Source organism: Ammoniphilus soli (genome assembly GCF_040813775.1).
This window is the reverse complement of record NZ_JBEGDL010000022.1, coordinates 1-82,422: the sequence shown is the minus strand read 5'-3', so window position 1 is coordinate 82,422 and position 82,422 is coordinate 1. Positions and strand designations below refer to the sequence as shown.

Annotated in this window: 73 protein-coding genes and 7 pseudogenes; 11 read left to right on the top strand and 69 right to left on the bottom strand. The window is 40.0% G+C overall.

The window, feature by feature from the left end:
• Positions 1 to 314: pseudogene (locus ABLT31_RS27760) on the top strand (IS4 family transposase); the annotation flags it as partial.
• 264 nt (positions 315 to 578) lie between these two features.
• On the opposite strand, the gene ABLT31_RS27755 reads toward ABLT31_RS27760, so the two are convergent.
• Together ABLT31_RS27755 and ABLT31_RS27750 are read right to left on the bottom strand one after the other, a co-directional pair.
• Positions 579 to 1,457 (bottom strand): MurR/RpiR family transcriptional regulator, encoded by an 879-nt coding sequence (locus ABLT31_RS27755; protein ID WP_367757988.1) that lies wholly within the window; start codon positions 1,455 to 1,457, stop codon positions 579 to 581.
• A gap of 221 nt (positions 1,458 to 1,678) precedes the next feature.
• The gene (locus tag ABLT31_RS27750) at positions 1,679 to 1,837 is read right to left on the bottom strand and encodes a hypothetical protein (RefSeq protein ID WP_367757986.1); all 159 of its coding nucleotides are present in this window, start codon (positions 1,835 to 1,837) and stop codon (positions 1,679 to 1,681) included.
• A gap of 173 nt (positions 1,838 to 2,010) precedes the next feature.
• Here ABLT31_RS27750 and ABLT31_RS39050 point away from each other — a divergent pair.
• Positions 2,011 to 2,615, top strand: a pseudogene (locus ABLT31_RS39050) (transposase); the annotation flags it as partial.
• 310 nt (positions 2,616 to 2,925) lie between these two features.
• Here the strand turns inward: ABLT31_RS39050 and ABLT31_RS27735 are convergent.
• The 20 genes and pseudogenes from ABLT31_RS27735 to zwf form a co-directional block, all read right to left on the bottom strand.
• Positions 2,926 to 3,114 carry an aspartyl-phosphate phosphatase Spo0E family protein gene (locus tag ABLT31_RS27735; protein WP_367757980.1) on the bottom strand — a complete coding sequence of 63 codons (189 nt, stop codon included), beginning with the start codon at positions 3,112 to 3,114 and terminating at the stop codon, positions 2,926 to 2,928.
• A gap of 832 nt (positions 3,115 to 3,946) precedes the next feature.
• Complete coding sequence (locus ABLT31_RS27730; protein WP_367757978.1) at positions 3,947 to 4,888, bottom strand: glycine betaine ABC transporter substrate-binding protein; 942 nt, start codon at positions 4,886 to 4,888, stop codon at positions 3,947 to 3,949.
• Complete coding sequence (locus ABLT31_RS27725) at positions 4,889 to 5,722, bottom strand: ABC transporter permease (protein ID WP_367757976.1); 834 nt, start codon at positions 5,720 to 5,722, stop codon at positions 4,889 to 4,891. It lies immediately after the preceding gene.
• Positions 5,723 to 7,009, bottom strand: a complete 1,287-nt coding sequence (locus ABLT31_RS27720; protein WP_367757974.1) for a quaternary amine ABC transporter ATP-binding protein — start codon at positions 7,007 to 7,009, stop codon at positions 5,723 to 5,725. It abuts the gene before it with no gap.
• Between the two features lie 452 nt (positions 7,010 to 7,461).
• Entirely contained in the window at positions 7,462 to 7,851 is a 390-nt protein-coding gene (locus ABLT31_RS27715; protein WP_367757972.1) for an MFS transporter, read from the bottom strand.
• A gap of 200 nt (positions 7,852 to 8,051) precedes the next feature.
• Positions 8,052 to 8,213 (bottom strand): MFS transporter, encoded by a 162-nt coding sequence (locus ABLT31_RS27710; protein WP_367757993.1) that lies wholly within the window; start codon positions 8,211 to 8,213, stop codon positions 8,052 to 8,054.
• Positions 8,214 to 8,772: 559 nt separating this feature from the next.
• Positions 8,773 to 10,404 (bottom strand): BCCT family transporter, encoded by a 1,632-nt coding sequence (locus ABLT31_RS27705; protein WP_367757970.1) that lies wholly within the window; start codon positions 10,402 to 10,404, stop codon positions 8,773 to 8,775.
• A 522-nt stretch (positions 10,405 to 10,926) separates the two neighbouring features.
• Positions 10,927 to 11,685, bottom strand: coding sequence for a hypothetical protein (locus tag ABLT31_RS27700; protein ID WP_367757968.1), 759 nt, complete (start codon positions 11,683 to 11,685; stop codon positions 10,927 to 10,929).
• An 818-nt stretch (positions 11,686 to 12,503) separates the two neighbouring features.
• On the bottom strand, positions 12,504 to 14,150 hold the full coding sequence (locus tag ABLT31_RS27695; protein ID WP_367757966.1) for a flavin-containing monooxygenase: 1,647 nt from the start codon (positions 14,148 to 14,150) through the stop codon (positions 12,504 to 12,506).
• Between the two features lie 790 nt (positions 14,151 to 14,940).
• Positions 14,941 to 15,036, bottom strand: a pseudogene (locus ABLT31_RS27690) (hypothetical protein); the annotation flags it as partial.
• A gap of 453 nt (positions 15,037 to 15,489) precedes the next feature.
• Entirely contained in the window at positions 15,490 to 16,482 is a 993-nt protein-coding gene (locus tag ABLT31_RS27685; RefSeq protein WP_367757964.1) for a zinc-binding dehydrogenase, read from the bottom strand.
• A gap of 78 nt (positions 16,483 to 16,560) precedes the next feature.
• Entirely contained in the window at positions 16,561 to 17,232 is a 672-nt protein-coding gene (locus ABLT31_RS27680; RefSeq protein ID WP_367757992.1) for a GNAT family N-acetyltransferase, read from the bottom strand.
• Positions 17,233 to 17,258: 26 nt separating this feature from the next.
• Positions 17,259 to 17,924, bottom strand: a complete 666-nt coding sequence (locus ABLT31_RS27675; protein ID WP_367757962.1) for a GNAT family N-acetyltransferase — start codon at positions 17,922 to 17,924, stop codon at positions 17,259 to 17,261.
• Positions 17,925 to 17,957: 33 nt separating this feature from the next.
• Positions 17,958 to 18,815 (bottom strand): carbon-nitrogen hydrolase family protein, encoded by an 858-nt coding sequence (locus tag ABLT31_RS27670; protein WP_367757960.1) that lies wholly within the window; start codon positions 18,813 to 18,815, stop codon positions 17,958 to 17,960.
• Positions 18,816 to 18,931: 116 nt separating this feature from the next.
• A complete protein-coding gene (locus ABLT31_RS27665; RefSeq protein WP_367757958.1) occupies positions 18,932 to 19,069 on the bottom strand; it encodes a hypothetical protein in 138 nt (45 codons plus the stop codon).
• A gap of 26 nt (positions 19,070 to 19,095) precedes the next feature.
• Positions 19,096 to 19,281, bottom strand: a pseudogene (locus tag ABLT31_RS27660) (glucose-6-phosphate isomerase); the annotation flags it as partial.
• Positions 19,282 to 19,446: 165 nt separating this feature from the next.
• Complete coding sequence (locus tag ABLT31_RS27655; protein ID WP_367757956.1) at positions 19,447 to 20,079, bottom strand: cyclase family protein; 633 nt, start codon at positions 20,077 to 20,079, stop codon at positions 19,447 to 19,449.
• Complete coding sequence (locus ABLT31_RS27650) at positions 20,076 to 21,428, bottom strand: glucose-6-phosphate isomerase (protein ID WP_367757954.1); 1,353 nt, start codon at positions 21,426 to 21,428, stop codon at positions 20,076 to 20,078. The genes ABLT31_RS27655 and ABLT31_RS27650 overlap by 4 nt, the downstream gene beginning before the upstream one ends.
• 65 nt (positions 21,429 to 21,493) lie before the next feature.
• Positions 21,494 to 22,387, bottom strand: a complete 894-nt coding sequence (gene gnd / locus ABLT31_RS27645; RefSeq protein ID WP_367757952.1) for a phosphogluconate dehydrogenase (NAD(+)-dependent, decarboxylating) — start codon at positions 22,385 to 22,387, stop codon at positions 21,494 to 21,496.
• Between the two features lie 29 nt (positions 22,388 to 22,416).
• Positions 22,417 to 23,940, bottom strand: a complete 1,524-nt coding sequence (zwf, locus tag ABLT31_RS27640; protein WP_367757950.1) for a glucose-6-phosphate dehydrogenase — start codon at positions 23,938 to 23,940, stop codon at positions 22,417 to 22,419.
• Between the two features lie 187 nt (positions 23,941 to 24,127).
• Here zwf and ABLT31_RS27635 point away from each other — a divergent pair, with 187 nt between their 5' ends.
• From ABLT31_RS27635 to hxlB, 3 genes are all read left to right on the top strand, one after another.
• On the top strand, positions 24,128 to 24,502 hold the full coding sequence (locus tag ABLT31_RS27635) for a winged helix-turn-helix transcriptional regulator (RefSeq protein ID WP_367757948.1): 375 nt from the start codon (positions 24,128 to 24,130) through the stop codon (positions 24,500 to 24,502).
• 178 nt (positions 24,503 to 24,680) lie between these two features.
• Positions 24,681 to 25,328, top strand: coding sequence for a 3-hexulose-6-phosphate synthase (gene hxlA, locus ABLT31_RS27630; protein ID WP_367757946.1), 648 nt, complete (start codon positions 24,681 to 24,683; stop codon positions 25,326 to 25,328).
• Positions 25,329 to 25,336: 8 nt separating this feature from the next.
• Positions 25,337 to 25,894, top strand: coding sequence for a 6-phospho-3-hexuloisomerase (gene hxlB / locus ABLT31_RS27625; protein ID WP_367757944.1), 558 nt, complete (start codon positions 25,337 to 25,339; stop codon positions 25,892 to 25,894).
• Positions 25,895 to 26,975: 1,081 nt separating this feature from the next.
• Here the strand turns inward: hxlB and ABLT31_RS27620 are convergent.
• The 12 genes from ABLT31_RS27620 to ABLT31_RS27565 form a co-directional block, all read right to left on the bottom strand.
• A complete protein-coding gene (locus tag ABLT31_RS27620) occupies positions 26,976 to 27,191 on the bottom strand; it encodes a GNAT family N-acetyltransferase (RefSeq protein WP_367757990.1) in 216 nt (71 codons plus the stop codon).
• Between the two features lie 212 nt (positions 27,192 to 27,403).
• Positions 27,404 to 27,628 carry a hypothetical protein gene (locus ABLT31_RS27615; protein ID WP_367757942.1) on the bottom strand — a complete coding sequence of 75 codons (225 nt, stop codon included), beginning with the start codon at positions 27,626 to 27,628 and terminating at the stop codon, positions 27,404 to 27,406.
• Between the two features lie 213 nt (positions 27,629 to 27,841).
• Positions 27,842 to 28,810, bottom strand: a complete 969-nt coding sequence (locus ABLT31_RS27610) for an electron transfer flavoprotein subunit alpha/FixB family protein (protein ID WP_367757940.1) — start codon at positions 28,808 to 28,810, stop codon at positions 27,842 to 27,844.
• 22 nt (positions 28,811 to 28,832) lie between these two features.
• Complete coding sequence (locus ABLT31_RS27605) at positions 28,833 to 29,597, bottom strand: electron transfer flavoprotein subunit beta/FixA family protein (RefSeq protein ID WP_367757938.1); 765 nt, start codon at positions 29,595 to 29,597, stop codon at positions 28,833 to 28,835.
• Between the two features lie 210 nt (positions 29,598 to 29,807).
• A complete protein-coding gene (locus ABLT31_RS27600; protein WP_367757936.1) occupies positions 29,808 to 31,004 on the bottom strand; it encodes an acyl-CoA dehydrogenase family protein in 1,197 nt (398 codons plus the stop codon).
• A gap of 12 nt (positions 31,005 to 31,016) precedes the next feature.
• Positions 31,017 to 32,204 carry a CaiB/BaiF CoA transferase family protein gene (locus tag ABLT31_RS27595; RefSeq protein WP_367757934.1) on the bottom strand — a complete coding sequence of 396 codons (1,188 nt, stop codon included), beginning with the start codon at positions 32,202 to 32,204 and terminating at the stop codon, positions 31,017 to 31,019.
• Positions 32,205 to 32,564: 360 nt separating this feature from the next.
• The gene (locus ABLT31_RS27590) at positions 32,565 to 33,416 is read right to left on the bottom strand and encodes a 3-hydroxybutyryl-CoA dehydrogenase (RefSeq protein WP_367757932.1); all 852 of its coding nucleotides are present in this window, start codon (positions 33,414 to 33,416) and stop codon (positions 32,565 to 32,567) included.
• A gap of 47 nt (positions 33,417 to 33,463) precedes the next feature.
• Entirely contained in the window at positions 33,464 to 35,530 is a 2,067-nt protein-coding gene (locus ABLT31_RS27585; RefSeq protein ID WP_367757930.1) for a (Fe-S)-binding protein, read from the bottom strand.
• Positions 35,531 to 35,775: 245 nt separating this feature from the next.
• On the bottom strand, positions 35,776 to 35,952 hold the full coding sequence (locus ABLT31_RS27580) for an aspartyl-phosphate phosphatase Spo0E family protein (protein ID WP_367757928.1): 177 nt from the start codon (positions 35,950 to 35,952) through the stop codon (positions 35,776 to 35,778).
• Positions 35,953 to 36,502: 550 nt separating this feature from the next.
• Entirely contained in the window at positions 36,503 to 37,477 is a 975-nt protein-coding gene (locus tag ABLT31_RS27575; protein ID WP_367757926.1) for a 5-oxoprolinase subunit C family protein, read from the bottom strand.
• Positions 37,478 to 38,359 (bottom strand): 5-oxoprolinase subunit B family protein, encoded by an 882-nt coding sequence (locus ABLT31_RS27570; RefSeq protein WP_367757924.1) that lies wholly within the window; start codon positions 38,357 to 38,359, stop codon positions 37,478 to 37,480. It lies immediately after the preceding gene.
• 17 nt (positions 38,360 to 38,376) lie between these two features.
• Positions 38,377 to 40,446 carry a sigma 54-interacting transcriptional regulator gene (locus tag ABLT31_RS27565; protein WP_367757922.1) on the bottom strand — a complete coding sequence of 690 codons (2,070 nt, stop codon included), beginning with the start codon at positions 40,444 to 40,446 and terminating at the stop codon, positions 38,377 to 38,379.
• Positions 40,447 to 40,690: 244 nt separating this feature from the next.
• Here ABLT31_RS27565 and ABLT31_RS27560 point away from each other — a divergent pair, with 244 nt between their 5' ends.
• The 4 genes from ABLT31_RS27560 to ABLT31_RS27545 are packed head-to-tail and all read left to right on the top strand — an operon-like array spanning position 40,691 to position 44,898.
• Entirely contained in the window at positions 40,691 to 42,295 is a 1,605-nt protein-coding gene (locus ABLT31_RS27560) for a spore germination protein (RefSeq protein WP_367757920.1), read from the top strand.
• A gap of 26 nt (positions 42,296 to 42,321) precedes the next feature.
• Complete coding sequence (locus ABLT31_RS27555; protein WP_367757918.1) at positions 42,322 to 43,509, top strand: Ger(x)C family spore germination protein; 1,188 nt, start codon at positions 42,322 to 42,324, stop codon at positions 43,507 to 43,509.
• Positions 43,510 to 43,543: 34 nt separating this feature from the next.
• The gene (locus ABLT31_RS27550) at positions 43,544 to 43,771 is read left to right on the top strand and encodes a hypothetical protein (RefSeq protein ID WP_367757916.1); all 228 of its coding nucleotides are present in this window, start codon (positions 43,544 to 43,546) and stop codon (positions 43,769 to 43,771) included.
• Between the two features lie 14 nt (positions 43,772 to 43,785).
• Positions 43,786 to 44,898: a GerAB/ArcD/ProY family transporter gene (locus ABLT31_RS27545; protein ID WP_367757914.1), complete on the top strand. Its 1,113-nt coding sequence runs from the start codon at positions 43,786 to 43,788 to the stop codon at positions 44,896 to 44,898.
• Positions 44,899 to 44,957: 59 nt separating this feature from the next.
• Here the strand turns inward: ABLT31_RS27545 and ABLT31_RS27540 are convergent, their stop codons facing one another.
• Together ABLT31_RS27540 and ABLT31_RS27535 are read right to left on the bottom strand one after the other, a co-directional pair.
• Positions 44,958 to 46,943 carry a hydantoinase B/oxoprolinase family protein gene (locus tag ABLT31_RS27540; RefSeq protein WP_367757912.1) on the bottom strand — a complete coding sequence of 662 codons (1,986 nt, stop codon included), beginning with the start codon at positions 46,941 to 46,943 and terminating at the stop codon, positions 44,958 to 44,960.
• 1 nt (position 46,944) lies between these two features.
• Complete coding sequence (locus ABLT31_RS27535) at positions 46,945 to 48,990, bottom strand: hydantoinase/oxoprolinase family protein (protein WP_367757910.1); 2,046 nt, start codon at positions 48,988 to 48,990, stop codon at positions 46,945 to 46,947.
• A 622-nt stretch (positions 48,991 to 49,612) separates the two neighbouring features.
• Between ABLT31_RS27535 and ABLT31_RS27530 the strand changes: the two genes are divergently transcribed.
• Positions 49,613 to 51,028, top strand: a complete 1,416-nt coding sequence (locus ABLT31_RS27530; protein ID WP_367757908.1) for a purine-cytosine permease family protein — start codon at positions 49,613 to 49,615, stop codon at positions 51,026 to 51,028.
• 70 nt (positions 51,029 to 51,098) lie between these two features.
• On the opposite strand, the gene ABLT31_RS27525 is transcribed toward ABLT31_RS27530, so the two are convergent.
• From ABLT31_RS27525 to pdxS, 11 genes are all read right to left on the bottom strand, one after another.
• Positions 51,099 to 52,031 (bottom strand): AEC family transporter, encoded by a 933-nt coding sequence (locus ABLT31_RS27525; protein WP_367757906.1) that lies wholly within the window; start codon positions 52,029 to 52,031, stop codon positions 51,099 to 51,101.
• A gap of 252 nt (positions 52,032 to 52,283) precedes the next feature.
• Positions 52,284 to 53,681 (bottom strand): APC family permease, encoded by a 1,398-nt coding sequence (locus ABLT31_RS27520; protein ID WP_367757904.1) that lies wholly within the window; start codon positions 53,679 to 53,681, stop codon positions 52,284 to 52,286.
• Between the two features lie 228 nt (positions 53,682 to 53,909).
• Positions 53,910 to 55,250, bottom strand: a complete 1,341-nt coding sequence (gabT, locus tag ABLT31_RS27515; protein WP_367757902.1) for a 4-aminobutyrate--2-oxoglutarate transaminase — start codon at positions 55,248 to 55,250, stop codon at positions 53,910 to 53,912.
• A 68-nt stretch (positions 55,251 to 55,318) separates the two neighbouring features.
• Positions 55,319 to 56,785, bottom strand: coding sequence for an alpha-ketoglutaric semialdehyde dehydrogenase GucD (gucD, locus tag ABLT31_RS27510; protein WP_367757900.1), 1,467 nt, complete (start codon positions 56,783 to 56,785; stop codon positions 55,319 to 55,321).
• 26 nt (positions 56,786 to 56,811) lie between these two features.
• Complete coding sequence (gene lhgO, locus ABLT31_RS27505; RefSeq protein WP_367757897.1) at positions 56,812 to 58,026, bottom strand: L-2-hydroxyglutarate oxidase; 1,215 nt, start codon at positions 58,024 to 58,026, stop codon at positions 56,812 to 56,814.
• Positions 58,027 to 58,054: 28 nt separating this feature from the next.
• Positions 58,055 to 58,987, bottom strand: coding sequence for a glutarate dioxygenase GlaH (gene glaH / locus ABLT31_RS27500; protein WP_367757895.1), 933 nt, complete (start codon positions 58,985 to 58,987; stop codon positions 58,055 to 58,057).
• A gap of 268 nt (positions 58,988 to 59,255) precedes the next feature.
• Complete coding sequence (locus ABLT31_RS27495) at positions 59,256 to 60,527, bottom strand: Glu/Leu/Phe/Val family dehydrogenase (RefSeq protein WP_367757893.1); 1,272 nt, start codon at positions 60,525 to 60,527, stop codon at positions 59,256 to 59,258.
• Between the two features lie 101 nt (positions 60,528 to 60,628).
• Positions 60,629 to 60,772, bottom strand: a complete 144-nt coding sequence (locus tag ABLT31_RS27490; protein WP_367757891.1) for a hypothetical protein — start codon at positions 60,770 to 60,772, stop codon at positions 60,629 to 60,631.
• A gap of 20 nt (positions 60,773 to 60,792) precedes the next feature.
• Complete coding sequence (glaH, locus tag ABLT31_RS27485) at positions 60,793 to 61,725, bottom strand: glutarate dioxygenase GlaH (protein WP_367757889.1); 933 nt, start codon at positions 61,723 to 61,725, stop codon at positions 60,793 to 60,795.
• A 272-nt stretch (positions 61,726 to 61,997) separates the two neighbouring features.
• Positions 61,998 to 62,318: a DUF3870 domain-containing protein gene (locus ABLT31_RS27480; RefSeq protein WP_367757887.1), complete on the bottom strand. Its 321-nt coding sequence runs from the start codon at positions 62,316 to 62,318 to the stop codon at positions 61,998 to 62,000.
• Positions 62,319 to 62,421: 103 nt separating this feature from the next.
• The gene (gene pdxS, locus ABLT31_RS27475) at positions 62,422 to 63,306 is read right to left on the bottom strand and encodes a pyridoxal 5'-phosphate synthase lyase subunit PdxS (protein WP_367757885.1); all 885 of its coding nucleotides are present in this window, start codon (positions 63,304 to 63,306) and stop codon (positions 62,422 to 62,424) included.
• Between the two features lie 1,014 nt (positions 63,307 to 64,320).
• On the opposite strand from pdxS, the gene ABLT31_RS27470 reads away from it, so the two are divergent.
• The gene (locus tag ABLT31_RS27470; RefSeq protein ID WP_367757883.1) at positions 64,321 to 64,752 is read left to right on the top strand and encodes a tyrosine-type recombinase/integrase; all 432 of its coding nucleotides are present in this window, start codon (positions 64,321 to 64,323) and stop codon (positions 64,750 to 64,752) included.
• On the opposite strand, the gene ABLT31_RS27465 is transcribed toward ABLT31_RS27470, so the two are convergent.
• From ABLT31_RS27465 to ABLT31_RS27360, 22 genes and pseudogenes are all read right to left on the bottom strand, one after another.
• Positions 64,720 to 65,808, bottom strand: a complete 1,089-nt coding sequence (locus ABLT31_RS27465) for a GerAB/ArcD/ProY family transporter (RefSeq protein WP_367757881.1) — start codon at positions 65,806 to 65,808, stop codon at positions 64,720 to 64,722. The genes ABLT31_RS27470 and ABLT31_RS27465 overlap by 33 nt on opposite strands.
• Before the next feature lie 22 nt (positions 65,809 to 65,830).
• A complete protein-coding gene (locus ABLT31_RS27460) occupies positions 65,831 to 66,064 on the bottom strand; it encodes a hypothetical protein (RefSeq protein ID WP_367757879.1) in 234 nt (77 codons plus the stop codon).
• A gap of 73 nt (positions 66,065 to 66,137) precedes the next feature.
• Positions 66,138 to 67,187 carry a Ger(x)C family spore germination protein gene (locus tag ABLT31_RS27455; protein WP_367757877.1) on the bottom strand — a complete coding sequence of 350 codons (1,050 nt, stop codon included), beginning with the start codon at positions 67,185 to 67,187 and terminating at the stop codon, positions 66,138 to 66,140.
• 109 nt (positions 67,188 to 67,296) lie between these two features.
• Positions 67,297 to 67,565: pseudogene (locus ABLT31_RS27450) on the bottom strand (spore germination protein).
• 113 nt (positions 67,566 to 67,678) lie between these two features.
• Positions 67,679 to 68,029: a hypothetical protein gene (locus ABLT31_RS27445; RefSeq protein ID WP_367757874.1), complete on the bottom strand. Its 351-nt coding sequence runs from the start codon at positions 68,027 to 68,029 to the stop codon at positions 67,679 to 67,681.
• A 9-nt stretch (positions 68,030 to 68,038) separates the two neighbouring features.
• A complete protein-coding gene (locus ABLT31_RS27440) occupies positions 68,039 to 68,611 on the bottom strand; it encodes a hypothetical protein (RefSeq protein WP_367757872.1) in 573 nt (190 codons plus the stop codon).
• Between the two features lie 4 nt (positions 68,612 to 68,615).
• On the bottom strand, positions 68,616 to 69,230 hold the full coding sequence (locus ABLT31_RS27435; protein ID WP_367757870.1) for a hypothetical protein: 615 nt from the start codon (positions 69,228 to 69,230) through the stop codon (positions 68,616 to 68,618).
• A complete protein-coding gene (locus ABLT31_RS27430) occupies positions 69,209 to 69,442 on the bottom strand; it encodes a hypothetical protein (protein WP_367757868.1) in 234 nt (77 codons plus the stop codon). The genes ABLT31_RS27435 and ABLT31_RS27430 overlap by 22 nt, the downstream gene beginning before the upstream one ends.
• Positions 69,443 to 70,371: 929 nt before the next feature.
• The gene (locus ABLT31_RS27425) at positions 70,372 to 70,605 is read right to left on the bottom strand and encodes a hypothetical protein (RefSeq protein ID WP_367757866.1); all 234 of its coding nucleotides are present in this window, start codon (positions 70,603 to 70,605) and stop codon (positions 70,372 to 70,374) included.
• Between the two features lie 712 nt (positions 70,606 to 71,317).
• Complete coding sequence (locus tag ABLT31_RS27420) at positions 71,318 to 71,530, bottom strand: hypothetical protein (protein ID WP_367757864.1); 213 nt, start codon at positions 71,528 to 71,530, stop codon at positions 71,318 to 71,320.
• Between the two features lie 254 nt (positions 71,531 to 71,784).
• Positions 71,785 to 72,939, bottom strand: coding sequence for an MFS transporter (locus ABLT31_RS27415; protein WP_367757862.1), 1,155 nt, complete (start codon positions 72,937 to 72,939; stop codon positions 71,785 to 71,787).
• A 107-nt stretch (positions 72,940 to 73,046) separates the two neighbouring features.
• Positions 73,047 to 74,101 (bottom strand): annotated as a pseudogene (locus tag ABLT31_RS27410) (Ldh family oxidoreductase).
• Positions 74,102 to 74,162: 61 nt separating this feature from the next.
• Complete coding sequence (locus ABLT31_RS27405) at positions 74,163 to 74,405, bottom strand: HPr family phosphocarrier protein (protein WP_367757860.1); 243 nt, start codon at positions 74,403 to 74,405, stop codon at positions 74,163 to 74,165.
• A gap of 15 nt (positions 74,406 to 74,420) precedes the next feature.
• Complete coding sequence (locus tag ABLT31_RS27400; protein ID WP_367757858.1) at positions 74,421 to 75,443, bottom strand: tripartite tricarboxylate transporter substrate binding protein; 1,023 nt, start codon at positions 75,441 to 75,443, stop codon at positions 74,421 to 74,423.
• Positions 75,443 to 76,519, bottom strand: coding sequence for a hypothetical protein (locus ABLT31_RS27395; RefSeq protein WP_367757856.1), 1,077 nt, complete (start codon positions 76,517 to 76,519; stop codon positions 75,443 to 75,445). The genes ABLT31_RS27400 and ABLT31_RS27395 overlap by 1 nt, the downstream gene beginning before the upstream one ends.
• 32 nt (positions 76,520 to 76,551) lie before the next feature.
• Positions 76,552 to 77,142 carry an HDIG domain-containing metalloprotein gene (locus ABLT31_RS27390; protein WP_367757855.1) on the bottom strand — a complete coding sequence of 197 codons (591 nt, stop codon included), beginning with the start codon at positions 77,140 to 77,142 and terminating at the stop codon, positions 76,552 to 76,554.
• A gap of 43 nt (positions 77,143 to 77,185) precedes the next feature.
• Positions 77,186 to 78,199, bottom strand: a complete 1,014-nt coding sequence (locus ABLT31_RS27385) for a tripartite tricarboxylate transporter substrate binding protein (RefSeq protein ID WP_367757854.1) — start codon at positions 78,197 to 78,199, stop codon at positions 77,186 to 77,188.
• Positions 78,200 to 78,216: 17 nt separating this feature from the next.
• A complete protein-coding gene (locus ABLT31_RS27380; RefSeq protein ID WP_367757852.1) occupies positions 78,217 to 79,725 on the bottom strand; it encodes a tripartite tricarboxylate transporter permease in 1,509 nt (502 codons plus the stop codon).
• A gap of 14 nt (positions 79,726 to 79,739) precedes the next feature.
• Positions 79,740 to 80,189, bottom strand: a complete 450-nt coding sequence (locus ABLT31_RS27375) for a tripartite tricarboxylate transporter TctB family protein (protein WP_367757850.1) — start codon at positions 80,187 to 80,189, stop codon at positions 79,740 to 79,742.
• 88 nt (positions 80,190 to 80,277) lie between these two features.
• Complete coding sequence (locus tag ABLT31_RS27370) at positions 80,278 to 81,306, bottom strand: tripartite tricarboxylate transporter substrate binding protein (protein ID WP_367757848.1); 1,029 nt, start codon at positions 81,304 to 81,306, stop codon at positions 80,278 to 80,280.
• A gap of 16 nt (positions 81,307 to 81,322) precedes the next feature.
• Positions 81,323 to 82,216: a DUF1932 domain-containing protein gene (locus ABLT31_RS27365; RefSeq protein WP_367757846.1), complete on the bottom strand. Its 894-nt coding sequence runs from the start codon at positions 82,214 to 82,216 to the stop codon at positions 81,323 to 81,325.
• A gap of 18 nt (positions 82,217 to 82,234) precedes the next feature.
• Positions 82,235 to 82,422: pseudogene (locus ABLT31_RS27360) on the bottom strand (RraA family protein); the annotation flags it as partial.

Genomic DNA, 82,422 nt, shown 5'->3' with positions numbered 1-82,422 from the left:
AGTGTCATTTATATGGTAAATTGCTTGCCTTACTTCTGACCTCATCGTTGATGTTCCAAATGCGTGAGCTTCTTCTTCGGAAAAAGAAAAGAGAGATTAGCGAATTAAAAGCCATATCCATACTGAAAAGTTATCTTGGATTACTGCTGGATTCACTCAACAAGTGTACAGAAGAGAGTGTCCAAATTTTTCAACAGATGTTTCAGATGATCACAAAAAACGGCCGTAAATCGCATCGCTATGACAAGAAAACGGTTTTTGATCTTTTGGGTGTGGTCTATGAAAGCCGAATGAAAGTAGGGGTAGCTGCGTAAGATTCTGAAAAAAATAGATACTAGAAGGCTTATTTGAGTATGCCCATAATGATGAGGAAAAGATCAAAAATCTAGAATAGGGCCTATTTCCAGCCTTAATATGCTTTTACCTACTCCTTAGCTTGATGGGCATGGGGTAGTACCAAGATTTTTGACAAAACATACGTTAATACAAATTTTAGAAACAAAAGGCCCGGTTTTCCTACGCTAAGGAAGGAAGAACCGGTTTTTATCGTTTATTGTGCTAGACAAGATTTTTACTCACTATCGTAAAATATTCTTTTGCTTTAAAAGTATTTCAAGTTCTTCTAAATGTTTTACTGAAGTTGCGGAAGTTCTTCTGCCAAGTTCTAATGCTAATGCTTCTATTAGAGCTATAGTTGGTATTAACGTAAATTGTTGTTCACTCGGCTGTACTTTTAATATAACCGTAGCAAAAGAGACAAGTGGACACGAAAGATGATCTGTAAATAAAATAATCGGAATTCCACGTTCATATGTAAACTCGGCTATTTCAAGTGTTCGATTGGTATAGGGTTCATAGGAAAATACTATAAGAACTTCGTCTTTTTTAAATTGTAAAATCCTATCGTATACTGCTTCACTATCGAAACTTAATTGTCTAGTTTTAGAATAAAACTCCTCAAATAGATGCTCAAGGCAGTAAGCAACAGATTTGTAACCACGAACACCGAATATGTTTATCCTGCTTGCTTGAATAATTAAATCAATCGCCTTTTCAAAGTTTTCGATTAAGGGAGGATCTAAAGTTTTATCAAGCAAACCAATACCGTTCTGCCAAACTTCCGTTAGTGATGTAGAGCCCTTATCATTACTTTTATTATAATTTTTAAAAAGGTGTTGCATATGCTTATATTGTGAAATTGAAGAATCAACCGATACTTTATGAAGATCTTTTCTCATTTCTTGAAAATTTTCATATCCTAAGATTTGCATTACTCTCAATACTGTTGATGTACTTACTTCTGCTTTATCTGCAAGTTCTTTAACAGTCAATAGTCCGATCGACCGGTAATTTTCAACAATGTAATCACATAATTTTCTTTGTTTTTTAGGTAATGAATTTTTTATATTTATAATTTCTCTTAAGATCCCCTTTGTTATGTCTTGTTCTATTATCACGTTTAATAAATCTCCTCTCTTGATTAGATTTTTTTACAATATTATAATTCCTATTAATAACTTCCGATAACATTGTACAAAAAAAAGGAATAGTCAAAATTATTTTTTATAAAAATACATATTTATCTCTACACACTCATTCACTACTGCTTACTAAAATAAATAAACCAAAGCAGCCGCACCGACGATTCCGGCCTGTTGCGAATGGGACAATTTTCGTATCACGGGCTGCCGCTGTTTAACGTATACTGTTTCACATATTCTTTTACAGTGGTAAACAGCGGTTCTCCCACTTCCGATACCCCATCACAGGAGAAAGTTACCGACTGAAAAACGTACTTTCTTCTGTGAAAAGCAATGAACAAATCATTTAATAACAAGCTTGCAAGCCCATAGATTCTTCGTTGCAGTTCTCTGTATTTTTTGCTTGAGCATTTTGCAAATTTATAGGCCTTAGAGCCACAAGGATTTTTTGAGCATAAAAAGGACTTCACCCCAACTTGGAGAAGTTTTCTAGTGACCAAACCAAAAAACCCAAGGGAGGGAAGTCACTATGTATATTCTCCAAAAAGGTCTATTTTCCTTCGAAGAATTGCAAAAAACTTGAATCGAAAGAGCGTTTGCCTATCTTTTTTAACGTTCTTGACTTACGTCCTTATGCCAAGCAATTGATAAACGCTTCACCCCTAGGGGCCGATGGGCATTGTAGACAAGGGATACTTCGTGCTTTGTTGGCAGCCCCGCTCTCAACCCATGTGAATGACGGGGATATGACCCCTACGCTTATGGAGCAAGTCGCCAAAAAGGTGAAAGTCAAATTCTTCATCTGTCTATAACCAGTTAAAGAGTTATGAAGTAGCCAGGAACGTAAAAGCTCAAGCCATTATTCCAATGAATCTTCGAAACGAGAAAGCGCCTCTTGCCGGAATGACATTCGAATGGAACGCCATGCTGTTCCATGGGTTGCCATGACTTATTGGGGAGCAAACGGTGATCAATTGAAATTCCGTTGTCCCCATGCAGGCAAAGTGGATTGTCCGCTTGGCATGGCTGCTTGTTCCTCCTCCAATTATGGGATGGTGGTTAAGATCGACGTAAAGAAGATTTACGCCGATATTGCAGCCCACATCGTGACACGAAAGACGTTGGAAAGAAATTCTGCAGGTCTGCCCATTTTTAGAATTCCTCATCCTCAAGTCCATTTTCGGACTTGTTAGAGATGAGATTTTCTAAAATGCTTCATGTCAAAATTAATTATGCAAAACGGCCAATTATTACAAGTATTGTGACAGGATGATATACAAAGAATACTTTTAAAATTATAATAATTATATTATACTAATTTGTTTCATTGAACACTCCATTCACTCACTTCAGGTTGTCTTGAAAAAAGCCCTTAATCTTAGACTCCAAACATTAGTTTCTAACCTATTATGAAGATTAATGATGAGGAATTTTCAATTTACTTTTAAACCCTGAAAAAACCAGATTGATTTGATTTTAATATTTGTCGAAACATAACTATTTTCTTATCTAATTCCTGACTAATTTTTATTACTTCCGGATGCGATCTTCCTTTATTTTGTGCTAAAATGTATAGCTCTTGACGATACTCATCAATATCCTTATTTAATTCAACTAATTGTGATAAGATCATTAAATTTTCTCTCCCTTCTTAGATTATTAAATTTATTATGTATCAATTTAATCTCCATTCATTTCGAAGATTAAAGTCAACGTAATTAATCAGTAGTTTAGAATTTTTAATAGACCAGATATTTAATATTCTATTTACTTAATATTATCGTTTACTAAATATTCTTATTCATTTAAATATGTAGATCTTTAATATTTAGATCACTGGACACTGTGTAAAATAGATCCTACAATTTGTTTAACGTATAAAATCTAACAAAATAGTTGCCCGGCTATCATTTGATTCCTAAATTGGTAGAAAAAAATACCTAGACAAATAAACATGGCCTTGGTAATAGGATGATGGGGTTGTTTAGATATCAATCAAGATATGGAGTATTTGATGCAAAATTTATTATTGTTTTGTATGGCTTTCTTTAACGTACCAATAATGAATTCCAAATCTTCATCGGTAGTGGATAGAGGAGGTGATAAGACAAGGACGTTGTTAAAGACAGCCATTGTTTCCTTATTTCGGCCAATAATCAAACCGTTGACTTCGCATTCTTCTATCACTTTTCCGACTTTAGATTAAGCAGGCTCTTTGGTCACCTTGTCTTCAACAAGCTCAATTCCAAGCCAAAACCCAAAGCTGTCCGGTTTTCGCAATGCAATGTTTGCTCTACTTGGGGACAGTCCCTAAGTAAGTTAAAGTGCGAAAGTACATAAACATTCCCCGACCAATAAATTCTAATTTTCGATGTAAATCTGTTGTAACTATTTATAGAAAGCCTGATCTTCTAATCAACTTAGAAAATCAGGCTTATTGTTTGAAATTAGGTTAAACCATCCTCTTACTGTTTACCCAATTGATCAGTTAGCTTCCCTAAGTCTTCAAGGGAATTAATATCTTCCATATATCTTGGAATGGCTAAACCCTGCACGAGATCCTCTGTGTTCACTCCTACCATATCCAATTTATCTTTGAATTCGTTATAATATTCACCATGTGTATTTGGCAAGCAAGCACCTACAAACACATCAGCTGTTCCGCTTGCTACTCCTGCAAAGGCAGGTGCAATGTCTACTAGCGTCAATGTAACATTGTACCCTTTTTCTTTTAGTGCTTGTGCAGCTACATAGGAGTCGGCAATACTATCCTGCCAGCCTACATGTACCATCGTAATTTCCTCTCCATCTCCCTGCTCCACCCCTTCAAACCAATTAGCAACGATATCTTCATTTTCTTGCATCCACTTTTCAGCTGCAGCTGCAGGATCCATTCCCTCTTCAATCATCGACATTACTTTACCCAAATCATCAAGCTTCCATTTAAATTGTTGCAAGAGCTTATAGGCATTTGGAAGATCTTCTTTAAATCCTAAACGAGTTACTGTATGCAAATCTTCTGGTTTACCAAAGGTTCCTTTTGGGTCATCTAGGAACTTCAGGTTATATTTTTCTATCATCCAATGGGGGACCCATGCTGTCACTACAATCGGTATTTCTTTCTCTGTAGCCTTTTTAACAGATGCGACCATGGCTGCACTGGAACTCTCCGTTAATTTCCAATCACTTAAATTATAATCCTTAAACGCTTGTTCTGTTGAACGATGAACACCTGCTCCCGGTTCCACCCCTATGACTTCATAATTAAACAGCTCCCCAACCGGTATTGATTCAGCCTGAGTCTTTGGTTCCGCATTACTTTCTGTCTTAGTAGAGCATCCCACAAGGGTCATCGAAACGGTAATTAAGGCTGCAGCTCCTCCTAGAAACATTCTTTTTAACATCATTTACATCCTCCTTTGTCCTTGACCTATATTTTGAGAAAGACGATCTAATACGATAGCTAGAATAACTATCGAAAGACCAGCTTCAAAACCCATACCTATTTTCAGTTGCGTGATGGCTCGATAAACTTCTGTTCCCAAACCAGGAGCTCCGATCATCGAAGCGATAACTACCATGGAAAGTGATAGCATGATACTTTGATTGATTCCGGCCATAATCGCTGGCATGGCCAATGGTAATTGAACTTGAATCAATTTTTGCATAGATGTCGAACCGAATGCGTCAGCAGCTTCGATCAATTCCTCTGATATTTGCCTTATGCCCAAACTAGTCATCCTAATAGTTGGTGGCATCGCGAATATAACGGAAGCAAAAACGCCAGGAACCGTTCCTAATCCAAAAAAGAAAATAGCCGGAATTAGATAAATATAGGCAGGCATCGTTTGCATAAAATCCAAGATTGGCGTCAGGATATTATTGAATTTTTTACTTGTTGCTGATGCTATCCCTAGAGGTAACCCGAAAACAATCGAAATAATAACAGAGGTCATGACCAGCGCAATGGTATAAGCAGCGTGTTCCCAATATCCAAGATTTACAATGAGCAGTAATCCAAACAAGGTAAAAACAGCCACAGACCATCTGCTCACCTTCCAGGCTAAAATGGTCATGAGACCAATAAACACCAAAGGATGAATGAGTAATAATCCATCACTAATCGTGCTTACAACAGAACCTAAAACAACGGAAATAACCTCAAAAAGACCCTCGAAATTGTCTGTCAAAAAATTAATGAACGATTCAACCCATGTATCTATTGAAATCTTCGTGTCCATTTATATCACCCCTTTTTTGACAGCAGTCAACTTAGCTGTGATTCGATTATTCGTTTTCTCCCCTTTTTTTCCTAATTGGATGTCAGAGTTAATGCACGACTTATTTTTTGACATCGCATAAAGTAACCTTTCTTTTGTAACAATCCCTGTAAATTGATTTTTTCGATCCAAGACAGCAACCGGTCTTTCCGATGAGGCTACTTGATCCAGCAGATCCATTAAGAGCATCTCTTCATTCACACAGGTCATATCATGAATCAGAATATCTGCCAAGGACTTCCCTTCCTTGATTGCAGCAGAAACCTCTTGAAATGAAACACTACCTTCTAATTCGTTCCTATCATTCGTAATATATACAAACTGAGCTCCCTCTACTGTCATTTTTTCTAAAGCTCCCCGTAAACCTTTCTCCGCTGCGACAGCCCCCCTATTCTCTTGAATATTAGAAGCCTTAAGCACTTTAGAGAAATCTACATCTTCAACGAATCGTTTAACGTAATCGTCCGCTGGCTGCAAAATAATCTCAGCTGGGGTCCCGATTTGGACAATGGAACCGTCTTTCATCAAAGCAATACGTCCCCCGATTCTTAAAGCTTCATCCAAGTCATGGGTAATAAAAATGATTGTTTTATGCATAGATTCTTGAAGCCGTAATAGCTCGTCCTGCATCTCTTTTCGAATCAACGGATCTAGTGCGCTAAAGGCTTCATCCATTAACAGGATATCCGGATCATTGGCAAGTGCCCGGGCAAGCCCTACTCGTTGCTGCATTCCGCCACTCAATTGGTCAGGGAACGATTGTTCATAACCTGTAAGCCCAACCAATTCCAGAGATTTTAAAGCCTTTTCTGTTCTCTCCTTTGATGGAACACCCTGTATTTTCAGCCCATACTCTACATTTCCTAAGACCTTTTTGTGTGGGAATAAGGCGAATTTCTGAAATACCATCCCGACTTTTTTCCGCCTAACCTCCCTCAGCTGTTCTTTATTCATCTTAACTATGTCAATCCCATCGATCTGAATCTCACCTTCCGTCGGTTCAATCAATCGATTCAACATTCTGACTAATGTTGACTTACCGCTTCCCGAAAGCCCCATAATTACAAAAATCTCGCCAGACCCCACTTCAAAATTGGCTTTATTCACCCCAACCGTCATTCCTGTTTCTTCAAGTATCTCTTTTTTGGTTTTCCCTTCAACCAGATAGCGAATAGCTTGTTCTGGACGGTCGCCAAAGACCTTTGTCACATTGCTGACTTTAAATTTTGCTTTGACTGCTTTATCCACACATAACCACCTCTCTTTTATTTGACCCCAACCATTAGACCCTTCTTATCAATTTTAAGATTGAACCATACAATAATGTAAATGATTAAAAAAGCACTCCAACCAGCTTGAAATCAAATTATTATCCTGACAAAGGTAAAGATTTCAAATTAATATAATGTATAACCTACCCTTTCTAATGTTTAATAAAAAGAAAGCTTCGCTTTTATAATTAATCCTCCCTTCTCAACATAAAAAACGCAATTCTATAATGGTCTTTATTACACTTAGACAGACCCGAAATTAATAACTTAATTCCGAGACTCTACTAATTAAATATAATTCTAAATTTTCAAATAAATATATCATTGGACATGTTGTCACATAAATATTAATATTTTTTTAACATTGGACCCTTTTTGATGCGGTGAATCCAGAACTTGTTTCTGCTGTTCCACAAAGATTCTCCTTTTCTAATTAGCAGTTTTGATCAATACGAAGCTGTCTTGCGTTAAACTCATATTCTTTGTTTCCGGGGCCATGAACATAGTGACTAAAAATGCTATGAAAAGCAACGCCCCACAAATATACATCGCAGCTGCCAAACAATAATTCCCCAAAATGAACGGAAAGAAAAACGTACCAATGGAAGAGGCGATACGGGTTACTCCTGTGATAAAGCCCATTGCCGTATTAAACGTTCCATAGATTATAAAGAGAACTAGGATAAAAACAAATGACATATTCAATCCAGAGGTTGCTCCCAATACGAATAAAGAGATGGAACATACTAAAAATGGCCAAATGAGTGTAGGTTTTCTTCCGTATTTTTCAATAAGATAAAGGGAAGGAAGCAAGCCCACAAGATAGAAAATATTAATGACCGCCGCTCCCAGGTATTCCTTCGTTCCATTAGCAAAACCAAATTGGCAAGGCTCTCAGGGATATAGGTACCTGTTGCCAAGTTTGGTATGACTTGAAGTGACCAGAAAACTACCACGAAAATTGTCAATTTCCCATAACCATTTTCGAAACGTATCGAGAAAGGTGGTTTTCTCCTTGGTCACTGGTTCGGCCGACATGATGACATGTTCCCGAATATTTTCAGAACAATAGCGTTTGCTTCTTTTTCCCTTCCTTTGCTGGCCAGCCAACGAGGGGATTCTGGCATATTTAAACGTGCGACAAGCATGAAGATTACTGGGATCGCACTGCTTAAAAACATCCATCTCCAGCTCGTATCACCTATGGATAGCAAAAAGCAACCGACCAAATAGGAACTGGCGTAACATACCAGAATCCATTAAGCCCTCCAAGTAAGGAACCACGATTTTTTTTGGAGAAAATTCCGCCATCAAGCCTCCTGCAATGGGGTAATCTACACCTCGCAATACCCAAAACAAATCGTAAAATGACCAACTGCATGGGATCGTTGACATAAAACTGAAGAATTGACGTAACAGCCACGACAGTCATATCGATGAGAACCATCTTCTTCAGGCCAACAAGGCCTGTAAGATAGCCTCCTAATATCACCAATAAACATACCTACAAGAGTTGCCGTTCCAAGTAGACCTATCATGGATACAGACATATTCAGTTGAGACTGCATGACAGCAAGTGCTATCGGAATAATTCCAATAATATACCCATCGATGAATGTACTCCCACTGGCATTAGCAAACATTTTTTTGTAATTGGGGCAGGAGTTGCGAGTACTGCATAACATTGATAACATAACGTAGCTAACTGAGAGCAGGCCCCCTTAAATACAGAAGAAACTATTATTCCGCCATCTCCTTTTCTGAGGTAGCATTAATTTCTATTATCGTCGCCTTCTTTTTTCGGGCAGCATTAATTCCTTTATCAGAATCCGAAAGATAATTCTTTTTCTTCAGCAGATTGCCACCAATGCGGAAGTTTTCAAGGAACAACCACAGCATTGGAATCGTCATCAGCAATCCTCCCAGATTCAACAGACCCTTAACGGAATCGGTACCACCAGAAGCCACTAGAAGGTAAGAGACTGTAGTCACAATAATTCCCATTAAAATTTTAATCTTTGTAGGTGGTTCATCATCAATTTGCTGGTCACGAACACACAGAGTAGCGAGTACAGAGCTCATGGGATCGGCCAGAGTTACAAAGGAAAAGATAATGGTTACAAGGAAAACTATTTGAATGAATGTACCGCCGGGCATATTACCAAGAACCTGGTAAATTGTAGTCTGCATTCCGAACTCCTGTACAGCAGCCCAGATATCTACTAGACCAGAAGATTGCAGCTTCATAGCCATACCGGCAAAAACCCCAATCCAGATGATACAAAAGATAGATGGTACAAGTATGTTAAACAACAAAAATTGACGAACAGTTCGCCCTTTTCCCAGGCGAGCCAAAAACATTCCTATAACAGGAGCATAGATTATAAAAGCATTCCAGTAAGTAATCGTCCACTCATTTGGCCACTGATCCTCGGGCACCATCGTATTATTATAAGTAATCTTGCTCCAGAAATTATCCATCATATTGCCTAAAGCTTCAGTGCTGATTTTACTGATAAACCGGGCGTCTCCGAAAATCAGCATATATCCTAACAAGAAAAAGAACAGCATCATGGTGATAGATGAAATTTTCATCAGTCCCTTAGAAATACCAGTAACACAGGAGATGATAAAAAATCCACCAACCAAAATCGCGATGAGCAACCAGACCATATTCCCCTGTGGTATATGAAATACACTTTGAATACCTGCACCTATCTGAAGAAGACTAGCACCCATGGAGTTGGAAACTCCACTGGCAAGAGCAAAAACAGCAAATACCTGTACTACGGTGGCCAGCCAAAAAATCTTACGATTAAAACTATGCTCTACAAGTGAACCAAAGGAAAGACTTTTCTTGAAATTATAAGTCAGGAGAGCGAATGCGAGACCACATAAAGCATACATTGCGTACTGAACGAAGGACCAGTTAAACATTGCCTGACTAACCGCGAAAATTGCAGCCTCCCGAGAACCGGCCTCTACACCGGCAGCTACAGGCGGTGTCATAAAGTGGTAGATTGGCTCTCCCATGGCCCAGAACAGCAGGCCAACGCCAATGCCTCCACAGATGGTGATGGAAATCCATTGCCAAGTAGTGTACTCCGGCTTTGCATCCTCACCTCCGATACGAACGTCCCCATACTTAAATATCACGAAACAAATTGCAAAAATAATGGACAACACAGATAAAATATTAATCCACCAACCAAAATTATCTCCTACCCAATAAATAGTATTATTAAGGACCGTACCAAACTTTTCTGTAAAAAAGATACCGAAAAGAATTTCTACCGTAAGAATAATTATAACTGGGATAAATACTGCCTTATAAAGCCTATATGTTTTTTCATTCGTTGGTACTTTACTCATAATTTCCCTCCCGTTACTTATTAAAATTTCAACAATTTAATAAGTCCTGATATAATTATAAAAATAAGTTTAAATGATTCACTCTACAAAAGTAATTAATGAGAAACCACAGTCGTGAACTTATTTCTTTGAAATTCAAGAGAATCGGTTCCTAGCAAGCTATTAATATTTTGTGCTGTATTGAACCCCGCTTGAACAGCTGTTTCAGTATAAAAAGTACCTAAATAATCATCAGCTAAGAACAACCTACCAACAAGCAGTGTTAAAGTTAATTGTAGTTTTGCACGACCTGGGAAAACATAGACCGATCCTAATGGTCATCGACTTACTTGAGATTCAACTACATGATCACTAACTTCAAATGAACGGATAAGATTGGAGCTATGGATAAGAACATCAAATGATCTCTTAGGCGTATCTAAAGCGTTTACATCACCCAACTTGAGGTCCCGTTTCATTAGTTAAAAAAGGGAACCCAGTAGTTTAATAGTGTCGGGTGTTTTTTTAAGTTTCTGTTTAACTTTAGGTTAAGTCTATCGATGCATTCGGTGCGCTAATAGAAATAATGCGAAGCGTATCTGGCCCTGGCTTCGAACTGAGGCTAAGCATACGAATGGCATCGGATAAATGGATCCGTCGATAAGTCTCTGTAACTCCATTTAAGGCGAGACCTTCACGAATTCGAAGCATGTGCTCAAACTCATCCTCTTCGAGAAGTTCTTTCGACAAGCTCAGCGTGTTGAGAACATAATTTTCTATTGTTCTACTGATAGTTACACTCACGTCAGCCTTTTTCACACGACCAGTCGCAGAATAGGCAAGGGTACTGATAATCCGGTGTTCAGCACTACTGATAGTCTCACGCAGGAACTTGGCTGATAATGGAGGGGTATCTTCGACAATTAAACGAGTTATACCACGATCATTGATTGCCTCTAGGATTTTCTCTGGGTCGTCCTCCACCACAACTTCTCGATGAGGAGGCCAGATATCCATATCAGCGTGGTTGCCATGACTCTTTCCAACATGGAAAATAAAGCATTCTGGATAAATTCGCAACTTACCTATCTCATTGCCAATCTTTGATCTATAGGAATCATAGAAGCGTGCTATTGTCGCCATTAGCAGGCCACTCGCACCTGTCGCTCCTCCAGGACGACGAACTACAACTCCGATGCGATCCTGCGTATGTAAACCGGGGAAAACGTCTTCTAAGGAGGCTAGATGACCGTCCAGCGTGAATGAGAAATCAGCAGAACTAATAATTTTAGTAGAGTGCATAGTCCATTCTCCTTTTTAACATTTATTTTATAAATAAAATTAAAAGAATTAATGCTAGACTCCAAATAAGTCCATTCAACCAACCCACAAAACTTACCATATATGTCACGTTATATCTTCTTGCATTTTTTAATAATACATGTTGTAAATTTACGAAACAGTTATATTGCTCTTCAAAATGGAAGTTATAAATGTTCCAAAAATATCTCCATTATTTGATTTAAATCCTATTTGATAGGGGGTTTAGGTAGCAGCAATGCTAACAAACTTGTATTACACACATGAATTGTAATACAGTAACCATCTACTCTTAACCAATATTCCAATTATTGGAAATACCGTTGTTTGGAAATATAGGCATTAGACAGAGTGTCATTAATCAAGCGATATTCTTTTACACTATTACACTAAAAAATGATCACAAATTTGAAGCTAAAAATGAATTCCAGTTTAAATCAACCACTCACCTAATAAACTCATTAACTTCACCGGATCGAACACGTTTGTCGTCATGGGAGGTATGTAGTTTGATTTGCATCCAAAGGAGACCTACCAAGTAGAAATATAAATCCTGAAGGGTAGCGGATCCGATCCGCTTCCTTTCAAAATATCTTCATTTTTATCAGGGGCGATGTTGTAACCAAGATGACCTACCTTCGCACCTGATCCATAGTGCAAGACTGGCCAGTTTAATGGCTATGGAAGTGCTGAAATCCGATGTCAACAATATTGTTTTAATTCCAACATGGTGAAGATCTTTAACAAAAATTCCGTCTATTAACGGTGAGTAGCCACCTGAGGGGCTTTCACCCCCGAGGCTATACACGAACCGTATGTTCTTTTACTACTATGTCAGGTCTGAATGAGAATCCTTCGAAACTTTTAGATTTAAGTATTTGTTCATGATAGGATGGAAAACCTCCCATATAGCCCAAAAACGTACGGGGCTTTCCTTCAATATTTGCCCCTGTAAACCAGCTGTCTACCTTGGCATAGATTGACTTGGATCCTATCTCATTCACATGGTTCGTCCAATCTTCCTCTGCCTCAGGAGTGGCCTCAATTACTTCAATACCATGCTTTTCAAAATATTGTATACAGTCGAAGATCCATTCTGCTAGTACCTCATTCACGGTAGGTGCATTGGTCGGTAAATTGAAATGAGGACCTCCGATGGTGAACATATTGGGGAATCCAACGTTACAAATCCCGAGGTATGTCTTGAGATTTGCTCCTCCTTCCCATTTATCCTTTAACAAAATTCCATTCCTTCCACGAATATTTGCATTCATTAGCGGTCCGGTCACTGCATCGAACCCGCTTGCAAAAACAATAATGTCCAGTTCATATTCAGCTTCTGTGGTTCGCAATCCCTTGGGTGTACACTCCAAAATGGGTGTTTTTTTCAAATTAACTAGGGAAACGTTTTCTTGATTATAAGTTTCTAAATAACCAGTATCATAGACAGGACGTTTTCCATTGACGAGGTACGTTGGAAGTAAATTCTCAGCTGTTTGAGGATCTTTTACAATCTCTTTAATCTTGGATCGCATAAATTCTGCTAGAGTTTCATTAGCTTCATCGTTTGTCATTAAATCATTGTACGCTACTAATAATTGAGAACCGTCTATTTCCCAGATTCGCTCATATAGCTTCTGACGTTCTTCAGGTGTGTCATCGAGTGCTGAATAATGCTTTATAAATTGGTTTATTTCCGTATTGGGAGGAAGGGCAGTAGGATGTTCATACATTTTACGCCTAAGCTCATGAAAATTGTCTTTCATTTCCTTAATTTTATCAGGACCTAGTAATGGGTTTTTCACTGGGAAAGTGTATTGTGGCGTACGCTGAAAAACAGTTAGATGATCTGCCATCTTAGAAATAGCTGTAATCGATTGAACACCACTTGAACCAGTACCAATCACACCTACTCGTTTCCCTCTAAAGTCAACCTTTTCATGTGGCCAACGACTAGTATGATATGCTTTACCTTCGAAGCTTTCTAGACCTTTAATATCTGGTTTATGAGAAGACGTTAGATTACCTATTGCTGGAATGAAATACTTTGCAAGTACAAGGTTGCCATCCTCTGTATGGATTCGCCACCTGTTATTCGTCTCGTCATACTCTGCGGAGGTGACTCGGGTGTTAAACTGGATATCTCGGCGAAGATCTAGCTTATCTGCCGCGCAATTCAAATAATCTAGTATTTCTGATTGTTCTGGATATGCAGAAGACCATGTCCAACCCTTATAAAGTTCTTCTGAAAAAGTGTAACAATAGAATTGGCTTTGACTGTCGCAGCGTGCTCCAGGGTAGCGATTCGAATACCAAACACCACCAACGTCACCATTTGCCTCATATAAGCGAACCGAGTAACCCCCCTCACGCAATAAATGAAGCGCATACATTCCACCAAAACCAGCTCCAACAACAACAGCATCTAATTCTTGTTTATGAGTCATACTTTCTTTTTCTCCTCTCGATTATACTATAAAGTTAATTTTTCTTTTACATTTGGCTGTACAACCTATGACTTTTCCAGGTGCGTGATTGAACCCTGGAATAAAAGCTTGCACTCTGCAATGATTGCCCTTGTCAATCCAACTAAATTACATTCTTCTTGCATCAGGGCTTCTTCCGCTTGATTTTTGAAGATTATTACACATCCCGCGATCAAAAATATCTCCAGATAATGCAGCCGCTTGTGCTTATAAGTTGCACCTGTACTTCCACCAATATTAAACAAATTAATACAATATAGTTGATCCAGCCTTTTTGCAATTTTCTACATATCTTCTTGATCGAATCCCTGTGATGTTGTTAGAGTGAATGTGCTGTTTGGTATATGAGGGTATCTTTGAAATAATCGTTCGATTCTGAAGTATGGTTAGTTATGATTGAATAATTTTTAGATGAAAGTACACTAATTGAAATTACTTTGGGATCTAGAGTCGCCAATAGTTGTTCATCGTATGTCACCCCTTTATGGTGCAGTGTACTAAATAAACAAATAAAAAGTAACGTTAACTTTCATTTATTTTAAAAAAGTAATAAACATTACTATTATCCTAATAATATACTGTTGATTTTAATTTTGCAACTGTTTATTTTTTTTTTACCTTTTTGATAATTATAACGATTTATAATACTCAATAAATATCGTATTCACAGAGCGTTGTGATAATCCGCCGCATAATCGTTTCGGCGTCAACGACAATACCAAGATGGGCAATCTTAAAGATACTATCATTTTTATCCTGATTGATCATCAAAAATCACTTCGGATTCCATCATCCCATCAACATGCTGGGATGCACCAGATATACCCACAGCGATATACAAACAGGGTTTTCGGTTTTACCTGTTTGTCCTACTTGTCGGGCATAGGGCACCCAACCTAAGTCCACAGCTACTCAAGTCGCTCCCACCGCGCCTTCAAGGAGCATGGCCAAGTATTCAAGCAACTGAAATCATTCCGATCCCTGCACCATAAGCGAGAAATAACGTCTACAGTATGTCCTCTCTTAGCTAAAAATTCTGCTGTGGATAATCCTTCTTGATGATGCTCATCTATGAACGAATTCGATTCTCTAAATTAGCCGTTTCTTCTAATACTACTCTAAGCTGTATATACAAACGGCAATTCTGAACTGGTATATCCAATCTCCGAGAACCAGTGACTACAATGACAACATCCGGTAGATTAAACTTCTAAAGGTATCCGGCTCCCTACCACGTAACTCAGGGAGATTGGGTCCTTTGTTAGGATGTTCAGGATACCCTAAATGTAGGCATAGCGAACTAATCAATTATGAAGCCGATCTTCCCTAATTGAGCCGCAGCTTGCATACGACTAAATGCTTGTTGAAATTGACTTAATGGGTACATTTCATCCAGAATCGGCCTGATTTGATGAGTTTGGATCAAATCTATCATTTCATTATATTCTTCAGTGCTTCCCATTGAAGAACCCAATAGGTTATACTGTCCCTGGAAAAATTTACGAATATTAATTTGAGCATCTTCTCCTGAGGAGGCACCAAAGGTAACTACACTTCCTCCCTTACGTAACTGATCGAGCGACTTGTTGAATGTAGCAGTCCCAATACTATCGATTACCAGATCCATTTTTTCCTTGCCAAACGCTTTATTCCAATCATCACTGGTGTCAATAGCCTTGTCCGCACCTAGTTCAAGAGCCTTCTTACACTTATCTTTTGAACGGGACGTAACAAACACCTTAGCTCCAACCGCTTTCGCAAATTGCAACAACAACGTTGATACTCCACTGCCGATTCCAGGGATAAGTACTTTCATCCCCGAATGTACACCCCCTCTTGTAAACAATGCCCTATATGCTGTGAGGCCTGCTAGAGACAATACCCCGGCTTCTTCCCAAGTTAGATGCTTAGGTTTCTGAGCTACATTTTCTGCTGGAACGACGACCTGTTCAGCAAAAGTGCCATCTGAAGGAAAACCTAGAACTTCAAAGCCCTTAGGAGGAGAATCACTTCTTTCTCTCCATCCAAGTCCGGGGTTTATAATGACTTCGTCCCCAACTTGAACGGTTAATACCCCATTACCTATAGCGGAAATTACTCCAGCGCCATCTGATCCGATAATTAGCGGTGATTCATTTGGTTTATGATAATTGAGAACAAATAGGTCACGATGATTTAGTCCTGCAGTTTTCAATTTCACCCTTACTTCTCCTGCTCTTGGCTCAAGCGCTGACATGTCACGATAAGATATCCCCTCAATGCCTGTTTTCCCTTCATGAACAATTGCCTTCATCCTTTTCACCCCAATATTCATACATTAAGTTAGCTCGCTGAAATAGAAACTTTTACAATTCTCTTTAAATTGTTAGTCTTAAATCGGAAGTAGCTTTAAAGTATTTTTCATTTCAACATTTTCTATCATCTTATACCAGGTATTCGGCTTGCACGATAATACAAAATAATATCGCTTTAAAAAACTTACAATCAGATCTGCTTTAAGTTCTCTAACACTATCATCCATCGGCAAAAAGCATAAATCGAGCCCAGTTACTTCCTCCCCATCATTGTTCCATGACGGATGAACATAAGGAAAATCTACCCGCTTATAACCTAGATGAGCTAATACCTCACGTCGAACATAAGGATCCATAGGCTTTACTCCACCAAATGCGTAGTGTTCAACTCGGTATGGATCATATATTTCGGCAAACATACCAAACAACTGTTTTCCATTGGCTGCCGCTAAAGAGTTTAAGTCTGCCAATCTTTTCCGAGCCAAAAAGGGACCAATTCCAAGTCCAGCCTTTCCAATGATTGTAAAATCGGTCATAGCGACATTAAAATCCTCATAATATCGGTACTCAGTAGCACCTACTACATCTCCTTCGTAAACAGCAACAAATACGCGGATTTCCGGATCTTCCAAAGGTTCCTTCCAAAGAGCAAATTCCAAGACTTCTTCCGGAGGAAATACTTCCTGCATTAGTTGATGCATTTTTTTAAAATAAGGGTCTTCAATGCTTGTAATTCGATGATATTCCATATGTCTCAGTCTCCTTTTTAAAAGTGTTATTGGTAAAATGGATTTTTCCATTCCATCAGCGTTCCATAATGGCAGGACTCTTCATCCTCTATGTAGTTCGGCACAACTTTTACGGGCGTTCGGCCACAGCGAAGCAAGAACGTGATAACAGGATCCTTCAGCTCACCTTTGACTACAGCGGCAAGGTATTGTTCCGCGGTCATCTCATTTGCTTTCTTATGATAGCCAGACATTCTTCCTCCGCCTAACAACCGTTCCAATCGCTTATGAACAACGACATCATACATGGAAAACATCAGCCATTTTCCTAACCCTAATTTTCGATAAGAGGGGCGTACGCTAATATCGACGACGTAGAGGGTATTCCCATTAGGATTGTGGTTGCGAATATACCCATGATTTGTGATCTCATCCCATGTATGTTCCGGATGGTCGGGGTCAAAATCAACCAGCAATCCCGTCATCGATCCCGTGATTTCACCATTAACCTCAATACATAAGGATCCCTCCGGGAATCGTGTAACATGGCTTTTCAGCTGTTCCGTGTTCCACCATAACTCAGATGGGAATGGTGGAGGAAAACTTTCCTGTTGAATGCGAATCAAGCCGGGAAAGTCCTTTTCTTCATAATTTCGGATCACCGCTGGGATAGGCCGATCCTGTTCAAAAACGTAAAACTCCCTTCTATACATTCCAACCCCTCCTTATAGTGAATAAGTCTTTCCTTATTTCCAATCTGGATAGAGATCCGTGCGCCGGTCACGCCACGTGGTGACAGAGCCTCTTTCGCGAACCTGATATAACAGTTCCAAATCAAGATCAGCGGTCACAATCATATCGTCATTTATTTCCCCTTCTGCCAAGATGCCGAGGGGAGGGAATGGAATATCGTTAGGGGTGATAATCGCCGCTTGCCCAAAGTTCGCACGCATAAAATCAACCGTAGGGAGAGAGCCTACTGTACCTGTGGTTACGACATAGACCTGATTTTCTACTGCCCTTGCATGGCTTGTGTAGCGAACTCGGTGAAAACCATGACGGTCATCCGTACAGGACGGACAAAAGATAATGTCGGCTCCCTTGGCTTTAACAATTCTGGCAATTTCAGGAAATTCAATATCGTAGCAAGTCAAGATTGCGATGGTACCTTTTTCAGTTGTAAATACTTGCACATGATCACCTGCTTGCATTTTCCACTCTTTTACCTCTGTCGGTGTAATGTGCAGTTTTACTTGTTCCATCACTCGGCCGTCAGGGTAAAATAAGAAAGCCGTGTTGTATAAATGATCGTCTTTTTGAACGACATGGGTCCCACCAATGATATGCATCCCTGTTTTCGTCGCTAATTGGGTAAAGAGGGATAGATATCGGTCAGTAAAATTCGGCAAATCGTGGATGTTTAATGATCTCCCCTGTTCATCTCCGATTGACATCAACTCTGTTGTTAAAAATTCGGGAAAAAGGACAAAGTCTGCATCGAACTCTTTCGCTGTTTTTAAGTAATGGATCACTTTATTTTCAAACTCTTGAAACGAACGTATCGTATGTAAACGATACTGAATGGCTGAAACACGTATCTTCAAAGGATGGCACCTCCTTACAAATTGTCAAATTGATCAAATGCTCGTTTTTTTTAATCCGTTTTAATGAAAAATCAGGATATTCTATAATTTAGCGGCTCAAACAGCTTACCAGTTTATTAAATGATTGAAAGCTGCTCTGCCACTTGAATATCTTGAGGAACGGAACGGTCTACTGCTACCTTTTCTTGCTCCTGATAGACTATTGCTTGGTTTCCTACGATTTTTAAATACCCTGTTAAATAGATTGCTTTCATTGTTAGTGATGTAGTAATTATTCTGTTTTAATTCGACCAAATTCGTCTCTATTATAGCTAATAGGTAAATCAACCCAACCAAGAAAATCGGATCCTGGTCCTTTCTTTTCATGAAGCATGCTATGAACTACTTTTACAAATTCACTTAGATTATCTACTTCACTCTTTTTTATAAATGATAAAAAATTGGAGTAATCAAAAGAAATAGTCATATAATTTCTATCAGGGCCCAAGGGAGGTAACAAAATTTAGTTAGGGAATCACTGCCGCTCGTCAAAATTAGTTCTCGTAAATTCAACCGTGAGCAGAGGGCTTCATATTGTAATTTGATAAAAGAAAGAATCTTTTTAAATGTAACAGTGTAATCCGAAAAACATTTAATAGTTGTCACTATCTTTAATGCCTTTAAATAATAGAACTCTCGAAGGAGAAGCATCTGTCCCTACTAATTTCAACGGTGCAGCAACCAAAAAATACTCACCTTCTGCTACCTCTTTTAAACGAAGTCCTTCAATTATAATAACTCCGTTTTCAAACAATATTTTGTGTGTCGGATGTCCAAGCTGACTTCTTTCTATCCCAAGCGCGTCTGTTCCGATCCCCTGTACACCTACACGAGCAAGATATTCAGCGCCATCCTCTGCCAAAAAAATAAAATGAGGATTGAACGTCTCTTCGAAAGAATTTTTCGTTTTGAAAAGAACAAAATCATTTTTTTGTATATCAAAATGTTCCAGGTCGTCCCTGCCAATCCTATCTTCAACTTCTGTCAGATCGAGCACTTTACATTTCCCGACTAACTTATCCAACGATAGAGTGTCAAATGTGTCTCCATTGGTTACCATGTGAAGCGGTGCATCGATATGGGTTCCTGTATGTACATCCAATTCAATGCGCGATTCCGTTACGTATCCTGCCGTTTCAGATTTTAATTTGGGTTGTTTTTCTTGTTTATTTTTATAGACCGTCATTCCCTCAAATATGTGACTAGTTACATCATACATCTTCATTTGGAAATACCATGCCCATTTAAACGGTTAATTATTTCGATTCTTTCTTCCTCATATCCCGGTTTGCCTAACAAAGCAAACATATTCTTCTTGTAAGCCTCGACACCAGGCTGATCGAATGGATTAATTCCCAATAGATGACCGCTGATTCCACAAGCCTTCTCAAAGAAATAGACCATTTCACCGAAAGTGAATTCATTTAACTCATCCAACTCAATGAGGAGATTTGGAACTCCTCCATCAACATGAGCAATAACTGTACCAAGAAAGGCACTTTTGTTCACTTCATCCATCGTCTTTCCGACTAGGAAATTTAAGCCATCAACATTTTGCGGATCTTCCTGAATATTCAACTCTAACCGTGGCGTTTTAATTTGTAAAACTGTTTCAATAAGGTTCCGTCGGCCTTCCTGTACATATTGTCCCATGGAATGCAAGTCTGTTGAAAAATCGACGGATGCAGGGAAGAGCCCTTTTTGATCTTTTCCTTCACTTTCTCCAAACAATTGCTTCCACCATTCGGATACAAAATGTAGAGAAGGTTCATAGTTGACCAACAATTCAATATCCTTCCCATTATTGTACAAAACATTTCTTACTGCAGCGTATTGGTAGCACTCATTGTCCAATAAATCAGGACGGCTGTATTTCCGGGCGGCTGCTGCGGCCCCTGCCATCATTTGATCGATATCAAGTCCTGCTACAGCAATAGGTAATAGTCCTACTGCCGTAAGGACTGAATATCGTCCACCCACATCATCCGGAATCACAAATGTTTCATAGCCTTCTGCATCCGCAAGCTTCTTTAATGCACCTTTAGCTTGATCTGTTGTAGCAAAAATCCGACTTCTCGCTTCTTCCTTCCCATACTTTTTCTCCATATAGTCCCTGAAAAGACGAAAAGCAAGGGCTGGCTCTGTGGTTGTTCCTGATTTGGATATCACATTAACTGAAATATCTTTCCCCTCTAACACTTGAAACAAATGGGAAATATAGGTAGAACTAATATTCTGACCAGCAAAATAGATTTGTGTCTTGTCACTGATTTGGTTATGAAAGCTATGGGACAGAGCCTCAATCGCCGATCTTGCTCCCAAATAGGAGCCGCCGATGCCAATCACAATTAAGGCATCTGAATGATTTCGAATTCTCTCAGCGGCGATTTTGATTCGGGAAAATTCTCTTTTATCATAGTTAAACGGCAAGTCGACCCAACCAAGATAATCCGATCCAGGTCCTTTCTTTTGATGGAGAAAATGATGAGCCACTTTCACAAATTCACCTAAATTTTCTACTTCATTCTTGTTCATAAAGGCTAATGCATTTGAGTAGTCAAACGAAATCGTCATTTATTTCTTTTCTCTCCTTTATAGCTTTAATAAAATGAACCTCTATGTGAACTTCTATATCGTACTCATGTTTTTTCTACCGAATGTCCGCCAAATTCATTTCGCAAAGCAGCAACCACTTTTCCTGTAAAGGTATCCTGTTCCAGAGAGCGATAGCGACTTAATAAAGACATGGCGATCACTGGGGTAGATGCTTGCAGGTCCAATGCGGTTTCTACTGTCCATTTCCCTTCTCCGGATGAATGCATGACCCCTTTAATTTGATCTAATTTGGTATCCTTTGAAAATGCGTTCTCCGTTAATTCCATTAACCAAGATCGAATAACAGAACCATTGTTCCAAACCCTTGCCACTTTTTCAAAGTCAAAATCAAATTCGCTTTTCTCCAAGACTTCGAAGCCTTCTCCAATCGCAGCCATCATCCCGTATTCAATGCCATTATGAATCATTTTTAAAAAGTGGCCGCTGCCTGCCTTGCCAGCATATAAATACCCATTATCGATAGATGTATCTCTAAATACCGGCTCAACCACGCTCCATGCTTCAGGATCGCCGCCAATCATATAACATGCTCCATTCCGGGCACCTTCTATACCGCCTGAAGTACCGACATCCATAAAATGAACACCTATTTTCTTCAGCTCATTGTATCGTCGAATCGACTCTTTATAATGCGAATTTCCCGCCTCAATCACGATATCCCCTTCGCTTAGTAAAGGTGTGATTTCGTGGATAACGGAATCGACAACGGAGTGAGGAACCAACATCCAAAGAACTCGTGGCGTTTCAATGGATTGTACAAGATCTTGCAAACTTGAGAACCCAACTCCACTGTATTTTTCCATTTCTTCAACTGCCATTTCATTTGGATCAAACGCTGCGACTTCGTACTTATGATCCATTAAGTTCTTTCCTACATTTAACCCCATCTTGCCTAAACCAATTAATCCGATTTTCATAGTTTTCTCCTCTAATTTTCTTTATTTGACTACCACCATTTGAATCCATGCTCCTTTAATAAAGCATGGGAGGCTTCTGGCCCCATCGAACCAGCCGGGTAATAGTGAAGGGGTAAGATATGGTCTTCAAAGGCCTCTAAAATCGGCTGTACCCACTTCCAAGATAATTCCACTTCATCCCAATGGGCAAAGAAGGTGGAGTCCCCCCGCAGAGCATCATATATTAATAGTTCATAGGCTTCAGGCACGTCTACCTTTCTAGCTGAAAAATCGACCGTTATAGGTTCGATCTGCCCGGTCAATGGATTTTTGCTATTTAATTGCAACGATACGCCTTCATTGGGATTAACATAGATCATTAATAGATTAGGCTCCGTGTTTTGGATTTCGCTGCTATATAAATTCTGCAAGGGATTTTTAAATTCAATCACAATCTTTGTTGATTTTTCTTCCATTCTTTTTCCTGTTCGAATATAAAAAGGGACGCCAGCCCAAAAGGCATTATCAATCCATAAACGAGCAGCTATAAAGGTATCGTTTTTAGAAGAATCCTCAACGCCCGGTTCTTCCAAATACCCTACGACAGGTTTTCCCTTTATTTCACCTGACCCATATTGTCCACGAACGACGTACCGACCCACATCATTCTTATCAAAAAGGCGAAGAGACTCCATTACCTTTCTTTTTTCCTCACGGATCTCTTGGGCTGTAATTTGCTTTGGCAAACTCATGGCTGTCATCATCAACAGCTGTAACATATGATTTTGAACCATATCCCGAATAGCCCCTGCTTTATCATAATAGCCAGCTCTCTCTTCCACCCCAACGGTTTCGCTAGCCGTAATTTGGACATTGGCAATATACTTATTGTTCCATAACGACTGCAGTACAGGGTTGGCAAACTCTAACGCTTCCAGGTTTTGAACCATCGGTTTTCCAAGATAGTGATCAATCCGGTAGATTTCTTCTTCACCAAAAACTTTCCTTAGATTTTCATTTAGTTGTTGAGCCGATTTCAAATCATGTCCAAAAGGTTTTTCGATAATAAGTCGTTTCCACCCTTTTGTTGTCCCTAAGCCGCTTTTTTGGATATTAAAGCTAATCGCCTCAAAGAATTCCGGAGATACCGACAAATAAAACATTCGGTTTTCTGTCATGTTCAGCTCTTGTTCATTGTGCTCTACCAGTGCCAGTAGCTGCTTATATCCCTCTTCGTCCGTAATATCTAATGGACTATAGCGAAACTTTTTGACGAACTCTCTCTTATGGGATATATCATTGGCCAAATGTCTTGAATACGTGTACAGCGAATCTTTCACTCGGTCTTGGAACTCATCATCAGACCATGGGCTCCTTCCCACACCAACAACGAAGAAAGATTCTGGTAACTTCTTGTTCAGATATAAATTGAATAGGGCGGGGTAAATTTTTCTCTTTGCTAAATCTCCTGATGCCCCAAATAACACAAACGTTATGGAATCTACTGCCTGCTGCCTTAGGGTCTGGTTGGAGTATTCCCCTTGAATGTCACGCGAAAGAATCGGTGTACTCATCCGTATCCCTCCTAGTTTTTTTTAATATGTTTTTCTGGGATATAAATCCTATAAAATCTGTACTGTGATCAGTATAACGGTTATACTAATAGTTAATAAGTACGCACTTTTATTTCATATAGTCACAAAAACAACTCATAGTGTATAAAAGTATACTTAAAAATAGCTTGTTGAAAGGAGCAGAAAAATGGGACATGTTTGTGCAAAAGAATTTAGCTGTGAAAAAGAATTAACTCTAGCTGTGATCGGCGGGAAGTGGAAAATGCTTATTCTTTGGTATTTAGGCAAAGAAGGCACCAAACGGTTTAATGAACTAAAAGCGCTTATGCCTAATATTACTCAGCGGATGCTCGTCAATCAGCTTCGTGAACTCGAGTCCGATTTCATTGTTCATCGTGAAGTTTTTCCGGTTGTACCGCCGCACGTGGAATACTCACTCACAGATCGAGGAAAAACATTAATGCCGATTCTTGAAGCAATGTATGAATGGGGAAAAGAATATAAAACTTTTATGGAAACAAAGGAAGAAGATTCCTTCCAAGAAGGAGAAACAGCTCTTTAGGCTGTCGATTCCAACTACAGAACCATGTGTTATTTTTTCGCACATGGTTTTTTTATTTTCTATAGTATACTTTTTGTCACTATATGATTTTAAAGTGCGTACTTCTCTCCTAAAGCTTTATAGCTTTATAATAAAGCCATGCCTTACCAATTCCCAAATAAAGGAGAGAAAATGAAAAATGAAATTACAATTGGCTTTAGATCTAGTGAATATCCCAGGTGCAATTGAAGTAGTGAAAGAGGTTCAAGATTATGTGGATGTCGTTGAAATCGGGACACCGGTTATTATTAATGAAGGGCTTAAAGCCGTAAAAGAAATAAAAGCTGCATTTCCTAACCTGACCGTATTGGCTGACCTTAAAATTATGGATGCTGCTGGCTATGAAGTGAGCCAAGCCTCTGCTGCAGGGGCAGACATCATCACGATACTTGGTGTAGCAGAAGACGAATCAATAAAAGGGGCTGTCGCTGAAGCAAGAAAACAAGGCAAACAAATTCTTGCCGATATGATTGCTGTCAAAGATATTGCAGCCCGTGCGGCAGAACTAGATGAATTTGGCGTTGATTACATTTGCGTTCATACTGGCTACGACCTTCAAGCTGTTGGGAAAAATTCTTTTGAAGACCTTGCAACCATTAAAAAAGTGGTTAAAAATGCAAAAACAGCGATTGCTGGCGGAATCAAATTAGAAACTCTTCCAGAAGTAATCAAAGCACAACCGGACCTAGTCATCGTAGGCGGTGGGATTACCAGCAAGGAAGATAAAAAAGCAGCAGCAGCTAAAATGCAGGAGTTAATTAAACAAGATACGGTTCAAGTAGGATAACAGTAATTATGAATACGACCCAATATTTAAATCAAGTGGTTCAAGAATTAAGTCATACCGTTGAGTTCATCTCTAATGATGAGGCTGAGAATTTAATCAACAAAATTCTTGAATCCAATAAAATTTTTGTAGCAGGTGCCGGCCGCTCGGGTTTTATGGGGAAATCTTTTGTCATGAGAATGATGCACATGGGAATTGATGCCTATATCGTAGGTGAAACAGTCACAGCCAATTTAGAAAAAGATGATTTATTGATTATCGGTTCTGGATCTGGTGAGACCAAAACGTTGGTCGCTATTGCCGAAAAAGCAAAAAGGATTGGTGGAACTGTGGCTGCCATCACGATTTCCCCTGAATCTACCATTGGGAAATTAGCTGATATTGTGGTTAAACTGCCAGGTGCCCCTAAAGACCAATCTTCTGGCGACTACAAAACGATTCAACCCATGGGTTCCCTTTTTGAACAAACCATGTTGTTGTTTTATGACGCCTTGATTCTAAGATTTATGGAGAAAAAAGGCTTGGATTCAAATAAGATGTATGGAAAGCACGCCAACCTTGAATAGAGTCTACTTATGAACATGTAATAAAGGAAAGATCGCCATCAATTTTAATCAGATTGCGATCTTTCCTTGAACTAATAAGAAATTCAAAAATCGAGGGATACAATAATACTCCTTTTCTATTTGTTTCAGGAACCAAAGGGGAATATTCGAAACTATCTGATCAAAGAAATGGAAATTCGAACTCGATAAAAGGAGATGCTGTTCTCTTCCCATGGGTTCTGATGTTACCGGGGAACAGGTATTTCAGGTATAAGTTACTATTCTCTTCGATCGGGGCTTACCAACCTCAAAATGAGCGGGACCTTTAACTTATTAGCTCCCTATTAACAAGAGGCATCTTTTATCCTACATCACTACTATCCTTAAAATTGTAATCGACAATTTAATTCCACGATAAAGGAAGACTTATCGAAAGATAAGGCAATTCCAAAAGGTCAAAAGTTCCTACTATGACGGCTCGGTTGTGGAAAGAAGAAGATGAATGTCTTATATATTTTCTTGCATTGCTATTTTCCTACTATGATCTCAGGTATCTGGTGGGACTAAAAGAAGGATTAATTAGAGCACCGAAAACTTTTCTTTTTTTAGCAAAAAATCCTGTTGATCGAAAAAAAGAAAGGCTTTGATTGCTTTTCCCTTCTTCCCAATCTTTATATAATCTCATTATGTAGAAATTTGGACCTCTGTCAAGAAAGTGGACACTCAAATAAGACTTTTTAGGATGGCTTTTTGAGTAGTTTAAGACATTAACGCATTAATCCGGTATAATTTAGGTGTTTATTTGGGTGAGGAGTCAAATAAATAAGTAGGAAGGGCATACCCCTTCTCCATCAAGGAGTCACAATACCAAACACATGTTATTGTTTATACAATTTCGTCAAATTGGTATTATACGCAATTTATGATGAGCATAAAATTTAAGTTTATTCATCCCCTTGTCCATATTGTTCAACGACTGAATACTATACTCATTCATGACAGAATGACCAGGACTTTTTGTTTGAATAAAAATAATAAAATCACTACATAAAACTGCAGCGATTATAGTCCTTGCAAATCTTCAATTTTTAAATAGCATTTTTTAAAATTCTTTCTTTTTATCCATATCATAATTTAGATATTCAAACCCACGATCCTTATAGAAATTAGTGGATGGATTTAACGCTTCAACCGTTATAAAATTACATCCACTGATTCGTTGAACATTTTTAGCGATTGAAAATACTTCCCCTAATAGAAACTCCCCATAATCTTTTCCTCTAAACCGATCGTCAACAGCTAAATAATGTAACTTTATCGCTGAAATTTTTCTTCACCAGTACTAGGCAGTTTCCATTTTAATATTTTTGTCCTTGAAATCGCTTCTGTAAGATCGTTATACAAACTAAAGAACCCGACTAATTGATCATCATTATCAAAATACAATCGGGTTCGAACAGTATTGTGATATTGTAGTATGGTTGCTTGTTCTTTTAGGAAGGTTTCAATTTGAATGTTCACAAACAACTATTATCTACTGTCACTCTTAGGTAGTATAATATGCAAATCAATATCTAAATATCTAAAGTGATCGATATATTCTTTTTTAAGTTCTTCACGCGTATTTATATTATCTTTTAAATCAAGACCTTTCTTCATACCTCCCTCGCTTGAAAAACTAACTATTTTGTATGCAGTCATCAAACAAATAACAGAAAATAAGAGATGAGCAGCCAAGATCCATCCTTTTCTCACTTAGAATACCTCCCTAATGGTTATCCACTATGTGATAATGGATTCAACTATCTGTGTGTCAGCTTTTATAACCATCCGATTTTTATTAAATATTGCGCCAATGAACTTTGAGTTAAGCAAAAAAAGTAGAGGACATCTCCTCTACCTCGGACCACTTGTTACGATTTAATAATTCTGGTGTCCAATCATGAATCTTCCAACCTAAAATTTAATTTAAATACTGACCATAATGTTCTTAAACTCTTCTGTTAACAAAGGTACCACTTCGAACAAGTCACCTACAATTCCATAGTCAGCTACCTGGAAAATAGGAGCATCTGGATCCTTATTGATAGCTACAATAATTTTGGAATTAGACATTCCGGCCAAATGTTGAATACCAGAAATACCGCAAGCAATATATAAATCCGGAGTGACCACTTTTCCTGTTTGGCCAATCTGTAATGAGTAGTCGCAGTAGTCGGCATCGCAGGCACCACGTGACGCTCCAACAGCACCTCCTAGAACCTCCGCAAGTTCTTGAAGAGGTTTAAATCCCTCCTTACTTTTTACTCCACGCCCCCCGGAAATGACGATCTTTGCCTCACTGAGATCTACTCCATTAACCGTTTTTTGAATGATTTCTTTGACAACAGTCCTCAAATCTTTTATTACGGGTTGGAACGTAATGACCGTTGATTCTACCTTTTTTTTTATTTTTTCAAAATTATTAGGGCGAATGGTAGCGAATACTTCTCCACGATTAAACACTTTCTTTTGAAACGCTTTTCCTGAATAAATCGGACGTGTGAAGACAACTTCACCGCCTTCCATGTCTACCGCTATGCAGTCAGATATTAGCCCCAGTCCTAGCCGGGCTGCGACCCTTGGCGCCACATCTCTTCCTATTGCAGTATGTCCCATAAGAATAACATCTGCCTCAACTTCCTGAATGAGCTGGCATATAACTTGTACATACGCATCAGTGGTATACACAGTAAGCAGTTCATCTTCTACCATATAGACTTTGTCCGCGCCATAATTGCTTACTTCTGTGACAAATCCGGATACAGCGGTTCCCAATAGTGCGGCGATAACTTCACCGTCTTCAGCCAAGTGTTGGGCTGTACTTAAAGCTTCAAAAGAAACATTTCTTAACTTTCCGTTCTTTATTTCTGGAAATACAAGAACTTTTTTACCCATTCTTTTATCCTCCTCATTTAAGCTAGACTACTTTCGCTTCATTGCGAAGCAATTGAACCAATTCACTGACTTGTTGAGGAATTACACCTTCTAACACTCTTCCTGCCTGTTTTTTGTGCGGCAAGTATTGATCACGCACCGACGTGCGGATCGCTAAATCGTCATCCGAAAGACTCAAGTCAGTTACAGAAAGTCGTTCAAGTGGCTTTTTCTTCGCTTTCATGATCCCAGGCAGAGACGGATATCGTGGTTCATTTAAACCTTGCTGAGCTGTAGCTAAAAATGGAAGTTGAACCTCAATCACTTCGATATCTCCTTCCACATCCCGCTCAATTATAGCCATGGCTCCGTCAATGGATAGTTTGGTTACAGTAGAGACATGAGGCATTCCCAAATCTTCCGCCACACGAATAGCCACCTGTCCGGATCCGGAGTCTACAGCCATATTTCCTCCAAGGATCAGTTCATACTTGCTGCCCTTAATCGCAGAGGTGATCAATTTGGCGACAGTGTATTCGTCTACTTCTTCTTCTAATTCAATCATAATTGCTTTATCTGCACCCATAGCCAGTGCGGTTCTTAGAGAGCTTTCTGACCGTGCTGGGCCAACGGTTAATACCGTAATTTCAGCTCCGATTTGTTCTTTAATCTTGACCGCTTCTTCTACGGCATATTCATCGTACGGATTCAAGATAAACTCAACGCCATCCTCGCTAATTTGACCATCATGAATGACGATCTTCTCTTCCGTATCAAATGTCTGTTTGATTAATACTAGGATATTCATTTTTCTATCCTCCTGATTTTTACATGAAGGTCTATCCATGAGTTCTGTACTTTTTTGTTAATGCACTGCATTAGTTAGAAGGAACCCATTTGAATGGGAATAATAATTATCTAATTATTGCGAGATGAGAAATAACATCAAATCTCTCTATCTGTGGTTTAGAGCCACTTATCCTATTAAAAGAATAAGTGGCTCTCCCTAATCCAGTTCTTAGTTTTCAAAAGGCCAAGCAGGCAACATGTTATTAAGTGGTTTATCTTCACGGTACCCTAAAGCATATTCACCCTGCATGATCGTGTGGATTTCGCGTGTACCTTCATATATAACAGGGGCCTTCGCATTTCTTAAAAATCTTTCTACCGGATATTCGTTGGAATAACCGTATGCTCCGTGGATTTGAACCGCATCGCTTGCGGCTTCAAATGCAGCATCACACGCAATCCACTTTGCAAGCGAAGTTTCCTGTGTATTCCGTTTTCCTTGATTTTTTAGCCATCCTGCCTTATAAACGAGCAATCGGGAAATTTCGAGATTGGCGGACATTTTTGCAATCATTTGTTGAACTAATTGATGTTGTCCGATTTCTTTTCCGAATGTCTTGCGTTCGCGGCAGTATTTGGTACTTTCTTCTAAGCAAGCATTAATCAGTCCACAAGCACCTGCTGCCACGGTAAATCTTCCATTATCCAGCGCAGACATAGCAATTTTAAATCCTTCACCCTCGTTGCCTAACAGATTCTCAGCTGGTACTCGAACCTCTTCCAAAAATACTTCTCCTGTATTACCTGCTCGAATTCCCAACTTTCCTTTAATGGCCTTCGTCGTAACACCCGGAAAAGTTCTTTCAACGATAAAGCAGCTTATGCCATAATGTTTCTTGTCTTTATCTGTCTTAGCAAAAATTAGGAAATAATCCGCCACATCGCATAGTGAGATCCATGTCTTTGAACCATTTAGAATATAAGAAGCTCCATCTTTTCTAGCTGTAGTTTGCATCGCAGCCACGTCAGATCCAGCGTTTGGTTCTGTCAACCCAAAAGCACCAATTTTTTCTCCCCTTGCTTGAGGAGTCAAATATTTCTCCTTTTGGAATTCATCGCCCCACTGCAACAAGGTCATACTGTTCAGCCCCGTATGAACAGAAACTGCTGTACGGAAGGCGGTATCTCCTCTTTCTAGCTCATCGCAGATAATGGCTAGCGTATTGTAATCCATTCCCATTCCACCATATTGTTCAGGAATACAAACTCCCATTAAGTCCAACTCTGCTAAACGTTTTAAAATATTCGTTTCAAAATGACCTTTTGCATCCCACTCTTGGATATAAGGTTTGATTTCCCGGTCTACGAAAGTACGGACTAGCTTACGAACCGCCTCTTGTTCCTCAGTCAATGCGAAATTTAACATAAATGTTGCCTCCTAAATGATATGAATTTGTTTCAGTTCTTCAATTTCTTGTTGCGTGTATCCTAAATCCAACAAAATAGAAGTTGTGTGCTCCCCATACAGCGGAGGATGATGTCTCATCTCAACTGGCGTTCTAGACAGCTTTAATGGACTTCCAATCAGTTTAATCTTGTCCGCTGTTGGATGAGCCATCTCGATGACCATATCTCTAGCTTCTACTTGCGGGTCATTGAACAACTCTTCCATATTATTAATCGGTCCATTCGGTATCCCTGCTTCTCTCAACAAACGCCTCCATTCTTTGGAAGACCGCTGCTTCATTCGTTCACATATAATTGGTATCAGTTCTTCTCTATTCTCTAACCTTCTTGGATTAGTAGAAAATCTTTCATCCTTTTTCAATTCAGGAATCCCTAAAGCGTCAGTGAACTTTTGGAACTGCCCATCATTTCCTACAGCAACTACCATATCGAGATCACTGGTTGGGAACACTTGGTAAGGGACAATATTCGGGTGTTGGTTTCCCAAAAGCTGAGGAATTTTTCCTGATACTAAGTAATTGCTTGCCACATTGACCAGCGAAGCAATCTGAGAATCAAATAGAGAAACATCAATTTCTTGGCCAATCCCCGAATAATCCCTTTCATTTAATGCCGCTAGTATACCAATGGTGGTATTCAGGCCGGTCAGAATATCTGCGATTGCTACACCGACTTTAACGGGACCATATGACGGATCCCCAGTTATACTCATTAAACCTGCCATCGCTTGAATAATATAATCGTAACCAGGTTCGTTCTTGTAAGGGCCATTCAACCCAAATCCGGTAATGTTAGCAAGGATAATCTGCGGGTTAATTGCTTTGATCACGTCATAACCTAACCCTAGCTTATCCAACGTGCCCGTTTTGAAATTTTGTACCACCACATCAGAACGTGCCACTAACTTTTTAAAAATTTCTTTTCCCTGATCAGATTTGAGATTTAATGTCATTGCTTTTTTATTCCGATTTGCACATAAGTAATAAGCACTCTCACCTCCTACAAATGGAGGACCCCAAGCTCGTGTATCATCCTGGGTTAAGGAGCTTTCAATTTTAATTACTTCTGCACCTAGATCTCCTAAAGTCATGGTGCAGTAAGGTCCTGCCAACACTCTGGTTAAATCTAGAATCTTTACATTCTTTAAAGCTCCTGACACACCATCTCCTCCTTTAAAAACGAAAAAGCCAGCCAAACTACAATATATACATTGTAGTTCGACTGGCTTTCTGTTTAAGCTTATGTCTTCTGGCTTCACCTTTAAGTTAGGTATTATCCACCGTTACAATAAGGTGAATTATAGAAGATCAAATTAAACATTGGCAGTCAATCATATTTAAGAAAATTAAAGCTCAGATTGATAAATTGCTGAAAAATATCAGTGAACTTTCTTTTATTATGCCATGTTTTATTAATTCTGTAAATAATTAATTTGGTCAAATCTGTGATAATTTATAATTCTTATAAAAACGTTTTACCATATAACATTATGCTCCTCTATTTTTCTCATAATGGCCAATTATTTGTATATATAAAATCCTCTTCCACTCTTTCGACCTAACCAACCCGCCTTCACATATTTTCTAAGCAATGGACACGGTCGATACTTTGAATCACCAAACCCCTCATATAATACCTCCATAATAGACAAACAGGTATCCAAACCAATCAAATCAGCTAAAGCCAAGGGCCCCATGGGGTGGTTCATGCCTAATTTCATGATTTCATCAACCGCTTCCGGCTTAGCCACTCCCTCATACACACAATATATCGCTTCGTTGAGCATGGGCAATAAGACACGATTGGATATAAAACCCGGAAAATCGTTTATTTCGATCGGTATCTTCCCCATCCTCTTAGAAAGCTCGTGCACAGCCCGTGAAACTTCCTCAGTCGTCTCCAAACCTCGAAAGACTTCTACTAACTTCATTTTGGGAACCGGATTCATAAAATGCATCCCGATCACTTGTGCAGGTCGACTGGTAACGGAGGCAAGTTCTGTTATCATCAAAGAAGACGTATTACTAGCGAGTATGGTGCTCGTTGGAACCATTTCATCCATTTTTCGAAATAAATTCTGTTTAACTCCTAAATTCTCAACAATCGCTTCTACTACCAAATGAACGTTCTCTGCATCCGTCAAAGAAGTAGAAAGAGAAATCCTATCTATTATTTCCTCCAGGTCTTCTTTTGTCATTCTTCCTTTCTCGACATCCCGAGAAAGATTTTTATGGATAACCGCTAATCCTTTTTTTACTTGTTCATCTGTCATGTCATGGAGTAGTACCCTAATACCAGATTGTGCAGCGACTTGGGCAATTCCGCTGCCCATTTGTCCTGAGCCAATGACCATTATGCTATTAATCTCCATCTCGTTACCTCTTTCTTGTTTAAAGATATTTTAGTTTAAACAATTGTCTATAAAGATCTTTCTACGATTTCTGCGATGTCTAACGTCTTTACTTGTTCTTCTACCGCTTTAGCCTTCGTACCATCACTCAGCATAGTTAGGCAATAAGGACAATTACTGCCGATTACGGTTGGGTTCAGCTGCAATGCTTGTTCTGTGCGGTCTACATTGATTCGCTTCCCTTGTGTTTCCTCCTGCCACATCATACCTCCACCGGCGCCGCAACACATGGCATCTTCTCGATTTCGTTCCATCTCAAGAACCTTAACTCCTGGAATGGATCTAAGTATTTGACGCGGAATATCATAAATGTCGTTATAGCGCCCAATATAACATGAGTCATGATAGGCGATAGCTTCCTTAACCTCTTTCCTTGGTTTAATGCGGCCTTCTTGAATCCATTTTTTGATCAACTCCGTATGATGATAAACTTCGGCTTCCAAACCGAACTCAGGATACTCATGTTTAAAGGTATTGTAAGCATGGGGATCGATGGTTACGATCTTCTTCACCTCATAAGCTTGGAAATTTGCGATATTCTCCTGACATAACTGCTGGAATAGGAATTCATTCCCCATTCTGCGCGCCGTATCACCGGAATTGCGCTCTTCATTGCCAAGAATGGCAAACTTAATACCGGCTAGGTTCATAATTTTGGCAAACGATTGTACGATCTTTTGACTGCGTTTATCAAAGGATCCCATTGACCCAACCCAAAAGAGATATTCAAACTCCTCTGTCTCATTTACCGTTGGGACTTCAATATCCCCACATTCTTCACGCCATTTTATGCGCTCCTTGCGGTTAATCCCCCATGGATTACTCTGCCGCTCAATGTTTTGAAAATAACGTGTAGCTTCGTGAGGCATGTTGCCTTCAGTCAAGACTAAATAACGCCTCATATCAATAATTTTGTCCACATGTTCGTTAGCCACCGGACACTGGTCTTCACAATTCCGGCATGTCGTACAAGCCCACAATTCCCCCTCGGTAATCACATCGCCAATCAAATTAGGTGTTTCAACGGTTGCTGCAGTTTCTTGAGCTGCAGACTTAGCTATTACTGAGCGGGATATTGCAGATGATCCAACAAGAAAACCAGGCAACCACGGTTTATGGGAGGTAACGCCAGATCCTTTTTCTGTTAAATGGTCCCTCATCTTCACGATGAGATCCATTGGAGACAGCGTCTTCCCGGTTCCTGAAGCGGGGCACATATTCGTGCATCTTCCGCATTCCGCACAGGCGTACAGATCGATCAGCTGCAGTTGGGTAAAATTCTCTATTTTCCCGACGCCGTATTCCTCGACTCCTTCATCTTCGAAATCAATTTTCGCCAATTTTCCAACAGGACCGGCTTTCTTGAAAAAAATATTAAACATGGCAAATAACTCATGCGCTTGCTTCGACTGTGGTACGAAAACCATAAAAGAGAGTACAGTTAACAGATGCACCCACCAAAAAACATAGAACAGTACCGCTCCCGCTGTCGTGCCGATACCAGAAAACACCGCCGCAATCAGTCCAGAAAAAGGAGCGTAGACGAAATCCGGTTGATGCCCGAGCATCACTGTTTCGAAGCCCAGCAAAAGTAGGATGGACATGGTCAGCGTGCTCAGAGCAATATAAACAAAGGCGGCTTTAGCATCTCGCTTGAATTGCAGCCGCCTCAACTTCTCAATATAACGACGGTAAGAAGCATATAACACAGCACATAGCATAAGGAAGGTGGTCCACTCCTGCAGTAGACTGAAATATTTGTGCGCGTTGCCAAAAGAGAATTCATAACCCTTAATAAATCCCTTGATAATGATTTCTATGAGCCCAATCTGGATAATCATAAAGCCATAAAACAATATCAAATGCATACAACCGCTTTTCTTGTCTTTAAACAATTTACGCTGGCCGAATACGTTAATCAGAACTTCATTCACACGTTGTGAGAAATTCTCTATTGAATTAGACTTTTTCCCAAGCTTAATGAAACTAATTCGGCTATAGACTAAATACGCAAATACATATAAGGCGTATCCTGTTATAAATAAAAAGGCAAAAAAGTGGATCAAAGCATACATAAACGATTACCTCCCTACTAAAAGTTGAAGATATAAACCAGTTATGCCATCTCAAAAATCTTTTGGATGGCTAACTGGCTTTAAATACTCTTGTCTCTGATTTCTCGGAGCATCGTATTTTCCTCAGTTTTATATCCAGTTTAAATATTTATAATAATTACACCTTCACGTAGCTTTAAGGGGATTCCTTTTAAGACACCAACAGCATTTTTCTGAACTTTAAATAAAACAGACTCGTTTCTATTTTAGGACTTCGGCAATAAAGGTAATAGTTTCTGATAATTATTAACTAAAACATCGATCTTCTGACTAACTTTTAACACCTCCGGTGCTAGCAAGCCTTTCTTTTCAGCAAGGTTGTGCATAATTACCCTTTGATCTTCCAATTGATGTAATAGAGTGACTAGTTGAAATAATATCACGGAAAATCTCCTTTCTTTTTAGGCCCCTTATCCTTTTCGAAAAAGAGAATAAGGGGTACTTAACTATTTAAGATGTTGTAATGATTTCTGTTATAACCAAGTCGACAACATCAAGTTTATCGGTTTATCTTCTCGGTAACTCAAAGCAGATTCAGCCTTATAGTACGGTTTTGCGTATATATCGAGAGGTAGTAAGCGTTATCATAGCCAGCGCAAGAGGAACCTCATTTCAAGACAGATTCAAGATTGTGTTATTTTGTAAAGCACTTTACTTCCTCCTCTCACAATAAAAAAAGCCAGTCGAACTACAATTTCACCTTGTAGTTCGACTGGCTTTCTGTTTAAGTAATGTCTCTTGGTAAAGAAGATCATTTAAACTTAGGCAGTCGTAAGTAAAAAAACAATATTTATGTTCAGGTTGATATAGGAGATGATATTCCAATACCAGTGAACCTTAATTATATTAAGCCATAATTTGATATATTAGTCAATAGACTACTCGTGCACTTTTTCACAGAAAATTAACTTTATCCGTGGGAGTGTTTTTTAATCACTTAAGTATTTCTTCGAGCATGCTTATTTTCTTATTTTTTTCGATCCGTACTTGCACCGCTTGATTTACAGTGACAGCCGAAAAACGGATCTTAGCAGCAGGCCTTAGTTGTGCGAACAGATCAAGGTCAGGGCTAATCACCGTACCTATAGTCATAAAGCCCCCACCTGTCGTTGCATCTTTTAAGAACACTATAATTTCTTCGCTATTCGGTAAAACAATCGCTCCCAATGGATAAGCCGTATCCACTACATTGGAGAACCCACTACCTGCACCAAATGGGGTTTCGTCTTTTTTAAATTTGATTGAAGTCCCTTGACATCGATAGGCTACTCGACTTGATTCTGTAGAAACGCTCCATTCACTATTAAGCAGGGTACGTACGCCTTCATCGGCTAATAAATAACTAGCAAAGCCTAAGACCACCCTGGCTTGGATTTCCCGTTCAAAAATCGGTATAAACTCTGGGGGAATCATTTTACCTACATTCTTAAAAATACCAGGCAGCGGTTCACCAATGTCAAGTTCATCTCCTGCCTCCAGTTTCCTTCCCTTGAATCCTCCTAATCCCGTCGTCTTGTAGGTGGATTTGCTTCCCATGATTTCGGGGACTTGAATTCCACCTGATATACATAAATAGCTGACTACACCAAGTTCGGCAAACTTAAATGACAAAATATCACCTGGTTTAACCTCAACCGTCTGCCACATCGGAATAGGTTGCTCATTCATAAAGCAGGAAACTGGGGCTCCGGTGATGGCAATCACTGTTTTTTTGCTAAATTCAAGTTTTGGTCCTAACAAAGTCATTTCAAGTGCTGCATAGTTAAGCGGATTCCCCAAAAGTAAATTTCCTAACTGGAATGAATATTTATCTGCAGCTCCTGAGGGCGGTATACCCAGATGATAATAACCATCACGTCCAATATCTTGAACAGTGGTTGATAAGCCGGGTTCAATTACCTTGAGCATTTAAAAGCCCTCCACAAGTTCACGTATATACATTTTTCCTTTTGAAAGATATTCTTCAGGCGAAAATTCAACGTGTTTGGTATGATAGGTGAATGTTCCGCTTTCTACTTCGGACTGAATTTTTTCAAATTCAGCTTCATCTACCGGTCGAAACTTCCAAATGTCCCCCGGACGAGCCAGAACAATATCCTGCAATTCTTCCCAACGACGCTCAGTATCGAAAACAGGTACGGCTGACATGCCAATCAATTGGTAACTACCCGGGGAATCAATAGGATAGACCGCGGTAAACGCCCCGCCAATACCAACGGCTCGGGTTGGCGTTTCCGTACGGGGACTTGAATATTTTGGAACTTGAATAATTTCTTCCTTAGACAATCCTAATGGGAAGCACCATGATATTCCTGGAATATAGCCCGTCATCGTAATAAAATAGGGTGTGGATGAATGAGCATCAATAAAAGCATCTTTTTCCTTATAATCATTGACTTTCATGGCAAACTCAAAATCAGATAAGTCCGGATGCTGGTGTCTATTTTTAAATTTATGGGAGTACTCTCGAGTAACGGGATCATCGTACCAAGTGGGAATTTCAACCATCTTCGTCAAAAGATTCATTTCGGATAAATGGCTTTTAGTAATATCTATATCCTTCAGATATTCATGCAGATCATAGGCGGTTATCTTTTCGGGATCATAACGAACAAGATAGGAAGCGTTCGCAGGACAGATATCAATAATCCCTGGTATGTTTCTCCTTCTCAATTCAGTCGTGATGGCGAGAGCTTTAAAATTACTCTCAAGGCTCATCTCTCTAGAAATCTCTGCATAAATATACTCATCCCCAATGTAATCGAATTTTGTTTCTGGTAAAGTAAACATGGAGATCCCTCCCCTCTCTATTTAAGCAGCTTATTAATTCTCCGGCTAATGGTCGCCGGACTTATTCCTAGGACCTGAGCAGCTTTTGCAGCTGTACCATATTTTTGCATTGCGCTTCTGATTAACTGACTCTCTACTTCATCAATCGCTTCTTTTAAGGGAACAATGGAATTTATCACGGCCTTGAACTTTCTTTCCTTTGATTCCCCATACAGAACCGCCATCACATCTTCACCGGTGATGGAGTTGTCCCTTGAGGTAACAACCAATCTCTCAATTACATTTTGTAATTCTCTTACATTTCCAGGCCAATCATAACACTCAAGAACATCCAGAGCCTCTCTCGTTAAGATCTTTTCCCACCCGTAAGAAGAATTAAAGCGTTCCAGAAAATTAAGAGATAAACAACTGATGTCATCATACCTTTCCCTTAATGGTGGAATCGTTACCGGAATCACATTCAATCGGTAATAAAGATCTTCTCTGAATTTGTTTTCTTCAACCAATTTCTTCATGTCTCTATTCGTTGCCACAATGACCCGCACGTCCACTTTAATGCTCTTAACCCCACCAATTCGCATGACTTCTCTTTCCTGTAAAACCCTAAGAAGTTTAACTTGCAGATTCAATGGGAGTTCTGTAATTTCATCCAAGAAAATGGTACCCTTGTTAGCCAGCTCGAACATCCCGGGTTTACCGTTTTTATCCGCCCCGGTGAAAGCCCCTTTTTCATATCCGAAAAATTCGCTTTCGATCAGGTTTTCGGGGATGGCTCCGCAATTCACTCTTATTAAAGAATACTCGCTTCTTTGGCTATAAGAGTGAATGGTCTGAGCAAACACCTCTTTCCCTACTCCCGACTCTCCATAAAGCAAAACGGTAGAATCCACTGAGGCAATCTGTTTAATTTGTTCAACTAATCTTTCCATTACTTTAGAGCGGTAGACTAATTTTTTTTCATGATCCTTGCGTTTTATCATTTCATCGAGTTCTTGTTTATATAGATTGGATTTTTGTTTTTCAATCTCCAACTCTTCACGAAGCTGATTCATTTCTGTCATATCTCTTGATATAATAACTACCTTCTCTAGCTTTTCTTCGTAAAAAATGGGGGTTGCAACTGACCAAAGCTTTCTTCCCCTTGCGTTTTCATGAACAAAAGTCCTTTTGCCTTTCTTTCGAGTCTCTTCCAGTATGTTTTTTCTAAAAAAACCTTCCTTGTGAAGTTCATTAACATTTTTCCCAATCAATTGCTCAGCGGATTGCAACATCCAATAATCTTTGAGGAAAGTGCCTGCCACCCGAATAATTTCCCCTTTAAAATCTATGACAAGGATTTCTTCATCGGCAGACGAATAAATGGCTTTCAAATCTTCGTTTAAACTTCTGACCCATTCAAGTTCGTTTATCGCTTCTTCCAATTGTTCGCGAAGATGAAAAATATGAACGATTCCTTCAATCTTTCCATCATTAAAAAGTGGTGAAAAGTTTCCGATTATATGTTTGTAATTGATCGAGTTATTTATATATACTAGGTGTTTTCCATTTAAGACATCTTCTAGCTCGTCCACCGCTAGCAATGTTTTATAGTTCCTGCCCATAAGGAAACGACGAGAAAGCCCCAATATATTTTCCGCCATCTCATTAACAAAGGTAATACCAAGTTCATGATCCGTTGTAATGACACCAATCCGGGAACTATTAAAGATCTGATTCTTTTGCTGCAATTGAAGCTGTGTTATTTTATTCCTCGCTTCCGCCAACGTACAATATCCTGCCAGCTTTCCATGTTCGTCGATTCCAAGAACAACCGATACATTATGAAAAAACTCTACGGGATTTTGAAACGGTACTAATAAAATATCTGTTTTATATAGAACCCTTTGATTCATGTCTCCATTTTCAAGCAGTTGTATCATTAATTCCCGGTAATTGAAATATCCGATTATGTTCTCATCATCTTTCACAAAAATCACTTCACTTCGCTCTTTACATATCATCTCCATAGCGTCATTTAAAGAAGATTGTTCGTTAATGGAGATTGTAATCGGTTTCAGAATTTCCTTCCAAAGGATCACTTTTTTCACCTCCAATAATTTATTAACAAAAATAATTCCGTTGCAATCTTACATAGTAGGTTCATTGTACTATATCATTTCAAATTTGAAAATGCATGTTATTGGATTTTAGAAAAACGTTACAACCCCAAATTTAAATTTCAAAACTGAAACGACCGATTGTTTTTTGTATATTAACATAATAAGTATAGAACGTTTAAAAATAGTTAATTATTTATCTTAGGGAAAATTTATTATTTTTGAGAAGGTATCCATGAACGATCTTAAAGAAACGCTAAGAAATTTAATGAAGAAGATATTCTCAAAAGAACCGGTATCAGAAGTTGAAAATCATTCACCAATATTAATTCATGGTACACTACAAAAAAATATTCAACACTTAAAAGATACCTTTGGCAAAAGTGAAGACCTCATCCTGAGAAAAATTAAAATAGGAAAACAGAAAAATATCGAAGTTGTGATTATCTATATTGATGGGTTAGCTAAAACGGAATCCATTTCAAATTTCATCATGGAATCCATCATGCTGGATTTTACGGCTTTAGAACTTGAAAATGAAGCTTCGTCTACAAATGATCTTTTAAATTTTATAAAGGAATCTATACTTACAGCTAGCGAAGTCAAAGATATCACTGACTTTGCAACTATAGGTTCCTCTATTTTATCAGGTGATACTGTTATTTTAATTGATGGGTATAACCGAGGATTTTCCATTAGTACGGCTGGTTGGCAAGAACGTGGTGTTGAGGAACCTACTTCACAAACGGTTGTACGGGGACCTAAAGAAGGATTTACTGAGAACTTTCGAACAAATACCACTTTAGTTCGCCGAAAAATCAAGAGTTCTAATCTATGGATAGAAACCAAACAGGTCGGAAAAGTAACACAAACAAATGTCGGAATTATGTACATCAATGGAATAGCAAATGAAAAGGTAGTGGACGAGGTTCGTTCACGTATTGACCGAATTCAAATTGATGCCATCCTGGAAAGTGGTTATATAGAAGAATTGATCCAGGATAAAACATTTACACCTTTTCCGACCGTATATAATTCGGAACGACCCGATGTCATTGCTGCAGGACTCTTGGAAGGGCGGGTAGCTATTGTCGTAGACGGAACACCTTTTGTTTTATTAGTTCCTGGTCTATTCACCCAGTATTTCCAATCCGCAGAGGATTATTATCACCGCTCTGATTTCGGCCTAATCCGTTTCTTGCGTTATATAGCCCTATTCTTAGCGTTACTTGGACCTTCTTTTTATATCGCCATCACAACCTTTCACCAAGAAATGCTACCGACTCAGTTATTGATGAGTATCGCCGCTCAAAGAGAAGGAGTTCCATTTCCCGCTTTTGTCGAAGCCGTTATGATGGAGATTGCCTTTGAAATTTTGCGGGAAGCGGGAGTACGAATGCCTCGGGCAGTGGGTCAAGCCGTCTCCATAGTTGGAGCATTAGTCATTGGACAAGCCGCGGTTGAGGCTGGTATTGTATCTGCTGCTATGGTTATCGTGGTATCGATTACCGCGATTGCAAATTTCTCATTCCCTGCTTTTAACATGGCGATATCTATTCGGATTTTACGTTTTGCATTTATGTTTTTAGCCGCTTCTTTCGGCTTATTCGGGATAACGGTGGGACTGTTAATCATTTTACTACAGCTCTGCAATTTAAAATCCTTCGGGATTCCGTATTTGACTCCCATGGCGCCATTTTTTTTAAAAGATCAGAAGGATACCATCATACGTTTTCCGCATTGGAGCTTGTTTTCTCGCCCGCGATTAGTGAGCCAAAAAAATATGACGCGGGAGCAGACGCCTCCACCAACCAAATCTGCGCCTCGAAGACGGAAATAAAACGATAGGACAAAGAGGGTTTTACTGTGAAACGATACATTATCCAAGCATCGGTCTTAGGGTTTGCCATGCTATTATTAGCCGGTTGTTGGAGCCGGCGTGAATTAAACGAATTGGCAATCGCAGTGGCAATGGGAATAGATAAGGTCGAAAACGAATATCAAATTACCGTCCAGGTCGTTGAACCGTCACAAGTAGCATCCGGAAAGGGAGGTGGGGATGGTCGTTCTCCGGTTACCACGTATCAAGCCAATGGAAAAACGGAAATAGAAGCTATTCGTAAAATGACTATGATCTCCCCTCGACGCATCTATACTTCTCATCTTAGAATGTTGGTTATTGGGGAAGAAGTTGCGAAAGCTGGCATTAAGAATACCTTAGATTTTTTATCAAGAGGCCAGGAGTTTAGAACAGATTTTAACGTTGTTGTAACCAAAGGAACAAGAGCCAGCCAAATATTAAAAATACTCACACCAACCGAGAAAATTCCGGCAAATAAAATGTTTTCCTCACTTAATCAGTCAGAAATAATATGGGGACCAACGAGTGCAACCACTTTAATAGAACTATTGTCCGACATTGTAAAACAAGGGAAACAACCTGTCTTAACAGGAATACAAGTGATTGGAAATGCACAACAAGGTGAAAGCCAAGACAATATAAGTTCCCCAAGTCCCCCAACACAAATAGGATATAGAGGTTATGCTGTATTTAGAAATAACAAATTAGTTGGCTGGTTAAATGAAAAAGAGAGCAATGGATATAACTTTGTAGTAAATAACATCAAAAGCTCAATAGTCAATACTCCTTGTCCGCAAGAAGGCCATCTTGCATTTGAGATCATTCACTCCTCGACAGAGCTGAATAGTTTTTTGAGAAATAAAAAGCCAAGCATAAAAATTGAAATCCGTACGGAAGGCAATATTTCTGAGGTTAACTGTAGCAACTTAAACATAACTAAAACTGAGGTTCTAGAAGAGCTAGAAAATAATTTAGAACAAGAAATTAAAAAGGATATTGAACACGTCATCAACATATCTCAAAAAAAGATGAAATCCGATATTTTTGGCTTTGGCGAGGTCATTCATCGATCCCATCTGTCCTACTGGGAACAAGTTAGAGATGATTGGGAAAAAATTTTTGCAAATTTACCAGTGGATATAAACGTGGATCTAAAAATTCGACGTATCGGAACAGTTAGCAATCCACTTTAATTAAACTAATGGAAATAATAGGTGGAGTAAATCAGTGGGCGTTATTACTGCGATCTTAGCCATATCAATAATGATAGCATTTTTTGAAGTTCCTTTACTTTTAAAACAACCAACAAAAGATATTTGGGCTTTTTTTATTCTTTTGTTGACTGGTATGTCATTAAATATAGCCCTCGGATTGCATATAGGAATTCCTAATCCGCTGGATTGGATTACGGTTATATTTGAACCGTTTAGCAAGTCCATTTATAGTTTTTTATGATTGGGGGGTTAAACATGATCAATAATGAGAAAATATCTGAACGACAGTACATCTTACTAATTACATTATTTATAGTGGGTAGTTCGATTTTGATTATTCCAGCTAGCTTGGCTGAAGATGCAAAACAAAACGCCTGGCTTGCAGCCATTTTAGGCAGTATCATCGGTATCTTCTTGGCCTGGCTTTATGCGGGTATAAGCCAACTTTTTCCTGAACTAACTTTGGTTCAATTAACCGAAAAACTCCTGGGAAAATGGTTTGGAAAAATAGTATCTCTTCTCTTTTTTTCGTTCATATTTATCCTAGGTTCTCTTATTCTTCGAAATATCGGTGATTTTCTCACTTCACAAATCATGCCTGATACTCCCATTCAAGCTATTCATATTTTATTCCTTATCCCTATCATCATAGGGGCAAGAATGGGGATCGAGACATTGGCTCGACTTGCGGAACTGCTATTCCCTTGGTTTATTCTGTTCTTTTTTATTTTATCCATGACACTTTCCCCGAAAGTTAAACTTGAAAATATACAGCCTCTATTTGAAGGTGGTACAAAACCTTTGATGAGATCCATTTTAACCTTTGTTAGCGCTCCATTCATGGAACTCATTGTTTTCCTGATGATTACACCTGATATCCATCGCACCGATAAAATAAAAAATTCCTTTATTAGCGGTACTCTTATCGGTGGCTTTTTGTTAACCATAATCGTAATATTAAGCATATTAGTTTTAGGCCCTGAACTTACTGCACGTAATCTATATCCGAGTTATGCTTTGGCTAAGATGATTAATATCGGCAATTTTCTTCAAAGAATTGAAATTATAATGGCCATAATGTGGTTTATATCCATATTTTTCAACCTTGTCCTTTGTTTTTATGCGTCTTCACTCGGACTCTCCCAAATCTTTAACATACAGGATTACAGGCTATTAACACTCCCTTTAGGAATGATCATGCTTGTCATTTCGATTATTGCTTATCCAAACACAGCTTATTTTTTCTCTTTTTTTCCAAAGATTTGGCTACCTTATGCTTTAACTTTTTCAGTTTTGATCCCCCTACTTCTTTTTCTCATAGCTATCTTCAGAAGAAGACGAGCGCAAAGCTTAAAGATAAACAAATAGCCCTAAACAAAAAAAACCTTGATCCTACATTAGAATCAAGGGTTTAATACAGAGTCTACTTATTCTTCCCAGTATTGCAACGTTCTTTTATATAGCGTTTCTCGATATTGCTCCGTAGATGTTGGGAGGATTTCACCTGTGTGGTCATCTAGGACCACACCATAACGGCGGATTAAATCAAGTCTATCGATTTCTCTCGCATCGTACAATTTTTGCACTTCCGAAATATCCGTTGTCAGCCAATTTTTCCGATTGGACCTTATATATTCCCTTTCGGCTACAGTAGCTTTTTCATCGATTTCGTAAAGATCAATTTCTTTGTCTATTTCACGGATCACTACACCATAATCTTTCTTTGCCCGTTCGATGGAAACGTAGCCATCGATAACATCTTCTAAGACTTGTTCGGGCGCTCTTTCTAACGGATCCCCTAATCCACCACCACCAGCGGATGGGCGAACAAAAGAATCACCTTGTTGAACTTTCACATTCGAGAAAATGGTCCCTAAAAACTGCTCACTTTCTTTACCCGGGTTCAACCAAGCTCCATGTGGATAAGACGGAAGCCCTCCAAAGATTCCCCATGTGACTGATCTTGAACGGTCACAACAATAAGACATCACGGTCCGATCTATCTCGGTGAGAATCCCCCCCTTTTCAACTCCACAACCACCACGGTACTTCCCAGGTCCGCCGGAATCGGTAATGATGTTATGGTGTGTCGTAATGACAGGAGAAAGTCGCTCTTGCCCTTCGCATGGCTGAATGCTTAAGCCAACTCCAAACACTGGAGATAGAGCATTCGCTCCGTCTTTTTCATTTCGGCCACCATGTCCACCGGCCATCCAGTCATACCACATAAAATAATTATCGTATCCTTCTCGCTTATCCCATCCACCAATTAACAAATATTCTAGATTGAAGGAACAAGCTAGTGCCCGTTCTGGCATGACTTGTGACCAAAGTTCAAAAATAGCATTCATGATTTTCTCATATGCTCCGGAGCAGAAGCCAGAAACCGCAACCGGCCATGGGGCATTTACTACTGAGTTCTCGGGCAGATGCACCTCTAAAACTCGATAAAATCCGGAATTGAGAGGAATCTCTGGGAAGAACGTTTTGGTTCCTGCCACTACAGCCGAAAACGAGGCACCGAACCCTGCGTTTAGGAAACACCCAATGTAGTGATGAGATCCACTCAAATCATAAAGAATCTTATCATCATTAATTTCCATCTTTACCTTGATAGGAATCAAACCGTCACCTGATTGAGGATCCATATCGATAAAATCGACCGTTTCCCATGTACCATTAGGAAGATCAGTGACTTTTGACTTCGCTAATCTTTCCACATAATCCTGAACCTCTTCAAACGCTGTAAGAACAGTTTCTTTACCGTATTTTTCAATTAACTGTAATAGTTGTTTTTCTCCTACTCCAGTCGCTTCAGCTTGGGCACGCAAGTCACCCAACCGCTCCTCTGGAAGACGCATGTTAGCTGCTAAAAGGTTTGCTACATCTGCCAAGTAGACTCCCTTACTCCATAGTCTAATCGGAGGAATTCGCGTCCCTTCACCATAATGCTCTTGAGCTTGAACATCAAAGGAACCAGGGACTGATCCTCCTACATCCGCCCAATGTCCTGTGGACTGCATCAGTGCAATGAGTTCACCCTCATAGAAAACAGGACGAATAATTCCGACATCGCAAAAATGTGTTCCACCACGATAGGGATCATTAATCAGAAAGACATCTCCCGGATGAATGTCATCACCAAAATCTTCAAGAATCGCTTTAGCTTTTAAGTGTAAAGTTCCTACGTGTACTGAGATATCCTGTGTTCCCTGCATGACCGTGTTCCCTTTTGCATCACACAGTGCAGAACTGAAATCTCGATTATAAATAACGAAAGAATAACACGTTCTTAAAATCTGCTCGGAAATTTGGTCTACCAAGTTAACAAATGCATTTTTTAAAACTTCAAATGTTACCGGATCCAGTTTACTCTTATATCCCTTTGTAGTTCCTTCAAATACTTGATTCATACTATACCTCCTTCTTTACATGGGTCATAATGAGATTTTTGTATTCATCTACTTTTACGATAAAGTCTGGTGGTATTACAGTAGTGGAATCCATCTGCTCCACGATGGCTGGACCGGAAAACTCAGCTAAAGCAGGAATTTTATCACGGTTGTAGATTGGTGTTTTGATAAATCCACTACCTTCCTCAAAATATACATCTCTATATTCGGCTAAGGCATCTTCTAAAGTCCCAACAGGTTCGTACTTAGGAAGTGCCGGTTTAGGTGCCATACCGATTGCAGCCACGCGAAGACCGTGAATTTCAACCACTTGACCGCGATCAGAAAAGGCAAACTCCCTTTGATGTTCTTGATGGAATCGTTCCAAAGCTTCATCCAGGGAACGGATGGGACGACTGACAGGCACCTCTAAGGAACGCCATTGTCCCATATACCTCATTTCTAAATGGCGGATGAGATTCATATTTTCTTCCTCTATCCCTTCCGCTTCGAGCAGTTTCACCGCTTCTTCTTCTAGTTTAGCAAATTCGTTTTCTAACTCGTTACTCGATACATCTGCTACGTTAGCCAGATAAGTTTTAGAAATATCATGTCGCACATCTACCAACAAGCATCCCATCGCCGAAGTAATCCCCGGGAACGGTGGAACGATAACGGTTGGGATTTCCATTTCTTTTGCCAGATGGGCTCCATGAAGCGCGCCTGCTCCTCCGAATACAACCAATGCAAAATCACGGGGATCATAGCCGCGACGAACAGAAATTAGACGCAGAGCATCGCACATATTGGCATTTGCCACCTTAATGATGGAATTGGCAGCTTCCTCATTAGTCAAACCAAAGTATTCACCAATTTTTTCTTGGATTACTTGACGGGAAGCCTCTTTATTTAAGGTCATTTTCCCGCTTAGCAGCTTGGTATTTAGTCTGCCAAGCAATACGTTCGCATCTGTATTCGTAGGTTCAAGGCCACCCTTCATATAGCAAGCAGGACCGGGCGCGGCTCCAGCGCTTTGTGGACCATTTCGTAAGGAGCCACCTTCGTCAACCCAAGCCAAACTTCCTCCACCCGCTCCGATGGTTAGTATTTCGATGCTTGGGAATCCGATTGGATAGCCATATTCAATATACCAATCTTTGGTAACTCTTAGATCACCGTTATACATCAAGGAAATATCTGTACTTGTCCCACCCATATCCAAACCAATTGCATTCTTATATCCGCATAATTTGGCTATATAAGAACCTGCAATAGCACCTGCAGCGATACCGGAGCTCGCTAATCTAGCAGCATACTTAGAAACCGTTTCAGATGTCATTACTCCCCCACCAGAGTGGAGTAAAAGAACGTCACCCTTATATCCCTTATCTCTCATTTCCATCGTAAGATTCTGGATATAGTCATTCAATAGTGGTCCTAGAACGGCATTAACAATGGTTGTACTCATTCTTTCATGCTCAAAAATCTCTGGAAGCGTTTCACTGGATGTGCAAACATAAACTCCTGGAAGTTCCTTTTGTAAGATTTCCTTCATTTTAAGTTCATTCGTGCCATTGTTATAAGCATTTATAAAGCATATCGCAACCGATTCAACTCCGCGTTTTTTCAATATACGAGCCAGGTCCCTAGCTTTTTCTTCATCTAATGGGGTGATTACTTTTCCTTCAAAATCTACTCTTTCTTCTATTTCAAAGCGATCACGTCTTTTAATGTAAGGAGGAGCTACATCAACATAAGCGTCCCATAGTTCCAATTTTGTTCCCCGTCGAATTTCCGGAACATCTCTAAACCCTTGAGTGGTAATCAGTGCGGTTTTTGGTAAATTTCTCGTGATCAGCGCATTAAGACCAACGGTAGTACCATGTGAAAAAAAATGGATATCTTTGGTTGAAACATTGGATTGAGTAACTCCGGTCAAGATCCCTTCAGCTGGATTATGAGGTGTTGAGGATACTTTCGTTACTGAAATTTCTCTTGTTTCTTCATTAAAGATAAAAACGTCGGTAAAGGTTCCCCCTACATCAACGGCTAATTGGTATTTACTCATGTTTCACCCTCCATATTAGATATTGTAGTGATAATGACTGCATACAAAACTAACTTTATTTGGATAGATTTAAGATTAATAAATTTAAATAATCATCCGCTCCCCCCGTAATTCTAGTTGTAAACGAATCCAAATTTGTATGAGTTCGCTTGCCTTATACTAAAAGCAATTTCCGTGCCAACATTAAAGACAGGTAAGAACTTTGATAATAGTAAAAGTGTTTTAAAAAATGAAGGAATTACTTTCAAAACTGAAATAACATCTTTCTATATTGAAAGATGTCAACACAGATAATATTTGGCCACAAACCTCATGGGTTTGAGATGGTGCTTTCTTTTTTATATTATTTAAAAATGGCTTATTTTGATATTTTGTAATTTCATAAATGAAACATAAATATATTGTGTCTTCTTATCCTTTCCCCTAGATAATAAATTCAGATATATTATAAGATCGGCACTATTCTTGCAAGAAAGAGTATTGAGTGAGTAAATAACTTTTTTGCACATTAGGCATTTACTCATTCAATCTAAAGTATCGGGGTGGTGGAGCAGATTTAAATATACCTGAAATTAAATAACTATCTCTCATTAAAAAAATGTAAAGAGAAGGAGTGTTTACTATGGCTGAAATTATTATTCCAAAAGATCAAGTAAACCATGCCGAAAACTCATCCAATGAGAAGAAAGAGGACTATGCACTTGAAAAAGTACCTTCCCATTGGCGAATGAAATGGTGGAATATTACTAATGTTACCTTAGGTGTAGCTACTGCAATGGTGTTTATGCAAATGGGAAGTCTAATGGCTACGTCATTTGGTGCCATGAATGCTTTGATAGCCGAAGTCTACGCTACATTAATTGCTGGTGTACTTGGGGTTGTAATCGCTTACTACTCAGCTAAAACGGGATTAAATACCAATTTAATGGCACGCGGAGGCGGTTTTGGTTATATCGGTGCCTCAATTACTTCATTCATTTACGCCATTAATTTCATTATGTATTGCGCTATTGAGGGATCTATTATGGCTAGTGCCGTTCACGAATATGTTAAAACCGTTCCTCTATGGGCACTTATGATTTTCTTCGGACTCTCGGTTATTCCATTTAATTGGTTTGGAATGAAGCAATTGGAAAAGTTGCAAAAATGGACTTTACCCATGTTCATCGTTTTACTTGGTGCTGGTATGATTTCTGCAGCAAAAATGGAACCTGTTTATAAAGGTGCAATTTTCTCCTACCTCCCTGAAGGAGCTCAAATCGGAGGAAGTATGCTGCTGACATGTATAGGTATTATGAATGGATTAGTTGGAATCATGGCGTTGTTAATTTCCGATTACGCGCGTTTTATAAAAAAAGAAGAATTTAAGATTGGCGTCTTCGCTGTGGGATTTATTCCTCAACTAGTATGTTTTTTCATCATGGGGCTGATTGGCATTTGGTTCGGTGTTCGCTTTGAGGAGGCAAATCCCGGAGTATATTTTGTTCATGTAATCGGAATAGGCGGGGCTCTATTTACTATTCTGACACAGCTTCGTATTAACATAACCAATTTATATAGTGGATCTTTATCGCTAGCAAACTTTTTCGAACACGTCTTCAAATTTAAACCTGGCAGAACTTTTTGGGTTGCTTTTACAGCAATCGCGGCCATTGTTGCCATGCTTGCAGGAGCATTAGACTATCTGGGTCCATTGCTTACCTTTCAAGGCGTATTCTTGTTTGCATGGGCAGCCATTTTGGTTACTGATGCCATTATCGTAAAAAAAATAATGAAAATAGGCCCCTTATATTTTGAATATAGAAGCCAATACCTGTACCCTTGGAATCCAGTTGGTGTTGTCTCCCTTTTAATTGCCAGCTTAATAGGTACCATTGCTGCGTTTGGATTCATGGGTACTGTTTTGCAAAACATAGCGGCATTTTTTGCGGCTGTAATCGCATCTATTCTTACAATAATCATCTCCATAATTACTAATGGTAAATATTATGTAAAAGAAGTCGTCAATGATATTCCAGATGATGAAAAGATTGCCTAAATGAATTAAAAAAAAGAGAAACGGTGGACAAAGACAGTTCACCGTTTCTTTCTTTCTTCATACTCAACCATTACTTTAAAATATATAATCCTAGCATGATCATAGCAGGAGTCGTAGTAATCGATAGGATTACGGACAGCACCGTCATAGATGCCCCATATTCTTCATCACATGAATATAGCGAAAACAGAATGGAAGCCATTGTCATACAAGGCATCGTGGTCTGTACAACGATAACTTGTTTTAATTCGTTCGGGAGCGGGATAAAGCTCAAAATTGTTGCAATGGCTAAAGGGAAAATGAAAAGTTTTAGGACGAGTGGGATACTTATTTGTTTCATTCCTGGTAATTTTTTCGTCATCACAGAAGGAATAAGCATACCGATATACATCATAGCCAGTGGTGTTGCTAAATTCGCAAAGGATTCTGTCAGCTCTTGAACAAATGGTGGCGGTGATACATTTAGCGCAGCGAACATCATACCCGCAAATATAGATAACATCGGAATGTTTAATAAAGACTTTAAAGCTTGAGGCTGGAATGACTTATTTTGCAGCATCATTACTCCAATGCTCCAAATTGTAAAATCTATACCAGCATCAAATACTGCAGCTAATAGAGCTCCTTTAGGTCCAAACAGTTCAGCACATAAGGGGATGCCAATAAAACCTGTATTTCCTATTCCTGATAAAAGTGCGATTTCATTTGTTTTCGTCTTGGAAACATGAAAAGTACGAGCAACTACCCAACCTTCAAAAACACCAAAATAGTTTATTATTATAGAAATCACAAAAGTTAGTAGTAAAATGAGCAAAAATTGACTGTCAATTTCAGTTTGAAAAACCCCATTTAATATCATACATGGCATAGCGACATTGATGATAATATTCATTAAAAGTTGCCGCCTTTCTGTAGTAAAGGGCGTGCTTCTTGTAAGCAAGCAACCGATCACTATCATCGTTGCCATTATAACAATAGTAGATATAATCGTTGAAACGTTCAAGTTTTCCCCTCCTTCCGTATCTGGTAAAAAAACAAAAAAGCCAGCAAACTACAATACATATTGTAGTTCGACTGGCTATCTGCTTAAAAAATGTCTCGCGTTCTCACCGACATGCACAGGAGTCTGCGAAGATCAATAAACAAAGGCAGTCACTTAACTTAGTTCTAGTTCAGTTTTGATAAAGAGTTTGAGCACTACCAAATCAATCTATTTAAATTACTTTATATCCACAAAAAAATTTTGAACATTTTCCTAAGAGATCTGTGCGCTTTGTTCTCTTTCCTCTCCATGCTCATATACTTCGTGTGGCGTACGGATAAGATAATAAGAACCAAGTAACCACCAACCACCAAAGATAATCCATTCGTATGGCCATATCAATGCGGATGGCATCCCAGGCATGTATAATACGGCGAGACCAACACTTAATACAACAGCGATATAACCAACCTTATTATTTTTTCCAGCACGGAAAGGCCGGGGCATCTGCGGTTCACGTTTTCTAAGGATTAGAAACGATAGACCTACGAGAAGATAAGAAATTACAATAGCTAACCCGCCTGCATCCACCAACCAAACGAGCATTTTCCTTCCACAAAGGGGAGCCAAAATAGAAAGGGTACCAATAAAGAGAATTGCATTCGAAGGGGTTTTATACTTCGGATGAAGCCTACCTAGCCATCTTGGTAACATATGCGATTTCGCCATCGCATACAGGACGCGGCTCCCGCCAATTAAAAAAGAATTCCAACTGGTTAAAATCCCTCCCACTCCAGCAATAATTAGAATTTGAGTGGCAAATGGGCTTGAAAAAATAGCACCCATTGCATCAGCCGTAGCCAAGGTTGAGCTTGCTAGCTCTTCTTGTCCTAATCCTTTTCCTACACCGTAAATCATTCCGATGTACCAAAATACCGCCATGATGACTGATAAAATAAGAACATTCCCAATTTGTCGGTGTGGCAGATTGATCTCCTCTGCAGCTTGAGGGATGACGTCAAACCCCACAAACATAAACGGTATCATAATTAAGACAGCCATAAAGCCTGTCCAGCCGTCGATAAAAGGAGGAATTGGGGGTGTTGGTGGGGTAGCAAAAGTAGCACCGCCAACTAAACTCATTCCTACAATCGCCAGGAGAACGGTTACAATAAATTGAAATTTGGCTGCCTGTTTCACACCAAAATAGTTAAGAACGGTAATCCCGGTCGCCCCAGCCATCCCGACAGCCACCCAAGATGCATATACATCCCAGCCAGCAACCGTCCACATAAAGCCTACTTGATAATCCGGGAAGATATACTCCATTACGGTTGGCAAAGCAACAGCTTCGAAAGCAACCACTGAAATATACCCTAAAGCTATAGACCATGACCCGACAAAGGACCACTTTGAACCAAGTGCACGATGAATCCACGCATGCTCTCCTCCAGCCTTCGGCATAGCGGAGGTAAGTTCTGAATAAGTCAGGCCCACAAAGGTAACAATGACTCCCCCAAGCAGAAAAGCCAAAATGGATCCCATCACGCCTGCTGAAGATAACCAAGAACCAGTTAATACGACCCATCCCCATCCAATCATGGCTCCGAATGATAGGCAAAGGACATCAAAACGAGAAAGTACTTTCTCAAACTCAACCTTATTGCTCATTGCTTACCTCTCTTTCATCTCCTGATATTTTTGGTTTAATACTTGATAAGCACACACCCCAAGAAAAAAGAGGAGGGGAAACCCTCCTCCAATACAGAGGATAGAGTCCATGTTAAGGACATATGAGGTGTGATCAACACCCATGTAGTTGTTGAAATAGATTCAACAACTACATGGAATACTGATCTAATCAGTAGAGGATATCATCAGATATCCTCTCCCCTAGAATTACCATCCTTTCTGAACAGTAGCTACGGAGTGTTCCAAAATATCTAATCCTTCATTTAATTGTTCTTCCGTAATGACCAACGGTGGGAGAAAACGCAGTACATTTCCATTGATTCCTGCACTTAAACCAATTAAGCCATTTTTCCAACATTCTTTTACTAATTGGGTGGTAGCTTCAGAAGCTGGTGTTTTCAACTTTCGGTCTGTAACCATCTCCATGGCTACCATAGCGCCTAAGCCGCGTGTGTCCCCAATTAAGTCATACTTGTTTTTCATCTTGTTGAAACGATCCATGATTTGGCTTCCTATCATCCGGGCGCGCTCCACAAGCTTTTCTTCTTCAATAATATCCAATACGGCCAGTCCAGCTACGCATGAAACGGGACTTCCAGCGAATGTGCCCCCCAATTGACCTGCACCTGGTGCATCCATAAGTTCTTTACGGCCAGTGACTGCACTTAATGGCATTCCCGCTGCTATGGATTTAGAGGAAACCATGATATCAGCTGCCACTCCATAGTGTTCCATCGCAAATAGTTTCCCTGTACGTGCAAATCCAGTTTGAATTTCATCAGCAATAAATATAATGCCGTATTTATCGCAAATCTTTCGAATACCTTTTACAAAATTTGCAGAAGGAACAATAAATCCACCTTCTCCTTGAACAGGTTCCATAATGATAGCGGCTACATCATCCGCAGCAACCTCGCCTAGGAAAAACTCTTCGATCCGTTGCAAGTGTTCAGCATCTACTTGTTCTTGTGTCATCTCTTCCGCAGCACGATAATAGTAGGGATAAGGAATCTTATACGTATCTGGCGCAAAAGGACCAAACCCGAATTTATAAGGTCTCACCTTACTTGTAAGGGACATCGTCATAAGAGTGCGCCCATGGTAGCCACGATTAAATGACAGAACAGCTCTACGTCCAGTAGCTGCGCGAGCGATTTTTATCGCATTTTCAACAGCCTCTGCACCACTATTAACAAACATCGTTTTCTTGCGGAAATCCCCTGGTGTCTTTTCATTAAGTTTCTCCGCGAGTTCAATATAGCTTTCGTACGGAAAAACGTGAAAACACGTATGAATGGATTGGGATACCTGTTCCTGTACCGCCTTAACTACTTTAGGATGACAATGCCCAACATTCTGGATCCCTATTCCCCCTGCAAAGTCTATATACGTATTGCCATCAACATCTTTTACAAGAGCACCGGATGCCTCCTTTACATAAATAGGCGTAACATTATAAGGACCGATTGGCACTGCCTGTTCTCTACGATCATGAAGTGATTGGGATAATACTCCAGGTATGGTTGCCTGATCTTTTAAAGTTTTCATTTTCTAATCCCCTTTATGGTTAGTATAATTCCATGTTTATTTAATGCATATTTCGTGCCAACATCATGTTACGGTTTAATGGTTACGGTTTGGACGGAAGTAAAAAACTCCATGGCAGCTCTTCCTTGTTCGCGTGCTTGGGTACTAGAGGCCTTCACCCCTCCGAAAGGAGCCTGCAGTTCTACCCCAGAGCTTTCCCCGTTAACACGGATCATCCCTGCTTCCATTTGATTTAAATACTGAAACACTTCATTTAACTGATCCGTAAAAATAGAAGCACTAAGACCGTATTTCACATCATTGGCTACTTTAAAAGCATCCTCTAAGGAGTCAACTTGAATAAGGACTAAAACGGGTCCGAATATTTCTTCCTGCGCGATCCACATGTTAGGATCAATATTCTCAAACAGTGTAGGTTCAATAAAATATCCAAAGGCCCTTTCCTCTTGATTTAAAGGCTTTCCTCCTAAAACAAGGCTTCCTCCCTCGTCGATTCCTTTCTTAATAGCGTCTAGTACATTGTTAAATTGATTTTGAGATGCCACAGGACCCATATAAGTATTCGCTTGCAAGCCATCTCCAACCTTAATACTCTTCATTTTCTGTATAACCTTTTCACGAAAAGCTTCATAAACTTCTTTCACTATGATTGCTCGGCTCGTAGCTGTACACTTCTGTCCTGATGATCTCATACTTCCACTAACTGTAAGTTCTGCAGCTAAATCCAAATCAGCATGTCTGGATACAATAACAGGGTTTTTACCACCCATTTCCAATTGGTATTTGGCTCCACGTTGCAGAGCTTTCAAAGCAATCCCTTGACCTACTTGATTTGAACCCGTAAAACTGATGGCTTTCACTTCAGGATGATCCACAATGATATTTCCGACAGTAGATCCTTTTCCGCTCACCATGTTAACCACACCAGGAGGGAAACCTGCATCTTGGATACACTCCATCACCTTCGTGGCTGTTACGGTAGCTTCAAGCGCAGGTTTCATTACAACCGTATTCCCATAAATAAGAGCAGGAGCTAGCTTCCAAATTGGAATAGCAACAGGGAAATTCCATGGTGTGATCAGACCTACCACTCCCACAGGAGTACGAGTTGTAAAAAGTAGGGTATCTTCATCACTTGAAGGAATCACTTCCCCCACGGATCTCATACCTTCCGCTGCATAATAACGCAGAATGGCTACTCCTCTTAATGTTTCCCCTCTCGCTTCTGCTAATGTTTTCCCCATTTCACGGGTTAAGGTTTCTGCGATGTCATCTACTCTCTGTTCTAAGATATCAGCGGCTTTCCGCAGAAAATCTCCACGAGTTGCACCCGTTAACTTTTTCCATTGGGGAAAAGCTGATTTTGCTGCTTGTATGGCATGATCTACATCTGCTGGACCAGAAAGAGGTACATAGCCCACAATTTCTCTATAATCCGCTGGATTTACACTTGCCTCCACTTCTTGATCCAACGCATCTACCCATTGTCCATTGATCAAATTCTGGTATTTCCGAACTTCCGTTTTTACTGCCATTCCATTTCCCCCTCCTAAAATATTTGTTATGAGATTGCATAAATCTTTGCCAGTGTAGGCTCAGGAATTCTGTCTACAACTGCCTTGCCAATTTGAATGGACGCAGTTGCTGCTGGAGATGGAGCATTACACACATGGATACTATTTTTTCCGGAAATGATATGAAAATCATCTACAAGTGTTCCATCGGATTTTAGTGCTTGCGCTCGAATTCCTGCAGGGGCTGGCTCCAAATCTTCTGCTCGGATTTCAGGAATCAACTCTTGCAAACTACGTACAAAAGCAGCTTTACTAAATGAACGGATATACTCGTCCATCCCCTCTCTCCAATACTTGGATGCTATCTTCCAAAAGCCAGGGTAAGCTAATACTTCTGCAAGATCTTTTAAACTGAAATCTGTCTTTTGATATCCCTCTCGCTTAAAAGCTAACACCGCATTGGGTCCTGCTTCCACATGACCACCAATCATACGGGTGTAATGAACGCCTAAAAATGGGAAGGCCGGGTTTGGTACAGGATAGATTAAATGCTTTACAAGATAACGTTTTTCCGGCTTTAGCTCATAATATTCCCCACGAAAGGGAACGATCATCATATCAGTGTTCATGCCACCGCTTTTCGCAACCCGATCGCTGTGAAGCCCTGCACAGTTAATAATATAAGTTGCTCGAAACGAACCCCTATTGGTCTCTATTTCAACGCCGTTATTCGTTTCCGTAATTCTTTCCACACGAGTAGATAATCTTAATTCTCCGCCATTACTCTCAATAATCGATGCATAGATTTCCGAAACCTGTTTATAATTGACAATCCCTGCCATCGGTACGCGAATAGCAGCTAATCCATGGACATGAGGCTCGATGTCTCTTAATTCTTCAGGACCAATCTTTGTAATAGCCAAACCATTATCTAAGCCACGCTGAAAGAGATTATCTAACAAAGGTAGCTCTTCCTTTTTCGTTGCCACAATAACTTTTCCACACATATCGTGTTCAATCCCATATTTTTGGCAAAATTCAACCATTGATCTGCTGCCTTCGCGGGCAAATTTTGCCTTAAAACTCCCAGGCTTGTAATAGATTCCGGAGTGAATGACACCACTGTTATGTCCCGTTTGATGAACGGCCCAATGATCCTCCTTTTCTAATACAAGTATCTTTGCCTTTGGATATCGCCGGGTTAATTCCATTCCAGTAGACAACCCTACAATACCTCCACCTACAATTGCAAAATCATACATGTTGTGCCCCCTAGTCCTTAGTCATGAATTATGCCTTTGCAAACACTCCGCGTTGTCTCATGAGCTCTCTAAATAGTTCCGGATGCTTTTCAAATGCTGCTCGACCATGAAGCCAGAACGTATTATTCAACATGACGAGATCCCCTACGGGTAGCTTTAATGCATGGGTTGCCGAACTGTTCTCCATGGAATTGGAGAGTTCTTGTAAATATTTCGCATGCTCTACGGTTTCCGGACAAGCAAATTGGTCGATAAAACAGATACATGTTCCATTGTTTTGCTCAAAAAACGTCGCACGGTGAATTTTTTGTTCCACATTCTTGCTTGGTGGGGCTTTATACAAAAACTTATAACTTGCCATTGGATGTTTGCTAAACTTCTCTAACTCTTCCCAATCATCCAGGTGGAGCAGACGTGATTCTCCCCCTACCGCATTACGCTCCTGCATCTTCATCATCAATAACCAATCTGTCGGTTCGTCAACAAACGTCCCATCGGTATGAAGGGTAAATAACCGATAGGCTTGGCGCAAATAGGAATCACTGTTATCCGTATCCTTGACTGTAAACCGAGCAAAATAAGTACCAGACATCGCATCAAAGTTTGGAGTTCCAATTAAATGACTAATTGCCGTACCGAATTTCACAAAATCTTCAGGATCTGACGTTTGATTCTGAAGTCCGATGGTAAAGCCACCTGTTTCCCGATCATGCAAAATCCCCCGGATAGCCTCTACGAACGATACGCCGAGCAGGTCACGCAACTTACCTGCCATTACAAATCGCATGTATGGAACATATTCTAATCGCTGGGAGTCTTCCTTTTTGAATTCATTCAAAAAGTTATAAATGATCTCGTTACTCAACTCAATGTGGTATAAACGTTGGTGATCGGGGTGAGGGATAATCCTAAATCCTGCTTGATTTTGTACATACTTCATTTTTTCTTGAACAACACTCATTGAAATTTCCTCCTCCTAGGTATATTTAAAAATAAAAAAGCCAGTCGTATTTTAAGGCTAAACCCTAAAAATACAACTGGCTCTCATCTACTTTATCTCTCCGGTCACTCGGAGTTCAGAAGATTAATCAGTTTAAATTACGTATTCACTTTTTACGATTATAAACAGAAGCAGCACTGATCTTATATGGGATATCCATAAAGGAGTGATGTTTTTCTTGTTTATACTATTATCATAGGTTATATCTATATAATCTGTCAACTTCTTTTTATACCCATCCACGCAAACGAACAGCCTCGGCATATTTTCTCAGCCCAACCATGTACGCGGCTATTCTGGTATCGACTTTTTTAATAGATGACAGATGCATAATATTATGGAATGCCTTAACCATTTTATCCTCTAACTTTTTTTCCACTTCTTCCTCTGACCAATACCATCCTTGATTATTTTGCACCCACTCAAAATAAGATACCGTTACCCCCCCAGCATTGGCCAGAACATCTGGAACGACAAGTACCCCTCTATCATTTAAGATACGGTTTCCTTCAGGTGTGGTAGGACCATTAGCAGCTTCAACAAGAATGGAAGCCTGAATTTGATTTGCGTTAAGTTCAGTAATTTGATTTTCGATCGCAGCGGGAACCAGGACATCACATGGATAGACTAGCAATTCAGAATTGGATATAACATCCTTGAACTGATTAGTAACTAAACCAAATGAATCACGCTGATCTAGAAGTCTGGGGATCTCCAAACCATCTCCATCATAAATACCACCAAACGCATCGCTAATTCCAACCACTTTCATACCGGAATCATAGCAGATCTTTGCTAAATTGCTGCCAACATTCCCAAACCCCTGAATGATGACCTTTAAATCCTGTACCGCTTTTCCTTTAAGCTTGGCAGCTTCACGAATGGCAAAAAATACACCTAATGCTGTAGCTCTTTCTCTACCTTGGGAACCACCCAAACATATAGGTTTCCCCGTAATAAATCCCGGATTATCATTCTCATTCATTCGATTATATTCATCAAGCATCCAAGCCATAACTTGAGAACTGGTATAAACATCTGGAGCTGGAATATCTTTAGTGGGACCTACGATCTGGCTAATTGCTCGTACATACCCCCTTGCCAGGCGCTCAATCTCGAAAAAAGACATTTTTTGAGGCTCACAAACAACCCCACCCTTACCACCTCCAAATGGCAAATCAAATAATCCGCATTTAATGGACATCCAAATGGATAGTGCCTTAACCTCATCTTCCGTCACAGCGGGATGAAACCGAATTCCCCCTTTCGTTGGTCCAATCGCATCATTATGCTGGGAGCGATAACCCGTAAAAACTTTAACCTTCCCATCGTCCATACGAACAGGAATTTGAACCGTAAGCACTCGAACCGGAGATTTTAGTAGTTCGTAGGTAGCCTCATCATAATGTAATTGAGCTAGCGCTTCTCTTACAATTTCTTGGGTTGATTCAAGTAGCGTTGGGGCTTGGCTTGTTTTATCCATAACGACGGACGTTTTCATATGATTCTTCCCTTCTGACTGTTTTGATTAATAAAATCAAGCCAGTTCAACATGTTCAAATTGATGTTAAACTGGCAGTAAATTAGCGATAGAAAAAATACTTATTCTACAACATCTTCCACACTGTCATCACCATATGTTTCAATCATTTTTTCACGGCAATCCAGACATTCACAGCGATTTCTTTCCCATATTGCCAATTCCTGATGGCAAGAGATACACTTATCTATTAAATCCATTGTCATATTTTACTCCCCCATTCATATTAGATATTTGAAAAGACTCCACGCTGTCTCATCAGCTCTCGATATAAGTCTGGATGTTTTTCAAATGCTGCTCTGCCATGAAGCCAAAATGTATTATTCAACATGACTAGATCCCCTACTGGTAGCTTTAATGCATGAGTCGATGCGCTTTTTTCCATAGACAGAGACAGCTCTTGCAAGTATTTTGCCTGCTCTACGGTTTCCGGACAGACAAACTGGTCAATGAAGCAGATACACGTTTCATTGTTTTGCTCAAAAAACGTGGCACGATGGACTTTTTGTTCCACATTTTTGCTAGGAGGTGCTTTATACAAAAATTTAAAACTCCCAAGTGGGTGCTTACTATATTTCTCGAGATCTTCCCAGTCATCCAAGTGTAGGAGTCGGGACTCTCCCCCTACCGCATTTCGCTCTTCCATCTTCATCATCAAAAGCCAACCCGTTGGTTCATCCACAAACGTCCCATCGGTATGAAGGGTAAATTGGCGATAGGCTTGACGTAGGTACGAATCACTCTGATCCGTATCTTTTACTGTGAATCGGGCATAATACGTACCTGACATGGCATCAAAGTTTGGCATTCCAATTAAATGGCTGATAGCTGTAGCAAACTTTACGAAATCTTGAGGATCTGTCGTTTGATCCTGAAGCCCAATCGTAAACCCGCCTGTTTGCCGGTCATGTAAAATTCCACGAATCGCTTCAACAAACGAGGTTCCTAGTAATTCACGAAGCTTGCCCGCCATAACAAAACGTATATACGGAACATATTCTAATCGCTGGGAATCTTCCTTCTTGAACTCACTCAAGAATTCACCTATCAATTCATTACTTAACTGAATATAGTACAGCCGATGGTGATCTGGATGGGGAAAAATCTTATATCCTGTTTTCTTCTGTACATACTTCATATTTGCCACGGCAATACTCATTAAAAGCCCCTCCTAAAGTATAATGAATCTCTGCCCTCAAATAGCTAAAAAAGCCAGTCATATTATCCGGATAAATCCGATTAATATAACTGGCTTCGATCTACTTTTTCTCTCCGATCTCTCGGAGTTCAGAAGATTCCTCAGTTTTTTAACTATAGAGTTTAAAGAGTTTATTCACCGCACTTGAAAGAGGTTATCTTTCTTGGAGTGAACCCTAACTATTCCTAATAATTAAAATATACACTCCTTTAAACCTCGTGTCAATAGTGTTTTTAGCGTATGTTGAGTTGTTCAAACTGAACGTATAAGTCTCTTAATGCTGCTGTTAACGCATTTACTGCTCTACCTTTATAATGCGTTTGTAGAATCTGAAGAGGTTCATCAATTCCATCTTTTAAACTTATCCCCTTTAATAACTCCCCTACATACATTCTTCCGTGTTCAGTAGCAAGAGTGCATGAAGCTTCAATGATAACGCCATATTTCTTATCTAGCTCTACCGTAATGGTAAGAGTATCAAAGACACTTTTAGCTGCCATCCCCTGAGGAAGACGTGCGTGGCCTGCAATAAATACAGTATGAGTTAGTGCCATCCTATACACTCCTTTGTTTGGTTCTCTGATCTCTATTCCAAGCTAATACCTAGTTTTACCAAAATCTATACATTTCATTATACTATAAGAACCAATCCAAATACTACCAACCCCGTTCGGACATTCGTTGGTTCTGTAGTAATGTAGAGAGTTCGATTCCTTTCATAGGTGTACCTAATTTTTTTGACAATTGGGCAATCAATTCGAAATCCTCAGGATATGTGGTCGCCTCAACGATCGCTTTAGCAAATCTTTCTGGGTGCTCGGATTTAAAGATCCCAGACCCCACAAAAACACCATCAGATCCTAAATGCATCATCAGGGCGGCGTCTGCAGGGGTCGATACTCCTCCGGCAGCAAAGTTAACAACAGGTAGTTTTCCATTAGTATGAACAAATTCGAGGAGCTCAAATGGAGCTGCTAAGTTTTTAGCCTCGGCCATCAGTTCATCATAAGACAAGTTTTCTATCTTTCGAATTTGACTTTGTATCATACGCTGGTGGCGAACGGCTTCCACAATATTCCCTGTTCCCGGCTCCCCTTTTGTCCGAATCATAGATGCCCCTTCCCCAATCCGTCGAAGGGCTTCACCAAGATCACGTGCACCACATACAAAGGGAACCGTAAATTCTTTCTTATTAATATGAAACAATTCATCAGCAGGAGTAAGAACTTCACTCTCATCAATGTAATCCACACCTAAAGCTTCAAGTATTTTTGCCTCAACGATATGACCGATACGAGCCTTTGCCATGACCGGAACAGAAACGCTTTTCATCACTTCTTCAATAATGGTTGGGTCTGCCATTCTAGCCACGCCACCTGAAGCACGGATATCAGCGGGTACTCGCTCTAAAGCCATTACCGCAACTGCCCCGGCGGATTCCGCTATTCTTGCTTGTTCAGAGTTAATTACATCCATAATTACGCCGCCTTTTTGCATTTCCGCCATTCCTCTTTTGACACGCATTGTACCTTGTGTATTCATCTTAATAATCTCCTTCACGAATTAATTTACAAATAATTGTAAGTTTTGCTTCATTATAAAATAAGAAAAAATGGGGAGCAGCGAATTATACTCCCCTATATAACTGAGAGAGATGCTAGAAAAGTAGTATTTCAAACACTCCAAATACTCTCCTAGGATTAATTCTAGGCATGTATTTGCAACCTTTGAAATTAAACAAAAAAGCCAGTAATATGATAATTAGTATCATATTACTGGCTTCTATCTTTTTTTTCTCTAGTTTCTTAGAGTGAAGAAGATTAGGCAGTATTCTATACATTTATTTACTTTTAATTATTAAACAGTTTCTTTTTCACCGTTCATGAAAGAGCTATCTTCCTAGAGGTGAAGATTATAGGGCTATTATACTTGATATGGTTACATTGTCAATATAGATTTTATTTTCCATAACAATTATAAACTCAATTAACACCGTTACAAAATAGAGGTTTTGTTACGGTATATAATTTCATTAATATCGCATTTTGTGTAATTTTAACCGGAGGTTTTTTATGAAAGATTATGTATATGATCGGTTAATTCAAAAATTGATGAAAAAGTATCCAGCTTTCCCTTCTACGTTCAAGAATTTATTCAACATAAATTAGGGAAATCTTCTCCCCAATTGATTCATGAATATCTCTATGATTACCGAACGTTCTTTGAATGGCTACTAACAAAGCATGCGTACAAAACAATTCAAGAAATCCCACTTCTGATATTGGAAAAGTTACAAATCAAAGATATTACGGAGTTTGAAAACTACCTGTGAATTCGACTTCGCAATGCTTACTTAACTGTGAATCGCAAGCTTTCCTCTCTGAAAAGTTCTCTTCCACTACCTTTCTCAGATTACGGAAGACAAAAATCTCTACCCTTACCTGAAAAGGAATGTCATGGCTAAAGTGGAGCTCGCTTCTGTACGGGTATCGGTTTCCAAAAAAGCCGAAAAAATAGAAAGCCAATCTTCGAACGACCGATTCGAAAGATGAATTTGTGGACTTCATCCAATTTGTAGCCGAAGGATACCCGAAAATCTATGAGGAGCAACTCACTGGCGATACAAAAAAAGACCGCGGAGCGAGGAGGATGATCCAGTTTCACCGAATGAACAAAGAACGAGATGTGGCCATCCTCTCCCTTTTTCTCGGATCCGGTCTTCGTATTTCGGAACTGGTGAATTTGGATGTCGATGATGTGAATAAATTCAACCGAACTCTGAATGTTCTCCGTAAAGGGAATAAAGAAGATATTGTGGATTTCGATGGAGCGTTAATTAACTTAGAAGAGTACTTAGAAGTTCGAAGCGAACAATATGAACTTTCCTCTAATGTAAAACCTCTATTCGTTCCGTCCAAGGTCGGCCGCAAAGGAACGGGAAGGATGACGGTGAATTCACGATTTTTTCGAAAATGCAGCTACTCCTAAAAGCAACAGCGGAAAAAAAAGTCCAAATGTCAGGGAATAGTGAAACAATATTTCCTTATTAAACGTTTTAAGATAGACTACATTTGGGCTTTGCACAAGGGTAAAGACAACCAGAATCATTCCTAAAGGGAAAGTTAAAAAACGGTAGTCTTTTAGTTTCAGCGTTTGGGCAAGACTTAATGCTGTTGAATAGAAAAAAAGGGTTAATTTGAAAAAGATGGTCAAAAACCAAATGCCAGCCATTATTGCTTCGATCCGTGTTAAGAAGTTAGCCACGTTAATTTTTTTTGCTAACACATAGCTGGGGTAGGTTTGTCGTGCCGTCATATCAGCACCAATGACTAGTACTGTTAAAAGCGAAATAATGGTTAATATTATCCCCCCCATAAGAGCTCCTTCCCAAAGGGCTTTCCCTGCTTTTTTTGTCCGATTAATATATGGAACGATCATTAAAAAAACAACAAGTTCCAAAAACGTAGAACCAACATATGGAACCGCAGCCCGCAGTACAGGTTTTATCCCTTCTTCTAACATAGGTTGTATGTTCTCCATTTTGATTTGTGGGAAGAGGGACACGGCCAAAACAAGAAAAAGAAAGATGACCCAGGGAAAGAAAATTTCTGCTGCACGGGACAATGGTTCTAGTCCAAGCCTTGCCCCCATGATGACAATGCCTAAAAAAATAATAAGGATAGCCTGGATTGGGGTTTCCGGCATCACTTGCGTCGTCATAAAATCCCCTATCGTTCTGAGAGTGAGTGCAGTATTCACAAAGAAATAGGTACAAAATAGAAGAGAAATCGTTTTTCCCAGCCATTTCCCCAAAATTTCTTCACTGTACTCGACTAAGGACATATCAGGAAATCGGCTTCCTAGAGCGCTGTACAAAGGTATAACTAACACCCCTATTCCCAGCGCTAGTATAGCCGCAATCCAAGCATCCTGTTTGGCCTCGGAAGCAAGAATGGATGGAATGATTAAAATGATACCGCCAATGGTAAAGAGACAAACTAATATCGTAAATTGCCGTACGCCAATTTTGCCGTTCTCTAACATCCTCTTTACCGTTCCTTTCCTTTTATTTTAACAAACCGAATAGTAAATCATTCATGGGTTTATAAAAGGCAGCAATCCAATCCAGGGGGTTCGGAAGATCGGCTTGCAGCCCCTTCGCAATGCTTAACCCCGTCCCAAAGAGGAGCAGGATGGAAAATGTCCATAGTTCCTTTTTGAACCCTTTTTTCAAAAGGTGGGGAACCTCAATCATGATGATCGCAAGAGCTACCAGTATGATTCCTACACTTGTCTCCATATTGTTTACTCCTTTAATTCTTCCAGGAAGGATTCACCCACTGTCCCTATGCGCCGGATCTTTACATCTGCCTTTACCTGTACCGGCAGATCAACCAATTCCTGATCCCATCTTTCTTAATTTTTTTCCAAGCCTTAGGATCTGCTCGGTGGATGGCTTCACCAAAACCAAAGATATCGATTTTTAATTTTTTAGCTTTTTTCACTGAAGATTCACATTGACCTTTTATGGCTTTTTCAACTTCTGTTTCCAAATCATAAATCGTTTGAGATTTGGAAAGATCAATATGACAGGCTACTTCCGCGACATCGGCTTCCGTTCGAATCATAACATCCACTTTTGGTTTTCCGTTCGCTACTTTCCCCTTCACCTTTGTTTCCGATCGAATGACCTCAACACCTAATTTCCCGCCTTTCAGACAAGGGACTTCAATAACCGTGCTGTCCAATTTGTCTGTGAAGTTGCTGTATCCTTTACTTTCTTGCTCGTTTAGCCAGCCTACCAGTTTATCTTTTTTAAATATCGCAATACCTGAATATTGCAATTGAGCAGGAGAATCAATCCTTTCTACATTCTCCTTTCTTTCGCCTGTTTTTTGCTCGCCCTTCACTTTGATTCCCGTTAACACCGGGCCTTTCACTTCACTGACCAAGTCGGATATCAGCTTATCTAATGTGATGGACACAGTTGGTGCCCAAGCTTTTTCCGATGTTTCGAGGGAATTGAACATTTTAGTGGCTGGTAATTTTTCCAACGACGCTAAGATCTTCAATACATTTTCGGCGCTTGTCTCCTTCGCTACAACAAGATAAAAATCCGATCGAAGTTCCTGGTCTCTCGATAGAAAATCCAAAGTTTTGCTGATTCCTTCCTTTGCCAATTCTTCACCGATGACGGCTATCCGAAGATGAGAAAAATAGATCTTTCGAGGGGCAACCGCATTCATTCTTCTAATCGCCTCTAACACAGTATTTCCGGTCTCTTGATACATCACGACCGGTGTACGTCCACTGGTGCCTTTTCTTGTAGCTACTTCTCCTGGATCAGCCACTTGAACGGAGATCCGATATTGCTCCCCGGATTTATCGATCCCTATACCTACCGCGATCGCGAGATCGTTCAATTCCCGGCGGCTCCAACAACCCAGAAATGAAAGTAAGTAAAAGGATGAAATGGAACAACAGAACCCACTTTCTGTCCATAAGTCAAACTCCTTTCCGTTCCTTCTATATTTATTTTCGCGGCTCGGGTTTCGGGGTCAGAGGATTTTGCTCTCGAATCACGTTTTTCTGGCTGATCAAACGGGGACGGGAAAACATTCCCCAATGAGGCAAACGAAAAATCGTATCCTTTTGATCAGCAAGGATAAAGGGAGCAAAAGGAGTCATATAGGGAACGCCGAAAGAACGATCGCAATTAAGCCGACGATAGTACCAAATAACCCAAAGGAAGCGGCCATCCCCATCAAGAGAAAACGCAAAATTCTTACGGAAATCGACATATTAAAAGATGGAAAAACGAAACTCGAAATCGCCGTGATGGATTTGATAAATCCCATGTTTGCACCCCTCTTCTGTTATTTTTTCATATTTATTATTCATCCTGATGAATGGTTTATTTGCATATTTTTTGTGTTGTTTGTTCTTTTATCCATTGTTGTACCTTAAATAATCGAAAATCGAAAGCCATATGAAAAAATCCAGTCAATCGATATTGAGAAAAGTGTTTTTTTGTGATTTTTTCTAGAGCTTCTTCATAAGAAGTAAAGCCGAGCTTTTGAAAAAGAAACCAATCCAACGTCTGTTTTACATTCTCTGGATTCTTCCAATAATTCATCGGAACATTCAACAATTCCCACGGTTGAAAGTGACCGGGATACACTGCTTCGATGACTTGAAAAGGAGAATCCCCAAATAACTTAAAGATACCAAGAAGTCGATGTTTTTTTAAACTTAGACGGAACATTTGGCACGATTAACCATTAAGCCATCTTTCCTCCAGATTGGCTAGGAATTTTTTGGGATCTTTTTTAAAACGTAGATGCTTTACATGCTCCAGTGTTCGATTCTTCCACTGTTGTTTAACCATTTTATACGTTTCATAGTTTATGGAGGTGATGCGGAGTTGAATGTTTTCATCCTTGATGGCGTCTGCGGTCAATACAACATTCTCTCCGTGTCTCATAATGTAGCGATTCCAGCTCCGTAATCCGGTTATTCTACGATGATCCCTTTTAATCTCCCGAAAAAATAACTCTAAGTCATTATTCGTTCTTGGGATCAGAGGATGATCGTAGCACGTGAACAGTCCTTTCCAGAATCCTTTGCAGTAATTCATTAGATTGTCTACAAAAGGCTGATCCTGTTCTTTGTTAAGTTTCTTTTTGGTCTCATTCAGATATTGGTTTAATCGCTTTTCTACACTTTTTCCTGTCTTATTTTTCGCTGGCGCTAAAATGAGGGCGATTTGAATGATCCGATTATGCCATCTTGCTACCGCTTCGTAATCTTTGGAATAGCTCGTTACTTTACTGACTATTCTGAACAAGTTTTCAAGTAGAGGAGAGCCCCTTTTTTACCAGACATGTTTCTAGAGAGTCTTGAATCTCTTTCGTTCTCTCGTATACCTTCATGCCCGGTAAATCTAATGGAGCCTTCCCATCCTCCAATAAAACAGATCGAATGGCGGCTGCATAATCTAAGGCCACTTCGGCCTCTAAAGTGTCTGATGTGTTTGCTTTTTTCTCTACTGCACGTATTCCACGAAGATCCTTCTTTATGGAAGTCTTGAGTTTACGATCCTTATCTACCACAGGTTTTGCAATGTCCTTGAGATAATGATACTGGCAGTATTGATAAGGGAGGTTTGGCCTTAACTCCTCAATCGCCTTACGAATAGAAAGTTGCCCATCACTAACAAAACCAAGGATCGGAAACCCCAAGTCTAAAACAGGTCGGATAAATTCTTTTAATTCAGCGGTGGAACTACTTTTCACGTTCTTTGCAGCGACAACGGTTCCGCTTAACACTTCACGAATGACATAAAGAGTTTCATTTCCCTTTTCCGGTTGAACCCCATCGATCGATAAAACAATGCCTTTATGATCTTCGACTACTTGTCGTAATACCTGTTTGACATGGTCATCTAGACTAGCACGGAGGAGCAAAGAATAGCGTTCATAAAGCTTTTGAACGTTCCGCTCGGATGTCTTAACCCTCGTTGAAGAAGCTCTGCGGCAATTTCACCACGATGTTTGTGCTCTTTAAAACGCAACTGACCAATAAAAGCCAAAACATCCATTCCAAAGGTGACATATTTCATACTGTAACTTTCTGCTTCCGCTGAACGATAAACGGTAAAAAAAATGAAGTCCATCATGAAACTATGCGGTAAGCTTGCTCGCGTCTTAGTAGGAATGGCACGTAGTGGATTAGAGTACACCCCTGAAAAAGTATTAACGACTATACCAGTAGCAGCTTAATTTTAAGAGCATTGTACGAAAGTTGGCTTATTCGTAGGATTTCAACAAACAAAGCACGGAGTACCGGATGTACTTCACAAAAGGGCACCGACCCGTTCCGTTAGCAAAACCGGCCTCCACCCCTTGGATAGGCGTAACGAAGGAATGAAAGGGCTATGACCCGTTGAGACATGGGAGGGAAAGCCTCTAAGGTCTGCGTGGAAAATGCGTGCATGATAATGGTAGTATATGGGATTTTGTTTAGATCCCCTATTTCCTCATGCCCTCATTTAACTAAACTGGCCATGCCTCTTCCCCCTTCATCCATTATTCTTATTCCGAGTGAAAGAAATCCTACGAATGAGCGAGCTTTCGTGAGATAAATGAATTAAACTGAGGGAGTTTAAAAACAATCCACCTTCTCCATGCAGGTAAAATGCAATAATGAGAATAATTAAGATGACTATAAAGGCTATTTTTTGCCCAATTGGTTTTGGGAACATAGTTTCACCTCAACATGATATTAAACTTAAAAGAGAATAGGAACGTGTCTATGTCCCGAAGCTAACGATTCCCGTTAGTCCATGCAGCGCAAAACCAGCGCTGCACCACAGAGAATGAAAATATACAGAACTGTCCATACTGGTTCTTAATCCAGTCCATCCAATCCATAGATCAATGAATTGAGGCTCTCTCCATTTTTTTTTAAACGAATGAGACGGGTCCTCTTTGGTGTTGTCTTTTTTCGGAGTTTAGAGAAGTTTATTTTCATGGTTAAAATCGACTGCCAATTAAGCGGATGATAGATAAGTATAAATCTCTGTTAACATTAATATCGAATCTTTTGTTAAATCTGATGTGTGAGTTTATCTAAAGCCGAATATAATGATATCAGTTTCTTGCGGATATGGTATCTCTCTTTTCTTAAACGAGATAAATAGAAACGTTCTTCCAGTTTTTCTATTCGAACTTCTAGTTTCTGAATCATTGGTTCCACATCATAAATGTCATAAAATTCTTCTTTTCTCTCCTCCTCATGGATAATCATTTCCTCAGCCCATTGATTTTCATCAAACCACATAAGATCATCTCCTCTTAAATTTATGTATTCGTAAATACTTCGTAAGAGGAAGATGTTCTACACACACTTTTATAAATTTTCTTCGACCAGATAATTCGCAAATTTTCACCGTTCACTTATTTGTAAAGGTATACCTTTTTAACACGCTAAAAAACGCTAGATTTGCTGTTTGTAAAGGTATAAAATTTAATTAATAAATATTTGTAAAATAAATACCACCTTTACAAATAAAACGGAGTAGTTCAGTTCCATAGTGAATATGAGGTAAGTCCGAGATAAGTCCAAAAACGGCTATAGAGATGGATTTTTTCGGAAAATATAAATTGGACTACTTCAAATGAAAATAATGTTTTAGACTAAGCCCCGATAAACAACAAAGTGGCAATCCAGAACGATGAAAATAACGTCTGGATTGCCACTTTTTATTGAACTATCTCCTGTAAACAAAAAAAGAGAAGTAAGCGGTAGCTCTCCTTCCCTTCTTTATTTTTTAATCGCAATTAAAAACAACACTTTGCTTGAATTTAGGCATTCCTTCTGTTGAATTCGACCATGTAACCACCACTTCAAATTCTTCTGCACTTACTGGTAATGCAAAATTGTTAATAATCATGCCTTCTACTTTATGTTTAACCTCTGTCGGTTCCCCATTACAGACTATACAAGACATTAAAGACATTATTTCTGGACTGTTAAGTGATTTAATATACACCTAGAAGGAAAATCGATAAGCCGTATCCCTAATATTTTTGACCGATAGACTATAAGCTTCAGCATCTTCAGGGTTTGGCGGAGGAACTTTATCACTTGGCTTATTAATCTCTACCAACCATTTCTTTGAAGTTTCCGTTGTTGGTAATTCTTCAAAAAAAGGCTCATTATCAGCCCCAGCTATACCAGTAATCATCATTATTATCAAATCCACCGAAAAAAACTACTTTGAAATTACCTTTTCCCTTCACCTCCTATTCTCCGTAGATTTCCCTTTATTCAAAAACAAATATAACAAATGTCTCCAATCAGGTTTGTATAATTAACCTCCCCTTTGCTTCAACAAAATGAAAGAAGACTGCCTTAGCAGCCTTCCTGAATAATAAACTTCCGTTAGCCATCCATGTAGTGCAAAACCATCGCTGCACCACAGAGAATCCTCCCCTCAAATCCTAAATAATCCAGTTACTATGAAACGATATCCTTCTGATTCTTTCCTCCTTTCTCAAGACCCTTTAATCCACTAATCAAAAACAATACAGCGTTTGACCAAAAGATCGGAAAAAAACCTAATAGAGAACCGATGGAACCGAACAAAATGGGAACTAGAAGCTGTACGACTTTATTCACTGTAAGCCTTATGCCAAGCACTTCCCCTGTCCTTCCCTTAGGTGAATAGTTATAAGCCAATACAATGGATAAAGGCTGACCACACCCCAGAGCTAATCCTAGTATGAAAGATATCAGTGCTAATGAGATAAAATCATGGAACCAAGGAATAAGGAAAAATGGGACTGCCGATAAAAATAAGCACCCTGTCAGGATGGCTTCTTCATGGAATTTTCGGATTAGCCAGGGCAAAAATAAACGAACAATAAAATAGGCTGATGCATTGATACTAAGAAGGATACCGATTGTGGAAGCTGAGAAACCGATATGCTCAGCAAAAATAGGAAAATAAAATTCATACATGCCAATCCCTGTGAGCAGTACGCCACTCATCATATACATTTTTCTTAAAGCAGGCGAAGTTATAAGATCCATCAGACGCTCTTTGGAGTCCTCTTCTTTTATCGCGGTGCCTGGAAAGGGGAACCCATGCCAAACGATCAATATTCCGGGAACGGCAGCCATGATAGATAAGCCTAAATAAGTCGTTGCATAATTCAAATGGTCAATAGAAAAACCTGTTATAGCCGGACCTAGCAAACTAGCCAAAGAAATGCTTAAACTATTGGTAGAAAAGTTACGTGAGCGCGTTTCTAAACTACTTAAAGAACCTACTAGATTTTGTAGGGGGACAAGAACGAATATATATGCAAGCCCAAATAACAACTGAGATAGGTACAAGATAAAGAGTTTATCTGTGAATAAATAAGGCAATAAAAGAGCTAAACCTACACCTAGGGATCCAAAAACCAAAGGGATTCGATATCCTAACCTGTCAGACACTTTTCCCGCATAGATGGCAAGAATCATTGGAAACAACGCAGCTGATGCTATGATAAAACCCAATTGCACAGGGTTTGCTTGAAGTTGGATCGCATATAAAGTAGTGATCATGGTATTTCCACGCGCACTGAGATGAAAGAATAAAAAAAGTAGAATAATAAAATAAATCATATTTCGTGTTCCCTTTCTTGCAGGATGAAAAACAGCGCGTTCCTTTAATAACGGTCAAGTATAAATCTTAATACTCGCACCATTTAAGAACGCGCACCTAAAAGCCCTTAATCGAACGGGCACTCCACCCCATATCTCTTTCCAACTTCTACAAGCTCATCCACCACTTTAACGGATAGTGGAATCCCCGTAGTCTGTCTCTCTTTTGTCCTTTCGAATTCAATCTCTCCAGGTAGATAAATTTTCTCAAACCCTTCTGCAAGCGGAATACTCCGTATCTCTGCGATCATTTGATCGATACGTTTCTTAAACTCTTCCAATTCTTCAAATATATCTGCCCTCATGACAAAGAAAAATTGCCCTATATTTTGTTTTCGATCCAAATCCTTATTTAGACTAGCGATATAGGGACCAAACGCAGCGCCAGTTAATAAACCCGATAACACTTCCACAAGAAAGGCAAGGCCATAACCTTTGGCTCCCCCAACAGGAAGTACCAATCCGTCAGCGGCTTCCAAAGGATCAGTTGTCGGATGGCCTTCTTTTGATATGGCCCACCCTAATGGGATGGATTGATTATTTTTGCGCGCTAATGTAATTTTGCCACGTGCGACGACACTCGTAGCCATATCAAATATAATATCCTGTTCTTCCCCTGCAGGCACTCCATACGCGAAAGGATTGGTGCCAAAATAACCGACCTTTCCGCCCCAAGGTGCCATACTTGAAGGGGCATTGGTTGTTGCAATGGCTATACAATTATGCCTTGCCGCATACATGGTGTAGTCAGCCAGCATCCCACAATGGGTCGAATTTTTAATCCCTACTGCAGCTATGCCTGTCTTTTTCGCCTTACCGCGATTTTTATTCCTTCTGTGGCCAGAATGATACCTAGACCATTTCCTCCATCAATCAGCATGCTCGATGGCGTTTCCCTTACTGCAATGGGCTGGTTTTGTTTACTTGTTACACCGCAATCTAGCCGTTTAGTATAGATATCTACCCTGCTCACCCCATGAGAATCAATACCACGAAGATTCGCCAGGACAAGATGCCTGGCCACGGTGGAAGATTGATCCCCATCTAAACCTGCCGCTTGAAACACACGGTTCACAAACGATTCTAGAACTTCTTTGGTTACTTTTACCACTTTTCCGGACATTCTGCTTCATCCCTTTCAGTTTTACTCTTTCATAAATATTGGTAAAGACTTGCCTAAACGGTTAGACCAGTTCCACTTTTAATCCATGCTTTTGAAAAATATTCACCATTTGAACTTTAGCTTCTTCTTCATCTGGTCCATGAATTTCCAGTTGATATCGATCAGAAGTGACAAGAGTTACACTTAAACCAATGATGCTTTTTACGTCCAAATTTCTGTTATTTATACGAAGAACAATACTAGATTGAAATTGGTTGGCTGTTTGGTTGATTTCGATAATCGCCGTCGTCGTAATGATACTCATATATTCCCTCCCCTATTATTGCCACCCTAAAAGATCGCGAATATCTAGTAAACTCTTTTCTATTTCTTGTAATTGCTTTTTGTATTCTTCACTGTCTTTGTACTCAACTTGAAGACCAGATTCAGCCTGTTTTGCAACTTGCTCCTGATTCTTGATGGCTTTTTCAAAGGCGGTGCTGAGAATGTTAAGCTTTTCGGCGTCAAGTCCTTTCGGTGCGGCAAACCCTCGTGCAGCAAAAGAGGTAACGCCCTCATACCCGCTTTCTTTTAAAGTCGGAACGTCTGGAAGCATGGGTGACTTTTCTTCCGACATCACGGCTAAAACTTTTAGTTCTCCATCTTTATACAAGTTGATGACATCCACCACATTGGCAAATAAGACATCCACGTGGCCTCCTAATGCCATCGTCACTTCTTCGGCAGACCCACTGGTATGAACAGGGATAAACTTGGTGCCAAAAGCTTTATTAAGTTTTAGTGCCGCAATATGATCATCGCTTCCAGGTCCGGTTGTTGTCATTTTTAATTCATTGGTTTTTGCATATTCTAATAGTTCTTGGATCGTTTTAAACCGTGTTTCATCTTTTCGGATGGAAATGGTTCCGGGATCTGTAACATGGCTAGCAATCATTGTAAAACTATCCAGGGTTTCCTGCCTCTTTAATTTTGGATCCAAATAACCGGTCATCAGGTTTGGTGTACCGAGATAGCCGATCGTATAGCCATCTGGTTTAGACTGGACCAATTCTTGCCAACCAACCCAACCGCCTGCTCCAGGCTTGTTCTCGACCACAACAGGGACGCCCAATTCTTTTTCCAAATAAGGCGTTAAAATCCGTGCCCCTGTATCCATTCCGCCCCCGGCTGCAAAAGATACAATTAATTTAATCGGTTTGTCCGGGTATTTTTCACCAACAGCTGCTGTCTTTTCAGTGTCCTTTGCAGCAGCATCCTTTGCAGGCGCGTTGCTCCCGGCACCACATGCTGTTATGAATATAGAAAGGGCAAGCACTGAGATTAGGCTAGAAAATTTCTTCATTATATATCCTCCTTTACATAAACTGTTTTTCCACGATTAATGTGGCAGGAGGGAACATAGCGAATATTCCCTTTAATCGTGTCCCCTTCGGAATCACCATACTGAATTTCCGAATGATCAGGCTCTAATAGAAGAAGACGGTCGGTATAATCGAATTTTAAGCCCATAAACTCGCTTGTGGTTTGTAGAACGGATGAAAATACCTCATCTCTTGAAAGTCCTCCAGCTACAAAACGGGATACGATATAACTCATATCACCGACAGGCGGTTTCTGCCATGTATTTCTTACGATGTCCGAGCTGATGAAATGAGGTTTAATGCCTTCTGATATGGCTTGCTGAAACACCTTCCAGGCAAAGTGCTTGCTACCTTGTCCCACATCTAACAATAAGCCTCGTTCAACGGCTGTTTTAAAAGTTGCAGATACTTTCCCGTTAGCATCAAGAACATGCCCCCTTTTGCCATGATAAGGGTGGGTCAGGATATCTCCTGGACGCAAAATCTCCACTACTTCCTCAATGGTTAGTAAAGAATCTGTAAGATGGACCATCATTTTCAAGCCACTCTTCTCTGCTGCTGTACGAGCAACCTCAAGCAACCCACGGTCCGTATGAGCATCTACTTGACCTAACCTTACTTTATAACCGTAAAGCCTATCCCCTGCTATAGAAGCTGTTTGCAAAAGAAGTTCCATCGAAATGTTTTCCGGCTTCGTCGGGTTGGGATTCGGATGAATCGTCAGCCCCTCTGGGAGTACAGATAGCCATGAGCGAATTTCCAAAGGGCTATTTTGCCATAATCGATCTGCGTTGGCCCATCCATCATATCCAAATGTTCCAGCATCCACACAAGCCATAACTCCTGAAGATAGATATTCTATATCGGTTACGGCAACTGAAGCTCCAGGTGCCCACACATGGCAGTGAAAATCTATCAGTCCGGGGATTAATAAAGAGTCTTCCGAAAGCTGGATGGTCCGATCCTCTTCGTTCAGGACAGTTATATCTAGGCTTTCATTATGAACAAAACGATTTTTTTCCCAACGCAATCCGCCAATAAATTGCCAATTTCCCATTCCTCTTCACCTCAATAGTTTCTTAGTTTAGTTCACTTTTTTATTGACATCTTTTGATAGAAAGGGCTCTTCCCATCTATCATGAGAGCATGATCGGCTGCAAACATGTCAGCATAATGTAAAATATACGCTTCATTCGATGAGCCATGAAAAGGGCTGTTCGTGGAATGGGTTGCCACAATACTTATAACTTTTTCAGAAAAACCCATTTCCTTTAAGAGCAAAGCCCCCAAAACTCCATGCTGGATTTGACTTGCCAAGTCCGTCTTTTCAATCCTGTCTTCCCTGGTAGCAAGCAAGAGGGGTTTGTCTATATCATGAAGAATAAAAACCTGCAACAAAGTCTCCCAATCAATCGATACATCCCATCGTTTTATGGCTTGTTCAGCTAACATCGTCCCAAAATGAACCACATCATTAACATGGTCAGTTAGCTTATAAAAAGAGAAAGTGAAGCCTGGAATCTGCTCCAGGCTAGAAAAGCTGCTGCTTTTCCACGAACTGATCCACGCGGTGATCATTTTCTCCTGCGAATCGTAAGACATGCGCTCAAGGCCGGTTAACCAGTTTCTAACCTGATTGCGTTCTTCACTTGAACCGGTCTGAATTGTGTAAAAAGCCATCTCTTTACCTCCATAGACACTTACAATTATTCTTTAATCAAACTTACCAACCCAATAGCCCCTTTAATCCGTTCATGATCGCTTCTTCTTTCTTTAAGGTCTCTACGAGGGCTTCTCCTTTTGTACCATCAATATTTAACCCCATATCGCTCATCTTTTTTACATGCTCGGGGTTATTCATTGCTTTATCGAACGCATCTTGAAGCTTGGCTGTAATTTGTGGATCCATTCCTTTTGGACCTGCAATCGCCCTAAGGGAATGATATTCAATAGACGAACCATTGCTTTCTTTTAATGTCGGTACGTCTGGCAACTGAGGTACTCGCTCGGGTGTCAAAACTGCAAGGATCTTTAATTCACCTGCTTCTTTTTGTTCTAAAACTTCCCCAACCTTTGCAAATAATATATCCACATGCCCTCCTAGAACACTTGTCATCGATTCCGAGGAGCCACTGAATTGTACCGATCTTAACTTTGTCCCCAATTGCTCATTCATTTGCAGAGCAGCAATATGATTTTCAGTCCCAACCCCATTGCTGTTTACAGAGACCTCATTTTTCTTTGCATATTCAATTAACTCATTTACATTCGAGAAACGGTTATCATTTGCGCGTACAGCAATGACACCCGCGTCAACAACATGATTGATAATAAAATGAAAGCTATCCAAATTCTCTTTTCTTTGCGCAGATGGGTTCAAGTAACCGGCAAAGACAGCAGGTGCATTTACATAACCGATCGTGTAACCATCCGGTGTTGCACTGAGCATTTCTGCCCAGCCCACCCAACCTCCACCGCCAGGCTTATTTTCAACCACTACCGGAACTCCTAACTCCTTTTCTAAATATGGCGTTAACTGACGGGCTCCCAAGTCCGTACCTCCGCCTGCCGCATAAGAAACAATTAATTTGATAGGCTTATTAGGGTAAGCACTTTCAACAGAAGACTTTTCGTTGGTATTTACCTCTGGATTGGAACTAACGTCTTTCTGTGAAGAACATCCGATCATAGCCGAGAAAATGAGGGCTAATATACTTATTGAAAAGATTTTTCTCATAAATTCCTCCACTTAGATTACATTTCCACATCTTCTGTAACTAATCGTTTATTCCTTAAAGAAGCTACGATGCTGAAGATAATGGCCGTAATAGCAATTGCAAGGATCGTACCGGAGATTGGACGAGTGAAAAAGCCAAAGAAGTCCCCTTGAAACATAGTTAATGACTGCAGCAACGTTTTCTCTAAAAGAACGCCCAATACATAAGTCAAGATAATTGGGGCAAGAGGAAATTCTGCTTTTTTAAGGAAATAGCCAATAATCCCAAACACTAACATGGCACCTACATCAAACAAACTGTTTTTCAAGCTATACGTCCCAACGATGGTGATCATAAGAATGATCGGGAAAAGAATTCGGTAAGGGACCATCGTAAGTCTTGCCCAAAGGTTGGCCATAGGTAAGTTCATAATTAATAGCATGGCATTCCCGATGAACATACTAGCGATAATTCCCCAAACAAAATCAGGATTCTTCTCGAAAAGTTGCGGACCAGGCGTCAGCCCATGCATAATAAAGGCCCCTAACAATACGGCAATCGCTGGAGAACTGGGAATCCCTAGGGTAAACAAGGGAATCAATGCCCCGCCACAATAAGAATTGTTGGCCGTTTCTGGACCTGCAACCCCTTCTACTGCTCCTTTTCCAAAACGGGAAGGATCTTTTGCCAGCTTTTTCTCCATAGAATAACTTAGAATGGTCGGAATGACCGAGTTGGTTCCAGGAATTAAACCGATGACAAAGCCTAATATACTTCCGCGACCTATCGACATCATCGTTGGCTTCCATTCTTCACGGTTGGGCAGGAGTCCCGTTACCATCGGTGGTTTTTCTGCATTTGCGCGCATGCTTGCTTCCGCGTTGAGGAACAGTTCAGATAGACCAAATAGTCCCATGGCAATGGAGATGAAATCGAAGCCGTTCATTAAATGAATTTCACCAAATGCAAATCGGATGATGCCTGAACTCGGGTCTTGCCCGACAAATGCCAAAGACAATCCGAAGAGGGCCCCAAGAATCCCTTTGAGTAGAGATTTTCCCATTAACCCAAGGAGTAGCGCTAATCCTAAAGACACCAAAGCAAAAAATTCTGGAGGCCCAAATTTCAATGCCTGTTTTGCTACAAGGGGTCCAATTAATACCAAACCAATAATGGAAACAATCCCACCAATAAAGGAACCGATTCCTGCACTACCTAGTGCTACCCCTGCTCTTCCTTGCTTTGCCAATGGGTGCCCATCTAAACAAGTAATCAGCGATGCTGCCTCCCCTGGGGTATTAATCAGTACAGAGGTAATGGTTCCCCCATACATCGATCCGTAATAAATCCCAGACAACATGATAATGGCAGACACAGGTTCTAGCGCAAAGGTTAGAGGAAGCAGAAGGGCAGTTCCCGCTGTCGGTCCGAGCCCTGGCAGCACACCAATCAGCATTCCAAAGGTTACGCCCATAAGGCAATAAAGCAAATTCGTCCACGTAAGCGCTGTTTCAAATCCCGATAATAAATATCCTAATGATTCCATACCACTTGTTCCTCCTACCAACCAAATTCATTTACAGGTAATGGAACCTGTAGCAACACACCAAATACGCCAAAGATAATAACGGCTACCGAGATGGATAGTCCCAAGGCCCAAGGCCATTTATGCCCTCGCAAAAATAAGATAAACAATGTAATGGAACTGCCAATGAGGAAGCCAGCAAACGGAACGATAATCATAAACAGAATGAGCGAGCCCATACACGTTATGACGTTGATGAATCCCTCCCCTTTTGGTAACGCTTGTGAAAACAGAATGACATCTTTCTTAATCGTTATGACAAGGTATATAAGAGCTAATACAATGATCAAACCGCCTGTCCAGAGAGGCAACAGCCCTGGACCTGGGCCATAGTCGCTATAGTACTCCATGGATAGGGATTCGGAGAGGATAATGCCGCCGATCAGCAGAAAGAACAAACTAATGTAGACCCCTAGATTTTTCAATCCAACTCACATCCTTTATAAAAATATCTATAATAGAAGCTAGGCTGTAGACTTCTCTAGCTCCTTCACTACAGCCTAGTTCATGTTTCTACCAGCCTAACAAACTCTTAAGCTCGATCACGGACGCCTCTTCCTTACTCAGCATTTCTTTGAAGTCTGCGCCTTTGGTGCTATCGATATTAAGTCCCAAATCACTCATTTTCTTCTCATGTTCAGCATTCTTCATCGCCTTTTCAAAGGCATCTTGGAGCTTAGCTACGATTTGCGGATCTACTCCTTTAGGAGCGGCTATCCCTCGAATCGAATAGTTTTCAATATCTGCCCCGACTGCCTCTTTTATAGTAGGGACATCTGGCAATTGTGGAACGCGCTCTGCCATCATGACTCCTAGTACCTTTAATTGGCCATCTTTCATCGGCTCCACTACTTCTCCTACCTTGGCAATCAATACATCTACATGTCCGCCCAGCACACCGGTTAGGGCTTCAGATGTTCCGGAGAATTGAACCGCTCTGAATTTGGTTCCCAGTTCTTTGTTCATTTGAAGGGAAGCGATATGGTTTCCAGAAGCTACTCCGTTGCTACTTGCAGATAATTCGTTAGTCTTAGCGAATTCTATCAATCCTTTCAAATCGCTAAAGCGTTTTTCATCCGCACGGACAGCAATAACTCCCGCATCTTTAACATGATTGATAATGAATTCAAAACTATCCAGGTTTTCTGTCCTTTTGGCTGTGGGATTGACATAGCCTGTGATTAAGCCAGGCGTATTGACGTAACCAATCGTGTAGCCATCCGGTTTGGCGCCAAGCATTTCCGAATAACCGACCCAACCGCCTGCACCCGGTTTATTTTCTACCACCACAGGCACTCCTAATTCCTTCTCTACATGAGGGGCTAACAAGCGTGCCCCCATATCTGTTCCTCCACCCGCGGCAAAAGAGACAACTAACTTGATGGGCTTATTCGGATAATCTGATTTCTCTGTATTCGCCTGCTCACCAGTTGACTCTGCAGGCTTTGTAGCCTCAGATGAATTTGTTTGTTGAGTGGAACACCCGACAACCGTTCCAAGGGATAATGCAATAGCCAGTACAGAAGTAAGAAGTTTTTTCATAGACATCGCTCCCTATTTATAAAATGTTTTCATTTAAGCTTCTTTCATTGAAGCTATAACGTCTAACCAACGCTCTGGGGTCATTCCCTTGAAACTTTTCCTTCAGATTGCACTCAGCTAGTAGCCGAAGTTTGTCTCGAGCCGCCTTCGACATGAGAGAATTGATTTTCGATGATTCCAGCATATCAATCGATCCTTCTAATTCGATAGATCTTCGGAGCGCATGGATGGAAGTGCCTGTGACCAAACGGTTCATCGTCTGTTCAAAACTCCTGCCATTCATGGTCTCGCTAATCGAACCAATCACCAGTTCGTCCACGTTAAATTCATGGGCAGCCTCTAACAGTTCAATAAATAAGGCCGCAACCCCTTTCATGTAGATGCTGCGAATGAGCTTCACCGCTGAAGCATCTCCTGGGTTATCGCTCACCTTACTGATCTCCATCCCGTAAGGCGACAACGTGGTCATCAAGGCATCTGTTCCATCCCCGCTCGCAAGGATTGGCACCTTATGCTTATACACCGGCAGCGGTCCCATCATGGCGGCATCCACAAAGCTGACCCCTTTTTCTTGAATATTCTTCTGAATCTTTCTCTTTACATCAGGGGCGGAGGCGGATACATCCACGTAAATACTATCTTTTTTCAAAAAAGGCTTTAAAGACTCGCTTACTTCAAGTGCTTTGTTGGCAGGCACGGCTACGAATAAGATGTTGACTTGCCCTAACACCTCTTCAGGTGTCGTCAGTAGTTCCACTTGCGCTAGACGAGCTCGTTGTTGAACCAATGACCCGAAGGTCGGATGGTTCCATACCGGATCGAAGGCGAGGATATGTTCCATACCTTCTCCTTTCAATCCGGTAGATAATTCAAAAGCAGCTTCTCCAAACCCAATAAACCCCAACTTCATCTCTATTGATCCTCCCAACTAAAATCCAAAGCTAGCCATTTTCTCTCGTAACCATGAGGGTTGGATGGTTCCGCTCGCCACTCCTTGCTTGCGTTTCTCCCCAAAGTCCGCAATGGCATCCATGCGCTGTTGTTCATACTCTAATTTTTTTTCTGCTTTCTCTATCGCTTCTTCGATTTTTTCTCTTGGAACGACAATGACACCGT

Coding starts and splice junctions, on each gene's coding strand:
- ABLT31_RS27605 (WP_367757938.1), bottom strand. CDS start 29,597: ATGAATATCCTAGTATTAATCAAACAGACATTTGATACGGAAGAGAAG.
- ABLT31_RS27560 (WP_367757920.1), top strand. CDS start 40,691: ATGAACGATCTTAAAGAAACGCTAAGAAATTTAATGAAGAAGATATTC.
- gucD (WP_367757900.1), bottom strand. CDS start 56,785: ATGGCAGTAAAAACGGAAGTTCGGAAATACCAGAATTTGATCAATGGA.
- ABLT31_RS27545 (WP_367757914.1), top strand. CDS start 43,786: ATGATCAATAATGAGAAAATATCTGAACGACAGTACATCTTACTAATT.
- ABLT31_RS27520 (WP_367757904.1), bottom strand. CDS start 53,681: ATGAGCAATAAGGTTGAGTTTGAGAAAGTACTTTCTCGTTTTGATGTC.
- ABLT31_RS27650 (WP_367757954.1), bottom strand. CDS start 21,428: ATGACGATTTCGTTTGACTACTCAAATGCATTAGCCTTTATGAACAAG.
- ABLT31_RS27575 (WP_367757926.1), bottom strand. CDS start 37,477: ATGCTCAAGGTAATTGAACCCGGCTTATCAACCACTGTTCAAGATATT.
- ABLT31_RS27395 (WP_367757856.1), bottom strand. CDS start 76,519: ATGGGAAATTGGCAATTTATTGGCGGATTGCGTTGGGAAAAAAATCGT.
- ABLT31_RS27610 (WP_367757940.1), bottom strand. CDS start 28,810: ATGGGTAAAAAAGTTCTTGTATTTCCAGAAATAAAGAACGGAAAGTTA.
- ABLT31_RS27365 (WP_367757846.1), bottom strand. CDS start 82,216: ATGAAGTTGGGGTTTATTGGGTTTGGAGAAGCTGCTTTTGAATTATCT.
- ABLT31_RS27490 (WP_367757891.1), bottom strand. CDS start 60,772: ATGACAATGGATTTAATAGATAAGTGTATCTCTTGCCATCAGGAATTG.
- ABLT31_RS27370 (WP_367757848.1), bottom strand. CDS start 81,306: ATGAAAAAACTTCTTACTTCTGTACTGGCTATTGCATTATCCCTTGGA.
- ABLT31_RS27405 (WP_367757860.1), bottom strand. CDS start 74,405: ATGAGTATCATTACGACGACGGCGATTATCGAAATCAACCAAACAGCC.
- ABLT31_RS27585 (WP_367757930.1), bottom strand. CDS start 35,530: ATGTATGCTTTGATCCACTTTTTTGCCTTTTTATTTATAACAGGATAC.
- ABLT31_RS27665 (WP_367757958.1), bottom strand. CDS start 19,069: ATGAAAGCAATCTATTTAACAGGGTATTTAAAAATCGTAGGAAACCAA.
- zwf (WP_367757950.1), bottom strand. CDS start 23,940: ATGAGTACACCGATTCTTTCGCGTGACATTCAAGGGGAATACTCCAAC.
- ABLT31_RS27730 (WP_367757978.1), bottom strand. CDS start 4,888: ATGATGTTAAAAAGAATGTTTCTAGGAGGAGCTGCAGCCTTAATTACC.
- ABLT31_RS27385 (WP_367757854.1), bottom strand. CDS start 78,199: ATGAGAAAAATCTTTTCAATAAGTATATTAGCCCTCATTTTCTCGGCT.
- ABLT31_RS27635 (WP_367757948.1), top strand. CDS start 24,128: ATGGGACATGTTTGTGCAAAAGAATTTAGCTGTGAAAAAGAATTAACT.
- ABLT31_RS27535 (WP_367757910.1), bottom strand. CDS start 48,990: ATGAGTAAATACCAATTAGCCGTTGATGTAGGGGGAACCTTTACCGAC.
- glaH (WP_367757889.1), bottom strand. CDS start 61,725: ATGAGTATTGCCGTGGCAAATATGAAGTATGTACAGAAGAAAACAGGA.
- pdxS (WP_367757885.1), bottom strand. CDS start 63,306: ATGAATACACAAGGTACAATGCGTGTCAAAAGAGGAATGGCGGAAATG.
- gabT (WP_367757902.1), bottom strand. CDS start 55,250: ATGAAAACTTTAAAAGATCAGGCAACCATACCTGGAGTATTATCCCAA.
- ABLT31_RS27480 (WP_367757887.1), bottom strand. CDS start 62,318: ATGGCACTAACTCATACTGTATTTATTGCAGGCCACGCACGTCTTCCT.
- ABLT31_RS27425 (WP_367757866.1), bottom strand. CDS start 70,605: ATGTGGTTTGATGAAAATCAATGGGCTGAGGAAATGATTATCCATGAG.
- ABLT31_RS27390 (WP_367757855.1), bottom strand. CDS start 77,142: ATGGCTTTTTACACAATTCAGACCGGTTCAAGTGAAGAACGCAATCAG.
- ABLT31_RS27600 (WP_367757936.1), bottom strand. CDS start 31,004: ATGTTAAATTTCGCATTGACTGAGGAACAAGAGGCGGTTCGTAAGCTA.
- lhgO (WP_367757897.1), bottom strand. CDS start 58,026: ATGTATGATTTTGCAATTGTAGGTGGAGGTATTGTAGGGTTGTCTACT.
- ABLT31_RS27460 (WP_367757879.1), bottom strand. CDS start 66,064: ATGGAGACAAGTGTAGGAATCATACTGGTAGCTCTTGCGATCATCATG.
- ABLT31_RS27655 (WP_367757956.1), bottom strand. CDS start 20,079: ATGAAGATGTATGATGTAACTAGTCACATATTTGAGGGAATGACGGTC.
- ABLT31_RS27415 (WP_367757862.1), bottom strand. CDS start 72,939: ATGATTTATTTTATTATTCTACTTTTTTTATTCTTTCATCTCAGTGCG.
- ABLT31_RS27725 (WP_367757976.1), bottom strand. CDS start 5,722: ATGGACACGAAGATTTCAATAGATACATGGGTTGAATCGTTCATTAAT.
- ABLT31_RS27430 (WP_367757868.1), bottom strand. CDS start 69,442: ATGATGGACTTCATTTTTTTTACCGTTTATCGTTCAGCGGAAGCAGAA.
- ABLT31_RS27705 (WP_367757970.1), bottom strand. CDS start 10,404: ATGAGTAAAGTACCAACGAATGAAAAAACATATAGGCTTTATAAGGCA.
- ABLT31_RS27685 (WP_367757964.1), bottom strand. CDS start 16,482: ATGAAGGCAATTGTTCATGAAGGGAAAACAGGCATTGAGGGGATATCT.
- ABLT31_RS27680 (WP_367757992.1), bottom strand. CDS start 17,232: ATGGAATATCATCGAATTACAAGCATTGAAGACCCTTATTTTAAAAAA.
- ABLT31_RS27590 (WP_367757932.1), bottom strand. CDS start 33,416: ATGGAGATTAATAGCATAATGGTCATTGGCTCAGGACAAATGGGCAGC.
- ABLT31_RS27700 (WP_367757968.1), bottom strand. CDS start 11,685: ATGCACTCTACTAAAATTATTAGTTCTGCTGATTTCTCATTCACGCTG.
- glaH (WP_367757895.1), bottom strand. CDS start 58,987: ATGAGTGTTGTTCAAGAAAAAATGAAGTATGTACAAAATCAAGCAGGA.
- hxlB (WP_367757944.1), top strand. CDS start 25,337: ATGAATACGACCCAATATTTAAATCAAGTGGTTCAAGAATTAAGTCAT.
- ABLT31_RS27530 (WP_367757908.1), top strand. CDS start 49,613: ATGGCTGAAATTATTATTCCAAAAGATCAAGTAAACCATGCCGAAAAC.
- ABLT31_RS27445 (WP_367757874.1), bottom strand. CDS start 68,029: ATGTTCCGTCTAAGTTTAAAAAAACATCGACTTCTTGGTATCTTTAAG.
- ABLT31_RS27540 (WP_367757912.1), bottom strand. CDS start 46,943: ATGAATCAAGTATTTGAAGGAACTACAAAGGGATATAAGAGTAAACTG.
- ABLT31_RS27570 (WP_367757924.1), bottom strand. CDS start 38,359: ATGTTTACTTTACCAGAAACAAAATTCGATTACATTGGGGATGAGTAT.
- ABLT31_RS27710 (WP_367757993.1), bottom strand. CDS start 8,213: ATGTTTTTAAGCAGTGCGATCCCAGTAATCTTCATGCTTGTCGCACGT.
- ABLT31_RS27695 (WP_367757966.1), bottom strand. CDS start 14,150: ATGACTCATAAACAAGAATTAGATGCTGTTGTTGTTGGAGCTGGTTTT.
- ABLT31_RS27495 (WP_367757893.1), bottom strand. CDS start 60,527: ATGAAAACGTCCGTCGTTATGGATAAAACAAGCCAAGCCCCAACGCTA.
- gnd (WP_367757952.1), bottom strand. CDS start 22,387: ATGAAAATCGGATTAATTGGTTTAGGCAAGATGGGGTTAAATGTAGGA.
- ABLT31_RS27465 (WP_367757881.1), bottom strand. CDS start 65,808: ATGTTAGAGAACGGCAAAATTGGCGTACGGCAATTTACGATATTAGTT.
- ABLT31_RS27735 (WP_367757980.1), bottom strand. CDS start 3,114: ATGATCTTATCACAATTAGTTGAATTAAATAAGGATATTGATGAGTAT.
- ABLT31_RS27380 (WP_367757852.1), bottom strand. CDS start 79,725: ATGGAATCATTAGGATATTTATTATCGGGATTTGAAACAGCGCTTACG.
- ABLT31_RS27400 (WP_367757858.1), bottom strand. CDS start 75,443: ATGAAGAAATTTTCTAGCCTAATCTCAGTGCTTGCCCTTTCTATATTC.
- hxlA (WP_367757946.1), top strand. CDS start 24,681: ATGAAATTACAATTGGCTTTAGATCTAGTGAATATCCCAGGTGCAATT.
- ABLT31_RS27675 (WP_367757962.1), bottom strand. CDS start 17,924: ATGTATAGAAGGGAGTTTTACGTTTTTGAACAGGATCGGCCTATCCCA.